This is a genomic window from Williamsia sp. z71, assembly GCF_059553375.1.
In genome coordinates this window covers 1-115,343 of sequence record NZ_JCANWX010000004.1, presented here as the reverse complement: position 1 = coordinate 115,343, position 115,343 = coordinate 1, and the positions used below count along the sequence as shown (strand labels likewise).

The following is a 115,343-nucleotide window of genomic DNA, read 5'->3' as shown; positions in this document are numbered from 1 at the left end:
TCTCGGTATCGGCGATGACGTCCGGATGGCCGGTGTCCGGGTGGGGCGGGTCGATTCGATCGAGCTGGACGGGCTGGTGGCCAAGGTCGGCTTCCGGGTGGAATCCGACCAGAAGATCTACGGCGACACGAAGGCCTCGATCACCTACGAGAACATCATCGGTCAGCGCTACCTGGGACTCTCACTCGGCGATTACGGTGACCCCCGTGTCATGAAGGGTGGCGAGATCCCGCTTGAACGGACGGAACCATCATTCAACATCTCGGTGCTGCTCAACGGATTCGAGCCGCTCTTCAGTGTTCTGGATCCCAACCAGATCGACAACATCACCACCTCCATCATCCGGGCCCTGCAGGGCGACAACGGGTCGATCACGACCCTGGTCGCGCAGACATCCGAACTCGCGGAATCGTTTGCCGGACCCGATCAGATACTCGGAGACATCATCGGCAACCTCGACGGCATCGTTCGGACCTTTGCCGAACAACGTGGCGCGGTCGACACGGTGATCACCCAATCGCAGGCGATGTTCACCCAATTGGCCCAACGGCGTGAAGAACTCGTGACCTCCATCGATTCGATCTCGACGGTGGTGGGGCGGGTGGCCACACTGGCCAATGAGGCCGCCCCGGAACTCGACCAATTCCTCACCCGGCAACCGGGTTTCGCCAAGCACTACATGGAGAACCTGGATGCGTTCGCGTACCTGGGCTTCAATGTCCCGATCCTGCTCAAGGGCCTGGCCCGCGTCACTCAGGCCGGCGCGTACATCGACACCTACCTGTGCACCCTGAATGTCACGTACATTCCGGCGCTGAGCAACGTGATCCCGTCCATCGTCGACGCTGCCACACCCGGCGGCAAGACCACGTTCTCCCCGGCGTGCCAGTGAGGACATCATGCTGAAACGAATGGTCTCCGGAGCGGGCGGGGTGATCCGCCGGCCGGTCGAAAAGTACAACATGGCAGTGCTCGGCGCGGTGACGGTGGGCATCATCGTGGTCTTGCTGGTCGCCCTGGTGCAGGTTGCGGGGGCCGGGATCGGCAAGGTCAGATACGACGCCGACTTCGCGCAGGCGGCCGGCGTCAGCCCAGGTGATTCGATCACCGTTGCCGGTGTGTCGGTTGGTACGGTCGTCGCGACGCGGTTGGCGGGTGACCACGTGGTGGTGACGTTGGAGATCGACGACGATGTGAAGCTGGGTGCGGACACCACCGCCTCCATCCAGCTCACGACGTTGTTGGGTTCGCGGTACGTCGAACTCAAACCGGCCGGCACCGGGGGTCTTCCGGGTGGACGGATCAACCTGGCGCACACGGCTGTTCCCTACGACCTGCAGCAGCTGATCACCAGCGCCACCACAACCTTCGAACAGGTCGACTTCGCGAACATCGGAGAGACGATGTCCACACTCTCGGCGCAGCTCGAGGGGACGCCGGAGCTGATTCCGCAGGTGCTGACCAATGTCGAGAGCCTGGCATCGATCATGGCCGATCGGCGGGGGCAGGTCGGCTCGTTACTGGACAGCACCAAAGTGCTCACCGACGTGATCCGCAAACAGCAGGGCAACCTGGGATCATTGATTGCGCAGGGCCGGGAGGTGTTGCAGGAGATCAACTCTCGGCGCGCCATGATCGACCAGCTTTTTGCTGCAACAACAGAACTGGTGGACCAGCTGCAGACGATCGTGGTGGACAACCGCCCCGCGGTCGATGAGCTGATCACGAATTTGAACGGGATGCTGCAGACCCTGGCATCCAACGATGATCTGCTGCGCAACGCCCTGCAGATCCTGCCGGTCCCGATCCGCAATTTCGCCAACGTCACCGGCACCGCGAACGAAGCCGACTTCACCTCGATAGCAGGGCCGTTCGTCGATTCCTGGATGTGCGCGATCAGTGGCCGGGCGAACCAGGTGAACCTTCCCGAATACCTCAAGGACTGCAAATGAGGACGCGCAAGGCGATCGTCAAGGTCGCCCTCATCGTGATGCTGGTCGCTGTGGTCTGCTTCGGCAGCGTCCGCGCTGCCACCGCTTCTGAGGGATCGATCCGGGTCAGCGCACTGTTCGACAATGCGGTCGGGCTGTACGAGGGCAACGCGGTGTCGGTGCTGGGGATGCCGGTGGGGACGGTGGAGACGATCACGCCGAAGGGCACCCACGTGGAGGTGGCGATGAAGATCGACAGCGACGTCGAGATCCCGGCAGACGTGAACGTGGTGACCGTGTCGACCTCGATCCTCACCGACCGGCACATCGAACTGTCACCGGCCTATACCGGTGGGCCGACGTTGGAGAACAACGATCAGGTGGGTCCCGCCCGCACCAAGACCCCGGTCGAGTTCGACCGGTTGCTGGCGATGGCCGACGACCTCGCCGTCGAACTCCAAGGTGATGGGCAGGGTGCCGGCCCGGTCGCGGAGCTGCTCGATGTCGGATCGGCGATCACCGAAGGCAACGGCCAGGACATGCGCGGTGCGTTGACGCAGTTGTCCAACGCGCTGCGGATGGGCGAAGACGGGGGCGTCGAGACCAAGAACGCGATCACCACCGTCGTCGACAACCTGTCGGTCCTGACCGGTGCCGCAGCCTCCAACGACGGGCAGATCCGGGAGTTCGGTTCTGCGATCAGTCAACTGAGCGACATCCTCGCCGACCAGGACCTCGGGGCAGGCAACACCGGCGCCCAGGTCAACGAGATCCTGTTGCAGGCAGAAAGTCTGCTCCGGGACAACCAGGGAAACCTGAAAACAACCGCGACCGACGCCAATACGCTCGTGAAGTCGCTGGCGGACTATCGGCGGGAGATCGGCGAGTTCCTGGATGTCACACCGATGTTGCTGGACAGCGTCTACAACATCATCGATCAGGACAACAAGGTCGCCAGGGTCCATGCGCAGATCGAGAAGGTGTTCTTCGACGGCCAGCTGTTGAAAGAAGTGTGCAACGTGTTGGGATTGCGTCAACTGGGCTGTGCCACCGGGACGCTGTCCGATTTCGGCCCCGACTTCGGGGTCTCGGCAATGCTCGAGGGCATGGCAGGACTGCCCCGATGAGGCGCCGGGGACAGGTCGCGTTCGGCGGAGCGCTGGTTGCGCTCACGGTGTTCACCAGCGCGTGTTCGATGGACCTCGAGTCGGTGCCGCTGCCCGCGCGCAGTGTCGCCGGCGACACGTACACGCTTTACGCCACCTTCCAGAACGCACTCAATCTCCCGAATCAGGCGAAGGTCAAACTCGCCGGTGCAGACATCGGTGAGGTCGAAGGTATGCGGGTCGAGGACTACACGGCCGTTGTCACGCTGAAGATCAGCGAGAAGGTGAGCCTGCCGTCCGGCACCCGCGCGGAATTGCGTTCGGCGACACCGCTCGGCGACATCTTCGTGGCGGTGCAGCCGCCCCCGGATGCGGCCCCTGATGGCGCGGTCCTGCACAACGGAGATGCCATCGAGATCGAGCAGACCTCCGCGGCCGCCACCATCGAGGAAGTGCTGACCACGTCGGCACTGCTGGTCAACGGTGGCGTGATCCGCAATCTGACCAAGGTCATCAACGGCCTGGGGACAGCGGTGGGGGACAAAGGGGATCGGCTGGGTGCGCTGATCGACCAGTCCACCAGCCTGATCGGCAAGCTCTCGGCCCGTTCGAGCGAGATCCGCACCACCCTGAACCAGACCAATCGACTGGTGTCGACGTTGTCGGCCGGTCAGAGCACCATCACCGATGCGATCGCGGCGGCGGGGCCGGCGCTGACCGTCCTCAACGCGAACACCGGTCAGATACTCGGCGTCGTCAAGCAGCTCGCCGACGTCACCGCCCAGTTGGCCGAGTTCCCGTCGGTTGCCGGTACGGGTGACCGCGGAATGATCGCCGACCTCAACGCGCTTGCGGCCGAACTCAATGCCGCCGCGACCAACCCCGAGGCCGACCTCGACAAGGTGAACGCGTTGCTGGCGCCGGTCATCAAGATCACCAATGGCACCGCGGCCCATCCGTATGCCGATCTCGAAGATCTCTCGATCGGTGCGGTTGCGGACCCGGGGCACTCGGCCGATCCGGGAAGCCGACTCCCGACCCTGGAAACCGACGGCGCCAACGCCATCGGCACACTGACCCACACCCTCGAGCGGCTGCGTGGCCATCTGACGGGACCGCGCCGATGACCCAGCAACTCGAGTACGCCACCGGGCCTTTGGAGACACCGGCAAAACTGGTCGTCAACGGTGTGGGGAAGATGGTCGACCATCGACTGTGGCTGTCGGTCGGCGCCCTGCTGACGGTGCTGGTCCTCGGCGTCACCTACCTGGTGTTCGGGGTCTTCCAGGCCGATCCGACCGCCACGAAGATGACGGTGCGGGTCAACCTCGCATTGTCGGGTGGGTTGCTACCGAACCAGGACGTGACCCTGCGAGGTGTGCCGATCGGCAAGGTCGCGAAGGTCGAACTCTCGGATGACGGGGTGGTGGCGGTTGCCACGATCCAAGGCGGAGTGCAGATCCCCAGTGATGGCGAGGTCAGGGTCGCCGGACTGTCACCGGCGGGCGAGCAGTACCTCGACTTCCGGCCCACCACCGATGACGGCCCCTACCTGACCGACGGCTCGGTGGTAGAGGCTGACCAGACCACCACACCGGTTCCGATGGCCGATCTGCTGGGCGACCTCGACGGGATGTTGGCACAGATAGAGCCCGAAAAAGTCGAGACGATCATCACCGAACTGGGGGTCGGTCCGCAGGGTCCCGAGAAGCTGGAATCGATCATCACCGGCGGAACCTTCCTCATCAATACGCTCGATTCGGTGCTCCCGCAGACGGTCAGCCTGCTCAACAACAGTCGGGTTGTCCTGGGCACTCTCGAGGAGATGAGCCCGGGGCTGGCGGACACGTCGGCGAATCTTGCCGGAACGTTGGACGGAATAGCGTCGATGGACAAGGGCTTCCGGACGTTCATCGACCAGACCCCGGCGACGTTGAAGGCCGTCGACTCGATCATCGCCGACAACTCACCGACGATGGTCCAGCTCCTGGGGAGCCTGACGACCGTCGCCCAGCTGACCTATCTGAGAGTTCCTGCGTTGCAAGAGTTCTTCTTCCCGCAGGACCGCGACGGTTCGACCCTCGACGCGATCGCATCGGTCATGCGCGACGGAGGTATCTGGGCTGCGGTGAACATCTATCCGCGGAAGAACTGCCAATACGATCTGCCGCGCCGTCCACATTGGCAGGTGGACTTCCCGGAGCCGTATCTCTACGGCACGTACTGCACGGAAGACGATCCGTCGCAGCTGATCCGGGGTGCGGCCAATGCTCCACGTCCCGCCGGCGACGATTCGGGCGGTCCGCCACCCGGTGCCGATCCGCTCGCCACGGCATCACCGACCCCCATCGGGCCGGAGTCGATTCCGTTGCCCTATGCGGGCCCTGTCCTGCCCTCGGCGCCATGACCACACAACAGCCAGGTGGTCACCACAACCACAGCGGAGACAATCCAGAGGAGAGAACGATGAGCAAGCTCAGCGGAACGGTCACCTCCACGCCCGAAGAAAAGTGGGGATTGATGGCCGAGGACGCGGACACCGAAGCCGAATCCGAAGCCGCAGAAGCGGATACCCCGGTGGCCACGGTCGACATCTCGAAGGCCGGCACTTCATCGGACGTGGTCGAGAGGCCGGCAGCCGATGAGGGTGCCGAGGACAAGGCACTCAAGGACAAGGCCACCGACGAAAAGGCCACCGACGAGAGCGGCAAGGATACCGGCGGCCGTTCCTGGCGGACGGTGTTCAGGATTCGCCGGATCGCCGTGGGCGCGCTGGCAGTCATCGCCATCGCGGCAATCGTGGTGGCCGCGGTCCTGGGCTGGAAGCTGAACGAGCAGAACAACATCGATGCGGCTGCCGACGAAGCCCGGGCGGCGGCTGAGCAATATGCGGTCACCCTGACCAGTGTCAGCTCGGACAGGCTGGACCAGAACTTCGCGGCCGTACTCGACGGAGCCACCGGGGAGTTCAAGGACATGTACTCGCAGTCGAGCGGGCAGCTGCGCGATCTGCTGGTCGAGAACAAGGCGAATGCCCAGGGTACGGTCATCGACTCGGGTATCAAGTCGGCGACGGCGTCCAAGGTGGAGGTCATGCTCTTTGTCGACCAGAGCGTCACCAACACCGCGACGCCGGACGCGAGAATCGACCGGAGCCGTGTCCTGATGACCATGGAGAAGGTCGACGGACGCTGGCTGGCCTCCAAGGTCGACCTGCCCTGACGCACCCAAGCCAGTGGCGCTGCCGCCCTTCCCGCCCAATCGATTTGGAACGGGCGACAGCATCACACGCTTTTCACACTATGGAGTTGTCAAAGATGCGTGCGCGGTCCCGACAAGATCTCGGGTGCGCTGGTGGTGGAAAGTTGGTTCAGGCGGCGAGGGTCAGGGTTCGTCGGTTGTAGGCCGGTAAAGGTTTTCGCTGCGGATCGATATCGGCCGGCGGGATCATCCACGGGTGTCCGTCCGAGCCCATGATCACGTCCCAGCCGGTGTTGTGGACCGCCATGTGGCAGGTGCGGCACAACAAACACCCGTTTTCCAACGTCGTCGCACCGCCGTCCACGAAGTGCACGATGTGGTGGCAGTCCGACCAGCTGGCATGGCCACCGCATTTCACGCAGCAGGTGTCGCGGACGATGATCGCTTTACGCACCAGACCGGTGAACAACCGTTTCGGTGGACTCAGATCGATCGGGACCTCCTGACCATCGAGGGTGATCGAGGTGATCGACGAATCGCACGCCAACATCGCAGCGGTAGCTTCGGTGATCGGGCCCATCCACGGCAAGGTGGCGGCCTCGGGATGATCGGCGGGCACGGTGACCGTCACTTCGGTCCGTGGTGCTGACACCAGCGTTTGCCCACCACCACCGCAATCCAACAAACGGTGCAACGCATCAGCGCGGCGTTGCTCGGGACTTCGGCTGTCGTCCGAGCCGTCGGGTTCGGGGCGCGCCCGGGACCAGCGATCCAACGCCGAGTGCAACTTTTCCCCGATGACCGCATCGAGATCGAATGTGCCGACACAGCGGCCGTCACGGACTTTGTAGTCGAGACTGTTCAGTGACCGGTCTTCGGCCGGTGGCGGGCCCCCGGTATCTTTGGCGACCTCGTTGCCCAGCGCTCGAGCGGCGGCGCCGATCTCCGCGGGCGGCGCCCCGGAGATGGCGTGGTTCAACAGTTTCCGCTCGAACCCGACCTTCTGCTCGGCGGTGACCGGATCCTCCGACCGGTCGACGACATGTGCCACACCCTTGACCACCGCGTCCACGTGTTCGGAGGACAGAAACCCGTCGCGTGAATACCCGGCCGTACGATCCAGGCCGGCCAAACCGGTTCCGATCCGCAGCCACCGATATGCGGATGCTGGGGCTGCACCGTTGGACTGCAACAACTTTGACGTTGTCGACCCGGACTTACGGGCGATCCCCGACTCGTCGATCACCGCCGCACACACTGCAAGTTGATGCTCGGTGGCGTTGCGCAGCGTGATCAGATCTTTCACCACCCCCAGCACGACATCCGCGTCGTCGGGTATCGGCAGGTCAACCAGATCGTCGACCATATCGAGAAGTCGCATGCGCAGCACCTTCCAAGGAGAGAGCACAAACCGGGAACGTCGACCGGAGTGTCTCTGCGGGGAAGGCGTCAGATACGTGGGGCGTGCGGTCGACTGACTCCAGTGTACCCATTCGAACACGCGTTCGCAAGGGTTATAACTGCCAATAGTGTTTGCCTGCAGCATCTTTCGGTAGCGATACGAAGTATCCGGGGTGGTCGTGGTCCCGCAATCGAACGCGTCGGGTTCCGTCGACCTTTATGTAAGTGACTATTGCTGTGGGAGTGGACGGTGCATCCCATGGTGCGTCAGTGTGTCCGGGACGCCGAAGCTTCCGGGGAGTGAATCACTACGAGCGCTTGTGAGTGCACGCAGGTGAGTGGCGGTCACCTCGACGCGCGCTTTCGACACGCCTCTGGCGGTTGCGTTGTACATCTGCGTCTCTTGGGCACCAACTGATTTGGCCAGTCCCGCCATCTCGATGATGGCACTGTCCTCGGCGCGCTTGAGTCGCCTCTGAGAAGCGGCCATAACTAGGTGCAGCACCCGCTTCGCCATCCACGTGCCTCGCCGGTCGAGGTCGATGTGGCACCACCACGAGTTGCCGGCAACATCCGTTTCAAAATCCGAACTCAGGACCACTTATGTCACGTCGCGCTGGCGGGGTGGCGACGAACGTATCAGTTCTCAGCCGCGGGATGAGGTGACGCAGGTGGCAACCGGTTGCTATTTCATGCGTTGCCACGTCGGGAACTGCTCTGTGAGGGTGTGGGGTTTGGGGAATGAGGACCCGATGCTGCGCAGGCCGGACGTGATTCGATGAGATCTCGAGGTCTGCGGTTGAATGCGGCGCTGGGCCGCGCCATGGCGGATTGGGCCCGAAGCCGAGCGGGCATCACATTCTGTGCTTACGTTGGAGGATGGGCGGCACGTCGAATCGGCTTGGCCGGTTACAAAGGGGTGCGGGCAGAACGGGCCGCGGCCGCGTGGAGGAGTTTGAGATGCAGGACGTGCTGGCAGATCTGATGCGTATCTGGCGTTCGGGTGCCACCGCAGGCGTCGGCACGGTTGTGCAGACCTTCCGGTCGGCGCCACGGCCCCCTGGTGCGCTGATGGTGGTGTCTCCGGACGGGGCGGTGAGCGGTTCGGTGTCGGGCGGATGTGTCGAAGGCGCTGTCTACGAGCTGGCCGCTGCCGCTGCGGCGTCCGGTGTCCCGGCGATGGAGCGGTACGGGGTATCGGATGACGATGCCTTCGCGGTCGGGCTGACCTGTGGCGGAATCCTGGACGTTTTCGCCGAGGCGATCTCGCAGGAGACCTTTCCCGAACTCGGTGACATCGCCGACGACATCGACAATCACCGTCCGGTCGCGATCGCGACCGTGATCGAACACCCGGATTCGGAGTGGGTGGGTCGACGGCTCGTCATCCGGCCGGGATCGGTGGAGGGGTCGCTCGGGTCGGGTCGGGTGGACAGCGCGGTGATCGACGACGCGCGGGGGCTCCTGGCCTCCGGGCGCAGCGAGATCTTGCACTACGGACCGGACGGAGAACGCCGGGGCGAAGGCATGGCGGTATTTGTGTCCAGTCACGCGCCCCGTCCGCGGATGCTTGTGTTCGGCGCGATCGACTTTGCCGCCGCGGTGGCACAGCAGGGATCGTTCCTCGGCTACCGGGTGACCGTCTGTGATGCGCGCCCGGTGTTTGCCACATCGGCCAGGTTTCCGACCGCTGACGAGGTCGTGGTCGATTGGCCCCATCGATATCTCACCGAGCAGGTCGACGCCGGTGCCGTGGACGGACGGACGATCATCTGCGTCCTGACCCATGATCCGAAGTTCGACGTTCCGCTACTGGAGGTCGCGCTGACAATGCCCGAGGTTGCGTATGTCGGCGCGATGGGGTCGCGGCGCACCCACGAGGACCGGATCGAGCGTCTGCGAGCAGTCGGCTTGACCGACGACCAGATCGCGCGATTGGCGAGTCCGATCGGACTCGACCTGGGGGCGCGGACGCCGGAGGAGACCGCGGTCTCGATTGCCGCAGAGATCATCGCCCGGCGATGGGGCGGCGGGGGTCGCCCCTTGACCGAGACGGACGGACCGATCCATCATCCGCAGGACCGCCTGCAGGAGTCCAGCGTCCCAGCAGAGAACAGGTGAGCGCGGCGGCCTATCGGAACGTCTCCTGGACACCCTCGGACCACTTCTCCGGTGCCGCTTCAGCTCGCTTCGTGCCGTCCAGTCCTGCCCTGCGCAGTGCATTCGGTCACATCTGGTGCGGGTCGTCGCAGGTCAGGCGTTGTCGGCCGAAGAACGTTCACCCCGGTGGAATGATTCGGACCACGGTCCGGTTAGATCATACGTAGTCCCAGCCAACAGACTTTTCAAGGAGAACCGCATGAGCGCCACCATCACCACCACCGATCTGGAAGCCGGCACCTGGACCATCGATCCGACCCACTCGGCGGTCGCCTTCTCCGTTCGCCACCTGATGGTGAGCAAGGTACGTGGAAACTTCGAGACCTTCTCGGGAGCCATCACCGTCGACGAGAACGGTGTCCCGTCCGTCACCGCCGAGATCGACGTCGCCTCGATCAACACCGGAAACGAAGGCCGTGACGGCCACATCCGCTCCGCGGACTTCTTCGAGGTCGACAAGTATCCGACTGCGACCTTCACCTCGACCGCGGTCAAGGCCGACGGCGACGACTACCTGGTCGACGGCGACTTCAGTCTTCACGGCGTCACCCGGCCGGTCACGCTCAAGCTCGAGTTCAACGGCGTCAACCCGGGCATGGGTAACGGCCCGGTTGCCGGCTTCGAGGCCTCGGTTGTCCTCAACCGCAAGGACTTCGGCATCAACATCGATATGCCGCTGGAGACCGGTGGCAGTGTTGTCGGCGACAAGATCGCCATCACACTCGACATCGAGGCAGCCAAAACTGCCTGACTTCGCGCAGTAACGCCGACGTCCAAGCGGCGGTCGTGTGTCCGGATTACCCCGGATGCACGGCCGCCGCTGTCGTGTATCGGGACCGCGGATGAGGTCAGCGCGGACCGAAGCCGGCCATCAGCATGTCGATGAGCGCTTCGATGAACGTCGGATCCACCGGCTCTCTCGTGAGCAGGACGCGCGCGTAGATCGGCGCGTGGATCACTTCGAGGAGCAGCGGATAGTCGGGTTCGGTGGTGATGTCGATTTCTCCGCGCTCGGCCGACCGTCTGAATATCGAGGTCATCACCTCGATCCGGGCCTGCGTCATCCGGCGTTGCATTTCGACGAGTGGACCGATGTCGATGGGCATGGCCACGAGTCGTGAGAGCGTCTTCACCTGGGGTTTGGTGAGGGCGGCATGGAGATCGATGGTCAGTGCGATCAGGTCGCCTCGCAGAGACCCGGTATCGGGCGCGTCGATCGTCGAATCGAACTGATCGAGCAGGGCGTCGGTGACCAACTGTTCCTTGGTCTTCCATCTGCGGTAGATGGAGGTGACATGCACGCCTGCCCGGTCCGCCACCTGCGCGATGGTGAGCCCGTCGAGGCCGACGTTGAGCAGTTCGTTCACGGTCGCCGACATCACGCGATCCCGGACGGCCGCCCCGCGTCGGTGTGACCGGCTCCGTGATGTCGTCTCGGGAATGGGGTCCGAAGACCCGGTTTGACGCACCCATCGACTCTAACGCAACTCGAGTTGCATTATGTATAGTTGCCGTCAGCTGCGATCGAGAACTGGCCGCGCCCGTGGTCCGCTGATCGGCGGTGAGAGAAGGTGGACCTTGACGGCGCACCAGTCCAGCCGACGTTCCCGGCTGGCCAACGCCGTCAAGAGCATTCGCCGTATCGATGATCGGATCGATCACTACTTCGTCGATGTACCCGATCCGAGTCTGGATGGTCCGGCCAGTCGCCGGCACGTGGCCAACCGCTTCGTGGTCCTGGCGCTGATCGGTATCGCTGTCAGCAACCTGGCGGCGGCATTCGAGACCGTGGTCATGATCCAGTTGGTGATGACCGGCGGTGAACTGAGCGTGCCGGGGATGATCGACGCGGCGAATATCCCGGTCCTGATCTGCTCAGTGGTCATCGGCTTGTTGTTCGGCGGTGCGGTCAGTACCGCCGTGTTGTATCCGCAGCTGGTCTGGTTTGTGAAAGCCGTTCCGGCGACACCGGATCGGCGCAGATCGATCCAGATGATGCCACTGCAGCAAGCCGGCGCAACGCTGCTCACCTGGGCGATCGGGGCACTGATCTACATCCCCTTCGGACTCGGCGGCACCGCTGTGGAGTTCGTGGTGTTCGGATCGGCCTTCCTCATGGCGGGGACGTCGGCGGCCTGCCTGGCGTACCTGTTCGTCGAACGGGTGTCGCGGCCCCTGGTGGCGATCGCGTTGCGTGACGGGGTGCTGGGCCGGTCCATCCTCGGCGTCCGGGAACGCCTGATCGCGGTCTGGATCGTCTTCTGCGCCGTCCCGCTGGTGGGCCTCATCGCGATCAACGTCGGCCGGTTGCCGGACTGGATCCCGGCGAGCCGGTACGTCGTCGACGTTCCGACGGTGGTCCTGGCCGGCTTCTGTCTGGTGGGTGGAATCCGGGCGACGGTACTGGTGTCCCGCTCGATCACCGACCCGCTCGGTGAGATCCGCAGCGGGATGGAGCGCGTGAGGGCCGGGCAGTCGCATCCGGTCCTGGAGGTCTACGACTCCTCCGAGCTCGGGATCCTCCAGCAGGGGTTCAACGACATGGTGTCGGGGCTGGCCGAGCGCGAGCAGATCAGAGAGCTGTTCGAACGGCACGTCGGAGATGGCGTCGCGAAGCTGGCGCTGGAACAGGGTGCGGGTTTTCATGGCGAGAACACCTATGTCGGTGTGATCTTCGTTGACGTGCAGGGCTCGACGAAACTGGCCGAACGCGAAGCGCCCGAAACCGTCGCGACCCTTCTCAACAGCTTCTTTGCCATCGTCGCGGAGGTCGTCGAACGGCACAGCGGATTCATCAACAAGTTCGAGGGTGATGCGGCGCTGGCGATCTTCGGTGCGCCCAGTGCGGTGGCCGATCCGGCGGGCGCCGCACTGGGCGCCGCTCGCGATCTCCATGCCGAACTCGAAGTGCTTCGACCGCTCCACTTTTCGATCGGGGTCTCGGCGGGGACCGTGTTCGCCGGCAACATCGGCGCGGTCAAACGCTACGAGTACACGGTGATCGGCGATGCGGTGAACGAGGCGGCGCGGTTGTCCGAGGCCGCCAAATCGGTTCGCGCGCACGTGCTGGCCAGCGGATCGGCGATCGAGCACTCCGACGACGAACACGGTCACTGGGATTCGATCGGATCGCTGGTGTTGCGGGGCCGCGCGGTACCGACCAGGCTCTACACGATTCCGGTCGACAGCGAACAGGGCAGCCGTAGCCTGAAATCGCTGATCGGCACCGCTTTCAAGTTCCCGACGACCATGGTTTCCGGTGTTGTCGGTGAGGGGACCCGGTCGCTGTTCGGGATGCGCGACCGGAGATGACAGGGCAAGACACATCGATGCTCGAACGACGAGGGGTAGGTTGAGGCGATGACATGGACCACGGCGGATATCGGCGATCAGAGCGGACGTACCTTCCTGATCACGGGAGCCAACGGCGGACTCGGTGAACAAACCGCTCTGGCGCTGGGAGCTGCCGGGGCGAACGTGATCCTGGCCTGCCGGAACGTGGCCAGTGCCGAACCCGTGGCCGCCCGGATCGGTTCCAACGCCACGGTCACCGAACTCGATCTGGCCGATCTGGCTTCCGTCCGCGCGTGCGCCGAGCGGACCGGTCCCATCGACGTGCTGATCAACAACGCCGGCGTCATGGCAATACCGCTGCGGCGCACGGTCGACGGTTTCGAGATGCAGATGGGTACCAACCACTTCGGGCATTTCGCGTTGACGGGGCTGTTGCTCCCCAAGATCTCCGATCGGGTCGTCACCGTGTCGTCGGCCATGCACCAGATGGGCAAGATCAACCTCGAGGATCCCAACTACCGGCAGCGCTCGTACTCGCGTTGGCCGGCGTATGGCCAGTCGAAACTTGCCAATCTGCTGTTCTCGTACGAGCTGGCGCGGCGGCTCGCCGCCGCCGGGTCGCCGGTGAAATCGATGGCGGTCCACCCCGGATACGCCGCCACCGGGTTGCAGTCGCACACAGAATCGGTGTGGGACCGCTTCATGGTTCTCGGTAACCTGATCGCTCAGCCGGCCGCCGACGGCGCCCTGCCCACCCTGTACGCCGCGACGTCCGATCAGGCACGGTCCGGCGGGTTCTATGGTCCGACCAAACTCGGCGGATCCCGGGGTGCCCCGGGACCGGCCAAGAGCAACAAGCGCTCACGCGATGAACTGACGGCCGCCGGTCTGTGGGAACTGTCGGAGTCGTTGACCGGCGTGACGTATTCCGTGGACCCGGCCTCGTCGAACTGATGCGGGTGTGACCTTCCCGTTCTGAAAATCGCGGGATGCCGCTCCTGCGATCCTTAATCTCGCCGGCCGCCGGAATATGATGCTCGTCACAATTTTCGGAGTGATCGGGTGTGAACGCCGGTTTGACGCGCGCAGGTTCCATTGAACGATTGACGGAATCCGATCGTCCGTTCCACTACTGACTCTAACGGTCAATCAAGTGTGGTGAATCATCCTGTAAGTGCTGTTGCGCGAACGCAATCGAGCAGCGATGCTCACATCTACTGATTCGAATACCAACTCGGCCAATACCTTCGGAGTTCTGCATGCGCGTATCTTTCCGCGAAGTAGGCTTTCGCAATCAGGGCTTCGTCCATCGTCGGCGGGGTCTGGTGATGGTTGTGCGCTGTTCCGGCGGAGCGTGACAATGCGCCTCGAGGACCTGATCGTCGAGAAGAGCCGGATCACCGGTGACCCCTCCGACGATTGTGGCGGGCGCGTACGACTTCAAAACATGAACACTCGTATTCGTTGCCTCGGCGCCGCGATGCTGGCGATCGTCACGCTGTCCGTGAGCCTGGGCTACGTCTACTGGCTCACCTTCGCCGGGACCTCGGTTGCCGGCCGGGTCTCGGTTGCCGGTTCGATCGTGTTCGTATTGCTCGCGATCTCATTGCTGATCGAATCCCTGCGGATGATCCTCATCTGCATGCTGGCCACGTCCACCGTCCTGGTGAAGAAGCCGGTCCTTGTCAGACCTCGCGCGGGTTTGAACGTTGCGCTCTTCATCACCTATGTTCCGGCCAGCGAGGACATCGCTGTCCTGGCGGGAACCCTGCGCGCGGCAAAGTTGATCGAGCATCACGTCGAGAACGAAAACGGCGTGCAAACGGGAACTTTCGATGTGTTCGTGCTCGACGAGGGTGATCCGCACGATCCGCAACGCGTGCCCGGGCTGATCGACGCGATCAACGACGAGGTCAGCGGCAACATGATCTACCACTTCAGCAGGCTGGGGATACCCAACTATCACGCCGGCAAGAAGTTCTCGACCAAAACCAAGTACGGAAACATCAACGCCGCTTTCGACTGGCTGAGCACCACGGACCGTTTTCCCGCGTACGACGTCATCATGGGGCTCGATCCCGATCATGTCCCGCTCCCGGAGTTCGGTGACCGCATGCTCGGCTATTTCGAGGACCCCGATATCGCCTACGTTTCGGGGCCCCAGGCCTATGCGAATGCGACCTCCAACGTCGTCGCCAAATTGGCCGAGTCGCAACAGTTCCCATTCCACGCGTTGATCCAGACCGCCGCCAACACGTACTGGGCGCCGATGCTGGTGGGCACCAGTTATGCGATCCGCAGTGACGTGTTGCGTCAGATCGACGGCATCCAGTCGTCGATCACCGAAGACATGGCCACCAGTTTCGAGGTCCTCTGTCGGACGAACCCGAACACCGGTCGCCTGTGGAAAGGGGTGTACACCCCCGACCTCCTCGCACACGGTCAGGGACCGGACACCTGGGGGAGTTTCTACAAACAGCAGACCCGTTGGGCGCGAGGATCATTGGAACAGATGTTCGCCGGACCCTTTCTGCGTCAGATGTGGGGGATGCGGCGGAGTCCGCTGCGCATCGCGCATTACCTGCTGTTGATGTCGTTCTACCCGGTGATGGCGGTGACGTGGCTCCTCGGGGCGGTCAATGCGCTGCTGTTCGGTATTTTTGGCGTCAGTGCCACCGGCGTGGCCCCGGATGACTGGCTGCTCTTCTACGGTTGGGTGTCTGTTCTGCAGATGTCGGTCTACGTCTCGTCGCGGCGTCACAACGTCAGCCCCTATGAGGTCGGGCGGTCCTGGGGCGTCTACGGGATGTTCATGAGCGTGGTCACCGCGCCGGTCTACGCCGCCGCACTGATCAAGATGGTGCTCCGGCGGAAGGCCGGCTTCGAGGTGACGCCCAAAGGCGTGCACAGCAACCGGGACACCTGGTTCGCCTTCCGGCTCAACATCATCTGGCTGCTGTTCTACGTGATCGTGATCGTCCTCATCTGTGTCAATGGCTACGCCGACCCCGCGACCCTGCTGTGGCCGCTGTCGGCGGCGGCGCTGTCGGCCTCACCGATGGTGATCTGGCACTGCTCGACCTTCCGGAAGCGGGCGGTTGCGGTGGGGGCCGCTGCCGATCCGGATGCTGCCCACACCGGCACGTTGGCTCGTACGCCGGTGAACGCTTGACTCCGCGAATACGCCGGAAGCTCAAGGTGAGCTTCGCGTCGGTGGTGAATTGGCGAACGGCCATCGGCGTGGGTGCGGTGCTGTTGCTGGCCGGCTTCTCCGCGCCTCCGGCCGCCGAGCTGATCCAGAACGTCAACAGGCATCGGCTGATCAATTCCGACGAGTACAAGGCTCAGCACGGCAAATGGGAGACCATCACGCTGCCCGGCGATCACAAGATCAATGCGGTACACGCGGCGTTGCTTCCCTCGGGGCGGATACTGCTGATCGCCGGTTCGGGCAACGACAAAGAGAGTTTTGAGGCCGGGCAGTTCAGCACGGTCGTCTACGACCCGTCCGACGGGTACATCAAAGAGGTCAAGACACCCGAAGACATGTTCTGCGCCGGCCACGCCCATTTGGCGAGTGGCAACCTGCTGGTGGCCGGCGGAACGCAGGGGTACGAGAAGGCGGCCAAGGACGTCACCAACGCCGGTGGCTACGTGACAATCCGGAACGAGACGCCCGGCAAGTCTTTTGTGGTTCCCAAGGGCACGACACTGACCGCGCTGGCCAGTGGCAGGCAGTACCGGTCCGACTCGGAGGTCGTGGTGCCCGCGGCGACGGTCAATCCCCGGACTCGTAAGGTCGCGCCGACCGACCGAAACGTCTTCGTGGAAGCCGTGATCGCCGGAGCGGCGGGAGTGTCACTCAAAGGTGAGGCCTACCGGGTGGAACTCGACGGGATGTCGCCGGCGGATCGGCGCAATCTGCACGGTTTCGCGCCGAAGATGACCTTGGAGAAGAAGGAGTATCAGGGGACCCGCTACTCCTATGAGTTCAACCCGGTCACCGAGGAATACGAGCGGGTCGGCGACATGAACTACGCCCGCTGGTATCCGACGCTGACCACCTTGCCGAACGGAACCGTCATCGCGTTGTCCGGTCTCGACAACTCCGGTCGAATCCTGGACGGCCAGAACGAGATCTACGACCCCAAGACGAAGCAGTGGACGGAACGGGGCAGCCTGAAGAGGTTCTTCCCGACCTATCCGGCGGTGTTCCAGACCGCTCGCGACGACGTGCTGTTCTTTGCCGGGCCGTCAACCGGATGGGGACCCGCCGAATCGGGTCGGGAGCCCGGCCTGTGGAACCTGAAGAACAACACATTTGCGCCGGTGCCCGGACTTCGCGATCCGGATCAGCTCGAAACCGGGTCGTCCACGTGGATCGGTCCGGTCAACGATCAGCGGTTGGTGGTCGTCGGCGGGGGCGGCATCGGGAACTCGCCGCTGTCCACGGAGAGGATCGACATCATCGACCTCAAGAACCCGGCACCCCGATTCGAGCCGTTCGGTGAGTTGGCGGACGGCACCCGGTATCCGAGCCTGGTACCGCTGCCCTCGGGTGACGTGTTCATCACCGGAGGGTCCCGGGACTATCGGGGTGGCGGTGAGAGCGACCTCCTCAAGAGCTATGTGCTGACCGCCGGCGGTCAACTCACGGCGATGGCCGATCCGGGTGTCGGCCGCAACTACCATTCGTCGGCGATCCTCCTGCCGAATGGGCAGATCCTGACGATGGGATCCGATCCGCTGTTCTCGGACAAAGCCAACTCCCTGCCCGGAGAGTTCGAGCAGCGGTTGGAGATCTACACCCCGTCCTACCTGTTCCGGCCGGACGGAAAGACGGTGTCGCGCATCGAGGTCTCCGATGGTCCGGTCGCATTGCCGCTGGGCAGATCCGGAGTCTTCAACCTGGATCCGGGATCCGAAGGCACGACGATCGCATCGGCGAGGTTGGTGCTGCCGGCCGCAACGACGCACGTCACCGACACCAATCAGCGGGTTGTCGACGTCGGATTCGTCCAAGATCGGGATAAGGTCACCGTGACCTTGCCGACCGAACGAGCTCTACTGCCCAAGGGGAGTTACATGCTTTTCTTCAATGACACCGCGGGGGTTCCCAGCATCGCGAAATGGGTTCAGGTCGAGTGAATCCGGTTGAGGAACCGTCGGTCGGACCAATCCGCGCCTCGCCGGTGCGTCGAGTTGCCCTGGCGTGGTCGGCTTTCGGCGTGCTCCTGCTCTCGGCTTGCACCGGTGGGGCCGAAGGTGGTCCTGCCGACAGTGCAGCGGTTCCCGAACGTGCCGCACCGGCGCGCGCCGACTATTCGGTCCGGGCCGACCCGGAGTACACCGCGAACCTGGTGGCAGCGAAAGGCTATGTCCCAGCGGACAAACAGCAGTCCCTGAGAAATTTGATCGACACCCCGGTGGCGGTGTGGCTCTTCGCCGACGACTCCGCGCAAACCGTTCGTGAGGTGCTGGACCGTTCGGTGGCGAGCGGATCGGTGCCGGTTTTTGTGGCCTACAACATTCCTCATCGCGATGACGGTGGTCATTCGCAAGGTGGTAGCGCATCGGCCGCGTCATATATAGCGTGGATTCAGGGAATCAGTGACGTGATCGGGCAGGGCGATGCGGTGCTGGTCCTGGAACCGGATGCGCTCGCGCATCTGCCGGATCTGCCCGACGCCGATGCCGCAGAGCGTGTCTCGATGCTGGCCGCAGCGCTGAAGGTACTTGCCGCGAACACGAACACCGCGGTCTATCTCGATGCAGGCAACAGTACGTGGCGCACCCCGCAGGTCACGGCAGAGTTCCTCGCACGGATCTCGGCGCATGACGTCGACGTACCGGGAATCGCGCTGAACGTGGCGAACTACCGTCCGCGAGTCGAGACCGAGCAGTACGGTCTCGACGTTCAACATGCTTACGGCGAGCATCTTTTCGTGATGATCGACAATTCGCGTAACGGCGCTGCCGGTGGCAGCGCCGAGTGGTGCAACCCGCCCACGCAATCCTTGGGCACGATCTCGGACAGAACATTCGATCCGGATGCCAGGGTCGAAGAGGTGTATGTGAAGGTCCCCGGCGAGTCCGATGGACAATGCGGGATCAGCGACAAACCGGCCGGTGAGTTCGACGGAGATCTGCTGGTCGCCCAATTGCCCTGAGGTGACGGCCGAGTCCTGGCAGAACTCGGCCGACACCTCAGACCATCATGCAGATCGTCTTCGACTCGAGGTAGTTGTCGAGGCCGGGTGCGCCGTTCTCCACGCCCCAACCGGACTGCTTGTGACCACCTTTGGGTAGCTCAGGTGAGAAGTAGGAGTGGCAATTGATCCATACGGTTCCCGCCTTGATGTCCGCGGAGAGCCGATGGGCGGCACTGAAATCGCGGGTCCAGACGCTGGCGGCGAGCCCGTAGTCGGTGTCGTTGGCCCAGCCGAGCACCTCGTCGATGTCGTCGAACGCGGTGACCGCCACCACCGGTCCGAAGATCTCCTCCCGCATCAGCGCCATGTCCGGGCCGGCGCCGGTGATCACGGTCGGCCGGTAGAAGCTGCCCTCCCCGTCGACGACCGTGCCGCCGGAGACCACTTCGGCTCCACCGGCCACACCGCCGTCCACGTACTCGGCGACCCGCGCCCGGTGCGCCCGGCTGACCAGCGGACCGAGATCGCTCGCCGGGTCGAGTCCGTGGCCCAGCCGCATCGAGGAGGCCGCGGTCGCCAGACCGTCGACGAGTTCCTGATATGCGTTGCGCGCGACATATACCCGTGAACCGGACACGCAGACCTGCCCGGCGTTGGCGAAGATGCCGCGGGCGACGCCGGGCACCGTGATCGACATGTCGGCGTCGTCGAGGACGATCACCGGCGACTTGCCGCCGAGTTCGAGCGTGAGCCGGGTGAGGTTTCTGCCACCGGCGTTCTCCACCAGCTTCTTACCGACCTCGGTGGACCCGGTGAAGGTCACCTTGTCGACACCGGGATGCTGCGCCAGCGCTCGTCCGACGTCACCGTCGCCGGTGACGATGTTGACCGTTCCGGCCGGGATACCCGCGGCGAGAATCAGTTCGCCGAGGCGGACCGCGGTCAGACTGGTGTCCTCGGCAGGTTTGAGCACCACGGTGCAACCGGCCGCGAGTGCGGGAGCCAGTTTCATCGCCGCCATCAGCAGCGGCGAGTTCCAGGGCACGATCGCCGCGACCACGCCGACGGGCTCGCGCACGGTGTGTGCCATCACCTTCCGGCCGGCCGGCTGGTAGGTGATCGACGGTGTGATGGTGGTACCCGAGATCTTGTTCGCGTAGCCGGCGTAATACCGGAACTGTTCTGCAGCCGAGGGAATCTCGGCGAAACGGGAGGTGGCCCACGTCTTGCCCTGGTCGAGTGTCTCGAGCTCGGCCAATTCGTCGGCGTGCTCGTCGATCAGATCGGCCAGGCGCCACAACAACTTGCCGCGCGCGGCGGGTGTGCATTGTGCCCACTGCCCGATCAACGTCTCACGCGCCGACCGCACGGCCTGGTCGACGTCAGCCCCTGAGGCGCAACCGATCTCGGCGAGCAGCTCGCCGGTGGCCGGGTCGCGGCTCTCGAAGACCCCTCTGCCGGCCGCCACCCATTCGCCGGCGATCAGGAGTTTCTTGGGTGAGGTACTCAGGAACCCGGCGCTGTGGCGAGGAACTGTGGTCGGGGTGTTCACGCGTCTGCTCCTCGGCGGCTGCGGGCGGGCGGAAAGGGCAGGGCTCCGTAGCGCAGCCCTTTCGCCTTGAGCCAGCGTCGGTAGGTGATGGATGAACCGTCTGCCCGGGTGGGGATTTCGTCTCGCGGGTCCAGCGGCAGCAAGAGGGGGCGCTGATTCTCGACGATGATGCGGTCCTGCAGGAAGATCGTCTGCTCGAAATGGAGCAGGTCGGTGTAGTCGGCCTCCTGATCGACCAGGTACATCACCGGCTGTGCCCGGCACAGGGTTTGGGTGATCGGCTGGATGAACAGGGCGATCGCGTCCTGGCGGGTCGGGTCGGCCGGTGACACCCGGTAGAGCACCACCAGGTACGGGGCGGGGACCCGGTAGGACAACTGCGCGAACGCGCCCTCGGAACTCGCACTGACCTGCGGCTGGAAGAACGTGCAGTTGGTGGCCCACACCTCGTCGACGTCGCGGCGGATCTCCGATTCGTACTTGGCCACCTCGGTATTCGATTCGCCGCCGAGGATCCCGGGATGCACGAACGGGAAGTGGGCCATGTCGAGGAAGTTCTCCACCACCCGGCCGGGCGAGGTGCGCATCGTGATCCATCCGCACGGTACGTACCGCCGATCCGGTTCCAGCGATTCGGGGAGATCGAAGATGTCCCCGGCCGGGGTGCCGAGCGTGGTCCAGACGAACCCGTAGCGCAGGCGGACGGGCAGCTCGACGCCGTCTGCGTGGACCAGCGGGATGTCCGCCCCGTCGGCCACACAGGTCACTTCGACGCCGAGAAGTGTTGTCGTGATTGCACCGTCGCCCAGTTCGGTGAGGGCGCACACGGCATACCATTGGTCCAGAACCACCGGATCATCACAGCGGCCGTCGCCATCACTGCCGGCATCGCCGTGGATATCGTCAATCGTGGGCACTGAAGACTCCTTCCAGGTCGTCGTGTTCGGCGAGCCAGTCCGCCCGCCGTTTGAACAGGCCCGGAACCGAGGCGCGGGCGCGGGCGATGATGTCGGGCAGATCCTGCGACACGAGCTGTCCGTCGCGTACCACGACCCGGCCGTCGATCATCGTCAGGTCCACGTCAGAGCCGCGCACCGCATGGACCAGGTTGTGCTGCAGATTGAAATACGGACCTTCCGGGAAGAACGGTGTCATCCGCGGGGTGTCGGTACGGATCGCGATCAGATCGGCCTTCTTCCCCGGCTCCAACGACCCGATGTCGGCGTCCAGCCCGAGACCACGGGCACCGTTGATGGTGGCCATCTCGATCACCTTCCAGCTGTCGAGGGCGGCGGCATCCCCGCTCGAGAGTTTTGCCAGCAGGGAAGCGGCTTTCATCTCCTCGAACATGTCGAGGTTGTTGTTCTCCTTCTCGCCGTCGGTACCGAGCCCGACGAGTACACCGGCAGCGAGCAGGCGTTCGATCGGTGCCACCCCGCTCGCCAGTTTCATGTTGCTCACCGGGTTGTGGACCACGGCGACACCACGCTGGGCGAGCAACGCGATCTCGTCGTCGTCGAGCCAGACCGCGTGCGCGAGCATGGTGCGCGGGACGTCGAAGAATCCGAGTCGCTCCAGCGCCATCATCGGCCGACTGCCGTATCGCTTGTCGAACTCCGCGATCTCGATCTCGGATTCGCTGCAGTGGGTGTAGAAACCGGTGTCGTAGTCGCGTGCCATGTCGATGGCCCGGCGCTGCCCGGCGGCATCGGCATAGAAGACGTGCTCGAGCCCCACCCAGACCGACACCCGTCCGTTCGCGGCGCCCTGACTGCGCTGCAGCAAGCGTTCGTTGTCGTCGAGGGTGTCGAAGTAGTCGAAGTCGGGGTGCGCCCCCACGTAATTGACTGTGACAAGCCGGTTTCCGACTCCGGTGGCGGCGGCGACGCTGCCGTGCATGTGCCGCCACATGTCCACCACGGTCGTGGTACCGGCCAGCACACTCTCGGCGTAGCAGAGCCAGGACGCCGCCTCCGCCTCGGCAGCGGAGACCACCCGGTGCATGGGATCGATGTGCACGCGCAGCCATTCCCAGACCGGAAGCGCCTCGGCCGTACCGCGCAACAGCCCGGAGTGGCTGTGCGCGTTGATGAGTCCGGGCATCAGCAGCCGTCCGGGCAGTGCGGTCACCTCGGCCTCGGGGTACGTGGCGGTGAGTTGGCCGGTGGGTCCGACGGCGACGATCCGGTCACCGTCCACCAGGACCGCGCCATCGGGGATCACGGTGCGGGCGGCGTCGACGGTGACCACGGCGTCGGCGGTGAGAAGAGTGCTCATGCGGCGGACCTTCCGGCGATCAGATCTGCGGCGCGCTCGGCGAGCGCGACGACGGGGGCGTTGGTGTTGCACGAGGGCAAGATGGGGATCACCGAGGCGTCCACCACGCGTAGGTTCTCGATGCCGTACACGCGCAGGTCGGGGTCGACCACGGCGGCGCTGCCGGTCCCCATCGCGCAGGTGCCCGCGGTGTGGAAGAACGTCGAACAACTCATGCGCACGAACGCTGCGCGGTCGGCTCCGGTGAGTCGGCGATCCGGTGCGATCGGGCGCTCGATCAGCTCACGGTAGGCCGCGGTCTCGGCCAGATCCATGACGGTGTCGAGTCCGGCGACCAACGCGGTGAGATCACGGGGATCGGAGAGGTACCGCGGATCGATCTCCGGTGCGGTCGCCGGGTCGGCGGAGCGCAAGGTCAGCTGTCCGACGCTGTACGACCGCATGAGCCCGGGAGAGACCGCAAAGATGTTGTCGGAACCCGAAAGTCCGTACGTCGCCGCGACCTCGGGCGTCGCGTGTGGGCCCTGGACGACAAAGGCGTGCAGGTCGGGGAGGGGCTGCTCCGGTGAGCTGCACCAGTTCAGGATGGCCCCGCCGCCGTTGTCGCGTACCGACCCCAGCGGCAGGCGTGCGGCGAAGTTCACCCCCATCAGAAGCGGGTGGTCCTGCAGGTTCTGGCCCACACCCGGCAGGGCACTTCGGACCCGGATGCCATGCGCACCGAGCTGTTCGGGGTCGCCGATGCCCGCAAGCAGTAGCAGATGGGGACTCGAGATCGCGCCGGCCGCCAGGATCACGTCCCGGTCGGCACGAACCATGGATCCGCCGATCTCGACCCCGATGCAGCGCGGACCATCGAATACGAGGGCATCGACATGGGTACTGGTCCGCACGGTGAGATTGGGCCGCTGCGCCACCGGGTCGAGATAGGCGCGGGCCGTACTCATCCGTCGGCCGTTCGCGATCGTCAGATTCGCCAGGGAGGCGCCGTGGACGTCATCGCCGTTCGAGTCGTCGAGGACCGGAAAGCCCAGTTCCGCCGCCGCACCCAGTAATGCCTCGGCGACCGGATGGGGTTCTGCGGGTGTGGTGATGGTCAGTGGTCCTGCCCCGCCGCGCAATTCGGAGGCACCGCCTTCCCAGTTCTCGCAGCGGCGGAAGTACGGGAGCATCGACTCCCAGTTCCATCCCGGTGCGCCACTGTCCTCCCAGGCGTCGTAGTCGCGCGGATGTCCCCGGTACCAGAGCATGGCGTTGATGCTGCTCGAGCCTCCGAGTACCCGTCCGCGGGGTATCGGGACCACGCGCCCGTCGAGGCTCGGGTTGGCCGCGTAGGAGTGACCCCAGTCGTGGTCGCCCGACAACAGTGACGCCCAGCCGGCCGGCTCGTCGATCTCGCGGAGCCCGACGTGACTCGGGCCGGATTCCACCAGCAGCACGGTGACGTCCGGATCTTCCGAGAGTCGCGCGGCCAGAACACATCCCGCCGACCCGCCACCGACGACGATGTGGCCGAACGTCTCAGTTGTGTTCACTGGGCCCCATGATGGTGATCTGTTCGGTGGCCTCCACATGCCGGACGAAGATGTACTTGTCCTCCCGGCCGTCGCTGTGTTTGCGTTTGATGCCGGGCTCGACCACGCTCGAGACCTTGGCGACCAGCACATAGGGTTCGTCCGCCGTCAGTCCGGCCGCGCAGTGCTGTTCGAACTCCTCGAGAGTGGTTGCGGTATAGGCATGTTCGATACCTGCGCCGCGGGCGATCGCCGCAATGCTGACGATGCCCTTCGACGTGTGGGTCGGTGGGCCCCCGATCGACTGGTAGCACTCGTTGTCCCAGACCACGGTGAACAGATTGCGGGGGCGTTCGTTGGCGAGGGTGGCGAGTATGCCGAGGTTGAACAGCATCCCACCGTCGGTGTCGAGGGAGATGATGCGGCGGTGCGGCAGACCGGTCGCGAGTCCGAATGCCTGCGGGGTCACGCATCCGAGTTGCTGCTGGAACAGGCTGGCGCTGCGCATGTGTGGTGCGGCGTTGTACCACTCGTCGACACTGGCGCCCAGCGAGACGATCACCAGTTCGTCCGACAGTTTGTCGGCGAGTACCTTCATGCAGTCGAACCGGGTCATGTGTTCGCTCGAGTCGTTCATCGGACCAGACCTCCGCCCAGGGCAATTGCCGAATGATGGTATGCCGCATAAGACCACTCGAAGGCGTCGTGGATCGCCCGCTCGATCTGGTCTTCGTCCCGCACGATGCGGTAAGGGATCCGCAGCGCATCGAGGATGGGTTCCATCGTGATGCCGTGCGGGACGGCCCACCAGTTGTTCTCACCGAGTTCACCGCGGTAACTCATGAGCATGATCACCGGTATCCCGGCGCCCAGGCCCATGCGGGCCAGCGGTTCCACCGACGCGCGCAGCCCGGAGTTCTCCATGATCAGGGCAGCTCGTTTGCCCGAGAGGAAGATGCCGCCGCAGATGGCCGCTCCCTCACCCTCGTTGGTGACCTGGATCGTGCGGATGTCGGGGTCGGCGTCCAGCGCGGGATAGAGCTCTTTGAACAGGGAATCGGGGAGATAACACACGGTGCTCACGCCGGCCTTCTTGAGACCGCGGATCACCGCATCTACTGCGTTTTGTTGCATGGCAAGCCTTTTCTTCTCGGATGTCAGGGGAAGACGGGGATACCGGGCATCGTGACGAAACCGGGCAGTGACTGCATTCGGCGCAGCCACCACCGCAGCGCTGGATAACGCCCGCGGTCGATGCCGATGTCCCGGGTGAGGGCCGCGCCGGGGAAGAGCGCGATGTCGGCGATGCTGGGATGTGGTCCGGTGACCCAGTGGTTGTCTGTTCGCGCCAGCGTGAGGTGGTCCTCGAGTTGTTGTACCGCCACCGTCGCCCGGGCGGCGGCCTCATCCAGCCGGGCGGTGCTGTACAGGGCCAGGTCGCGCGCGGCGTTGATGGCACCGAATGTGTCGGCGCTGAAGCCGAGCCAACCGGTGAGCTGGGCGTCCGCGGATTTGCTCGGCGCCCAAGTGGTATCGGCGGCGAACTCCGTCGCCAGGTACTGCAGGGCCTCCTCGGCCCCGCGTACGGTGTGGTCGCCGTGGTGCAGGACGGGGACCTCACCTGCCGAACCGGAGATCACCGGATAACAGTTCACGGGCACCTTTGTGTACTCGATACCGAGCAGCGCCAGTCCGAGTCGCACCTTGTAACAGTCGAGGTCGAGTTCGAAGTCGTCGAGCAACAATTCACTCACGATGCCACCGCCACGTGTGCGTTCATCTCGTCCCGGAACGCCTGCGCCCACACGTTGATCTGGCGCAGGAGAGCCGGATCGGCACCCTCCACACCGACGCAGATGTGCATCCCGGTTGTTGCCTCGTCGCGGACCTGGAGGCCGATGACGATGTCGGATCCGTCGATGGTGGTGTGGAGGAGATTGTCGGCGTGTTGCATGGTGTCCGTGCGGGCGCTGAGCCACTCCAGGATCTGGGGGAGCGTCGCGTTCACGTACACCGAGCAGGCGGGTGTCGCAGGGTATTCCGGTGGCATCTCCGCTGCCGGTTCGATCTCGCCCCGGGTGGTGCCGGAGCGACCGTCCACCCACACCATGCCGTAACGCTCGGCGGTGCGATACCGGTCCGCGCGGACCGAGCTCGGCGGATCGAGGTCGGGATGGGCGGGTATGTGGCGACATCCTCCCGTGGACGCGTATTCCCAACCGTGGTAAAGGCATACGAGCCGATCGTCGCGGACGAAACCCAGGCTCAACCGCATACCGCGGTGTGGGCAACGATCGTCCCAGGCGTGGACGAGTCCATCGCTTCCCCGCCATAATGCGATGGCGTGGCCCTGCAGCATTGTGTCCGTCGACGAACCGGAGGGCACGTCGCGGCTCAATGCCACCGGGGCCCAACCCGAGGCCGAGTCGCGGTGGGATGAGAGCATCTCGGTGATTCCTTTCTCTTGCGCTGTTCGTGATCAGTCGTGGCGGACGACATCGTGGACAACGCTGGTGCCGGGCGCGAGTTCGCAGGCCATCTCCAGGGCGCCGACGAGGTCGGACCGGCCACCTACCCGCACGACGATCCGATGTGGGGCGGCCTCCATGACCTCCGCCTGCACGTCGAGGACCTCGGCGCGCGCGATGATGAAGTCGCAGAAGACATCCGGCATCAGATCCCCGGTCAGGATCAGGGTTGCCGCCATGTACACCACTCAGATCATGTCGAGGATCTTGGTGGTGAACAGCTGCTCCGCGGTCACATCGATCCCGTTGGCGGACAGTGTCGCGATGTTCTTCTCGATCAGGGCCGGCGGCAGGGTGAGCAGTCCGCCGGCGTCGGTGTCGGGTGTGACCATGATCTGCGGCAGGGTCTGTGACTCGAGTAACTGCTGTGCGCGGTCGAAGCCCTGATCTTTGCCGAAGACATTGAGTGTCAGGTCGGTGCCGAGCGCGGGATCGGCCACGTTCGCCTCCCAGCCGAGTCGTTCGGCGCGAAGGAATCCGGCGAGCATCTCGGGATTGTTCTCGACGGTCTCGGTTTTGGCGAAGTAGACACCCGAGAAGACGGCGTAGCCGAAGTCGGCGAACAGAAAGGTGTTGGTGGCAATACCTTTGGCCTCGAGTTGTGTGGGCTCGTTGATGACGAAGACCACCTGGCCGTCCACTTCCTTGTTCACCACGGGTGCGGGATCGAACTGAACGGGGACGACTTCGATGCTGTCGGGGTCGATGTTGTTGATCTGCAGCAACAGGTTGAACGACGTCTCGTTGAGCGCAGCGACACCGATCTTCTTGCCGACCATCTCCTGGGGGGAATTGATGGGTGTTTCGGCGAGGGACAGAATGCAGAAGGGGCTCTTCTGGAAGCGGGTGCCGAAGACCTTGAGGTCGGCGCCCTGGGTGATCGCGTTGGCCACCACATCGGCGTTGCTGCCGCCGACAGCGGCCTTCCCGGACATCACCACGGTGTCGGGGCTGACGTTGGGGCCGCCGTTGAGGAACCCGACCTTGAGTTTGTTGTTCGTGTACAGACCTGTGTCCGAGGCGATCCAGCTACCGGAATGTTCAGTGGTCGGCAACCAGCTGAGCTGGTAGTCGATGGTGGTGGTGCCGTCGGCTGCCACCGATGTCGAGGACCCCGAGCAGGCCGTGAGCAGTGTGGGTCCGCCCAGGGCGATGGCTCCGAGTCCGAGACCACCCTTGAGCAGACTCCGTCGGGACAGCGAAAATCCTGCGTGGGACATGGTTTCTCCTTGTGGTGAAGACGGGTGGCGAGACCGGGACGCCGGTGTCAGGTCAGGACGGCTGTTTGCATACGGGTGGCGATACGGCGATGTTCGCGCAACATCTCGGGAAGGGCGGCGAAGACCGGTTGTCCCTCGTCGACAACGACTTTGCCGTTCACGACGGTTGTCCAGGCGCGGGCGGGACCGCAGCGGAGCAGTGCCTCAACGGGATCGGACAGTGCGCCGGCCAGGGATACCGGGTCGAGGTGCCAGGCGACCAGGTCGGCGACAGAGCCCACCGTCAGCCGTCCCAGTTCGTCGTCCCACCCCAGGCACCGTGCCGAGCCGACGGTGGCGATGTCGAGGGCGTCGCGGGCCGTCATCGCAGTCGGCCCGCCGGCGAACCTGGCCAGCAGCAGCGCTGTTCGCGCTTCCAGCCACATCGAGGCGTGGTCTGTGGAGGCCGATCCGTCACAACCGAGACCGACGGCCATGCCGTGCTCGCGAAGCGTCTGGACCCTGGCGGTGCCGCCGCCGATCAACATGTTGGAACTCGGGCAGTGGGCCACACCGACGCCTGCCGTGGCGAGTCGTCGGGCCTCGACGTCGCTCGGGAAGATGAAGTGCGCCACCCACGATCGGGGTCCGGCCCAGCCCACATCCTCGAAGTGCTCGACCGGTGTACGGCCGTACTTCTCTAGGCAGAAGGTGTGCTCATCGGTGTCCTCGGCGAGGTGCGTATGCATGCGGACGTCGTGTTTCTCGGCCAGCTCGGCGGTCGCACGCATGAGCGTGTCGTCGACGGAGAAGGGGGAGCACGGCGCGAGGCCGATCCTGATCATCGCGCCGGGTTTCGGATCGTGGTACCGCGTGACCAGGCGTTCGGAGTCCTCGAGGATCGCCGCAGTGGTCTGCGTGACGCTGTCCGGCGGAAGTCCACCGTCCTTGACGGACAACGACATCGAACCACGCGTCGGATAGAACCGGAAGCCGATGTCTTCGGCTGCGCGGATCTGGGCGTCGATCAGATTCGGACGTGGATGCACGTAGAGGTGGTCGGTGGAGGTGGTGCAACCGCCGAGCAGCAGCTCGGTGAGCCCGATGTACGTCGACACGTACACCGCTTCTTCGTCGAGCATCGACCAGATGGGATAGAGACCGGTCAGCCAGTCGAACAGGGATCCGTTCACCACCGGACCGTAGGAGCGAGTCAGATTCTGATAGATGTGATGGTGGGTGTTGATCAGGCCGGGAGTCACCAATCGACCGCCGAGAGAGCGGGTTTCGGTTGCTTCTGGCTCAGTGCCGGCGGATCCGAAGGCGGCTACCCGGCCGTCCGACACCGCCAGCCAGGCATCAGGCAGTTCGTTACCCGGCTCCAGCATGAGATGTCCGATATCACGAAAAAGCAGGTCGTACATTCAATCCTCCAGTGGGCCAGACAACTTTCGTCTGTGATGGCCCTCGCGCCCACCACTGGAGGTGAAATGTCCTCTTCTGGAGGGGAGCTCCAGATCGTGTCCGGCAAGCCGGGCGGACTGTCCCGGCTCGATCGCTCTCCGCCGGTAGTTCCTGAAGTTACGGTTGCCGTTTGTCTGGGACGAAACGGCGATGTTAACGCTGCGTAACCGGTCACCGCCGCCGAGCGTGCCGAACCGACCGTCGAGCGTGCCGAACCGACCGTCGAGCGTGCCAAAGATGCACAGCCTCATGCAATTTCGGCACGTTCGGCGGTGATTAGGGCACGCTCGGCGGTGATTTCGGCACGCTCGGCGGTTACCAGACCCCGGGGGGACGGAATTGCACACTCACGCGAGGGCCGACGCCGGTGGTCTTCGGTACGGCGTGCTGCCAGGTGCGCTGGCAGCTGCCGCCCATCACCAGCAGGTCGCCGTGGCCGAGTGTGAACTTCAGGGACGCGCCGCCGCCGACGGGCCGCAACAACAGCGCGCGGGGAGAGCCCAGCGAGAGGATCGCAACCATGGTGTCCTCTGACTTGCCTCGGCCGATGGTGTCACCGTGCCAGGCGACGCTGTCGTTGCCGCTGCGGTACAGACACAGGCCGGCCGAGGCGAATCCCTCCGGCAACTCTGCGCGGTAATGGTCGGTGAGGGTGTCGCGGCACGTGCCGAGCATCGGATGTGGTCCGTTTCCGGCGTCGGGGTACTGGCAGACCAGGCGGGGGACATCGAGGACGCGGTCATACATCTGCCGCCGTTCGGCGCGCCACCGCACGTCGGTGTGCAGGCAATCGAAGAGGTCGTCGGCGCCGCTGACCCAGGCCGGACGCAGATCGACCCAGGCGCCGTCCGCGAGTTCTCGCCGGATCACGTTTCCGGATAGCGGGTTCAGGGTGGGGGTGGAGGTGTCGCTCAGGTCCTCGAACAGCGACACCTGTCGTCCGGGGCTCATGGGTCGACTCTACCGCGATTAGAACATATGTACGACAAAATTCCGTATCCGGTATGCTGGAACGCAGTTTATTTACGAACCCATTACCATCTGCGTCTGTCAGGCGCGGTGGAATCGACCCGCATAACCGCAGAAAGAGCCATGGCCAGCGCACCGCGCACAGATAGACCCCTAGCCATTGACCGTACGGCCGAAGCGGGGTCGACTCCGCGTTGACGCTCGTGTCCATCGCTCTCGGCATCCTCGTTGTACTTCTCATCTCCGCGCTCACCGGCTATTTCGTTGCCCAAGAGTTCGCATACATGTCCGTGGACCGCTCGCGACTCAAGGCGCGTGCGGAGGCCGGCGACAGCGGCGCGGCCCGCGCGCTCGCCGTCACGCGGCGCACATCGTTCATGCTCTCCGGAGCACAGCTCGGCATCACCGTCACCGGCCTGCTCGTCGGTTACGTCGCCGAACCCCTCATCGGCGAGGGCGTCGGTGAACTGCTCGGTGGCGTGGGCATCCCGACCGCTGTCGGTATCGCGATCGGCGCGATCATCGCCGTCGCCTTCTCGACGCTGGTGCAGATGCTGTTCGGTGAACTGTTCCCGAAGAACCTCGCCATTGCCCGCCCGGAACCGGTCGCACGGTGGCTGGCCATATCGACCACGTGGTACCTCCGCTTGTTCGGTTGGCTGATCTGGCTGTTCGACCAATCGTCGAACCTGCTTCTGCGCGCTTTGCGGATCGAGCCGGTGCACGACGTCGAACACTCGGCGACCGCACGCGACCTCGAACACATCGTCGCGAACTCCCGCGATGCCGGCGAATTGCCTGCCGAGTTGTCGACGTTGCTCGACCGGATTCTCGACTTCCCGACGCGGACAGCCGAACACGCGATGATCCCGCGGTCCCGGGTCGGCACGGTGCACGCAGACCTGCCCGTGTCCGACGTGGTGGAACTGATGGGTACCGGCCATACCCGGTACCCGGTGATCGGTGAGACCTCGGACGACCTGTTGGGTGTGATCCACCTGCACGATCTGCTCGAGGACTCGACAACCGGCACCGCCCTGACGCGTTCACGCCCGGCCGTGGTCGTGCCGACCACGCTGCCGTTACCGCAGGTCCTGGCCCACCTGACCGAAGAATCCGATGCGATGGCACTGGTCGTCGACGAATACGGTGGATTCTCCGGGGTCATCACCGTCGAGGACATCGCCGAAGAACTGGTCGGTGAGATCGCCGACGAGCACGACCCCGAGGGTGGGGCGATCGTGGCGGGCAATGCCCAGGACGGTTGGACGATGCCCGGTGACCTGCACGTGGACGAGGTGGAGCGGATCGTCGGGTACAGCCTGCCCGAAGGTGATTTCGAGACACTGGCAGGCGCGGTTGTCGCGCAATATGCCGGACTTCCCGAGGTCGGGGAACGGATCGAGATCGAGCTGCAGCCCGACCCGGCCGACCTGGTCAATGACGAGGATGCGCCGGTACGCAAACTGATCGCCGAAGTGACATCAATCGAATCGCATGTGCCCGCAACACTCTTCGTGACGTTGACGGTGACGAAGGGAGTCGACGATGAGTAACCCCTGGGTCATCGTGGCCATCACGGTGGCGCTGATCGCCGCGTCGGCATTTTTTGTCGCGGTGGAGTTCGCGCTGATCGCCGCCCGACGGCATCGGCTCGAGGACGCGGCACCGGACAGTCGGGCGGCGCGGGCAGCGTTGCGCAGCGCGTCCGAACTGTCGGTCCTGCTGGCCGGCTCACAGCTGGGCATCACCGTCTGCACCCTGGCGTTGGGTGCGGTGACCAAACCGGCTGTGCACCATTGGCTCACCCCGATGTTCGACAGCTGGGGCGCCCCGCTGTGGCTCGCCGATGTGCTGGGCTTCGTTCTCGCCCTGGTCATCGTGACCTTCCTGCATCTCGTGGTGGGGGAGATGGCCCCGAAATCGTGGGCGATCGCGCATCCCGAGAAGTCCGCAACCATGCTGGCGTTGCCGATGCGCGGATTCATGTGGCTCACGCGGCCGCTGCTGCTCACCCTCAACAGGATGGCGAACTGGCTGCTGGTCAAGGTCGGTGTGACGCCGGTGGATCAGGTTGACACCGGACAGGATTCTGACGCGCTGCGGCACCTGGTGGAGCATTCGGCGACTGTCGGCACGCTCGACGAGCGGTACCACGGCCAACTGGCGGTGGCACTGGAACTCGAGAATCTGACCGTCGGCGAGTTGGTGAACCGGGGCGTGGCACCGAGTTCCATCGACGTCGACGCAACCGCTGCCGACATCCGGGCGGCCGGATACACCTCCGGACACCTGCGGTTGCTGGTCAGCGGCAATGCCGGAATCGAAGGCGTGGTGCACGTTCGGGACAGCCTGACCGTGCCGCCGACCACCACGGCCGGCGAGTTGATGCGTCCGGTGCTGACGCTGGCCGCGGCAACGCCGGTCTACGAGGCGCTGCAGACCATGCGGGAAACCCGCGGGCATCTGGCCGTGGTGACCGACGGGGCGCAGGCCTGTGGCCTGTTGACCATGAACGATGTGGTCCAGAAACTGCTGCCGACGTCAGGTGTCACCGCCGGGGCCTGACCTACGGAGCCGTCACGAGCAGGGTGCGGCCGAGGCCGGCGCGAGATTCGATCGTCGTGTGGGCCGCCGCGGCATCGGCGAGCGGAAAGGTCTGTCCGACATGGACCTTCAGTTCGCCGTCCGCGGCCATCCGCACCGCCCGGTGTGGCAACCCTTGCCAGTCGAGGGACGGATCGATGGTGAGTTGACGCAGCGACGTCGCGGTCACATCGGTCGTGGTGTTCTGGACGTCTGCGAACGTTCCTGCCGCCGAACCGTATCCAAGAAACCGTCCGCCGGGCCGCAGGGTGGCTGCGGCGATGGCGCCGAGCGATCCGCCGACCCCGTCGAACACCACGTCGACGCCGTCTCCGCCGGTGACTTCGCGGACCTGCTCCGGCCAGCTGTCGGAGTCGTAACGTACCGCGGCTGTTGCGCCGAGGGCAGTGGACAATTGTGCTTTTGGCGCACTGCTCACACCGGCGATCACCTCTGCACCCGCGTTCCGGGACAGCTGGGTCAACAGGGTTCCCAGTCCGCCGGCCGCGCCGGTGATCAGTACCCGATCGCCGGGAGTGACCCCGGCGGTGTCAAATGCCGCCAGGGCTGTGCGCCCGTCATGAACCAGGGCGGTGGCGTCCTCGATGGCGAGCTCGTCGGGGATCGGTACGACCAGATCGGCGCGGGCGAGCGTGAACTCGGCATAACCGCCGATCGGTAGGCCGCCGACAACTCCGCTCGCGGCGGTCTTGCTGATCACCCGTAGGCCGAGCAACGATCGGTCCCGGTCGTCTGCCACCTCGACGATGGTGCCGCCGACCCCGCCGCCGGGTGTATAGGGAAGCGGCATCTTGAAGTGGTCGGTACTCCATCCGCTGCGAAGGCGGGCATCGAGGAACATCACATCCGCGGCAGCGACCTCGACCAGGACTTGCCCGGTCGTGGGGGAGGGGACCGGTGCGTGGCCGAGGTGAAGCACCCGTGGGTCACCGAACTCCCGAACTTCGATTGCGCGCATTGTCGTTCGGCCGGTCGTATCGGTTGGGTCCATGTATCGGACCGTAGAACTTCAAGCGCGCATGAAGTCAACCGCGTGGGGCGCCGCGGCCTGTGTGTCGGCGTTCAGGCCAGGGCGCGCAACCGCTCTGCAGCCTGCTCGATCACGTTGTCGCGCTTGGCAAAAGCAAACCTGACCAGGTGGCTCCACTGGTCTTGATGGTCGACGAAGGCGCTGACCGGTACCGCCGCGACACCGATCCGTTCGGGTAGGTCGCGGCAGAAGGCGGCGCCGTCGTGATAGCCCAGCGGCCGGGGATCGGCACAGACGAAGTAGGTGCCCTCGCTGCGGTGCACCTCGAAACCGACATCGGTCAGTGCACCGGTGATGAGGTCGCGGCTGCGCTGCAGGCGGGCCGCGGACCGGCGAACCCACTCCATCTCGGTGTTCAGTGCGCAGGCCACTGCCGGCTGGAACGGTCCGCTGCCGACGTAACTCATGAACTGTTTGGCGGTCCGGGCCGCGGCGACGAGCTCGGCCGGACCACTGATCCAGCCGACCTTCCAACCGGTGCAGTTGAACGTCTTACCGGCCGAGCTGACCCGCAGCGTCCGCTCCCTCATCCCCGGCAGCGTGGCCAGCGGTGTGTGGGTCCGGTTGTCGAACACCAGGTGCTCGTAGACCTCGTCGGTCAGCGCCACGACGTCGTTGTCGATGCAGGCGTCGGCGATGGCCTGCAGGTCATCGTCGGAAAGGACCGTGCCGGTGGGGTTGTGCGGTGAGTTGATGATCACCAGCGCGGTGTCGGCGGTGATCGCGCGGCGCAGTGCGTCACGGTCGAGGGTGAAGCCGTCGCCGTCGGGAACCAGTGGGACGGTGACGCGGTTGGCCCCGGCCATCGCGGTGGCGGCGGCATAACAGTCGTAATACGGCTCGATCATCACCACGTCGGCACCTGGTTCGACCAGACCGACAACCGCACCGGTGATCGCCTCGGTGGCGCCGACCGTGATCAGGACCTCGCTGTCGGGATCGTAGTGCAGGCCATAGTGGTCGAGCTGGTGCCGGGCGACCGCCGCCCGCAGCGCCGGGATCCCGGCGCCGGGTGGGTATTGGTTGTGCCCGGTCGCGATCGCGTCCTGGGCGACCATGAGCATGGTTTCCGGGCCGTCGGTGTCCGGGAAGCCCTGCCCGAGGTTGATGGCATCGTGCTGGGCGGCCAACTGGGACATCTCGGCGAAGATGGTCGACGAGAAGGGTTGTAGCCGCTTGACGGTCCGCATCTGTGGTGGCCTCCTGGGACGAAAGTTGCTCGCGTTCTCCAACGCTACTCCGGGCGCACCGCCGGAGATCCGCTCCACCTCCGTCCCGCCCTCGTCAGCGGTTAGGCTCAGATCCTCAGCATTTTCGGTCATCGGAAGGTGTCGCGTGTCAGATCAAGGTCCCTATCCCGGCGCGCCGGGAGCCAGTGGTCCGGGTGGGAACGACCCCTACGGCGAGCAGAATCCCTATGGCCGGCAATACCCAGCGCCGGCACCGGGCCATGGTCCCGCGCCCGGCCCGGCCTATCCGCCGCCCGCGTTCCCCGGTCAGCCGTACCCGCTGCCCGGTCCGGCCGATCCGCAGTTCGGTCAGCAGTATCCGCAGCAGCCCGGTGCCGGGCAGTACGGCGCGGTCCCGCAATACGGCGCGGTCCCGCAATACGGCGGGAGTCCGTACGGCAATCACCAGCCACCGCCGCCTCGTAAGAAGCGCACGGTGTGGGTGGTGCTCGCCGTGGTGGCCGCTGTTCTGGTCGCCGGGGCCATCGCGGTGGTGGCGCTGGCAGCTGTCCTCGCCGACGACATCGATGACGTCCGGGCCGGCGACTGTGTGACCGTGACCGGCGCCAACTCGGACGCCGACTTCGACATCATCGACTGCGGCACCACATCGCCGCTGAACTTCATCGTCGCCGAGAAGCTCGATTCGCGCACCGAATCATGTGGTGGAGAGCAGTATTCGGAACTGACGCAGACCGGTGAGGACGAAACGAAACTCTGCCTGGTGCCCAACTTCCGGGAAGGCAACTGCTACGAGGTCCCCGTCGCCTCACTGACCGGGATGAAAGAGGTGCCCTGTGAGGTCGGGAGCAGCCAGATCAACACGGTGGTCAAGGTGCTCGCCAGGGTCGACTCGACCACCGTCCCCGGGTGTGCGGGCGCGATAACGTTCGACCGGCCCAAGCCGCTCGGATTCTGCTTGGGCAGTCCTGCCGGGTGATCAGCCGATGGCCGGGCCGAGCAGGTCGTCGGCGTCGGTGATCCGGTAGGCGTAACCCTGCTCGGCGAGGAAGCGCTGCCGGTGGGCCGCATAATCGGCGTCGACGGTGTCGCGGGAGACCACGGAGTAGAAATGGGCCTGTCCACCATCGGCTTTCGGCCGTAGCAGGCGACCGAGGCGCTGGGCCTCTTCCTGCCGGGACCCGAATGTTCCCGAGACCTGGACGGCGACGGAGGCCTCGGGCAGGTCGATGGAGAAGTTGGCCACCTTCGAGACAACCAGCGTCTGGATCTCACCGGTGCGGAACCTGGCGAACAGTTCCTCGCGCTCCTTGTTCTTGGTCGATCCCTTGATGACCGGGGCGTCGAGCGCCTCGCCGAGTTCGTCGAGCTGGTCGAGGTAGGCGCCGATGATCAGGGTCTGGGAGCCCTTGTGCTGCTCCAGGATCGACTTCACGACGTTGATCTTGGTGTGCGCGGTGGAGCAGAGCTTGTACTTCTCTTCGGGTTCGGCCACCGCGTACTCGAGGCGTTCGTTGTCGGTCAGGGTCACCCGCACCTCGATGCACTCGGCAGGTGCGATCCAGCCCTGTGCCTCGATGTCTTTCCACGGTGCGTCGTAGCGCTTGGGGCCGATCAGGCTGAACACATCGCCTTCGCGGCCGTCCTCGCGGACGAGCGTGGCGGTCAGGCCGAGCCGGCGACGTGACTGCAGATCGGCGGTCATCCGGAACACCGGAGCGGGCAGCAGGTGGACCTCGTCATAGATGATCAGGCCCCAGTCCCGGGAATCGAAGAGATCGAGGTTGCGGTATTCGCCCTTCGATTTGCGGGTCATCACCTGATAGGTCGCGATGGTGACCGGCCGGATCTCTTTGCGTTCGCCGGAGTACTCGCCGATCTCTTCCTCGGTGAGCGAGGTCCGCGCGATCAGCTCGCGCTTCCACTGCCGTCCGGCGACGGTGTTGGTGACCATGATCAGTGTGGTCGCCTGAGCCTTGGCCATGGCGGCTGCGCCGACCATCGTCTTGCCGGCGCCACACGGCAGGACCACCACTCCGGAACCACCGGCCCAGAACGAATCGGCAGCCAACTGCTGGTAGTCGCGCAGCTCCCAGCCGTTCTCGTCGAGCGAAATGGCGTGGGCCTCGCCGTCGACGTATCCGGCGAGGTCTTCGGCCGGCCAGCCGACCTTGAGCAATACCTGCTTGAGCCGTCCGCGCTCGGACGGATGCACGATGACGGTGTCGTCGTCGACGCGTTCGCCGAGCATGGGAGCGATCTTCTTGTTGCGCATGATCTCGACGAGGACCGCGCGATCGAAGCTCACCAGGGTCAGTCCGTGGACCGGGCTCTTGACCAGTTGCAGCCGTCCGAAGCGCCCCATGGTGTCGACGACATCCATGAGCAGGGGCTGCGGCACGGCGTAGCGCGAGAAGCTGACCAGCGCATCCACCACCTGTTCGGCGTCGTGGCCGGCCGCCCGGGCGTTCCACAGCGCCAGCGGTGTCACCCGGTAGGTGTGCACGTGTTCGGGGGCGCGCTCGAGCTCTGCGAACGGCGCGATGGCGGCGCGCGCTTCGGCAGCTCGGGGATGGTCGACCTCGAGAAGCAGGGTCTTGTCGGATTGCACGATCAGGGGTCCGTCGGTCACAAGGATCCATTGTCCTGGGAAGTGCGCGTTTGTGCCACGTAGGGGTGACGTGGCTCTCTCTGCGGGGTCGGCGGTCAGTCGACCATTTCGACCGTGGTGATGCGGTGCAGGGAGAACCGGTGCTCCTCGTCGTTGCCGGGTTCGGTGGCGATCACCTGGCCGGCACCGATCAACCGGGGGACCACCACATGACGGCTGGCGAAGCCCTCCGCGTTGACGTAGCCGAGGCGGACGGTGCTCTTCGAGTTCAGTGCCTTCTGCAGCAGGGTGGCGGCCGGTAGGCCGCCGCCGGTCACCGACGAACCGCCCTTGCCCGGCCGGACCAGCGTTGCCGAGTTGGCCGCATCCTGCGAGCGCATGTGGGAGACCACGGCGCCGAGTCGATCCCGGCTGGGCAACGACAGCGACGGTTTGCGCGAACCCTGACGTTCGCGCGGCGTCGGAAGCCGAGCCCCCCGGAACCGCAGGTCCACGAGTTCACCCGTCGCGTCCTCGCCGGCCGGGGCGAACCCCGCCGCCCGAAGTTGATCGAGCACGCCGATCAAAGGTTCGGACGTCACCGCGACGGTCGGGGCCAGCGCACGCAGCGAGAGCTCCTCGGCGACCGGCGAGCTGAGCACCGCGGCCAGTGTGGTCGGATCCTCACATCGGATGAACGTGCTGGCGACACCGACGCGGAGCTGTCCGTGTTTGCGTGCGACGTCATCGATCAGATAGGAGATCGACTGCGGCACCGGAGTTTTCGAATGGGAGGTGAAGAAGGTGATCAACTCGGTGCCGGTGCGCCCGGCGTCGAGTGCGCGGCGGACGGACGCTTCGGAGACCCGGTACACCGATGCGGCGCCGCCGGATTCGAGATCCGCGACGAGACTGAGGTCGGCGACGAGCTCGGGTGTCAGTGGTCCGGGTGCGGTGATCGTCTGATCCGCCTGGGCCAGGAAGAAGTCGATCGGCGCCGGAATGGACCGCGCCATCGCGGCGAGCGTCTGCGACTCGATGTCCTCGGCCGTGCCCGCAGCGACGATCTCCCGGCCCGCGGACGTCAGCGCGCCGTGGGCGACCAGACCCAAGGCCTGTGCCTCCGAGAGAGTCTCGGCGATTGTCGTCTGTGACAACCGACGTATCCAGCGAGGATGACGCCAGGTGATCTGTCGCGCGACCGATGTGGGATCGACCGCGGCACCCGGTTTCGCCTCGGCCAGCGCTTGGAGGATCAGCATCCGTTCGGCACGGGCGGCACCCTCCGCGATCGAGCCGACCAGCGCGCCGATGATCGTGCCCTCGGGCGTCCGGTCACCGATCTGCCACGGGCGACGGTGTAGGTCGATCCACGCCGACGCAATCGAGAACCAGCGCCGTTCGGTGCTCTGGTGCATCCAGCTGTCGGCGGATGTCGTTGGTGCCCAAGACGGTTCCAGGCCGTCGGACATGTCGGGCTCTGGGAATCCGGAATCGATCAGTCGCAGCCCGGCCAGCACCTCGAGCACCAACCCCATGCGCTTTTCGTCCACGCCGACCACCTTGGTCAGGCGGCGGATCTCGCGGACGCCCATCCCGCCGGCCCGCAGGACCGTGGCCGGCTGTGCACCGAGAGCCTCCAGCGCGTCCGTGCTGTGCCGCAAGAATTCCATGGCTTCACCCGCGGCGGCCGCGTCCACCTCGCCGAGACCGATCTTGCGTCCGCCGCCGCCGGTCAGTTCCGGTGGGCGCAGACTCTTGGGTTCGGCCGGATCCTCGCCGCGCAACAGTTGCCCGACCACCACCGGCAGTTCGACGGTCTGGTCGTCCACCACCACGAGCAGGTCCTGGTGGACCAGTTGTGGGACCGGCCGGTCGGAGTCGGGGCCGAGTGCGGCGTCCCGGGTGCGACCGAGGCCGGGGCCGGTGGACAGCGTGGTCAACAGTTCGCGTTCACGCTCGCCGACGGCATCGATCTTCTTCCGGATCTCCTCGAGGTCCAGCAGGTTGATCGGCGCGGTCGCCAGCGGCGAGCGCCAGGGCCACGCGGCCGGCATATGCGGTCCGGTCTGCAGGGCTTCGGGCGGACCCCAGATCAGCGCCAACGCGATGAGTGAATCGATGCGGGCGTTGATCGCGGCCGGATCCGCACGATCCGCGAGGGCTTCGACGATGGCGGTGGCGGCGACGGGTCCGCCGCCGGATTCCCGTCGCAATGTGCTCAGGGTTTCGAGGACGGCCACTGCGAGCAGGTCCAGATCTTCGCCGGATCGATTGATCGAGGCCGCCGACAACGCGCGCTGGGCGAGGATCGCAACACCCGGCGGAGGTGGGCTTGCCAGGTCGGGCCGCGCCTGCAACAGATCAAGCAGTTGTTCGTCGCTGCGCGAGGCGAGGTCGTCGGCCAGGCTGATTGGCTGGTCGGGGCTCATCCAGTAGATGATATGCGCGCCGCTCATGGCACAATGACCGCCGTGGCTGAAAAGAAGAAGTATGTGGACAATGGTTGGCCCGAGGTCGCCGACGGCGAGCACGCCGTCAGCGAATTCACGTCGGATCGTTCCGGATCGCTGTCACCGTTCGGCGACATCACCTTTCCGCTGGATCCGAGCGATCTTCCATACCTCCATCCCCGCACCACGGTCAATCGCTGATCGGTGGATCCCTCATCGGATTCGGGGCGCCTGACTCATCTCGATGAGTCCGGGGCAGCGAAGATGGTCGATGTCGGAGGCAAGCCCGCCACCACCCGAAAGGCTGTGGCCACGGGCACTTTTGTGACCACCGCCGAAGTGATCGGGTTGCTGTCGTCGGGCGGGCTGCCCAAGGGCGATGCGTTGGCGACGGCCCGGATCGCCGGGATCATGGCGGCCAAGAAGACCCCGGAACTGATCCCGCTCTGTCACCAGGTCGCGCTCAGTTCCGTCGGCGTCGACTTCGAACTCGGCCAGAGCACCATCGGGGTGCGCGCCACGGCCGTCACCACCGATCGCACCGGCGTCGAGATGGAAGCGCTGACCGCTGTTGCCGTCACCGGCCTGACCCTGCACGACATGGTCAAAGGGGTCGACCCCCGCGCACAGATGACCGACATCGGTCTTGCCGAGAAGACCGGTGGCAAGAAAGGTCATTGGAAGCGCGACGATGACTGAGTCCGGTTCACCGGGAGATGATCACGCCACGCCGCGTACCGCGGCGATCGTGGTGGCCTCCACCCGGGCTGCGACCGGCGTGTACCCGGACCGTTGCGGGCCGATCATCGCCGCGTGGCTCGGCGAGCGCGGTTACGCGGTCGGACAGCCACAGGTCGTCCCGGATGGTGACCCGGTGGGCGAGGCCCTGCGCGGTGCTGTTGCCGCCGGTGTCGCCCTCATCATCACCACCGGGGGAACCGGGCTCACCCCCACCGACCACACACCGGAACAGACCGCAGCCGTGATCGACCGCGCCATACCCGGTCTGGCCGACGCCATTCGGCGCAGCGGTCTGCCGAAGGTGCCCACCGCGGTCCTCTCGCGTGGCATCGTCGGTACTGCCGGGCGCACACTGATCGTCAACCTCCCGGGCTCGAGCGGAGGCGTGCGGGACGGACTCGAGGTTCTCGAGCCGGTTCTGCACCATGCGATCGACCAGATCAACGGAGGTGATCACTGATGGCAGCTGTGGTGGCGCTGGCCGCCGTGACCACCGAGCCGTTGTCGACCGCCGTGCACGAACAACTCGCCGGTGATGCCGCCGACGGCACAGCCGGGGCCATCGTGAGTTTTGTTGGTGCAGTGCGCAATCATGACGGCGGCCGGGACGTGACGGCGCTGAACTACAGTGCCCATCCGACCGCCGCCGACGTGGTGGCAAAGGTCGTCGCCGAGGTCGCCGCCGCCGCGGAAGGTGTCCGGGCCGTTGCGGTGTCGCATCGGGTCGGCAACCTCGCCATCGGCGACGCCGCACTGGTGGTCGCCGTGGCCGCCGATCATCGGCAGGCAGCGTTTGCCACGTGCGCGCTGCTGGTCGACGAGGTCAAAGCCCAGCTGCCGGTGTGGAAACACCAGATCTTCGCCGACGGCACCGACGAGTGGGTCGGTTCGGCCTGAGGGTCCTCGGGCTTTCCCGATACCCCGGAATATGACAATCGGCGCGACGGTGAGATATTCACCGCCGCGCCGATCATTTGTCTCTGTTGGCTACTTCGCGGCAGCTTCCACGATCTTCGGGGTCATCTGATCGACGGCCCATTCGAGGCTGTTCGCCGACGGGAACGCCAGGGCGGCCGGGACGGAGTCGGTCTTCGGGATCGTCACCACGGCACCACGTTTGACGGCGGGCAGGTTGTTCCACAGCTGCTGATCGCTGAGCAGGCTCATCTGGTCCGAGGTGTCCGGGAACACGATCAGCACATCGGAGTCGAGCTTCTCCAGGCTTTCGTAGCTGACCTGGGTCCGGCCGTTGGTGCACGGGACACTCTGCGCGTAGTCGGACAGCACCATGCCGAACTCCTTCATGACGCGGCCCAGGTTGTCGTCGGCCGAGCACAGGATGTAGACGTCGGATGCGGACGGCGTGATGAGGACGTTGAACGTCTTGCCCTTGAGCTGCGGGTTGGCCGCTGCGGCGTCGGCGAGCGTCGAATCCGCCGAGGCGATGACCTCTTCACCTTTGGCCTCCAGGCCAAGGGCTTTCGCGACCTTACGGGTCGAGTCCTGCCAGGAATCGCCGTTCGCCTGGGTCGTGTACGACACGATCGGTGCGACGTCCACCAGGGCGGCATTCGTCTGATCGACCAGCCCGTAGAACGCGGTGCCCACCATGACGTCGGGTTCGAGGGCCAGAATCGCTTCGAGAGTGGACGACTGGGCGGTGCTCAGATCCAACTTGGGTGTCCCGGCCGGATACTTGCCCTGCGCCCAGGGGAACAGTCCGGTGCCGTTGGTCGTCGAGTCGGTCTGTGCACTGGTGGGTATGGCGATCGGGGTCACGCCGAGTGAGAGCACGATGTCTGCGTCGGTCGGACTCAGCGCCAGGACCCGCTCGGGCTTCGATTCGATGGTGACGTCACCGAACGCACCGCCCACGGTGACCGGGAAGCCCGATGCGGACTCCGAGGAGGCCGCGGTTGCCGTGGCCTTCCTGGCATCGTTCGTCTGGTTGCCATCGCTGTCGGACCCGCAGGCCGCCAGCAGCGGAAGGAGTATCGTACCCGCGGCGACAACGCCGATCAGGCGGCTACGCCACTGCGTGTTCTCAAACCGTCGCTCCGACGCCATTCTTGTTTTCCTGTCGCTCAACGTGTTTCCATGAATACCTTAAGGAAGGCTCACCTTACCACTGGCGAATTCGGTGGCGAATACGTCCGTAGCGGCCGCAACACCACCGCTCCGCAGAGTGCGATGACGAGCAGGATGCCGCTGTAGACCGTGACCGCGCTCGATGCCGCCATGAAGCTGCCGACGGCACCGGCCAGCAGGGCGCCGACCGACATGCCTGCGACTTCCTGTGCAGCCCACAGGCTGTTGACGCGGCCGAGCAGCCGGGCCGGGGTATTGGTCTGGATGAGGTTGTAACGCAGTACTTCCTGGATGGTTGTCACCGCGCCGACGGCGATCAGCAGAGGTGCGGCGATCAGGACGGTGGTGGCGGGGCCGACCGCGCCCTGGAGGACAAACCCGATGACCAGTGCAATCAGCAGCACCCAACCGGGCCTGCGCAGGTAGGACAGCCAACCGCTGGTGAACGACGCGATCACCGCGCCGATCGCACCGGCGGCGTAGAGCAGTCCGGTGGTCCGTGGATCCCCGGAGAATTGCTCGTCGACAAATGCCGGGATCAACGAGAGCAGTCCGCCGCCGAGCATCGCGATCACACCGACCGCGATGACGCCGCCGACCAGGCGGTCACGGCGCAGGAACTGCACGGCGGATTCGCCGGCGGGGGCAGCTGTGCCCTCGACGGGTTCCGGCGGCTCGTGGGTCGGCGCCGGAAGGCGGGGGAGCCCGGACAAGATGATGATCGTGACCACCGTGCCGATGGTGGTGATCCAGTAGTTCCACGACACCGACCAGGTCGCCACGATGAGACCGGCCAACAGCGGGGACAGCACGGCGCCGAGCCGGACCGTCAGGGCGTTGAGGGCGCCGACTCCGATCATCTGGTCGGACGGGATCAGGCTGGGGATCACCGACAGCAATGCGGCAACGCTGATCGATCCGAAGGCCCCGTTGAGCACCGCCAGCACCGCGATCGCGGTGACCGACGGCGACGGGAGGATCGCGTTGATGCCGAGCCCGACAAATGTCAGGCCCGCGATGGACCGGGAGAGCAGGATCAGGGTTCGGCGATCGAATCGGTCGGCGAGTACACCGCCCGCGAGCATGCCGCCGATCGTGGCGAGGCCGCTCAGCGCTGACACCAGGCCGACCACGAACGTCGATCCGCTGAGGTCGTATGTCTGGATCGGCACGGACACCGTCAGCATCCCGATCCCGAGCAAGGAGATCGTCCGTGCGATGAAGATCCGACGGAAGTTCACGCTCTCCCGCAGCGGTCGAAGATCGAGGAAGACCCGGCGTTTGTCGGTCGTTCGTTCCGCAGTCACAGATCAGTACCTCTCGGGTGGCACGCACCGAAAAGGCCGAGTCGGTGGTCCAGTGGTCATCGATGAATCATGTTTGGCTACCCTAAGGCGATCAGATCGTATCGCAGTGGTCCGTGCCACAACCCAATCGAAGGGGCCGCACAGTCGTGAGCACCGAACGACACGTCCATCCGCGGCGGACCTCGCTACCGATCGTGTTGCGACATCTGCACGTTGTCCGGGTGGCCGATGTGACCCCGCACATGCGGCGCGTGACCCTCGGCGGTGAACAGCTCGGTGCGTTCTCCGCAGGCGGCTACGACCTCACGCCGTTCGCGACGCACAATCCGGACGACTACGTGAAGCTCTTCTTCTCGGACCCGGAGTCGAACGTGCTGACACTTCCCGAGCAGGACGACGGTCACCTCGACTGGCCGAAGCGTCCGGCGCCGACCTCGCGGTCGTACACGGTTCGCAGCTTCGACGCGGCCGCCGGCGAGCTGGACATCGACTTCGTGCTGCACGGTCACGGCGTTGCCGGTGAGTGGGCCCGCACGGTGCGTCCGGGCGACAGTATTCATCTCGCGGGACCGAAGGTGACCACCACACCGCCGGTGGGCGCGCCCTGGTGGATCTTGGCCGGCGACGAAACCGCGTTGCCGGCGATTGCGCACTATCTCGATGCCCCGCCGGCCGGTACACCGGTTCACGCGTTCGCCGTGGTCCCCGATGCTGCCGATGAGCAGTCCGACATCGACGGGATCACCTGGTTGAGACGCCGCGACGACGTCACCGACGGTCAACAGCTGGCCGCGGCCATCAACTCTCTGGTGCTTCCCGGCGGTGAGGGCTGGATGTGGATTGCCGGCGAGGCCGGGACCGTCCGCGAGCTCCGCGCAGTGGCGAAGTCGCTGGGTGTCGGCAAGACGATGCTCGACGCGAGCGGTTACTGGCGCCGGCCGGTCACCGGCGGAGTTCTCGAGCGGGTCCGCACGCTGCGAGCCCAGGCGACGGAAACCCTGGTGTCCCGACTGTAAGCAGGGGCGAACCAGATCCCGATTGACTGCATATGCCATGGTCAGGCTAACCTAAGATCCGGTTGTCCTCTCGGGAAAGAGAAGTAGCATCGTGCAGTTCCGTCAGCAGGTTCTGCGCACGTCCAGTGCTTCGGAGAACGTCCTCCTGGCGCAGGCGCTCGCTCCGGGGAATCCAACGTTTGTCGTTGGGCAGTTCTTGTGGATGAGCGGCCCGCTCGAGGTCGAGCGGTTGGTGCGCGCAACGGATTCCACATTTGCCGTCCTCGACGTGGCGACGGCCCGGTTCACGGTTGATGCCGATGGTGCGGTGATGACCCTCGGCCATCGGGCGCCCCCTACCGAGGTCGTGGATCTCACCGCGGAGCAGTCACCGGAATCGGCCGCACGGGACTGGGCGCGGCGTCGGCATTCGGTGGCCATCGATCCGGCGACGCAGCCCTGCGTGCGGGCGACCGTACTCATCCTGGGCACGCACACCCACGTTCTTCACCTGGCCGCCCATCACGCGGCGCTCGACGCCTTCGGTATCGCGCTCCTGATGCGTAGGGTCTCCGCAGCGTACGACGGCGCCGAACCGCTCGTGACCTCCATCGGCGACGTGGTCGATGACGACGCGCGGTATCGCGCGAGCGAGCAGTTCGACATCGATCGAGAGTTCTGGGCGCAGGAAGTGGCCGGGTCGGATCCGGCTCCCTCGCTTGCGCATCCGGATGCCGGTCCGGCCGCCATCGCGGCATCGGTGCGAACCGAGCGGGTCATGGTGGCGCCGCAGACGGTCGATGCAATGAACAGTTCGGGCTCGGGCGCTGGCACCTGGATCGACGCACTGGCGGCAGGTGTTGCCGGTTTCGTGGGCCGCGTGACCGATCGCGAGGACGTGATCCTGGGATTCCCGATGATGGCGCGGATGGGCACGCCCGCGACCCGGGTGCCGACGACGTCGGTGAATGTTGTTCCGCTGCGGATACATACCGCTCGTGCAAGCACCGCCGGCGACGTCATGGAGTCGTTTGCGCAGACCAGGTCGCGGATCGGTGCACATGCCAGATACCGCGGAGAGGACATCGCGCGGACGGTGAGGTCGGGCGGATCCTCGCCGATCGTCGGGCCGTCCATCAATATCAAACCGTTCGGTGACCGGATCCGCTTTGCCGGACTGGACGCATCTGTGGAATCCCTTGCCCGCGGCCCGGTGACCGATCTGAGCATCACCGCGCAACGCATCGAACGGACCGGTGCGGTGGAGTTGTGTATCGACGCCGACACCGAGCGGTACACCGAATCCGAACTCGCGGCGGTGGGTGCGCGTCTGGTCGCGTTCATCGACCGATTCTTCGCGCCCGGACCGCAGGGCCGTCTCGGCCGGATCCCGGTCCCGACGCCGAGTGAGGTCGACGCGCTGCCCACCGCCGGGCGCAGAGTCACGTTCGATCCGAATGACGCTGTACTGCAGCTGATCCGACGCGCCGCGCAGCGCACGCCGGATGGCATCGCGATCATCTCGGGTGACGATGTGATGCGCTACGGCGAGCTGGTGCAGGCCACCGACCGCTTGGCCGATCGCCTGCGGCAGCAGGGCGTCGGTCCCGGTGACACGGTTGCCATCCTGTTGCCCCGGACGCCGACGCTTGTTGTCGCCCTGCTGGCGACATTGGCCGCGGGTGCGGCATACGTCCCGCTCGATCCGCGCTTCCCGGCCGACCGGGTGGAATACATGCTCGGGCACAGTGATCCGCGGACCATCCTCACCACGACGGACTGCGCGGAGGTCCTGTCCGATCGGCAGCGTGCGCGCACGCTCATCCTCGATGCGACGCGCGGCGAGGTTCGCCCGGATCCGACCGGGTCCGGGCGACGGTCGGGTACCCCCCGGACACCCGATTCGGTGGCCTACGTGATCTATACGTCGGGTTCCACCGGATTGCCCAAAGGGGTCGCCATCAGCGACCGGGCGATGGCAAACCTGGTCCGCGACATGAGTGATCGATTCGGATTCGGCCCGCATACCGTCATGCTGGCGGTCACCACGATCTCGTTCGACATCGCGGTGCTCGAATTGTTCTCACCCCTGATCTCGGGTGGTTCGGTGGTACTGGCGGGCAACGCCGAGATCCAGGATCCGCAGGCCCTCGCGGATCGGATCCGGTCGGGTGGTGTGAATGTCATGCAGGCGACGCCGGCGCTGTGGGCCGGGTTGCTCACGCTCGGTCCGGCTCTGAACCTGCATGGCGTCGATGTTCTGGTGGGCGGCGAACCGTTGCCCGAATCGGTTGCCGAAGAACTCGGTGCCGGCGCCAGAACGGTCTGGAACATGTACGGCCCCACGGAGACGACTGTGTGGTCGACGGTGGCCGCGGTGAGCTCCGGCGCCGACATCACCATCGGCAGGCCTATCGCCAATACCCGCTCCTACGTCCTGGACAGAGCGCTGCAACCGGTCCCGGTTGGCGCGATCGGGGAGCTCTATCTCGCCGGTGACGGTGTCGCAACGGGATACTTCGGGCAGGTCGATCTGACGGCGGCCCGATTCGTTGCCGATCCGTATCAGCAGGGATGCCGGATGTACCGCACCGGTGATCTCGCACGATGGGGGGCCGATGGTCGGCTCGCCTGTCTCGGACGCACCGATGATCAGGTCAAGGTCCGTGGATTCCGGGTCGAGCTCGGTGATGTGGAAACCGCGGTTGCCGCGATGGCCGGTGTGGATCGATGTGTCGCCAGGGTGATTCCGGGCGCCACCGGCGGGCAGTTGGTGGCGTACATCCGCGTGGTTGCCGGCGCGACGGTCGACCGGGCGAAGATACGCGATGACCTGCGACTGACACTGCCCGAATACATGATCCCGGCAGCGGTACTCGAAGTGACCGGGTTCCCGCAGACGCCCAACGGCAAGCTCGATCGTAAGGCGTTGCCTGCACCGGACTTCTCGTCGATGGTCACCGATTCCAGAGAACCCGAGAACGAAATCGAGTCAGCACTGTGTGCTGTCTTCGCACAGGTGCTCGGTGTGGCGCAGGTGGGCGTCGAGGATGATTTCTTCGGCCTCGGTGGTGACAGCATCACCGCGGTCCGGGTGGTCGGCGCGGCTGCCCGGGTGGGACTGAAGCTGACGGCGGCACACGTGTTCGAATCGAGAACCGTTGCGGTACTGGCACCGCTGGCCACACCGGTGACGCCTCCGACGCCGGTATCGGCTCCTCCGCAGGCCCACCCGCGGCAGCGGGTGGCACCTGACACTGCAGTGTTCACCGGGCTCTCTCAAGAAGAGCTCGACGAGTTCGAAGGCGAAGGCAACCTACTGTGACGACCGGCTCGCGACCCGCTACATCGTCCACGCTCGAAAATGTGGTGCCGCTGACTCCGTTGCAGGAATCGTTGGTGTATCAATCCACCAACGCGATCGGGACCGACCCGTATTCGATGGTCCTGTCGGTGCCGTTGCAGGGCGTGGTCGAGGCGCAGCGGCTGCGGTCGGCGATCACGGCGGTGATCGATCGACATCCCGGTCTGCGCACCGGCTTTGCCCGCCGCAAGACCGGTGAGCCCGTGGGCCTGGTCCGGTCGTCCACCGGGTTCGCATGGCAGGAGTACGACGACTCCGGCCTGCCCGGCCCCGAGCAGATCGCACATCTCGCTTCGATCGTCGCCGCCGAACGTTCACATCGGTTCGACCTCACCACGCCACCACTGGTGCGCGCGACGCTGGTGCGCTCGGCCCCGCAGCAGTGCACCCTGGTGCTGACCGTGCACCACCTGATCGTGGACGGGTGGTCGCTGTATCTGTTGCTCGCCGAGATATTGCGTTCTTACGCAGGAGATCTCACCGAGGCCGCCGGCGCCAGGGCCTATTGGAGCTTTCTCGAGTGGCTCGCCGCCGACCGGCAGGCCGATGGTCGACGACTTGAACAGTTCTGGCTGCCCGAGTTGGCCGGTCTGGCCGGCGGCACCCTGCTGACGGGGTCGAGATCCCCTCGCGAGCGTTCGGAGCTGCCCACCGAGTTCGAGGTGTCGGTGGCTCCGGACGTGGTCTCCCGACTGAGGGAATCGCTCGGCCCGGCGGGCCTGACCCTCAACACCGCGTTGTCAGTCGTGTGGGCGACGGTCCTCGGCAAGCATCTCGGACGCACGGATGTGGTGTTCGGCGCGACGGTCTCGGGACGTCCGCCGGAGATCGCCGGCATCGAGTCGGCCATCGGAACATTCGTCGACACCGTGCCCGTGCGGGTTCGGTTGTCACCGTCGGAGAGTCTGGTCGCCAACGCAATGGCGTTGCAGCGACGGCAGATCGCGCTGATGCCCGCGATGCACGTCGGTCTGGGTGTGCTGCAACGCGCCGCTGGGGTGGGGGACCTCTTCGACACCATGCTGGTGGTCGAGAACTTCATGATCGACTCTGCGGATATCGACACGGCGCAACGCAGTGCCGGCCTCGACATGGGGGAGCCGGTGATCGCGGACGCCACCGAGTTCCCGCTGTCCCTCACCGTGGTTCCGTCACCGTCGTCCGGGATCCGGATCCTCGTCAAATTCTCGCCGGACCGGGTCGGCGAGCAGGTGGTCCGGTCGTTGGTCGACCGGATGTGCCTGGGGCTGAGCCTGTTCGCGGACGCACCCGAGCGGTCCCTGGGGAGCATCGATCTCACGCCGCCGGCAGAGCGCGACCGACTCGGGGCATGGTCGGCCCTCACCCCGGCCGGCGCGGTGAGGTCGGTGCCGGAGCAGATCCGAACGCGCGCGGCGGCCGACCCGGACGCGACCGCGGTGGTGACCGGCTCGGCGAGGATCACCTATGCCGAGCTCCTGGCCCGCGTCGACGACTTCGCCGGCGAGTTCGCCACGCGTGGAATGGGCTGCGAGAGTGTCATTGCGATCGCGGTGCCGCGTGGCATCGACGCGGTGGCCTCGATGCTGGCCGCACTCGAGGTCGGTGCGGCATATCTGCCCATCGACCCGGAGTACCCGGCCGAGCGAATCTCCTACATGATCTCGGACGCGGTGCCCACCCTGATGGTCACCGACGACCCGCGGGTTGCGGCGGTGGCGCACTGTCCGGTGGTGGATCCGGCGACCATCGAACCCGGCCGCGGGCGCACCACGCGGACGGCCGATCCGTACCTCCCGTCCGCCATCGCGTACGTCGTCTACACCTCCGGGTCGGCCGGGACCCCCAAGGCGGTGCTGGGCACCGCAGGTGCGCTGGCCCACCGAATCGGGTGGGCGGCAAGGGAATGGTCGTTGCCGACCGCCGACGTCCGGCTTGCGAAAAGTTCGTTCGGCTTCATCGACGGTTCGACGGAGCTGCTCGGTGCACTGGCCGCCGGCGCGCAGGTGGTCATCGCCGATGCCGAACAGGCCAAGGATCCGCACGCGTTGGGACGGCTCGTCGCGGAACACGCGGTGAGCCAGTTGACCGCGATCCCGGGACTGGCCACGACCCTGGCGGACACCACTGCGGTGCCGTCGGTGCGCCGGTGGATCCTGAGCGGTGAACCTCTCACCGCCGAGGCGGTGGCCCGGATCAGCCGTGCCACACCCGCTGCGCAGGTGATCAACTCCTACGGCTCGTCCGAGGTCGCCGGTGACGTGACCACAGCGGTGGTCGCTCCGGGCGACCGGGTTCTGGTCGGCGATCCATTGCCCGGCAACGGGATCGCTCTGCTCGACCTCTTCTTGCAGCCGGTCGCACCGGGTGCCGTCGGCGAGGTCTACGTGCGTGGCGCCCAGTTGGCGCGCGGTTACCGCGGACGGCCGGGCGCCACCGCGCAGGCGTTTGTGGCGGATCCGGCCGGTCACGGGACCAGGCTTTACCGCACCGGTGATCTGGGCCGACTCGACGACAGCGGCCGATTGGAACTGCTCGGCCGCAGCGACAGTCAGGTGACGATCCGGGGACACCGGGTGGAACTGGCCGAGGTCGAGGCCGTCCTGGCGGCGCTCCCCGAGGTCCGGTCGGGTGCTGCCGCGGTCCGTGCAGATGTGCACGGTGACAACGTGCTCGTCGGTTACGTCGTACCCGAACATGCCGGTGTGACCGCGCAGACATTGCGCCAGGCGATGTCCCGGCAGTTGCCCGGACATCTGATCCCCACCGCGTGGACCCTGGTGGAGGACCTTCCCGTCCTCCCGAACGGCAAGCTCGATCGTGCGCGACTGCCGGCACCGGTGGTCGCCGGCGGGCGTGGTGGACGCAGTGAACCGCGCACCCCGGCGCAGGCACAGTTGTGCACGCTGTTCGCCGAGGTCCTGGGTGTCTCGCTGATCGGTCCCGAAGACAACTTCTTCGATCTCGGCGGGCATTCCCTGTCGGCCACGCGGTTGATCACCCGGGTGCGTGCGGCGCTCGGTGCCGGGCTCACCGTCGCGGACATCTTCGAGCGACCCACACCGGCAGAACTGGCCGAACTCATCGAGTCGGGTGCCGGTCCGGACACCGAACCCCTGGTGGCGCAGGCCCGGACCACGCCGCTGCCGTTGTCGTTTGCGCAGCAGCGTCTTCGGTTCCTGCACCGATTCGAAGAATCCCGTCCGGCCTATACCCTGCGGTTCGCCGTACGCCTGAGCGGTCACCTCGACCGGGACGCACTGCGGCGGGCGCTGGCCGCGGTGGTGGACCGGCATGAGGCACTGCGAACGATCTTCCCGGAAGACGTCGAGACCGGCCACGCCATGCAGGTGATCCTCCCGACAGGTACCGAGGTGGCCTGGAGCGAGAGTTCTTGTCGCGACAGTGATCTCGCGAGCACGCTGCAGTCCCTCGGTGAACAGACCTTTGATCTGACCACGGAACTGCCGATCCGCGCCGAGCTGATCGACGTCGGCCCGCAGTGCAGCGTGCTGGTGCTGCTGGTCCATCACATCGCCGCAGACGAGTGGTCGGCGACTGCATTGATGAGTGATCTGGCCCGGGCCTATCAGGGTGAATCACTGCCGGCGCTGCCGGTGCAGTACGCGGACTACGCGCTGTGGCAACGTCGCGTCCTCGGGGACCCGGACCAGCCGACCGCCCTCACCCGCAGGCAACTCGACCATTGGCGGGGCCGCCTGGCCGGGATACCCGTTGAGCTGCCGTTGCCCTACGACCGGGCGCGTCCGGCGTATTCGAGCCACCGCGGCGACACGGTCGAGTTCAACATGGGCGCCGCGGAACTCGCTGCCCTGCGGCAGGTTGCCCGGGCGACCGGATCATCGATGTTCATGGTGGTACACGCGGCGACGGCCATCGCGCTGTCGGCGTCGGGTGCCGGCACCGACATCGTGGTCGGAACGCCGGTCGCCGGCCGTACCGACAACGCTCTCGATGAACTGGTCGGGTTCTTCGTCAACACGCTGGTGCTGCGCACCGACCTCGGCGGCGATCCGACGCTGGCCGAGGTGATCTCGACCGTTCGCACGACCGACCTCGAAGCGTTTGTGCATCAGGATGTTCCGTTCGAGCGGATCGTCGACGATCTTGATCCGGAGCGGTCGCCGGCGCGTCAACCGCTGTTCCAGACCCTGGTGCAGTACCGCAATGCGATTGTCGCCCCCAACTTCCGCGGTGTGGTCGGTGAGCCGGTCTTCGCTGGTTCCCGGACCGCGAAGTTCGATCTGACCTGCGAATTCCGGGAAGCGGCGGAAGGCCGCGGATTGACCGGAACATTCGAGTACGCAACCGATATCTACGATCGATCGACCGTGGCGGCGATGGCCGAACGAGTGCGGGCCGTGCTCACGGCCATGGCCGAAGATCTGACCACCCGCTTGTCCGCGTTGCGGTTGATCACCGCCACCGAAGAACAGTTGGTGCTCGCCGCCGCAGAGCCCGGGCCGCGCCCGGCGTCGACGCTGACGGATGTGTTCGCCCAGGCGGTGCGTCAACATCCGGGATCGGTTGCGGTGCAGGATGCGATCACGACCCTGACCTACGCCGAGCTGGAGCAACGATCACGAGCGCTGGCGTCGACACTGCGGGCCACCGGAACCGGCCGGGGCGACTTGGTGGCGCTGATGGTCCCGCGCACAACGGATCTGGTGGTGGCCGTACTCGCCACCCTGCGCGCGGGGGCCGCGTACGTCCCCATCGATCCCGAGTACCCGGCCGACCGGATCCGGATGATCATCGACGACTGTGCCCCGACCGTGGTCGTGGTCGGCGGTGGCGTCGTGCCACCGAGCGGCCTGCCGCCGCAGGCGACCGTGGTGGACCTCCAGATCGCCTGGCAGGGAGTGGATCCTGAGGTACCCCTGTCGCCGGTGGGACTGACCGGGCAGGATCCGGCCTACGTGATCTACACGTCGGGCAGTACTGGCCGGCCCAAGGGCGTGAGCGTGTCCCACAGCAATGTGTGTGCCCTGCTCGGCGCCACCGCCGACCGATTCGAGTTCGGGCCGGAGGACGTGTGGTCACTCTTCCACTCGTACGCGTTCGACTTCTCGGTGTGGGAGCTCTGGGGGGCCCTTGCCCATGGGGGCCGGATCCAGGTCCTCGGTCGAGACGAGGCCCGATCACCGCGGGCACTCCTCGAGACGATCAACAGTGCCGGCGTGACTGTGCTGAACCAGACCCCGACCGCCTTCCGGCAGTTCGACGCGGTCGATGCCGAGGCCCCCGGCCTGGCCGACTCGTTGCGGTACATCATCTTCGGCGGCGAAGCCCTCGAACTCCCGGCGCTGTCCGGGTGGTTCGCACGGCACCGCGAGACCACCGGTGAACGGCCGGCCGGCCCGGCGCTGATCAACATGTACGGCATCACCGAGACCACCGTCCACGCGAGTTGGCTCCGGATCACGGAGGGCGACACCCGGGTACCGTCGAGTCTGATCGGCGTCCCCCTGGCCGGATTCCGGGCGCGCGTGCTCGACCACCTGCTGCGTCCGGTCGGGGTGGGGGTGAGCGGCGAGCTGTACCTGTCGGGTCCCCAGGTCACCGCTGGATATCTGCGGCGCGCCGGACTGAGCAGCGTCCGCTTCGTCGCCGACCCGTGGGGCGGCGAAGGGGAGCGGATGTACCGCTCGGGAGATGTGGTCCGGTGGACCGCCCAGGGAAAGCTCGACTACGTGGGACGCGCCGATCAGCAGGTCAAGATCCGCGGATTCCGCATCGAGCTCGGTGAGATCGGGTCGGCGATCCGCGATGTCGAAGGCATTCGCGATGCGGTCGTGATCGACCGTGAGGGCCCCTCGGGTGCAACCATTCTGGTGGGTTACGTCCTGGCTGCGAGCAATCCTGAATCGTCTGATCAGGAGTCTCCCGATCTGACTCTGCGTGACCGCGTCTCGAGTGAGCTCAGCGACCGGTTGCCCGACTACATGGTCCCGTCGGCGCTGGTGTTCATGGCGGACTTCCCCGTGACGCCGCACGGCAAGCTCGATCGCGGCGCGCTTCCCGACCCGGACTTCACCACGAGCGTCACCTCGCGGGAACCGGAGACGGACACCGAACGGATCCTGTGTGAGGTGTTTGCCGAAACGCTTGGCCTCGAACAGGTTTCGGTCGACGATGACTTCTTCGCGTTCGGCGGGGACAGCATCGTGTCGATCCAGTTGGTGAACCGCGCGCAACGCCGCGGTCTGACCCTGGCGACCCGGGATATCTTCACCCACCGAACCGTGGCGGCACTCGCGGCGGTGGCAACGACCGAGTCGCAGGACCACTCCGGCGCCGATGCCTCGGTTGGTCCGGTTGCCCTGCTACCCATCATGTCCCGCCTGCGTGAGCTCGGTGGTTCGAGTACCCACATCAACCAGTCGATGGTGGTGCAGGTTCCGGCCTCCGCCGATGGTGAGGTCATCCGCGCGATCGTGTCGGCCCTGGTCGATCACCATGACGCGCTGCGTCTGCAGCTCACCGACATCGCCGGCATCCTCTGGTCGCTCGAGATCAGGCCACGGGGTGCGGTGGCCGGCGCCGACTGTGTCGAGGTGGTGCAGATGTCCGACGACGCCGACCTGGCCGATGTGGTGGCCCGCGCGTCCGCGGCCGCCCGCGATCGTCTCGATCCGATTGCCGGCCAGATGCTGGCCGCGGTCTACCTCGACCGACCCGGCGCGCCGGGCCGACTGATTCTCGTCATCCACCACCTGGCCGTCGACGGCGTGTCCCGCCGGATCATCCTGGAGGATCTGGAGCAGGCGTGGTCGGACGTGCAGGCCGGCCGGCCGATCGACCTGTTGCCTGCACGAACCACATTGAGCGAGTTCGCGAACCGGGTATCGGCTGCGGCACTCGACTCCGGCCGCCAGCGTGAGCTCTCTCATTGGCAGAGCGTGCTGGCGCCCGGTGGCGAGCTGGTCTCCGGTTCGGTGGGCGGGACGGTGGGCGAGCAACACACGATCGAGATCGAACTCGATACCGAGACCAGCGGCGCGTTGCTCACCTCTGTGCCGGCGCGATCCGGATTCGAGGTGACCGCGATCCTGCTCGGTGCGGTCCGGGCGGTTCTCGGTGACGCCGGCCGCGACCTGATCGTCGACGTCGAACGTCACGGCCGCGAAGATCCGGATTCGGGCCCGTCGGTGGAGCTGACCCGAACACTCGGCTGGTTCACCGCGATGGCGCCGGTCCGGTTGCCCGCCTTCACCTCTGTTGACGACGCGGTGGAACAGACGGCGGCAGCGCTGGCCGCAGTACCGGGATCCGGTCTCGGATACGGAATGCTCCGATACCTCGATCCGCAGACCAGTGCGATTCTGTCCGAAATCGGCAGTGCACAGGTGCTGTTCAACTACCTGGGGCGCATCCCGGTCGGGAAGGGTGGCGATTGGCTGCCCTCGGTGGAGTCGCCGGCACTCGACACCCCGCCCGATGCGGATCTCGGTGTGCCGTACGCCTTGGAGATCGAGATCGTTTGCATCGATGGTCCTGATGGCCCGGTGCTCCGTGGCAGGTTCACATATCTGCCGGGTGTCCTGCACGGGGACGAAGTGATGAAGCTGGCGCAGCGATGGATGTCGGTCAGCGGGCAATTGGCGGATCCCGCCACGTATTCGGTGGAGGTAGCACGGTGACCGGCGTCAAAGAGTCTTACGACAACGTGGACGAGCTCGCAGCGCAGGGTCCGGTGACGCTGCCGGCCACGGCCGCTCAGCGGGACGTCTTCCTCGGCGCGCAGACCGCGCCGAACGCGGCCATGTACAACATCGGGCTCTACGGCGAGGTCACCTCGGGTCCGCTCGACATCGGTCGCCTCACCACCGCGATCGGCAGTGTGGTCGCCAAAGCCCCCACGCTGCATGTGCGATTCGCGATGCGCTCCGATGGGGAACTCCGGCAAGTGGTGACACCGCCGGCGAACACCGTCCCCGACGTCGTCGATCTGCGCGCCGATGCAGATCCGCGCGGCGCCGCGATGACGTGGATGCGGGCCGAACTCGATCAGCCCTGCGACGTCACCGCCGATCGGTTGTTCGGGACCGCCGTCCTGCTGTTGTCGGACACCGTGACGATCTGGTTCCTGCGTGCACACCACATCGTCTGCGACGGCGTCGGATTGATGCAGCTCGCCCTGTCGGTGCGCCGCGCCTACCCGGCGCCCGACGAGTTCGACCCGGGTCCGCGGTGGTCGATCGAGGGTTACGTCAAGGCAGATCAGGACTATCGGGACTCGGACCTGTTCGCGGCAGATCGGGACTACTGGGTCGGCCAGATGGCCGATCTGCCGCCCGCGCCCCGTCTGCTGAAACGCTTTCTGCCACCGGCCCAAGGGATCGAGCATGTGGCGGTGGTCCTCGACACCGAACGCACAAAGGTCCTGCAGGACCTGGGCAAGGCTCACGGACTGTCGTTGGCTCAGGTCCTGATCGGTGCGCTCGCCGCATTCACACATCGCCAGACCGGACTGTCCGACATCGTGTTCGCGCTCCCGACCACGGCGCGCGGGGTCAGTGAGCTGCGAACCGTTCCGGGCATGGTTTCGAGCGTCTCGCCGTTGCGAGTGGCCGTCGACGGTCGCGACGGGCTCGTGGACATCGCCCGCAGAGTTGCCGACCGGCTCGCCGATATGTTGAAGCACAGCCGTTTTCGTGGTGAAGACCTCGGCCGCGAATTGCGGACCCTCGATCCGGGCTATCGCATGTTCGGCGCCGGTATCAACGTCATGTCGGCGTCGTCGAACGCCACCGTGGGTGGTCTGCCCGCCGAGTTCGTCCCGCTGGCAGCCGGTCCGGCAGGCGACGTCGAGTTCTTTGCCATGATCCAGCGCAGCACCGAACCGATCCGTATCGGGCTGCGGGGTGTTGCCGACGCCGAAGACGACGTGATCGAGGTCGCGCGCGAACTCGAAGCATTTTTTGACGAACTGTTCGTCGACCCGACCGCCAGGGTGCAGGCGCTGGGGTCGAACGCGGTATCGGCGACCGTCGGCGAACCGCAAGCGGTGCCGCTGCTCCCGTCGCTGCACCGGGCCCGGCAGCAACCGGAGACGGTCGTGGCAGTGCGGACCCGGATGGTTGGGTTGCCTACCGGATCCACCGCCGAGATGGTCCGCGACGCGGCGCATGCGCTGGTGAGCGCCCATCAGATCCTGCACAGCCGGCTGTCCGAACCCGCTGCCGGACTGTGGTCTCTGGAACCGGTCGATCCCGAACTCGCCGAATCGGTAGACGCGGTCGACGTCCGGGCCGGTCGGATCCTTGCCGCACAGTGGCGGCCAGATGAGTCGGCCGCGTGCCTGACGGTGGCCGCCCTGTTCGTCGATACCGAATCATTGGCCGTACTGGCGGCCGAACTGGAACAGGCGGTCCGCGACGCCCTGGCCGGGCGGACCATCCGAATCGACCCGCCGGCAACACCTATCGCAGCGCTGGCCCAGGAACTCACGGCCCGCTCGCGCTCGCCCCAACTGCTCGCCGAACTGCCCCGCTGGCTCACAATCCTGGCCCCCGGTGGGCGGGTCACGGCCGTGGTCACCGGCGGGGCCGATCCCGGTCGGTCGGCGGACGCCGGATTCGACGCCGAATCACCGGTGTCCGCACCGGCGGAGCTGGCGGCGGAAGAACTCACCGCGGTGCTGTCCGCTGCGGCAGCGTTGACGATGTCGCGTTGGGATGCCGCCCGTGGCGTCGACCGGACCGAGATCGTCTTCGAGGTCGGCCAGGACATCGGCCACAAGACCCCGTTCGGTCTGGACCTGTCCGGGACCGTCGGACCGCGGCGGTCGGTGGCGCCCATCCGGCTGTCGACCGGATCCGGTACCGAACAGGATCCGGCGCAGCTCATCGAGACGGCTCGCGAATTCTGGTCCGACGCAGCCGATCTGCGGTTCGAGGTCCTCCGGTACCTGCAGCCACAGGCAGGCGCCGCGCTCGCGGCCCTACCACCGGTCGACCTGCGGGTCGAACGACTCGACGTCGATGAACCGATGCCGCCGGCGACCGCGATCCGGCTGACCCTGCGGCACGGCACCCACGGATGGTCGGCGCGCGTGCAGGCACGACACTCGGTCGCAGGTGAGTCCGAGCTGGAGCGGCTTGCGACGATCTGGTCGCAGACATTGACGGCTCTGTTGCCCGCAGCCGCCGCGCGGACGTCGCGCTACCTGGTGCGGGTGACCCCCGAGCAGGACGAAACCCTCATCGCCCTGGCCGGAGAACGCATCTCCGATGTGTGGCCACTGTCGCCGTTGCAGGAGGGCTTGTTCTATCAGGCCCAGGTGGACAGCGACAACGACATCTACACCGCCCAGTTCTGGCTGGACGTGGATCATCGGCTGGATGCGGACCGGTTGCGGGTGGCCGCCACCGAGCTGATGAACCGCAACCCCGCGATCCGTGCCGGATTCACCGTCGACGGGTTCGATGCACCGGTCCAGTTCGTGGTCGACGACCTCGAACCGACGCTGGCCGAAGTCGATCTGTCGGGCTACCCGGCTGCCGACCGGGACACGATGCTCGAAGCGGAACTGGCCCGGGACCGGCGTACCCCGTTCCGGCTCGATGCACCGCCACTGTGGCGGATGACGCTGATCCATCTCGACGCCGGACATGACCGGCTGGTGATCAATCGTCAGTTCATGCTGTGGGACGGATGGTCCGGTGGGCCGTTTGTGTCGCAGTTGCTGGCACTCTATGCGGCAGCGGATTTCGGCACGGTGGACGCTCCACGCTCCACGTTCGGAGACTACTTGGCGTGGCTGGGTGACCAGGATCAGCAGGCCGCCCACGATGCGTGGGCGCAGATCCTCTCCGGTGTCGACGAACCGTCGCTGCTCGTGCCGCGCGCGATCGGTACGGCAACAGTCGCGCCGACGCGCATCGAACGAACCCTCGGAGCCGAGCTGTCCGCGGAGTTGCGAGGGGCCTCGCGTGCTGCCGGGGTGACGCTCAACGCGGCGCTCAATTCGGCTCTGGCCCTGGTGCTCTCCCGTCATCTCGGACGCGCGGAGGTGATCTTCGGATCCACGGTCTCCGGACGCCCGACCGAGGTTCCGGGCGTCGATGAGGTGATCGGTCTGTTCCTCAACACCATTCCGGTCAGAGTGTGCCTGCGACCAGGGGAGACGCTGACCGAACTCGCGCGCCGGGTTCAGACCGACCGGATCGATTCGATGGCATACGACCATCTCGGACTGGCCGGAATCCACCGGGCCGCCGGGGTCTCGACGCTGTTCGATGTCCTGTACGTGCTGCAGAACTTCCGCACCGAGGCCGAAGAGGCCGAACAATCCCGGCGGCACGGACTACTCGGCGAGGGCAGCCTCGATCACACGCACTATCCGGTCACCGTCGTGGTGACACCGAGCGAGGACATCCGCTTCCGGATCGAATACCGGGCGGACCTGATCTCAGGCGACCTCGCCGCCACGATGGCCGACGAGTTCCGTGCTGTCCTGGCCACATTCGTCGACGCCCCGACCACTGTCGCCGCGGCGGCGCTGCCCAGCGCACCGGCGGTGGCCGCCGAGTCCGGTGACGACCTCCCCGACATCACGATCTCCGAGATGCTCGCCGAACGTGCCGCAGCGATCCCGACCGACACCGCGTTGGTGTTCGGTGACGAGCGGGTGACCTACGCGGAACTCGACGCCCGCATCAACCGGGTTGCCAGGTTGCTGCTGCGCCGGGGCGCGGGTCCGGAGGCGATCGTCGCCATCGCGCTGCCCCGCAGCATCGACACGGTGGTCGCATTGTTCGCGGTACTGCGTTGCGGCGCAGCATATCTACCGTTGGAACTCGATCATCCGGACGACCGACTCACGACCATCCTGGACCAGGGCGATCCGATGGCGGTACTCACCGTGGCGGGCACGGCACCCAGACTCGGTGCGCGTCACAATCTGCTGGTCCTCGACGACGCCGAGATCAGTGAGCAGGTCGAGGCGCTGTCCGAATCAGCGTTGAGCGACGACGAACTCGGGATCTTCGCGCCCGGAACGCCCGGACGCCTTCGACATCCGGCCTACGTCATCTTCACCTCGGGCTCGACGGGTCTGCCCAAGGGCGTATCGACACCGTACCTGGGGTTGACGAACATGCAGCTCAACCACCGCGGTGCGATCTTCGACCCGACGGTGGCCGCCGTTGCCGAATCCGGCCGGAGCGCACGACTGCGCATCGCGCACACCGTGTCCTTCGCCTTCGACATGTCGTGGGAAGAGTTGCTGTGGCTTGTCGAAGGCCATGAGGTGCATGTCTGCGACGAAGAGCTCCGCCGTGATGCCGCCGGGTTGGTGGATTACTGCCGCCGGCATCTCATCGACGTTGTCAACGTCACCCCGACCTATGCCCATCATCTCTTCGAGGCCGGACTTCTCGCGGGACCGGAGGAGGTCACCTCGCCTCACCCCGGGCATCGTCCACCGCTGGTCCTGCTCGGCGGTGAAGCAGTTCCCGAGAACATTTGGCAGCAGCTGCGTGACACCCCGAATGTGCTGGGGTACAACCTGTACGGGCCAACCGAGTACACCATCAACACACTGGGCGCGGGCACCGACGAATGTGACAAGCCCACCGTCGGACATCCGATCAGCCGGACGCGGGCCCACCTTCTCGATCCCTGGCTCCGCCCGGTCCCACAAGGCGTGGTCGGGGAGTTGTACATCAGCGGTGCGGGTCTGGCACGCGGATACCTGAACCGGACCGCATTGACCGCGGAGCGCTTTGTCGCCGACCCGTTCGTGGCGGCCGGAGCGCGGATGTACCGCACCGGAGACCTGATGCGATGGCGGGCCGACGGGAACCTGGAGTTCCTGGGCCGTACCGATGATCAGGTGAAGATCCGCGGCTACCGGGTCGAGGTCGGCGAGATCGAAGCGGTCCTCGACTCCCACCACGACATCGTGCGGGCCGCCGTGATCGCGGCCCCTGATCCGTCACTGCCCGGCACCAAACGCCTCGTGGCGTACGTGGTGCCCGCGGCGACCTTCGACGGTGACCTGGCCGCGCTGCGTACCCACCTGGGTGGATTGCTGCCCGATTACATGGTCCCGGCATTGTTCTCGGTGGTGGACAGCCTGCCGATGACGGTCAACGGCAAGCTGGACATCGCCGCGCTGCCCGAGCCGGAACTGGCGATCGGTGGCGTGCGACGTGCACCGCGAACCGATATCGAACGTGCATTGTGTGAGGCTTTCGCCTCGATCCTCGACGTCGACGAGGTCGGTGTCGACGACGACTTCTTCTCACTCGGTGGCCATTCGATGTCGGCGATGCAGTTGGTCGGCCGGGTGGAGGTCGATGGACGCAAACTTGCGATCCGTGACCTGTTCGAGGCGCGGACACCGGCGGCCCTGGCCACTCGCCTGCAGGGTGCAGACGGTCTGGCCGATCCGCAGACCTCATCGTTGATCGCCGTCGCGAACACGCCTCGGCCCGAACTGATTCCGCTGTCTGCCGCCCAAGAACGTCTGTGGCTCCTGAATTCACTCGACGGCGACGATCTCTCGTACCACTACGCGCACGTCGCGCGTATCGGCGGCGTTGTCGACGAGAATGCCCTGCGTGCAGCTCTTCTCGATGTGCTGGAACGCCATGAGGCCTTGCGCACGGTGGTGCGGGTCGTGCACGGACAACCGACTCAGTACGTCGGCACGGCCGCCGATGCGTTGGCATTCGATGTTCTCGAGATGCAAGGGGCCGATGATGCCGCGATCCGCAGCACCGTCGCAGAGCATCTGACCCGCCGTTTCGATCTGGAACGTGGACCGGTTCTGCGGACCCTGCTGGTCCGGGTGGGGGAGGCCGGCGAACACTCGGTGGTCGCGCTGGCCCTGCACCACATGGTCACCGACGAGTGGTCGGATCGCCCGCTGCTGACCGACCTGACGATCGCGTACCTGGCCCGGTTGTCCGGCACCGCACCGGAATTCGCCGACCTGCCGGTGCAGTACGCCGACTACACCCGCTGGCAACTCGAGCGGCTGGGATCGGTGTCGGATCCCGACTCCCGCGCGGCTCGTCAATTGGAGTACTGGAAGCAGGCCCTGGCCGGTCTGCCCGACGAGATCGAACTCCCACGCGATCGGCGTCGTCCGGCGGTGCCGACAGGTGCCGGCGACATGGTCACCGCAGAGGTCGGACGCGAGGTCCGGGACGCGCTGCTGGCGGTCGGACACCAGGTCAACGCCAGCATGTTCATGGTCACCCAGGCGGCGGTGGCCGCGCTGCTGAGTCGTCTCGGCGCCGGGACCGATCTGGCCTTCGGTTCGCCGATCTCCGGACGCAATGATCCGGCTCTGGCCGACCTGGTGGGGTTCTTCGTCTCGACACAGGTGCTGCGGATGGACGTCTCGGGCAACCCGACGTTCACCGACCTGCTGGAGCGGACACGAGAGGTCGATCTGGCCGCCTTCGAGAACCAGGATCTGCCGTTCCAGCAGATCGTCGAAGCGCTCGGGCCACCGCGCGTGGCCGGCCGCAACCCGCTCTTCCAGGTGATGGTCAGCTACCTGCAGATCGGTGGTGCCAATCCCGATTTCCTGGGTATGCCAACCGAATTCGAGAACCTGCAGGCACAGCATGCGAAGTTCGACCTCGCGTTCACGTTTGTCGACACCGACACCTCGATGACCATTGGTGTGGAGTACTCCACCGAGCAGTTCAACCGCTCCACCGTCGAAGGATTCGCCCGTCGTCTGACCGGCGTCCTGCGTCAGGTCGCCGCGCGTCCGAGCGCGCGGATCGGCGACCTCACGGTGATCGATGCCACGGACAACGAGGTCCTGGCCGTACTCCGCGGTGCTCGGGTTCCGGCATCGTCGACGTTGGCGGACCTGCTGGTCGCCCGTCCGGCGCGGCCGCAGCCGGCTCTGCTGACCCCGGGTGGCGGTTCGGTGTCGCACGGCGACTTCCGCAGTGCCGTCGCGCGTTTGGCCAGACATCTCATCGCCACGGGCGTCGGTCCGGAGTCGGTTGTCGCCGTGGCGGTTCCGCGCTCGGAAGAGCTGTTGCGGGCGATCCACGCCGTCGTCATGGCCGGCGCGGCCTACTTGCCGCTCGATGTGGACTATCCGGTGGATCGGCTGCAGTACATGGTCGATGCCGCGAACCCGGTGGTGGCGCTCACCGTTGCCGATTGGGCAGGCAATCTGCCCGCCGGCGTCCCGGCCATCGTTCTCGATGATCCGCTGGTGGCCGAAGTACTTTCCGAGCTGTCGGGTGAACCGGTGACCGACGCCGAGCGCACCGGGGCGTTGTTGCCAGAACACCCCGCCTACGTGCTGTTCACGTCGGGATCGACCGGTCGACCGAAGGGTGTTGTGGTCTCGCACCGGTCGATCGTCAACCGACTGGTGTGGATGCAGAGTGTCTACGGGGTCGGGGCCGGTGACCGGGTTCTGCACAAGACTCCGATCAGCTTCGATGTCTCGGTGTGGGAGCTGTTCTGGCCGTTGGCGTATGGTGCCACCCTGGTGATCGCCCAACCGGACGGACATCGCGATCCGGCGTATCTGGTCGAGTTGATCGACCGGCAACGGATCCGGTATGTACATTTCGTCCCGTCGATGCTCGAGGTCTTCCTGGCATCGCCGGCGTTGACGCAGGTTCCCGATCTGGCCGAACGCGGGCTCGAGGCGATCATCGCCAGTGGGGAGGCGCTGCGGGCGGACGTCGCGCAGACGCTTCGCAACCGACTGCCGGGTGTCCGGCTGGACAACCTCTACGGTCCCACCGAAGCGGCGGTGGACGTCAGCGCGGCGATCGGTGTGGGTGATGGAACATTCGAGGACCCGGACGCCGTGAGTGCGGCGTTGTCGCTGGGCGGACCGGTCTGGGGCACCGACCTGTTCGTGCTCGACGAGTTCCTCCAGCAGGTGCCCGTCGGTGTGATCGGTGAACTGTATCTCGGTGGCGTCCAGCTGGCCCGCGGCTACCACGCCGACCCGCGACGTACGGCGGAACGTTTTGTGGCACACCCGTTTGTCAGCGGTGAGCGCCTGTATCGGACCGGTGACCTGGTCTGTGTACGCCGTGACCGCGAGGGCCGGGTCGGACTCGATTATCGGGGCCGCTCCGACCAGCAGGTCAAACTGCGGGGCCTGCGTATCGAACTCGGTGAGATCGAGACGGCGATACTCGACGCCGGAGCAGTGGTGGCCGCTGCGGCCGCGGTGCATGCCGATGACCTGGTGGGTTATTACGTGCTCGACCAGGAGTCGACGGAACATCCGGACGCCGCGACGATCCGCAACATCATCGCATCCCGATTGCCCGGCTACATGGTGCCGACGCAACTGATCGAACTCGACACTCTTCCGTTGGGTCCGAGCGGCAAACTCGACCGGCGGTCACTGCCGGCCCCGACTCGCGCGGCCGGCAGCTCACGCGCTCCCGAGGGTGAGCTCGAGATGACGGTCGCCGAGGTCTTCGGTGACGTGCTGGGCCGCGACCCGGCGCAGGGACCAGTCGGGGCAGAAGACGACTTCTTCGCTCTGGGTGGGCACTCGCTGCTGGCGATCCGGGTGTCCAACGCACTGGGCGAGAAGTTGGGCGTCTCGGTCGGGATGCGAGATCTCTTCGAGAATCCCACGATCGCCCAACTGGCCGACCATCTGAGGAGCGGTCGGCCAGTACCGGCGCGCGCGCAACTGGTGGCCCGCGCCCGTCCCGATCGGCTCCCGTTGTCGCCGGGGCAGGCCCAGATGTGGACGATGTACGCCGTCGGCGGGGCCGATCCCACCTACAACGTGCCGGTGTTCTGGTCTCACCCCGATCCGATCGACGAAAGTGTGCTGGCGCAAGCTCTTGCCGATGTCGCTGTGCGGCACGAGGTTCTGCGCACCGTGTACCCGGAGGTGGACGGGCAGCCGGTCCAGGTCATCACCCCGGCCACCGCGGTGACGGTGCCGGTCGAGTCGGTTGCGGTCGGCGAGGCCGATGTGGTCGCAGCGGTGGTGTCGGCGGTGTCATACGCCTTCGAGCTCGATCGTGAGGTGCCGCTGCGGGCAACCGTGTTCAAGACCGGTGCCGGGGCGAATCTGGTGCTGTTGTTGCTGCACCACATCGCGACCGACGAGTGGTCGGCGGCGCCGCTGCAGCGGGACCTGACGCAGGCCTACCGGGCGCGCTGCGCCGGCGTGGCGCCGGACTGGACCCCGCTTCCGCTGCAGTACGCCGATTATGTGCTGTGGCAACGGGAGGTGCTGGGCGATCCGGGTGACGAACATTCCAGGAGCGCAGTTGCGTTGGAGTACTGGCGCAAGCGGCTGGCCGGGCTTCCGGAAGAGTTGGCGTTGCCCTACGACCATCCACGACCGGACCGGATGAGCAATCGCGGCGGTACGGTCGTCCGTCGGATCGATGCGCAGATCACCCGTGCGCTCCGAGAGCTCGGTGCGCAGACCGGCGCCAGCATGTTCATGATCATGCAGACCGCGGTCGTGGCGATGCTGCATCGCATGGGTGCCGGTACCGACATCGCGATCGGATCGCCGATCTCGGGGCGTAGCGACTCGCGCCTGGACGACATGGTCGGTTATTTCCTGAACACCGTTGTCCTGCGCGCGGATGTGTCCGGGCAACCGACGTTCACCGAGTTGCTCGAACGGGTGCGGGAAACCGATCTGGCGGCGTTCGATCACCACGATGTCCCGTTCGAGCAGGTTGTCGAGGCGGTCGCGCCGAATCGTTCTCCGGCCATCCATCCGCTGTTCCAGGTGATGATCGTCTATCTGACCGGCACGCTGCCGGATGCATCGTCACCGGATGCAGCGGCGCCGGAACAGCTTTCCGGCAACGGTACGGCGAAGTTCGAGCTCTCCTTCGATTTCACCGAGGATCAGGCGACCGGCGTCGTCGGCTGCGCGTTGCAGTACAGCAGTGACCTGTTCGAGCGGTCCACGGTCGAAGCGCTGGCCGATCGACTGATAGCGGTGTTGCGCACGGTTGCCGAGCGCACCGATGTTCCGCTGCGCGAGATCGATGTCCTCTCGGCCGCGGAATCGGCCAACGTGGCGGCCTGGTCGACGGGTGATCAAGTGGACCTGCCGCCGGGCACGATCAACGACCTGCTGGTCGACGCGGCGCACCGGCATCCCGCAGCCGAGGCAGTGGTGTTCGGCGACCAGAGTTTGAATTATGCGCAGTTCGACATGCAGGCGAACGCGTTGAGCCGGCTGCTCCTGCACCGGGGTGTGCGGCCGGGAGACCGGGTTGCGGTGGCGTTGCCACGCAGTCTGGATCTGCCCGCGGTACTGACCGCGATCATGCGGATCGGCGCCGCCTACGTGCCGATCGATTCGGACCATCCGGTCGACCGCGTCGACTACATCCGGGAAAACAGTGCGGTGGCACTGACAATCGCCGATTCGACGACGGTATCGGCACTTGGTGATGCCGCCGATGTGGTGTTACTCGACGACGCCGCACTGCGCGCCGAACTGGCAGAACTGCCGACGGAACCGGTCACCGATGGCGAACGGGGCCGGGCGATCCTGCTCGGCGACGCCGCCTACACGATCTACACCTCGGGCTCGACCGGACGTCCGAAAGGCGTGGTCATCGATCATCGGGGCCTGGTCAACTTCCTGATCTGGAAGCAACGGGCCACCGGAATCGACGCGAGCGACCGGATCCTGCAGAAGACCCCCTTCTCGTTCGACGCCTCGGTGTGGGAGTTCTTCGTCCCCCTGATGATCGGCGGCACGGTCGTGATGGCCGAGCCGGGTGGACATCGGGACCCGCAGTACCTTCTCGACGAGATCGAGCGGGCACAGTTGACAACGGTCGAGTTCGTGCCGTCGATGCTCAATGCCCTACTGCAGTACGACTTCCCGAAAGAGAAAACCGCATCGGTGCGGCGGGTGTTCTGCGGTGGTGAGGCATTGTCTGCGGCAACCGCGGCGCAGGCACTGGCCCGGTTCGATGCAGATCTGTACAACCTGTACGGACCCACCGAGACCACGGTCGGTATCACCGGCGAACTGGTGACCGAGCAGGTCGTCGCCGGGGGACAGGCGTCGGGGGCGGGCCTGTCGATCGGGAGCCCGGCCTTCAACTCGACGGCGCGAGTGCTCGACGACTCGCTGCGGCCGGTGGCCGTGGGCGTGGTCGGAGAGCTGTACCTAGGTGGCCCTCAGGTGGCGCTGGGCTATCACGGTCAACCGGGCCTGACCGCACACCGCTTTGTGGCCGATCCCTTCGGCGCGGTCGGTGAACGGCTCTACCGCACAGGAGATCTCGTCCGGTGGACCGAGCCCGGTTCCATCCAGTACCTGGGCCGGATCGATGATCAGGTCAAGATTCGGGGATTCCGGGTCGAGACCGAAGAGATCCGGTTTGTGCTGGAATCGCACCCGGACGTGCGAACAGCGGCAGTTGTCGTGCGTAGACGTGGGTCCCTCGCTGAGCCCTACCTGGCCGCGTACGTCACCCGAACCGCTGCCGGGTCGGATGTGGTGGTCGACGACGGGCTCATCGCCCGGCTTCGGGGCTTCCTCGTGGAGCGCCTTCCCGACTACATGGTGCCTGTGGCGTTTGCCGAACTCGACGAATTGCCGGTGACCGTCAACGGCAAGTTCGATGCCAGTGGCCTGCCGGAACCGGTGCTGTTCGCGGCGGTCGATCATCGGGACCCGCAGACGGCCACCGAGATCCTTGTTGCCGAAGTGCTGCGAGAGGTCTTGGAGATCGATCGGGATGTGGCGGTTTCGTCGAACGACGACTTCTTCGGTCTCGGTGGCCAATCATTGTCGGCGACAAGGTTTGCCAATGCCCTGCGCAGCAGGACCGGACTACCGGTGGCCCTGCGGACCATCTTCGACCGGCGGACCATCACCGGGATCGCTGCGGCGATCGACGCGGGTGATGACAGTGGGCAATCCCATCCGATCGCGGTGGAACTCGCACCGTCGGCACGGGGCCGCTACGTCTTCTGCGTGCATGCCATCTCCGGGGTCGGGACCGTGTATTCGACTGTGGTGCCGCATCTGCCGGACGGCTACGGGCTGATCGCGCTGCAGGATCCGGCCCATGGTGGATCGTCAGAGGACTTCGAGACCTTCGACGAGCTGGTGACGACCTACACCGAGGTGATCCGCGAGCATCAGCCCGAGGGTCCCTATGAGCTGCTGGGCTTTTCGTACGGCGGACACATCGCCTTCGGGATCGCCCGGGAGTTGGAGACTGCCGGTGCCACCGTCAGCGGCCTGACCATCCTCGACACCCCACCGGTTACCGCTGACACGGTGAACATCGCCCCGGATCCCGATGAGCTCGAGCGCGAGGTGCTCCAGATCTTCGCGCACTATGCCGCACTGGCTGCCGCGGACGTCGATGCGGTATCCGGGCTGCCCTGGGATCAGGCCCGTGACCAGATCGCCTCCCGGAGTGCAGAATCGGGGGGACCGATGGCGGATTACAGTCTCGACGACGCCCGCGCGTTCATGGCTTCGTATGCGCGCTGCCTGCGGCTGATGAAGCAGTCGCCGACACATGGCGAGGTCGCGGTGCCGATCGATCTGGTGCTGGGTTATCTGCACTTCGAGACCCAGGATGCGACCCGCGAACTCTGGCAGGAGCATTGCCGCAGCGTTGTGCGGTCCTCGCGCGTACCGGCGATGCACGATGACATGCTGAACCCGGATGTGGTGGGGCAGTGGTATCCCGGCCTGGTCCGCTCCCCAAACAGTATGGATTAGGGCGCCTTTCGGCCCGCGGATGAGGATCTGCGGGCCGTCTGGCGGGCACCACGGGGCGGTTGGTGGCCGTTGCGGGGCGCAATTTCGTGTCCGGATCAGGAGACTAACATCGAAGAGTCGTTGGTGATGGGTGTTCTCGATGCCCACGAAGAGAGGTGAACCCACATGTCGGTGCCAGGTGTCGGCGGTAAGACGGTCCTGATCACCGGCGCGGCCGGTGGTATCGGAACCGCAACCGCCCGAGCGTTTGCCGAGGCCGGAGCCGATGTGGTTCTCACGGATATCGGTCCGGCACCGATCGAACCGCCGTGGGATGCGGCAATGCACTACGTCCAGGCCGATGTCACGGACCCGGATGCCGTTGCGGGCGTCTTCGACCATGCCCAGCGGCTTCATGGTCAGGTCGATGCGGTGGTCCACGCGGCCGGCGTGCTCACCACCGGTCCGGTGTCGGAATTGACTGATTCCGAATGGGATCGGGTCTTGACCGTCAACGCGACCGGCACGATGGTCGTGACCCGGGCCGCGTCCCGCGTTCTACGTGGCCCGGCCTCGATCACGGTGGTCTCCTCCAACGCCGGGGCAACGCCCCGTGCAGGTATGGCGGCCTACGCGGCTTCCAAGGCTGCGGCGACCGCATTCGTCCGGTCCCTCGGGCTGGAGTTGGCGCCGCTGGGCATTCGCTGCAACGTCATCTCGCCGGGCTCGACCGACACCGCGATGCTCCGGGGGATGTGGGATGCACCCGATGGCTCGGCGGCAACCATCGCAGGCTCGCCGGAGAGTTTCCGGTTGGGTATCCCGCTCGGCCGTCTTGCGGATCCGGTCGAGATCGCCGGGTGCGCAGTATTTCTCGCCTCCGACGCGGCCCGGCACATCACCCTGCACGACCTGCGGGTCGACGGTGGGGCCACCCTCGACCAGTGAGCTGCAGGGTGCGGGCTGGTGCATTCAAGTTAAGTGTGCCTACACTAAGTTATGGCCAGTGTTTCGTGACCACGTGTGGAAAGGTGGAGGACCGTCTGTGGCAATTCCGGCGATTGATCCGTATGAACTGCCGAGTGCATCGGTGATTCCGGAGAACAAGGCGCCCTGGGTGCTGGCGCCGGAGCGCGCGGCTCTCCTCATTCACGATATGCAGAACTACTTCATCGACGCCTTTGACGTCGATGCCGAACCGATGGCCACAGTCATGCCCAACATCGCGGCGATCAGGCAATGGTGTGCGCGGCTGCAGATCCCGGTGATCTTCACCATGCAACCGGGTGACCAGCACCCGTCCCGCCGGGGCCTGTTGGCCGATCTGTGGGGACCGGGGCTGACCGTCGGCCGCGACACCGAGGTGGTGTCCGAGCTGGCACCGCTGAGCAGCGACATCCAGGTGACGAAGTGGCGCTACTCCGCGTTTCAGCGCACGGACCTGCGTGAGCTGCTCTCGCATCACGGTCGAGACCAGTTGTTGGTCACCGGCGTCTACGCGCACATGGGGTGCATGCTGTCCGCCGCCGAGGCCTTCATGACCGACATCCAGCCGTTTTTCATCGCCGACGCCACCGCCGACTTCAGCCGGGATGAACACGAGATGGCGTTGTCCTATGCAGCAAAGCGCTGCGCCGTGGTCACCACCACCGACGATGTGATCGGCGTCCTGCGCCATGCCGCCGCAGCCTGAGTCCGGCGAGAGGGTCTCGGAGCCACTGGAGTTGGACGGAGTCGTCCCGTATCCGCCGCAGGTGGCACAGGACTACCGTGACCGCGGGTTCTGGACGGGCGAAACCCACTGGGACATGCTGGAATCCACGGTTGCTCGCAGTGCAGGCGTCGTTGCCGTGCGCGACGAACGCAGAGCCGTGACGTACGGCGAGTTGCGGGACAACGCACTCTCGCACGCCGACACCCTGTCTGCGATGGGGATCGGGCGCGGGGACCGGGTGGTTGTCCATTTCCCCAACGTCGTCGAGTTCGTCGAGATCACCTTTGCATTGTTTGCACTCGGCGCCGTGCCGATCTTTGCGCTTCCCGCACACCGCGGCAGCGAGATCCGGTACTTCATCGAATTCGCCGAGGCCGCAGCGTACGTGACGGTCGACAAGGCGGCCGGATTCGATTACGGACGCCTTGCCGGTGACTTGAAGAGCGAGTTCGGCGACCTGCAGACGGTGGTGCTGCCACTCGGTGCGAAGAATCCGGCAGTCGGTGACCGCGGTCCACACCGGTGCGCTGCGTTGCCCTCGGATCTGGCTTTTCTTCAATTGTCCGGCGGGACCACCGGGCGTCCGAAGCTGATCCCACGCACACACGACGATTACCTCTATTCGGTGCGCGAGAGCAACCGTATCTGTGGCGTCACCTCGGACACGGTGCTGCTGGTGGTGCTGCCGGTGTCGCACAACTTCACGATGAGTTCGCCGGGCATACTCGGTGCGTTCCATGCCGGGGCCACGGTGATCCTGGCCCCGAACCCCAGCCCGGACACCGCATTCGAGCTGATCGAGCGGCACCGGGTCACCATGGTCTCCCTGGTTCCGCCGGTGGCACTGGCCTGGATGAACTCGTCGCTGCGGGAAACCCGTGACCTGTCGAGTCTGCAGACGATCCAGGTCGGTGGGGCCAAGTTCAGCCAAAGCGCGGCCGAGCGAATCGAGACCGACCTCGGCGCCCGCCTGCAACAGGTGTTCGGAATGGCCGAGGGATTGGTCAACTACACGCGCCTCGATGACGACATCACCACCGTGACCACCACCCAGGGCCGTCCGATCTCGGAGGCCGACGAGGTCCGGGTTGTCGACGACAATGACCTCGACCTGCCGCGAGGGCAGGCCGGGCACCTGCTGACCCGGGGGCCATACACGATCCGCGGCTATTTCCGGGCAGCCGAACACAACGCAAGATCTTTTACCGCCGACGGCTTCTACCGCACCGGAGACATCGTCACCCAAGATGAGCGCGGCTATCTCACGGTCGTGGGCCGGGCGAAGGATCAGATCAATCGCGGGGGCGAGAAGATCGCACCCGAAGAGGTCGAGAACCATCTCCTGGCACACGAGTGGGTCCACGACGTCTCGGTTGTCGGCATCCCCGACGACCATCTCGGCGAGCGCAGCAAAGCGTACGTGGTGCTGCGTGCCGAATATGCCTCCACGCCACCGACTTCGCTCGCGATCAGGAAGTTTCTGCGAGAGCGTGACCTGGCGGCCTACAAGATCCCCGACGTTGTCGAGTTCGTGACCGAGTTCCCGCGCACCTCGGTGGGCAAGATCTCGAAGAACGATCAACGGACACCGCGTCCGGAGTCGGTGCATTGAAACGCCGGGCACCGAGAAGTGCACTGACAGACATGGACAGGGGAGAGTGAAGTGAGCGGTTCCACCGTGCTGTCGAGGCAGCGCATCGTCTCGGATATCGCCGAACTGCTCGATGTGGCACCGGAAGAGCTGACCGAAGACACGAATCTGCTTGATGCCGGACTGGATTCGATCCGGTTGATGTCGCTGGTCGAGAAGTGGCGCACAGCAGGCTCTCCCGGTGCCGATTTCGTGAACCTGGCCTCCGACCCGGTGGTCGGTGTGTGGCTCGACGCCGTGTCCGTCGACGATGAACACGGGTCGGCCCCGAGCTGATGAGCTCGATCAATCAAAAGCAATGCGGTTGGGCGGGTGTGGTTGCAGATCAGCCGACCACGGGCCTGACCGCCGAGGAAGGAATGACAATGGCCATCGGCGATGGTTCTCCCGCGGACGTGGTGGGTGTGGGCTTCGGTCCGTCGAACCTCGCGTTGGCGATCGCGATCGAGGAGCACAACCGATCGGTTGACCCGGATCGCCGGATCGTGGCGCGGTTTGTGGAGAAGCAATCACGCTTCGGCTGGCACCGGGGAATGTTGTTGCCCGGCACGACGATGCAGATCTCATTCCTCAAAGACCTGGTCACGCAGCGTGATCCCTGCAGTGAGTACTCGTTTCTCAACTACCTGACGCAGCAGGGCCGGTTGTCGCACTTCATCAATCATCAGAGCTTCTTCCCGACCCGGGTCGAGTTCAGCGACTATCTGACCTGGGCGGCCGACAAGGTCGACGCCGATGTGGCCTACGGTGCGCAGGTCAGTGGTGTGGATTGGGACGGCGAGTTCTTCGAGGTCAAGGTCGCCGGTCGGCCTTCGGTCCGGGGCCGCAATCTTGTTGTCGCAGCGGGTCTGACGGCGAGCCTGCCCGCCGGCATCCAGCCGAGCCCGCGGGTTTTCCACAATCATCGGCTCCTCGATCATCTGGCGGTGTTGCCCGAACAGCAACACCACCGGTTTGTCGTGGTCGGAGCCGGGCAGAGTGCAGCGGAGGTCACCGCGTACCTCCACGACACATATCCGGGGTCCGAGGTTCACGCGGTCTTCGGGAAGTACGGGTACACCCCGGCCGACGACAGCCCATACGCCAACCGGATCTTCGATCCCGAAGCGGTGGTGGACTTCCATCAGGCCTCGCCCGACCTACGTCAGCAGTTGCTCGACTACCACCGCGGCACCAACTATTCGGCGGTCGATCTGCCGTTGATCGAGGAACTGTACCGGCGCGAATACCAGGAGCGGGTCAGCGGCAATCGTCGTCTATTCGTCCGGGGTGCCTCCGAGATCAGCAAGGTCCTCGACTCCGGCTCCGGGGTGGCGGTGCGGATCTGTCATCGGCCGAGTCAGGCGATCGAGGAGATCGATTGCGACGCAATCATCTTCTCGACCGGCTTCCGTCCGACGGGACTTGTCGAGTTGCTGGGCCCGCTGGGCGAGGAATGCGAGTCCGACGACCTTGGCCGGCCGGTGGTGGCCCGGGACTACCGGGTGGTGACCAGCGATCGGGTCGGCGGTGCGATCTATCTGCAGGGCAATACCGAGCACACGCATGGACTGACGTCGTCGTTGTTGTCGAACCTCGCGGTGCGGTCCGGTGAACTCGTCACGTCGCTGGCCGGGGCCGGGGTCCCGAGCCTGATCTAGTTCCCGAGCCGCCGGGTCCGCTCGGACCGGCCGAGGAATGCGCATGGAACAGTCATGACTAAGGTGAGCGTAACCAATTGTGACGTAGGTAATCCATGTGCGGAGAGGGTCGTGAGGGCGGCGGCGAAATGAAGGCAGAACACAACATCGGCCGGTTACCCCGGTGAATCCCCGTTCGGGTGCAATGTCGCGGTCTGACCTACCCAAAAGCAGCGAAGCCGCCGGCGGGTCGGGTGTGGAGAAGAAGCGGCCAGACGGACTGGCCGCGACCAACACGCGTCGGATGCTTGGCTGGTTTGCCGCCGTCACCGTGCTGGCCCTGGTGTGTCTGCTCAGCATCGCGATCGGTTCCCGGGACATCCCCCTGGGAACCGTTTGGCAAGCGCTGTTCTCGCCGGAGAACTCCAACGAGCACATCGTGATCCGTGAACTGCGCATCCCGCGAACGATCCTCGGACTGGTCGTCGGGATGGCGCTCGGGGTCTCGGGTGCACTCATCCAGGCGACCACCCGGAACCCGCTGGCCGACACCGGCATCCTCGGTATCAACGCAGGTGCCGCGTTTTCGGTGGCACTGGCGGTCAGCGTTTTCGGTCTGAGCAGCCTCATGTCGAACGTGTGGTTCGCCTTCATCGGCGTGATCGTCGTGATGGTGGTCGTCTACGTCGTGGGATCTTCCGGGCGCGGGGGTGCCACACCGATTCGGCTGACGCTGGCCGGCGTCGCGGTCGGAGCTGTGTTCCAGGGCATCACCACCGGGATGATCCTGCTCGATCCCGCTGCCTTCGACCAGATGCGCAACTGGATCGCCGGATCCATCTCCGGGCGCGGCCTCGATGTCACCTATTCGATTCTCCCGTTTGTCGCGATCGGGCTGATCATGTCCATGAGCGTGGCCCGATCGCTGAACGCGGTGGCACTCGGCGACGATCTCGCCCGGTCCCTGGGCGCCAACATCGTGCGGACGCGGGTCATCGGTTTCGCTGCGGTGACCCTGCTGTGTGGTGCTGCGACCGCGGCGGCCGGACCGATCGGATTCGTCGGGCTGATGGTGCCTCACGTGGCACGCTGGATCGTCGGACCCGATCAACGCTGGATACTTGCGTACACCCTGGTCGGCGGCCCGATTTTGATCCTGCTGTCCGACGTCATCGGACGTCTGGTGATCCGGCCGGGGGAGATGCCGGTCGGTATCGTCACCGCATTCGTCGGCGCTCCGGTGCTGATCTTCCTGGTGCGACGCACGAAGGTGAGCGGGCTGTGAGCATCGATGTCCGCAAAACACCGACCGCGAGGGTGAGCACCTCGAAGATCGACTTCGGCCGGCGCCTCGTGATTCTGCGGGTCCCCGGCACCGGTCTGTCCGGGAGGGTCGACATACGTGCCGTCGCGGTGGTTGCGGTCCTGACCGCTCTGGCACTGGTGGCGGCCGTGATCGCGCTCGGTACCGGCGACTATCCGGTCGCGCCGGGCCGTGTTCTCAACGCCATCTTCTCGGACGGCACCAGGCTCGAAGAGTTGGTGGTGATGAAGTGGCGGATGCCCCGGGTCCTGCTGGCCCTGGTTCTCGGTGCGGCGCTGGGCATCAGCGGCGCGATCTTCCAATCGATCACCCACAACCCGCTCGGCAGCCCAGACATCATCGGATTCAACACCGGCGCCTACAGCGGCGCCCTGGTGGTCCTGCTCCTGGTCGGTGGCATGGGCTACTACGGCACCGCGGCCGGCGCCCTCGTGGGCGGTGTGGTCACCGCGCTGCTCGTGTATGTCCTTGCCTTCAAACGCGGGGTCCAGGGGTTCCGGCTGATCATCGTCGGAATCGCGATCAGCGCGATCCTGCAATCGGTGAACACCTGGCTGATCCTCAAGGCGGATCTGGAGGAAGCGATGTCGGCCGCGACGTGGGGTGCCGGGTCGCTCAACGGGCTCGGCTGGAATCAGGCCGCACCGGTGTTCGTCATCCTCGGGGTTCTGATCCTGCCGACCGTCTGGGCGGCGTATCGGATGCCGGTCCTGGGCATGGGCGACGATGCCGCCAAGGCCTTGGGGATCCGGACCGAACGGACGAGACTGGGCCTGATCGTGCTGGGGGTTTCGCTGACCGCGGTGGCGACCGCCGCCGCGGGTCCGATCGCCTTTGTCTCCCTGGCGGCGCCGCAACTGGCCCGTCGCCTCACCCGTACCGCCGGAGTGGCGCTGGTGCCGGCGGCCGCGATGGGCGCGCTGCTGCTGATCGTCAGCGACCTGATCGCGCAGCGGGCCTTCGCGCCGAACCAACTTCCGGTGGGAGTTGTCACCGTGTCGGTGGGCGGGCTCTATCTGGTGTGGTTGCTCGCCAGGGAAGCCCGACGACAATGACCCCCTCGATGAGGAGTGAGATGGACAAGGTTGACATGGTGCAGGCCGATGGCGAGGCGGCGGTGGCGACATCCAACCGGCTACAGGCCCGCGACATCACCATCGGCTACGACAAGCGGGTCATCAGTGAATCGCTGAGCGTCCAGATCCCGGACGGCGCGTTCACCGTGATCGTCGGGCCGAATGCCTGTGGCAAATCGACGTTGCTGCGGGCCCTGTCCCGCCTGCTGACGCCGACCAGCGGGTCGGTGTTGTTGGACGGCAAGGCGATCAACTCGTATCCGGCCAAAGAAGTGGCCCGCAAGCTCGGACTACTGCCGCAGGCGTCCATCGCCCCCGATGGCATCCGGGTCGCCGACCTGGTGGCCCGTGGCCGGTATCCGCACCAGAAGCTGATCCGGCAGTGGTCGAACGACGACGAAACCGCCGTTGTCGATGCGATGGAGGCCACCGGCGTCACCGACCTGTCCGGACGCCTGGTCGACGAACTCTCCGGCGGGCAGCGACAGCGGGTCTGGGTCGCGATGGTGCTCGCCCAGCAAACACCGCTGATGCTGCTCGATGAACCGACGACGTTCCTCGACATCGCCTATCAGATCGACCTTCTCGAACTGTGCAGCGACCTCAACCGCAATCAGGGACACACCCTCGTCGCGGTCTTGCACGACCTGAACCATGCCTGCCGGTACGCCGATCACATCATCGTGATGAAGGACGGCCGGATCGTCGCCGAAGGGCGGCCAACCGAGATCGTCACCGCGGAACTCGTCCATGACGTGTTCGGGCTGCCCTGCCGGATCATCGATGACCCCGAGTCACATACGCCGCTGATCATTCCGCTGGTCAGGCGCTGACTGCCGCTGTATCCCGATCCGGCCACGATCTCGAAGGCGGTGTTCGGATGAACACGGTGTTCCCCGCACCCACCGTCGGCGGAGGCTACGGGGAGGTGGGGGTGATGTCGGCGGTGAGTGAGATCTCGACCGGCGCCCCGCCGGGCAGGGCGTAGACGCCGACGGCACTGCGGGCGGGTAATCCGCTCGGACCAAACCGCTCGACCAAGACCTCGGTGGCGCCGTCGGCGACCCGGGACAGGTCGGTGAAATCAGGTGCGCAAGCGATGTAGACGACCATTTCCACGCACCGGAAGTCAGCGGTGTCTCCGATCTCGGAGGACACTGCAGCCAGCGCATTGTCGACCGCGATCGCGGCGGCCTCGCGGGCGGCGGTCAATCCGACGTCCGCGCCCACCCGGCCGGTGACCACCAGGATGCCGTCTCGACGCGGCGTCATGCCTGCGGTCCGGATCGTGTTGCCGGAGCGGGTCGCCGCCACGTACAGCCCCTGGGGGCGGGGAGCGTCAGCCGACACCGAGCGCCACCCCCTCTTGCCGCGGATCGCTACCGCCGCTGAGGATCCCACGCGGATCGAGTGAGATGATCTGGGCACTTCCGTCGGCTCCCATCGGCGGCAGCACCGTCACCCGATGCCCGGCTCGGGAGAGTTGTTCCCGGACACCGGCCTCGATGGACCCCTCGACCCGAAGTTCCGGCGGCGCGCCGATGACGTCGGCGTCGGAACCCGGATAGACGGTGAACCGCGGGGCCTCGACGGATTCCTGCGGATCGAGTCCGTGGTCGAGCAGGTGGGACAGCAACTGCATGTTCCACTGCACCTGTCCGTCGCCGCCGGGGGTGTTGCCGACATGCAGGAGTTCACCGGATGCGCCGGTGACCACCCAGGCGTTGAGGGTGTGCAGTGGTTTGCGCCGGGGCGCCACCTCGTTCGGGTGCCCGTCGATCAGGTAGGCGCCGCGGCCGAGCCGATTGTTGAGCACGATGCCGGTGCCGGGCACAGTCATCTTCGCGCCGAAGGTGAAGGCGAGCGAGTGGATGAAGCTCACCGCCCGGCCGTCGGAGTCGACCGTCACGAAGGACGTGGTGTCACCGTCGCCGACGGCGAACTGCTGCGCGGGCGCCGCCATCCGAGACCGTCCGGCAGAGATATTGTCCGGGTGCAGGATTCGCGGCACCGCGTCGTTGTCCGATGCGCTCCAACGGAACCGGTCCTCGAATGCGATCCGCGCCGCGTTCGCGAACTGTTCGATTGCGGCCGCGCTGAGCAGCGGCGAGGAACCGATGTCGCAGCACAATGCTGCCTGCTGCAGGACCATCCACCCGGGTGTGGGAAGTGGCGTCTGGTGGATCGTCGCCCCGGAGTATTCGCCGGAGATGGCCGCTTCCGGATGTACGTCCCAACCCTGCGCCCACTCGTCGCCGGAAAACGGCGCGCCACCGCGCTGCAGAGCACTGACACACCGCTGAGCCAGGTTGCCCCGATAAAACGCTTCCGGGTCGGCGGCAAGCTCCCGGATGGTCTGGGCGAGATCGGGCTGAGGTAGTCGTGTACCCACCAGTGGTACCTGCCCGGCGTCGAGGAACCGGCTGCTCAGGTCCCGGTCGCGCCCGATTGCGCCCAGTGCGGTGTGGACGTCGTTGCGGGTCTTGGCCGAACAGGGGAGTCCGCCGGCGGCCAGGACTGCCGCGGGCTCCCACAGTTCGGCGAGACTGCGGGTGGCGCCGTGTCGGTGCAGGGCGGCCAGCGCCGCGGGTGCGCCCGGCACGGAGACGGCGAGGGCTCCGTCGAGGGGGATGGCGCTCAGACCCCGTTCGCGATAGAACTCCGGGGTACCCCCGTCCGGACCGAAACCGCTTCCACCGATCGTCCACACCCGGCCGTCGGGTTCTCGGACGACGGCGAATGCATCACCGCCGATGCCACATTGGCCGGGGAGCGTCAACCAGGTGACCGCGGCCATCGCGAGCGCGGCATCGATCGCATTGCCACCGTCGGCGAGGACTGCGGCGCCGGCCTGGCTGGCCAGGGGATGACTCGACGAGACCATGGCGCCGGTCGCGAGGGTGGGAGGCCGGAGCGACCTGGTGGTCATGACTTGCGGAGCTTGCGCCGGCGGGGCCCCTCCGGGGGCTCGGTCGGATCGATACCGACGAAGATCTCCCCGTCGCGTTCCTCGACGGGATAGGTCTTGATCGGCTCGGTCGCCGGTGGGCAGAGGGGTTCACCGGTCTCGAGGTCGAATGCGCTTCCGTGGCAGGAGCAACCGATGCCGTCCTGGACGAGCTTTCCCGACGACAGCAGGCAGTCGAGGTGTGAACAGTAATTGGATGTGGCGTAGGCCTTGCCGTCCAGTCGCGACACGGCCACCTCGTACTCGTCGGCGTAGAACCGGCGCACGATGCCCTCGGGCACCTGCCCCGAGCGGGCGACTCTCTTGAACTCCAAGGTTTCCTCCAGTAGGTGAGACCGCGAGGGGTCAGGGGGTGGGGTTGAGATAAACGGTCTTTTCCGACTGGTAGAACTGCATGAGCATGGGCCCGGCCTGTTCCTTGAACGTCTGGGTGCTCGAGTTCTTGTACCCACCGAAGGGTGCGTTCATCGCCATGCCGGTTGTCGGCTGGTTGATCTTGACCAGACCGGTGCGTGAGCGGTTGGCGAAACTGTTGGCGTGGGCCAGGTTCTGCGTGACGATCGACGCGCTCAGACCGAAGTCCGTGTTGTTGGCCAGCGTGATGGCCTCCTCGAACGAGCTCACCCGGTGGAAGGCCAGCAGCGGACCGAAGACTTCCTCGGACGCGATGCGCATGTCCGGGGTGGCTGTGAAAACAGCTGGGCGGACGAAGAATCCGCGGCGCAGATGGTCGTCGGTACAGCGGGTGCCACCGGATACGAGCCGGGCACCCTCGTCCGTGCCGATTTGGACGTAGTGCAGGAACTTGGTCAGCTGTGCCTCGCTGGCGAGAGGTCCCATGGCGACACCGGGTGCGGTGCCGGCACCGACGACGAGGTTCTCGGTCAATCCGACGACCCGCTCCAGGAGAGCGTCGTGGATGGTGGTGTCGGCGATCACCCGACTGGTGCCGGTGCAGGCCTGGCCCGACAGGCCGAAAGCGCCTTTGACGATGAGGGCCGCGGCCTTGTCCAGGTCCGCATCGGCCAGCACCACCACCGGGTTCTTGCCGCCCATCTCGAGTTGCACTCGCCGGGCGGGCCCGACCTCACGGTGGATCGCCCGGCCCACGTCGGTGGACCCGGTGAAGGTCACCGCATCTACCCGTTCGTCGGCAACGACTGCGGCGCCTGCCTTTCCGTCACCCTGGATGAGGGCGATCGCCTGCGGCGGCAGGCCCGCGTCGAGCAGGGCCTCGACCAGGCGCTGTCCCATCAGCGGAGTCAGTTCAGAGGGCTTGAACAAGACCGCGTTTCCTGCGGCCAGGGCGGGCCCGATCTTGCGGGAGGGGATGTTGAGCGGAAAGTTCCAGGGTGTGATGGCGCCGATGACCCCGAACGGTTCCCGGACCGTGTAGACCAGACCATCACCCGGGGACGGGTAGGTGGTGCCGGTCGCACGTGTCGCCTCACCGGCGTAGAAACGGAAGTTCATCGGTGTGCGGCTCACCTCCATCCGGGCTTCCGCGGCGGTCTTGCCCTCCTCCCGGATCAATTCGGCGACCAGTGAGTCGGCGCGCTGCTCCAACAGCACCGCGGCAGCCTCCAGGATCGCCGCCCGGCGTTCAGGAGAGCTCTGCGACCACTCGGCGAAACCGGCGACCAGGCCGTCGACGGCGCCGGCCACATCATCGGCGTCGGAATAGGGGAACGATCCGATCACATCGTCCGGATCCGCCGGATTGTGGCGTTCGAATCGGGTTCCGGATGCTGACGGAATCCATTGCCCCGCCACGAAATTCATACCCTCGATACTCATGCTCAACTGACCACCTGTTCGCCGATTTCCCAAAGGTCCGCGTCCTCGTCGGCAAGGACCCGACGATCGACGCGCTGTCCGATCAATTCCCGTGCGGCCATGATGTCCTCGCCACGATCGATCGCGAAAGCCGCCCGCAGGATGCCCTCCTGCAGATAGAAGGCTGCGAACTCTGCACCGTCACGATCCCCGCGGAAGACGAGATCGGTGGCGCCGCGGGTGTTTCCGGCCAACTGGATGTTCATCCCGTACTGATCGGACCAGAACCAGTGCGGATCGTCGGCTGCCGTATCCCGGCCCACGATCGCGTTGGCCACGACGCCGGCCTGCCGGTTCGCGTTGTCGAAATGCTCGACGCGGACCGGGCCCGTCTCGGACATGCGGCAGGCGACGTCGCCCGCAGCGTAGATGTTGGGGATACCGGTCCGACCGGATTCGTCCACGACGATGCCGCCGGTCGTGAGCAGGCCGCTCGCGGCCGCGGCCTCGACGTTCGGTTCGATTCCGATCCCGACCACGACGGCGTCCGCTTCGACGATACGACCATCGGACAGGATGATCCGGACGCCGGCGTCGGAGGTCGTCACCTCGCGTACCAGCGCCGCGGTGTGGATCTCGACGCCGCGTTCGCGGTGCAGGCCGGTGCAGTATTCGGCGATCTCCGAGCCCAGGGCGCCGGCCAGGGGTGTGGTTCCACGTTCGAGCACCGTGACCGAGACGCCGAGACCGATTGCGGTCGAGGCGATCTCGAGGCCGATGAAACCGCCGCCGATGATGGCGAGGCGGCTGCCCGGAGTCAATCGCTGCGCCAACGCCATCGAATCATCGAGCGTCCGGAGGTGGTGGACGAGGTCGGGTCGGGTGCCGGTGGTCTCGAGGGTGCGGGGACGTCCACCGGTCGCGAACACCACGGCATCGACGTCCAGGAGTTCTCCGGTATCGAGTTCGATGCTGCGATCGGAAGGATTCACCCGCCGTACTGTTGTCCCGGTCCTCAGTTCGATCATGTTCTCCGAGAGCCACTTCGGGGTCAGCAGCGCAAGTGAATCGGCTGACTCACGGCCCGAGAGGAATTCCTTGGACAGCGGCGGGCGTTGGTAGGGCGCATGCTGTTCGGCGCCGAGCAGGACGATGCGCCCGTCGAATCCGCGCCGGCGCAACGTCCGGGCGACGACGGCGGCGACTTGACCTGCGCCCACGGTCGCAACGGTGGTCGTCATGATGGCTCATCCTCACGGGAGTCGTTGTGGCCGCGTCGGATGCGCGGCATCGGATCGAGATAGACGGTGTCGTTGTGGACCGCGACACCGTAGGTGGGCTGGCAGAGGTCCTGGTCTTCCTCATAGCCGGATTCCAGGTCGAAACGCCATTGATGTCCGGGACAGATCACTCTCCCGTGGAGCAGCGTGCCCTTGATCAGCGAGCGGTCCTGGTGGACGCAGAGGTCGGCAAAGGCGTAGATCTTCTCGCCCGTACTGAAGAGGGCGATGCCGACACCGTCGACCTCGACGAGCAGTTTTCGGCGTCGTGTGACTTCCTTCGTGGTCGCCACCGCCACCCAGTGCTGGGGCGGCGCAGTGGACGGGGATGCGTCGTCGAGCATGGGGGGTCTTCCGTTCTCCCGAAGAGGGTCGAGTCCGTGGTGGTGATCCGGCCCGCGGATGCTCACGCGGGCCGGACCACAGTTCAGGCGGCAGATCAGGCCGAGGTGAGCTCCAGGTCCGGCGCGACATAGGTGTCGTACAGGCCCTTGGTGTAGGAGAAGCGCATCTCCGCGCCCCACCGCACCAGCTGCAGGCAGCGCTGCTGCAACTGCGGGGTGTCCGCGCAGTCGAGGACGATCTGGTAACCGCGTTCGCCGTGCACCACGTCCGAGGTGATGTGGAGGTCGAAGAACTCGATCTCGTCCTCGGTGAAGCCGTACACCTCACGCAGCGGGATGATCTGCTTCTTGTAGATGCTGGGCACCTGCGACTCCAGTCCGACCACCAGTGCGGCCGTCGCGACGACGAAGTTCTCGCGGGAGGACACCGCGTAGCACCACGACTGCAGGCCACGGGTGATGGCACTCATGTTGCTGGGATCCTCGATGCGTTCTTTGGTGGTGCCACAGGCTTCACCGAACTTGATGAGGAGGTCCGTGTGCCGGATGTCGGCCAGTTCTTCCTCGTACATGTTCTGCAGGGTGAAGTCTTTGGCATCGGTGTAGTGATCGGGAGTGTTGGCGTAGATGTTCGCGAGGTAGTCGGAGAAGGGGCCGACGTAGTGGTAGTGGTTCTCGGCCCACCGGGCGAAGTGGTGCTTTTCGAGCTTGCCCTCCGCCCAGGCCTTGCTGAAGGAGGCGTTCTTGGCCTCACGGCCCTTGATCGCACCTTCCAGCGCGGTGCGGAACTCGTCGCGTCCGAGCAATTCGGTCATGGTATTTCCTCTCGAGGATGTTCGATTCGTGTGCGGGCGCAATCGCGGGCAGCTCCATTGCGGCCGTTGATGAAGCGAAAACCGGTGTTTTGCACCTGGATTCGGTGCTGTTGACGATATCGGCGACGATCGCGCCCGGCCAGGTTCACAGTGGCCGGATCCGGCCGGTGATCACGGTCGATGTGCACAGTCAGTGCGCGGCGACCGAGGTCAGCGACGCGAACTCGGCCAGCATCGCGGCGCCGACGGCCTTGTCCTGTTCACCGTTGCCGCCACTGATCCCGACGGCGCCGACGATCTGACCGTCATAGATCAGGGGAAAGCCGCCGACGAAGATGGCGAACTTCCCGGGCAGCATGTGGCTGATGCCGAAGGCCTCGTTGCCGGGAAGTGCCGGGCCGTTCGGCGGCTCGTTGAACAGATGGGTCGCCCGTTCGTGACCGGCCGCGGTGAATGCCTTGGCGATGGCGATGTCCACGCCGGTCAGTCGGGCACCGGGAAGGCGGTGCAGGGCAATGACATTTGCGCTCTCGTCGCATACACACAGTGTCTGCTTGACGCCGATCTCGTCGGCCTTCGCGCGGCCGGCGATGAGAAGCGGCAGCGCGTCGTCGAGGGTGATCCGGTGTATTTGATGCATGGGGTCGCTCTCTTCGAGGGGTCCACCGAACATGACGGTGGATATCGGGTGCCGGTGTCCGATCGTGGCGGTCGCCAGCGGGACATCTCATTTCTAACAGCGCCCGAGCGTGAACGACGTGGTGAAAGTGGCTTAGGATCAATGCAATATGTGGGCATTGTGCACATCGCTTGAGTGCGAGTGACCCCGATAATGGGTGGATGCAGTGTGTCCGGCAACCGTCGGCATCACATCCCCTGTGGAAGAAGGCAAACCGTCATGGAACCCAGCCCTCGACTCACCGGCCGCGGCCTCCTGGATGAAACGCTCATGGCCGGTGCAACGGTGGTTTCCGGAACAGGTTGCTTGGATCGTCCGCTGACCTGGGCACTTCCGTTCAGTGAGGTGATGGGACGCTACGACAACCTCGACGCGGTTGCGGTGTATGCCCGCCCGGAGGCGATCGCGGGCAATCCACAGGCATTGACCGCGCTGGCCGCGCGCGGTGCTGCGGCCTTGATCATCGACGGCTCGATCCCGGCGGCGGTCGCCGCCATGGACCTGCCGGAGGACATGGCTGTGGTCGAACTGTCGTTCCCGATCGGTTTTGCCGACCTGAATCGTCTTCTGGCAGAACGGTCCCTGAATCAAGAATTGCACGTCATGCGGTACTCGTCCCACGTGCACAGCACGCTCGCCGGGCTGCTGCACCGAGGTGCCGGGATGGCGATCCTGATCCGAGAGGTCTCGGCGCTCGCCCAGTGTCCGGCGCTCGCGCTCGATGCCCGCGGCACCGTTGTCGCCCAACACGGTATGGCCGGGGAAGAAACCGCCTCAGTGTATGAACGACTGCGAAATAGTTTGGTGGACAGACAGAGTCGTACTTCTGGCCGGTCCGCACACGGCGCCACCACCTGCGTCGTCGAACTCGACGACGAGGAGTCCAGGTATACCTGTACCGCGAGTTCCATCATGCTCGGCAAATGGTTCGAGGGCTGGGTTGTCGTGCTGGCCGGTGGACCGTCGTCCCCTGGCCTGCACGATCTTGCTCAGCATGCGGTGGTCACAGCACAGGCGACCGCGATAGTCGGGTCAGAGATGTTGCGGCAACGCAGCGTCGATGAAGCCGAGGAACGTGCACGTGGCGATTTCGTACAGGCGCTTGTACACGGCAGTTTTGCAAGCGAACACGACCTGCAGACACGTGCGGACTACCACGATGTCGACCTCACATCGACGTTCGGTGTCTTCGTGGTGCCGGTGCCCGCGCCGAAGATGAACTCGTCCGATTCCGACCGGAGCGGGAGTCTGGTGAAGATCGCGCGTCACGTCGCGGGAGTGCTCCCGGATCCGGCGGTCCGCTCGTACGTCACGGTGATCGGTGATGTGCTGGTGGTGGTTCGGACATTGAAGTCCCGCGACGACCGGGAGATCGAAGTCGAGATGGCCGACTACGCGGAGGCAATGGCTTTCGATGCTCAACGTCGCGGCGCACGCACCACCCGGGTGGCACACGGCGCGTCGGCCCTGGGTGTCGATCAGATCCGGGAGAGCTATCGGCAGGCACGGGTCGCGCTGGGGATCGGTCAGCGATTGCAGATGACCGGGTCGATCGCGTATCGCGACCTGCGTGGTTTCGGGGTCCTCGAACTGGTCTCCGGCACCGATCGTGGCCGACAACTCGTCCGAGATGTGTTGGGGCCGTTGCGTCCGGGCTCGGACCTCTACGACACTCTCGTCGCTTATCTCCGCGTCGGCGGTAACGTGAACGCTGCCGCGCGGGACCTGAATGTCCACCGGAACACGATGCTGTCCAAGCTGGACCGGATCACCAAGGCCCTGCGAATCGATGTCCGGGTGCCGGAGAACCAGTTCACGGTCTGGTTGGCCATCCGGCTGGAGTTGCTCGAACAAATCCACCACGCGGTGGACGGCGAGATCAATTACCGCTGAACTTCTTGGGCGGTTCGACCCTGACGCCTTCCGGATCGTGTCCGAGGAACGTGGCACCGAGACCGGTCGCTGCCACGATCGCACACACCCCGAAGAGTGCCGGATACGACCAGCTGTCGATCGCGATGGCGACCCACGCGGCGCCGAGTGCCGAGCCACCGAACCGGATGAGGTTGAACAGGCCCAGTCCGGTGCCCTGCGCGCCGGCGGGGGATCGCGTCGACCCTGCGGCAGCCGGTGTCTGGACCATCGCGATCCCGATACCCGTGGTGACCAGTGCCCCGACCATGGTCCACCGGTTGCCGTCAGACACCCAGACCACCAACACCATCGCGACCTGGGCGAGAATCAGCACACACAAGCCGGCCCTCATCATCCGGCGGGCGCCGAGTGAATCGGACGTGCGCCCGACCACCGGCCCGAGCAGGGCCATTGCCGCCGGCAGGGCGAACAGGATCAGGCCGGCGGCGGCCGTGGACTCACCGTGGTCGTTGAGATAGAGCGGCACGGCCAGCAGAGCTGAACCCAGACAGAACATTTGGGCGCACGCTGCGACGGCGCTACGGACAAACCGGGATTCGGCGGTCAACCGGACGTCCACGAAGGGTGCCGCGGTCCGGCGCGCGTGCCAGATGAACCAACCCAGCAGGGCGCCGGCCACACCGATCAGTCCGAGTACGACGGCCACGTGTACACGTGGCTGTGGCACCAGGGTCAGACCCAGAACCAAGACTCCGGCCCCCAGCGTCAACGCGACGGCACCGGTCACATCCAGGCGCATGACACGTCCCGGATAGGCGGGTATCCAACGCATCGTGCCTGCAAATCCGATGAGCGCCACCGGGATCAGCGGGACGAAAACCCAACGCCAGCCCCATGTCCCGGCGATCAGGCCGCCCATCGACGGGCCGACGGCCTGTCCGATCCCGTTCACGCTCGCCCAGGCGCCGACTGCCCTGGCCCGCCGCTGCGGGCCGAACAACCAGGCGATCAAGCCCATTACGGCGGGCGCGAACGCGGCGGCTGCGACACCACCGAGTGACCGCCACGCGATCAGCGCGGCCAGGCTCGGCGCGGTGGCAGCACCGGCGGAGCAGACTGCAGTGGCCAGCAGCGCGCCGCAGTACACCCGGCGCCTGCCGAAACGGTCTCCGACGTACCCGGCGAGCGGCATCGTCGCGGCAAAGGTGAGCAAGAAGCCCACGGCGACGAGGACCCCGTCTTCGAGAGGTGCATGGAAGTCGGAAAGTATCTCGGCGAGTGGAACATTGACGATGTTGTTGCTGACCGTACCGACCAGTGTCCCGGCAAGCAGTGCCGAGAGCGCCAACGGGGTACCGGCGTCGTCGGCGTTTGTCGTCTTGGCCGGGTCGGCAGTGGTGGTCATCGGTTCCTCGTCCCCGTTCCCGGGCCGGGATGACCGGCTCCGCCTCCCACCATCTCACCGCGTCCGGCGGTGAGCACCACCGCGAAAGCTCGATTGTGCACAGGGTTTCCGGTGAAACCTATGCATACTGCACCGCTCGACGGTCTTCTCGGACGGCGAGATGACCGATGATCGCGGCGGCGAACATCAGGGCCGCGGCCAGTGCCATCGGGACCGCCACGTGGAGGTGGAGCAGCAGTGCCCCGGCCACGGCACCGAGGAAGATCGTGAGGATGGCGGCCAGCCGCCGGTTCGCGAGACTGTGCTTGCTGCCCGGCATGAACGACTCACCGGCGAGCTGGGTGAGGGTGGAGGTCACGACCACCGTCGTCATGTCGGTCACCGCGAGTTTCCGGGCGACGGCCGCCTGGGTGCCCATCACCGCAGCTGTGGTTGCGGCGACGGCAATCTGGACGGGTTCGGCGTGTGGATCGAGCAGGATCAAAGCCAGCGCGCAACCGGCGAGCGCGCCACCGCCGGCGACCAGCAGGCCGGTGGTGCGACGCAGGTGCCAGGTCTTCTCGTGACCCCGCAGGAGTAGGCCGGCCACATAGGCACCCATCATGAACGCGCACACCGCGAACAACGGTCCCAGGATCGGTAGTCCGTCGGCTCCGGCCAATGCCATACCGAGGATGACGATGTTGCCGGTCATGTTGCCGGTGAACACCCGATCCAGGGCAAGATAGCCGACCGCGTCGACGATGCCGGTGACGAATGTCAGGACGATGACGGGCAGGAAGGCTGGTTCGAGCTGGAAGCGCGGCGGCATGGTGGTGGGCTCCTCGGTGAGCGTGGACGGGGGACGATCGGACCGGGCGACGCCGAATGCCCGCCGCGGATACTCCCCGCGGCGGGGCACTCGAGACGGGATCTGTGTCAGAGGAACAGGATCGCGAACAGCGTGCAGAGGACGAGACCGCTGACGACGGGCAAGAAGCACTTCCGGGCCAGGTCGAGTACCGGAACCCGGGCGAATCCGGCCACAGCGACGAGCGATGACCAGGCGACGAGCGTGCCACCGCCCGACCAGATATTGCCCATCTGACCGATCGCCGCAAGGGTCGAGGGATCCATGTCGACGGCCGGACCCAGAGCCCCCGAGAGTGAACCGGTCAGCGGCAGGCCACTGAAACCGGAGCCCTCCAGACCCGCGATCATGCCGATGAACAGGATGCCGAACGCCGTCACGAACGAGTTCTGGGGGAGGTGTGACTGCGCGGAGTTCACCAGATCGAACAGGATTGCCGGACCTGCCTCGTCGTCGGAGTAGCCCAGAATCGCGCCGGAGAAGTCGGCGTTTCCGATGAAGAAGAAGCCGGCGATGGGGAGCACGATGCCCATCGCCTTGAAGGCGAAGACAAGCCCGTCGATGAGGTGCTCGGACGTGGTCTCGAGAAAGTTGCCCTTGTCGGTGACCGCGGCGGCCGCAAAGAGCACCAGAGCGGCGATACCTCCGACGATGGCGGCCGCATCGCCACCTTTCAACTCTGGGAAGACACCCACCTTCCCCAAGATGAGGTAGACCACGAAGGCGAGATAGACCAGCGGCACCAGCATCGCGAAGGTGCGAGCCATCGCCGACTTCGCCGGCGGTTGATCGCCCGGTACCGCCACCCGTTCGATAACGGTTGTGGCCGAGGACGATTCGGTCACGGTGGACACTTTCACCGGGCCGCCGGGCCGCGGTCCGGGGAGACCGCCGTCGACGGAGTCGGAATCCGGTCCGCCGACACCACCGTCGTCGCCCAGCTCATCACGCAGGTCGTCGGCACCGCGGTCGGCCTCTGCCTCCCATTCGACGAGCAGGTCCGGTGACGGAGCGCGCCAGTGTTTGCGCTGCATGACGAACGTGATGATGAGGGCGGTCAGGCCGACGATGAGCGATAGGACCATCGCCTTGTCGGCCACCAGGTCGGCGTCCACGCCGGCGCTCGATGCCGAGATGCCGGGAGCGACTTTGATGATGTAGTCCGACGACAGCGCCATTCCCTGACCGCAGATGGCGATCACCATACCGACCGACAGCGGAGACAGGCCGGCACGGATGGCCACGGGGATGAGCACTGCGCCCACGAGCGGAACCGCAGGTGTGGGCCAGAAGAACAGCGAGATCACGTAGGTGACGATCGCCAGAACGATGAAACTGCTTGTGCCGGTCCGCATCACGCGCCTGAACGGGGCGACCATCAGGCGGTCGGCACCCATGTGACGAAGTGCGCCCAACATTGCCGTGACCATGGCGATGATGAGGAAGATGTTGAAAAGCTCTTTGGCGGCAACAAGACTGGCATTGAAGATCGATGCGAGACCGGTGATGATGCTGCCGGAGAAGACGAAGGCGGTCAGGAATGTCGCTATCACAGCAGGTACGACGATGTTCTTGCGCATTGCCATCGTGATGAGGATGACGATGATCCCGACGAAATACACCCAGTGGGCGGCAGTGAGATGAGCGTTCAATGTGGTTCCTCCGGAAAACGCACCTGGACCGAAATGTGCGGGGCTGTGAGAATTGAGTTTTCCGCCAGAACCGATGACCGGCAACGCGAACGTTGCACAGTCGTACCCGTCATATATGTGCAATCTCCACGCATTGTTGCCGGTGCGTTACTTCCATGTCTGTCCGGTAACGCCGGGCCATCTGCCGCTGTCTGCTCCAGAATTTGGAAAAGGACCCCACACGGACGTTGCGTCGCGTGTGGGGTCCTTCGTCTGGGGGCTTCCCGAAGGTGGATCAGGAAGCGGGCAGGTAGCCCTTGTACTCGTTGAACAGTGCGACCTGATCAGCGGTGAGGTCACCCTGCGCATTGGCCTGGTCGAGCAGCTGGTGCAGCGCGGGATCGTTGATCGTGGCCTTGAGCTGAGCGACGATGTCGTCGGTCGCCTGCGCCAGGTTCGGGAGCTCGGGCACGGCCGGGATCTCCAGGCTCGGAGCCGCGGTCGGGGCGTCGCGCTGGGTGGCGCCGCTCAGACCGGTGCCGCAGGTGGGCCATGCGCCCTTGCCCTGAGAGGCGAGGACACGCTCGGCGACAGCGATCTGCTGTTCCTTGGTGGCCTGGTCTGCCGACGGGGCGAACTCGCCGCCGCCGTGGCCGGTCCAGGTGCTCGGGGAGAACTGCAGGCCGCCCTGGTAACCGTTTCCGGTGTTGATGGCCCAGTTGCCGCCCGACTCGCACTGTGCGACGCGGTCCCACTCGGCGTCGGTGGCTGCTCCGGCGTTGCCGCCGCCTGCGAAGGCGAGGCTGGCGCCGCCGCCGATGACGGCAGAGGTGAGAGCGATCTTGGCAACGGTGCGACCGGTGTTGGTCGGCTGACGATGACGTCCGGACATAAGTTTAACTTCCTCTCTCCACGCGCCTACGAAGTCAGCTGTCGGGTTCGAGCGAGAGGTTGCTCGGTTCCGCTATGCGGAACTGCACCCCAAGGATTTCGTTGGTCGGCAGGCGTTGACCGCCGTGGACCGCGGAAATCCGGTGATCTCCAGGAGATGTTTGGGTCCCCCGCCCCCGTCCCTGAATTGCGTTTGGTGTGTCTCGGACCGCGGGACGAGGTTGGGCGCGGCGATCCGAGAGTATTCAGTTGCGATCGGGTCGATCTGGTCGATCAGTTCGACCGAGTCAGACGGTACGTGTTAATTCGCGCTTACACACGCCTACTCGAGGGGGCATAACTGTGTGTCCAGAAGGGGCTTTTGAGCCTGATTTGGCATATTTGCTGCTCACCGGTATGACTGTCGTCCCGTGTCCGATCCGTGATCGAACCGTGATGTGAGTAACGTCACAGTTTGAATCAAGGGGATGAAGCGCACAAGTGGGTCAAACGACCCGGTTACGTGCGGGGGTTCGCTGACTCAACCGCCTGCGAACGGCGGGAGAACATCGACGGTGTCTCCCCCGGAGAGGGTTCGCGACCGGTCGCGGACCGCTACCGACTCATGCAGATATGAGCATCTTTGCAACACTTCGGCCAACCGCGGATTCGATTGCCCCAATTCGGATTCCAGATCGGCAAGAGTTGCTTTGTCGGTGAGATGTATCACCAGTTGCTCGACCCCGGCGGCGGCCTGCGCAGCCGCGAAAAACCTGACGCAGATCTCCATGTCAGCCCCCGATCGCCGACATGGGTCGGGAGGGCTGGAGGAAGCCCGGATCGTTGACCCCGTGACCGGGCAACTTGCCCCAGGTCGCTTCGCGCCAACGCAGCGCGATGTCCTGATCTGAATTCTCGGTTGACTTCAGCAAAGCACGAATATCGGTCTCCGACGTGGCGAACAGACAGTTGCGGAGTTGACCGTCGGCGGTCAGGCGGGTTCGGTCGCAGTCGCCGCAGAAGGGCCGTGTCACCGAGGCGATGATGCCCACCCGGGCCGGCTTGCCGTCCGGTGTGTGATGCCCCTCGACGAGCCACCGCTGCGCCGGTGCGGCGCCCCGGGGTGCGGTATCGGGCCGTAGATCGAATTCGGCCTGCAGCGTGTCGAGGATCTGGTCTGCGGTGACCATCGTCGTCCGTGACCAGTGGTGCTCGGCGTCCAGCGGCATCTGTTCGATGATGCGTAATTCGTATCCCTCGGCCAGGCAGAACCTCAGGAGTTCAGGGGCATCGGCCAATCCGGTTTCGGGATCGAGGACCGCGTTGACCTTGACCGGCCGTAGACCGGCTGCCTGTGCTGCGGCCAGCCCGGCGATGACGTCGGGGAGTCGGTCGCGGCGGGTGATCGAGGCGAAGCGGGCCGCGTCGACGGTGTCGAGGGAGACGTTGACCCGATCGAGTCCGGCCGCGGCCAGCGCCTCGGCGCTGCGGGCCAGGCTCAGGCCGTTGGTGGTCAGGGCGATCTCGGGGCGCGGTTCGAGAGCGGCCACGGCACTGATGATCTCGGTCAGATCCTTGCGCAGTAGTGGTTCGCCGCCGGTGAATCGGACCGCGCGGATACCCAGGTCGCGAACCGCGACACCGACGAGCCGGACGATTTCGTCGGCGGTGAGGACGTCGGCCTTGTCGAGCCAGTCCAGACCCTCCGCCGGCATGCAGTACGTGCACCGGAGGTTGCAGCGGTCGGTCACCGAGACGCGCAGGTCGCGCACCGCCCGTCCGAAGGTGTCGATCATCGGACCGGTGGTGGGCATGACGGCGTCGGTTGTCGGTCGCGCGACGGGACCGGTTGGCATACCGAGTGCGATGACTGTCACAGGGTCCAGCCTACGGTTTACTGCCGGAACGCGGTGGCCGCAATGGGCTCACGGCACCGGGGCGGGCGGGAAACGGCTCAGGCGCGGCGTTCCAGGGCGCGGAAGGTGCTGGCGTGGAACACCAGCGGTTCCTGCTCGGTGTCGGCACGCAATGCCAGCACCTTGAGGAGTACCAGGCTGTGATCACCTGCCGGGATCTCGTTGTAGATCTCACACGCCAGTTGCGCGACGGCGCCCCCGATGAACAGTGCGCCGTCGGCGGTGGTCTCGAGTGCGAGTCCGTCGAACCGCTTTGCGGCCGGGCCTGCCAACTGCTTGCACTCGGCGTCCTGGTCGTGTGCGAACACCGACACGCCGAGCACCGCCGCCGAATGCAACTTGGGCCAGGTCGTCGACTCGTTCTGCACACACAGCGATACCAGCGGGGGATCGAGTGACACGGTGGCGAAAGAACTCGCCGCGATACCGATCGGGTCACCGTCGCCCTGATGGCATACGGCGACGACGCCGGTCGGAAAACAACTGTAGGCACGCCGCAGGGCCGAACCATCGCTGGTGGGCGTCAGGGCTCCGTCAATGTGAAGGCTCATCTCGCAGATCACTCTAGTGGCGGCCTGTTGTCGCCGTCGGAGCGGTCGGCCTGTTGTTTCGCCCGGCGCCCTGATCGCAGGGCAAAAATCAGTCCGAGCAGAAACCCCAGGGGTGCACACATGATGAGCAGATAGACGAACAGGGGAGCGGTTTCACCGGTGATCGGCTCGGCGAGAAACAGTGCGATGAGCGCAATGAGCCCAACCGCGAACAACCCCACCGCAACCCGTAGCAATCCGGCGCCTTCGGCTTTGCGCATGAGGTCAACGGTAGTGCAGTGCCAGGCGGCCACCAGAGGGCGGCGCTCCCTCCTGCGGGGCGAGCCGAAGGCGAAGGCCTGATCCGGCCGCATGACGGGAGAAAACCATGGTGTTCGGAGCATGGCCGAGGGGCTAGACTGATCAAACGCGTCTGGCTGGACCGCAATTGTCACAGCGGGCGCTTTCGTTTTGGGTCACGCGAACAGATGAGGGTGTGCACAGTGCCTACCGGCAAGGTGAAGTGGTACGACGCGGAGAAGGGCTTCGGCTTTCTCTCGCAAGACGATGGCGAAGACGTCTATGTACGTTCGTCAGCGCTCCCCGCTGGAACCGAGGCTCTCAAGCCCGGCCAGAAGGTCGAGTTCGGCATGGCCGCAGGTCGTCGTGGCCCGCAGGCGCTCACGGTCAAGATCCTCGACCCGGCGCCGAGCGTTGCCAAGAACACCCGGGAAGCCCGTAAGGAGCAGCCCAAGCGGCACACTACCGACGAGCTGCACGGCATGGTCGCCGATCTGATCACTTTGCTCGAGGGCAAGGTGCAGCCGGATCTGCGCAAGGGGCGCTACCCCGATCGCAAGACATCGCAACGTATTTCAGAGGTTGTCCGGGCCGTGGCCCGCGAACTCGAATCCTGATCCCCCCGACGCCGTCGACTACCCGGAAGCGGGGATGTCGACGCTGTCGGGAAGGGTGTCGATGGCCCAGATTCCGCGTTGGATGAAGACGCCGGGCTGGGTCTCCACCTGCGAGGGCTGGGTGATCTGGACGACGGCCAAGATCTTGTCCTTCGTCGAAGGCAACGTGATGGTGCGTTTGGAGTCGCTCAGGTAGATGGTCTCGGTGCCGTTGTCGAAGCCTTCGGCGGTCAGGTGCTGCACCACCAGGATCCACGGGCCCACCGCGAGTTCATGCGAGAGCGACACCATCAGGGTGTCGCCGACGGCGACGGGAACCCGCGTGGGTGGATTCGTCGCCGAGCCGTCGCACTTCGACAGGTCGATGCTGCAGTAGGCCAGCGGTTCGACGCGGACCAGCTTGCTGCCCGAGGCGACCTGGACGTACGGCACGTCGTCGCTCTTGTGGCCCGCGGTCAGTGCGGCCACCGAGCCGCCGACGATGGCAACGAACAGGACGGCAACAATCGCCGCAATGATGGCGAACTTCTTTTCGCCGGTCGTCAAACTCATACTTCGCGAGCACCCTTTTTCCGTGATGTGTTCTTGTTCCACGACTCCCGCACGGTGGGATCGACGTGGATTGCGCCGGTCGGCATGGTCATGTCTGGCCGCTTGCCACCGAAACCGGGGACCAGGGTCGATCCCCGGTTGGTGACGAACGTCTGGGCGAATCCGAGGGCCAGCAGGCCGGTGACCACACCGAAACCGATGGTCAGGTTGGTCGGCAGCAGGACGCCGAGGGAGGCGCCGAAGACCCATCCCATCTGCAGCACGGTCTCGGAACGGCCGAATGCCGACGCCCGGGATTCGTCGGGGAGATCGGTCTGGATGGACGAGTCGAGGCAGACCTTGCCGATCGCGCTGGTCCCCGACGCGATCAGTGCGGCGATGGCGATGAAGATCAGGTTGCTGAAGACCGCGGCGAGCAGCGCGACGACCGCGCAGGTACCGGTCACGATCACCACGATGCGCTGAGGGTTCGGGAGTTCGAGGCGGGTGCCGGTGGCATTGCCGATGAAGTTGCCGATGCCGGCCGCCGCGCCCACCGCACCGAGCATCGCGACCTGGGCCCAGCCGCTGCCGCCGCCCTGCTGAGACTTCGCATAGAAGGCGACGAACAGCGTCAGGAAGCCGGTGAGGATGCGGATCGTCCCGTTGCCCCACAACCCCACCAGGACGTTGCGGCCCACCGGTTGTCGCATCGTGGCCGTGAGCGCCTTGACGGTCGACTTCTTTGTTTCGTCGGGTGGCGGTATCCGGGGTCGGGCCGGCTCCCCGTGATAGGTCAGCGTCGTGGGCACTTCGCCCTCGGTGACCTCGACCCACGCCGGGATCCGCATACAGAGCACCGCGCCGACCACGGTGATGATCGCCAGCCACACCATCGCGCCCGGGATGTGCAGCGGCAGAACCTTGCCGAGCGCCGTCTCGAAGAAGGCGGCGACACCACCGCCGACGATGGTGCCCCCGACGAGGCCGAACGTGGTCAGCCGTGAATTCACCCGGGGCAGGTCGATGGTCGGCGGGAGGACACGTGGCGTCACCGCGGATTTGAGAACGCCAAAGGATTTGGACAGCACCAACATTCCGAGTGCGCAGGGGTAGAGGACCCACGGGTCGTATGTCAGCTGGTTCGTGGTCGTGTCCCACCCGGAGTTGGCCATCACCAGCAGCGCCAGGACGGTCCGGCCGAGAAACGTTCCGGCCATGGCGATCCGGCGGCCGCGCTGCAGTTTGTCCAGCAACGGTCCGATCAGCGGAGCGATGATGGCGAACGGTGCGATGGTCAGCGCGAGATAGAGCCCGACCTTGCCCTTGGACTCGGCACTGGCCGCGGCGAAGAACAGGGTGTTGGCCAGTGCGATCGTCATCGCGGCGTCGACGGCGAAGTTGACCACGGTTGGATACGTCAGTGCGGTCAGTCCGGATCGGTCGGCGCCGTCTGCCGTTGCGGCCTGGTGGATTTTTCCCAGGCCCTTGGACGTCAGTTCGCGACCGCGCATGGCCGCCACCCGGGTGACGGTGAGCTTGCGCGGCATGGCGCGGGCGTTGTCGTCGCTGTGGTAGTCGGTCTCGTCGAGCGGAGGCAGGTGCCGGTTCTGTGACGTCTGCTGCCGGGTGTCGTGCCGACCGGGCGCATCCGGCGGTGGGTACGCACCGGATGGACCCTGGTGCGGCGGCGGCTGGTTCCGGGGCGCCCGGGTGGTCGGCTGCTGGTTCGGCGGCGGCGGTTGGTGCGGGGGCGGTGGTTGCCGCATCCCGGGGCCGCGCGGCGGGGGACCGGACTGCGACGGCCGGGCCGGGCCGCCGTCGGCCGGATAATTGGCTGATCCCGGATGCGCGGAGGGCGACTGGCGCGGCGTCCGGCGGGGATCGTGTCCCGGTGCGCCACCATGGCCCCGCGCGTCTCCGCCCTTGTCCGAGGGGGTCGCACGAGGATCAGGTGGTGGATTTCCTCGGTTCACTTTGCTGATTCTTCCCTATCCCGCGACCGCCGACCAACCCTCGGGCGCTCCGGGCGGGTTGCGATACGGCACACTAGAGGGGTGAACGCGGTTACTGAACAGCCAGAAACAGCGACCGATGGTGCGCAGCCCGAACAGCAGCGGGTTTCGGCGCTCCTGACCTCGGCCGTCGACCAGGCGCGGGCCGCCATCGACGCCGACGAACGGGAAATCGGAGATCACCTCGAAGCGGTGACCGAGGCCCCGTACACGGTCACCCACTATTTCGCGGCGAATGTGCCCGGATATCGCGGGTGGCAGTGGTGTGTGGTGTTGGCCGGTTGCCCCGACAGTGACGACGTCACGATCAACGAGGTGGCCCTGCTGCCCGGGTCTTCGGCACTGACCGCCCCGGTCTGGGTGCCGTGGGATCAGCGGATCCGCCCCGGCGATCTGCACCCCGGCGATCTGCTCGCCCCTCCCGCCGACGATCCGCGGCTGGTGCCCGGTTATGTCGACAATGGTGATTTTGATCTCGTCGACGAAGAAGCGGCCGTCGGCGAGGCGATCGGGCTCGGCCGTAAGCAGTTGCTGAGCTACGAGGGCCGTATCGAGGCGGCGCAGCGCTGGGTCGACGGCGACCACGGTCCGGCCGCCGAGATGGCCCGCAACGCGCGGCACAGCTGCGGTACGTGCGCCTTCTATCTACCGGTCGTGGGTTCGTTGCGCGTGGCGTTCGGCGTCTGCGCCAACGAGTTCTCTGCCGACGGACATGTGGTTCACGCCGAATACGGTTGCGGGGCCCATTCGGACGTCAAGGCACCGGAAGGCGCCGGCAGCCCGGCTTACGACGCCTACGACGACGGCGCGGTCGAAATCCACGCGAACTCCTGAGCTGCGCGTGATGGCGCACTCCGGCAGGTGCCGGTGATGACCGGTCCGGATCCGTTTGATGTCGATCGGTTGCGGGAAGCGATCCTGCAGTCCTGGACGACATCGCCCACGCGTCTGCGGGAGGACACCGCAGCCGAATCCGATCTCGTCGGGGTCGGCTATCGCGATCGCCTGCTCACCGAGCTCGTCGCCAACGCCGCCGACGCCGCCACCGAAGCCGGTGTCGCGGGTGCGGTGGCCGTGTGGATCGACGGCGCCGACCTTCATGTTGCGAACACCGGGGCCCCGCTGGACCGGTCGGGGGTGCAGGCGCTGACCGCCTTGCGCTCCTCGAACAAGTCCGGCGAGGGTCTGGTCGGACGTTTCGGTGTCGGGTTCAGCGCGGTGGCCGCGGTGACCGATCACGTCCAGATTCGTTCCCGGACCGGATCCATCGAGTTCTCGGCGGCGCGCACCAGGGCCGAGCTCGCCGGGACCGACCTGGCCGGGCAACCGGTTCCCACGCTCCGCCTGGCCTGGCCGATCGACGCGCAGCCGGCATCCGGATTCGACACCGAGGTGGTGCTCGAACTCGACGGTGAGGTCGACGTCGCGGGCATGCTCTCCGATTTTTGCGGCGAGAGTGTCGAACTGCTGCTGGAACTACCTGCCATCGCAACGATCTCGGTCGGCGAACGGAACTTCACGCGGACCCGCGACGGCGACGTCATCACCATCGGTGCCGAGCAGTGGCGCGAATATGTGGCGCCACATGCCCGATGGCTACTCCCGTTGCGGGGCGATCACGTGGTTCCGGTGACGTCCGGGGTGCTTCGGGCGCCGACCCGGACCGATGTCGAACTGACGGTGCCCGCCATCTGTATCGGCGATGTCCGGTTGACGGCGGACCGCCGCGGACTGCACCCGGATGCCGATATCGCAGTGCTCGCAGCCGGTTACGCCGACTTCGCGGCCACGTTGCCCGCGGTGGACCGGTTGGTGCCGGTGCCGCAGCCGGGATTCGCGGCCGGTCATGAGGACGAGCGCCTGCGGACCGCACTGATCGATGAACTGCGTGAGCACCGATGGCTGCCCGGCGCCGGCGGGGATGATCTGATTCCCTCTCGCGCCGAGGTGCTGGTCGACCTGACACCGGGACTCGCCGCGCTGATCGGGGAGATCGTCGCGACACTGGTACATCCGGATCTGTCCGAGCGGTCTGCGTTGAGCCGGTTGCGCTCGGTGGGGGTCACCGAGATCGGACTGGCCGATGTCGCGGCACGACTGACCGGGTTGGAGCGTGAACCACGGTGGTGGGGAGAGCTTTACGCCGAACTCTCGGTGCTCGCACAGGGACAGGTGGACGAACTCGGGGCGCTGCCGGTGCCACTGGTCGATGGCCGGACGATGCCCGGCGCCCGTGGCACGGTGTTGCCGCCGCATGCATCCGCCGATGCCGGCGACACGCAGATCGCTGCACCGTCATGGCTGCCGACCGTGCACCCCGCTGCGGTGCACGACCTCCTCGAACGCCTCGGTGCCCGGCGGATCTCGGTGGGAGAGATGCTGGCCGACCCGGCGTTGGTGGCCGAGATCGAATCCGATCCGGGCAGTGAGCAACTCGTCCGCAGTGTGCTGGGCCTTCTTCGCAGCTCCCCGGATTCGCCGGTCCCGAGTCGGCTGGGCTCGCTGGAGCTGCCGACCGTCGATGACGAACCCCGCGCCGCGGACGAACTCCTGCTACCGGACAGTCCGCTCGCCGCTGTGCTGGTTGATGATTCACCGTTCGGTGTGGTCGATCCCGAATGGGTGGAGCAGTATGGGCCGGCGGCGCTGCGGGCGCTTGGCGTCGGCTGGGATTTCACCGTGGCCCGCGAAGAATATCCGACCGGCCCCGACCACGATCTGCCCGACGAAGCGCAGTGGTGGGACACCCTGACCGATGCACCGCAAACGCTGAGCGCGGTCCGCGATCTCGACCTGGTCGACCCGGACAAGTGGCCGCAGGCGCTCACCTTGCTGGCCGAATCACCCGACGCCGCCGCCTTGCTCACCGACCGCCGCGGTTATACGGCCTGGTGGCTCCGGCACTACGCCGTGATCGACGGGATGCGGTTGGGTCAATGGCGGGCGCCGAGTGACCGGTCCGCCCGGGGTCTGCTCGATCCGCTCGAACACCCCCAGGCCGACAACCTGGCCGCCGCGCTCGGCAGTGTCGATGTGGAAGACACCCAACAGGCTCGGATGATGCTGCGGCACTTGGCCGATGCGAATCGCTCCGTCATGCCCTCGGTGGCCGCAGCCGTGCACACGGAACTGGCACGGGCGCTGCGCGAGGGTCGCATCCGCCTCGACGATCTCGAACCACCCGCCGGATTCCGCACGCTGGCCGGGTCGGTGGCGCGCGATGCCGTGGTACTGGATGCGCCGTGGATGGTGGCCGCGCTGGATCCGGCCGGGACCGTGTCGGTGATGCCGGGGGAGTTCGGGCTGGCCACCAATCTTGCTGATCTGCTTGATATCCCGACCGCGACAGAGGAATTCGTCGGCGGACCGGTCGAGGCCGGTCTGGAATCGACCTGGGACGCCCAGCCCTGGGCCCTGCAGACCGCCCTGTCCCAGAACCGAGAGTTGCCGGTCGGGCCGATCAGGGTGCACGCCGGACTCACGGTGGTGTTGCGACGAGGGGACGGTAGTGCCGAGTATCGGGTGCCGTGGTGGCGTGACGAGAGTGGATTGATCCATGTTGATGAACAGTCCCGGGTCATTCCCGGCTGACGTGGCGGACATCGGCGATCCGCCGGCCGATCGGACGACGTCGTTCGGTCCGGATGAGCAGGTCCTCGACTGGATGGTCGATCACCGCACAGAGACCTGGACAACGGTGATGAAGGCGATCACCACGTTGGGCAACACCTTGACGCTGTTCCTGGTCGCGCTCGCTGTCACCGCCTTCTTCGCTCTGCGCGGTCAGTGGCGACTCGCACTCTTCGTCGGCCTCGGCTCGGCCGTGGGCTCACTGACGATGGTCGCTCTGAAGGAACTGTTCTCCCGTGATCGTCCGCCGATGCCCGAACGGCTGGTGGAGCTGTCGACCCATTCGTTCCCGTCAGGTCACGCGATGAGCTCGACGGTGGTGTACGGATTGACAGCGGTTGCCATCTATCGGTCGAGTCCGTGGGTTCGGGGGCACCTGTGGGTCCTGCTGGTCGCTCCGCTGCTCGCGCTGAGCATCGGCGTCACCCGCGTGTACCTCGGAGCGCACTGGATGACCGATGTCGTCGCAGGATGGATACTGGGTGCGCTCTTCGTGGCTGCGGCGACGTGGATGACCTTCAGGACAGGCCCTGCTGAGCAGCCGGACTCCCTCGACGAACAGCGAGCTTCTGCAGATACACGACGAAGCAGCCGAACAGACCCACCCCCAGGCCCACCAGGCAGATCGTGAGGGTCGTGTCGGTGCCGAGGTCCCAGATCGCCACCACGAGGGTGGCGATCAACCACGCGGCCATCCCCACGGCGATCACCGGTCCGGGTGCGGTCCACCGGGAGGGTAGTTCGGGAATCTCTGCGGGCATGGGGTCAGGTTAATCCGCTTTCGGCCCCACACGAATTCGCGGTGCTCACCCGATGGGCGAAGTGCAGTTTCTGCAATTTTTTTCGCCAGTCGCTCAATTGTGAGGTGAACAAATGAATCTTGGCAGTTCAGCGCGCATTTCGGTCATGCTCACCTATCCTCGAACCGTGGAGCAGAATGACGAGAAGTTGCCAAATGATCTGGCGATAGCTGTAGTGCGGCTGACCAGGCATTTACGTGGGCGCCGGGCTTCGTCCGTGGTGTCGCTCACGCAGCTGTCGGCTCTGTCCACACTCAAACGCGAGGGTTCTATGACCCCTGGTGCCATCGCCGCACGTGAAAGAGTCCAGCCGCCGTCGATGACCCGCGTGATCGCCTCGCTGGCCGACCTGGGAATGGTCAAGCGCGAACCCCATCCGACCGACGGCCGACAGGTGATCGTGACCTTGACGTCGGCCGGGGACGCACTGGTGGTCGACGAGGCGAACGCGCGCGAGGAGTGGCTGCGGGCTCAGCTCAAACGGCTCGACGACCAGCAACTGGCCACGTTGCGCGGTGCTGTCGGCATCATCGAGTCGCTCGTCACCGAAAGCGACTGAGCGCCGGCCACCGGCGGTGACCGGCATCCGCCGTCAGAAGGACGTACCGGCGACCGGCTTGCGGTCTGTGCTGAACGCTTGGTCGACCGCGTGCAGGGTGGCGCCGTCGATCGTCCACAGCCTTTCCGCTGCCGCGAAGTCGACAGCTCGGTACGCGCCGAGATAAAGACTGCCGAGTACCGAGATATCCATCCGGACAGTGGGTTCGGCGTCGGTGGTGCCGATGGTGGCCCGATTGTCGGTGATCGACACCTTCCAGCGTCCGCCGGAGTCCCGGAACGAGTCGCTGACCTCCAGCACGAAGTCGGTGTCGTGGCCGTACTCGCGTAGCGAAAGGGCTTGTGCGACATCGAGAATGCGGAGCCACATGCTGTCGCGGATGCCGGTGACCTTCGGTGCCCGCAGATCGGTGAGCTTGAGGGGGAGCGGATCGTCCACCGGGGTCGTCGCGGTGATCGCCGGTACCAGATCGAGCCCCGACAACACCCGCCACAACTCCGTGTGGGCCTCGTCGGTGACGGCGAAGAGTTCGGAAACCTCTGCGATGGAAACGGTCTCGGATTCGTGGTGGATCCGGTAGCTCGCGTAGCCGTCGGGGTGCACCAGGTAGTGAAGTCCGCTGCGCCCGTTGCGGAGGATGGGGCGGTCGGCGAAGATCATGTTCCACCACACCGGTGTTCGGACAATGGCGCCGGGCCTGGTCGACACCCAGCGGTCGTGGATTTCGGGAACCGACTCGCGGACCTGTTCGGCGTCGGCGAACCGGACCCGGGAATCGGCCGGAGCCGCTGCCCGCAGCGAGGCCTTCTTCAGGTCCAGACGCAGGGTGTGGTCGAAAGCCGCAGGCCCGTAACCGAATCGCTCATAAATCGTGCCCTCGGAGGCCGTCAGGATCGAGAAGACCGACTGCTCGCGTTCCCACTGCTCGAACATCTCGGTGATCATCAGCCGGAGGATCCCGCGGCGACGGTGCGTCGCGGCCACCGACACCCAGGACAGTCCGGGCAGGTCGACCTGGAGTCCACCGGGGATCGACATCTTCATCCGGAAGAACATCGCCACACCCACGAGAACGGGACGATCCGGATCGGAGGTGTCGTGGACCACGATGGCGTCGCCGTCGGTGACCTTGGATCGGATGTCGGCCAGGGCTTCATCGTCGAGCGGCTCGACAAATGCGAACGCCCGCGCATCGGCGATGGCAATATCGGGCCAGTCGGAGTCGATTGCACGACGAAGCGTCAAATTACCGTTACTCACCCTTCCAACTTGTCACATCACCGGTCGGGCAGACTAGCCGGATGGCCGGATCGCATACTCAAACAGGTGGCATCATGTCGGATCTCACAGTCGATGTGATCGACATCGACGATCCCGCGGACCCCAGGGTCGATCACTTTCGCGATCTCAACTCCGCGGATCGGCGCCCTGACCTGCCTGTTCTGCCCGGTGGCCTGCCCGGCAGGGGCCTGGTCATCGCCGAGGGTGTGCTCGTTGTGCAGCGGATGGCCGCCTCCAGGTTCGCTCCGCACGCGTTTCTGGGCGTCGACAAGCGTCTTCGAGAACTGACCCCCACCCTCTCCGTCGACGCGATGGCCGGGGTGCCCTTCTATCGGGCCAGTGCTGCCGTGATGGCGGAGATCGTCGGATTTCATCTCAATCGTGGTGTCCTTGCCGTCGCCCGCCGTCCCGAGCCACTGACGCTCGCCGATGTGCTCGCGGGCGCCCGGACGGTGGCGGTCCTCGAGGGCGTCAACGACCACGAGAACATCGGCAGCATCTTCCGGAACGCCGCGGGACTCGGTGTGGATGCGGTGATCTTCGGTGGGGCCTGTTCCGATCCGCTCTACCGGAGGTCGGTCCGGGTATCGATGGGACACGTACTACTCGTTCCCTTTGCCCATGTCGAGAGTTGGCCGTCGGATTTGGAAGTGCTCCGCGACAACAACTTTCGGATCATTTCACTCACACCCGAGCGCACTGCCGTCCCGCTGTCGCAAGCCGTGGACGCCGAGCGGGTGGCATTCATGGTCGGGGCCGAGGGGCCGGGTCTGTCGGAGACTGCGATGCGTTCGGGTGATGTGCGGGCGCGTATCCCGATGGCCCGGGGGACAGACTCGCTCAACGTGGCGACGGCCGCGGCGCTGGCCTTCTACGAACGCGCTCGCTGACCATCTGGCGCGGTGTCCAGGGTGGGTCGGGCGGGGTTAGGACTTGGGGCCGAACCCGAACCAGCGGGCGACCCGTCCCGGCTTGTGCTCGCCCGACTGTCGGCGCTCATCGCCGGCCGGTCCGTGGTCGGGCGGGTGGATGTGGTCGGTGGCCCCGTTGCCCTCGGACAATCCCAGATCGACATCGGCCTCTGACGGGACATATCCCTTGGGCCGGATCGCGAAACCCGAGACCACGATTTTCGAGGGATCGTAATCCTCGGCACCCAGTGGGGTGGTGAACCGGAATCCGAGCCATTCACGAATCGCCTGTTCGGCGAATTCCTGGGGGTGGAACGGCAAAGCCTGTGGATCTGGTGGGGCGCCATCGGCATACTTCAGAGGGTGCTCGCCGGCCCAGAACGGACCCTCGAAAATGAAGGGCAGCCCGATGTTTTCGTAGATGGTGACCGGGTTCGCCGAGAACGAGCGGCGCAGCGTCCCGTTCTCCCAGCGGGCGAACGCGCCCAGCGAGGATTCCGGTTCGGTGTGCAGGACGACCACTTCATCCGACGGTACCGCGGTGATCCAGGCCTCGGGCAGTGTGGACGGGGTGGTCGTGGACAACACCGGGCTCGTGACGACGATCAGTGAGCCATAGACGCCGACGAAGAGCTGATCGTCGGCGGGGGTGGCGGCTGAGGCAAGGTCTGTCTCACCGATGGGCAGGGCGGTGAGGTCGGGGCACAACGCGCCGGCGAGGCTTGCCGCAGCGGCGGGATCGTGCCGCAGGCCCTGCCTGATCTCGGCTGGCGGATCGCTTGAGTTGATGAACCAGAGCATCGACGCCTTCGCTGCCAACTCAAGTCCTTTCGTCGGTGCCGACCTGTCTCACGTACGGAACATTAAACGCTGTTCACGGGTTACCGCTGCTGCGGACCCCGAGAAGTACATCCTCCCAGGCGGGTAGCGATGGCTTGCGATTCCCGCGTCCACGCTTGCGGTTCGGCTCCGACTTGTCCTGCTTCTCAGTGTTTTTGGGTTCGGTCTCGGGGGCCGCATCCTCCTGCGCCGCAGACGTCTGCGGTTCCACCGCCGTCGCGGTCTGCTCGTCCACCGCCGTCGCGGTCTGCTCGTCCGACGCCGGGTCGTCGGCGATCACCTCGGGCAGGTCGTCGACCTCATCTACCGGATCGCTGTGGGCGGCGGTCGGCCGGGGACGAGATTCGGGGACTGCGGGACGAGGTGCCCGCCGGGCGGTTTGTTCTCCGGTGACGGAGTCGGCGTCCACGGTGACCTCGGACCCGTCGGGTTTCACGGACATGCGCGCCGAACGCGAAATCGGTGACACCCGAGCGGCTTTCGGCGGCGTGTAATCGAAGGCGAGTTCGGGATCTACGGAATCGGTGTCGTCGACGGCAGGCGGAAGTGGTGTCACGCTGCGCAACGGCCGGCTCAGGTCCGGATCGATCAACTCGTCGGCGACCTCGTCGATCGCCTCGACGGTGCCCGAGTTCGAACCGGGCAGATAACGCCAATGCGCCCGATTGACCGAACGGCCGACGTGCCAGCTGACCTGGACGACCCAGCGGTTGTCCTCGCCCTTCCAGGCGTCCCACTCGGTGTTCTCGGGATTGTGCCCACGCGCGCCCAGCGCCGCGGCGACCACCTCGCCCAATGTGGACAGCGCCGGCCCGTCGTAACGCAGGGGATGGGCAGCCGCGGCGAGTTCGGCGGCCCGGGAGCGCTCGAGCAACACCGGATGGGCAAAACGTTCGACCCGACTCATCGGCACCCCGGCGGCCACGGCCACCTGGGCGACCGTGGCACCCGCGCGGATCCTGGCCTGGATCTCGCGGGGCCGCAGCGAGCTGTCCATCTCGATCTCGATCTGGCCCAGCCGGGTCAGATCACCACGGGCTGCCGCACGCAGGGTGTCATCAGCAGGGATACGGAACTTCTCGCCCGACTCGGTGTCCTGACAGATCACCTTCTGGCCGTCCGGCTCAAGGCCGATGACTCGAAGCTCACGCATCTGCTTCTCCTTCACGTCTGGGAGCCGGCCGGGGCATCTGTGTCGGTGTGCATTGGCGTCAGCGTAATGCAGTCAGCCCCCGAACAGTGGGCATGACACGCATAAAAAACCCAGCTCAGCAGGGGTGGGCTGGGGCGCAGTGGCCGCTACAGTGCCCCGACGACGTAGTCGATGCACTGGGTCAGGCGGCTCACATCGTCGGGTTCGACGGCCGGGAACATGCCGATCCGAAGCTGGTTACGACCGAGCTTGCGGTAGGGCTCGGTGTCGACCACTCCGTTGGCGCGCAACACCTTAGCGACCGCTGCGGCGTCGACGTCATCGTTGAAATCGATGGTTCCGACGACCTGGCTGCGGTGCGCGGCGTCCTTCACGAACGGGGTGGCGAACTCGCTGGCCAGTGCCCAGTCGTACAGCCGTGAGCTGCTGTCCGCGGTCCGGGCGGTGCACCAGTCGAGGCCACCGTTCGAGTTCATCCACTCGATCTGATTGGCCAGCAGCAGCAGGGACGCGATGGCCGGGGTGTTGTAGGTCTGGTTCTTGCTGCTGTTCTCGACGGCGGTCGGCAGCGACAGGAAGTCCGGGCACCAGCGGTCGGACGCACCGATGGTGGCCACGCGCTCGAGTGCGGCCGGGCTCATCAGGGCGATCCACAGTCCGCCGTCGGAGGCGAAGGACTTCTGCGGTGCGAAGTAGTACACGTCGGTGTCGGCGACGTTGACGGGCAGACCGCCCGCGCCGGAGGTGGCGTCGATGGCGATCAGGGCGTCACCGGCCAGCAGCGGGCGGGTGACGGGCAGTGCCACGCCGGTCGAGGTCTCGTTGTGGGCCCAGCCGACCAGGTCGACGCCTTCGTACTTGTCGGCGCTGATGGTGCTGATGGTCGGTGCGGTACCCGGCTCGGTCGAGACGACCATCGGGTCGTCGAGGAACGGAGCATTCTTCGCGACGGTCGCGAACTTGTTTGAGAACTCGCCGTAGGTCAGGTTGAGCGAACGCTTCGAGATCAGGCCGAAGGCGGCGGCGTCCCAGAAGGCGGTGGTGCCGCCGTTGGACAGCACGACCTCATAGCCGTCGGGCAGCGAGAACAGGTCGGACAGTCCGCTGCGGATCGCGCCGACGACGTTCTTGACCGGGGCCTGACGATGGCTGGTACCGAACACCGATGCACCGGTGTCGACCAGCGACTGCAACTGCTCGGGGCGAACCTTGGACGGGCCACAACCAAACCGGCCGTCGCTGGGCAGAAGGTTGGCCGGAATGGAGATCGTTTCGCTCATGCGATCAGTCTAGAGTCCGCCTCCAGCGGGGCTGATGGTGGGTTTTGGCGAGCGCGACCTGCGGGTTCAGGCGGTCAGGGCCGCCTGACCGGGATCACTTCGGCGCGATGGCGTCCCAGCCGTCGACATCCTCGGGGCGTCGCGGTGCCGCGCCGACGTAGAGCGCGGCCGGACGGACCAGCTTGCCCAGCCGCTTCTGCTCCATGATGTGCGCGCACCAGCCCGCGGTCCGCCCGCAGGTGAACATCGCCGGCATCATGTGCGTCGGTACCTCTGCGAAGTCGAGGATGACCGCGGCCCAGAATTCGACGTTGGTCTCGATCGCCCGGTCGGGGCGGCGTTCGCGGAGTTCGGTCAGTGCGGCCTGCTCCAGGGCTGCGGCCACCTCGTATCGCGGGGCGTTGAGTTCTTTTGCGGTGCGGCGCAGCACCCGGGCCCGGGGATCTTCGGCGCGGTATACCCGGTGACCGAATCCCATCAGTTTTTCTTTGCGGTCGAGGATGCCCTTGACCAGGGCGCGGGCATCGCCGGTGCGGTCGACTTCCTCGATCATCGGCAGGACGCGGGCCGGGGCGCCGCCGTGGAGCGGTCCCGACATCGCACCGATGGCGCCGGAGAGGGCGGCCGCGACGTCGGCGCCGGTGGAGGCGATGACGCGCGCGGTGAAGGTGGAGGCGTTCATGCCGTGTTCGGCGGCACTGACCCAGTAGGCATCGATCGCGCGGATGTGCGCGGGATCGGGGTCGCCCTTCCAGCGGGTCATGAATCGGGCTGTGACGGTGTCACATTCGTCGATGACCTTCTGCGGGACGGCCGGCTGGTGGATGCCGCGGGCCGACTGCGCGACGTACGACAGGGCCATCACCGAGGCGCGTGCGAGGTTGTCGCGGGCGGTCTGGTCATCGATGTCGAGGAGGGGCTGATAACCCCAGATCGGTGCGAGCATCGCCAGGCCGGCCTGCACGTCGACCCGGACATCGCCGGTGTGGATGGGCAGTGGGAACGGCTCGGCAGGCGGCAGTCCGTCGCCGAAACGTCCGTCGACGAGCAGTGCCCAGACGTCGGAGAACGTGACGTTGTTCTCTACGAGGTCTTCGATGTCGACGCCGCGGTACCGGAGGTTGCCGCCGTTCTTGTCGGGTTCTGCGATTTCGGTCGTGAATGCGGTGACACCCTCCAGGCCTTCGACGAATCCTTCGGGTATTTCAACGTTGACTGCCATCGCGAGCTCCCTTGCCATTGCCCTGTGTGCGTACCGATTAGGACTGTAGTGCCCGGGGCATTCCGGACGATCCGGGAGTAGCGTTATCGGCCGTGGAACGCAAACCGATCGACCTGGCCAACATGCGGATGGCCTATGCGGCCTCCGGAGGTGTCGGGCGGTCCGGATCCGGGGATGATGCAGCCGGTGCCGACGGGGTCAAGGACAACCTCGATCCGCTCTGGCTGGCCGGTGACCCGCCGTGGCTGGAGCTGTTCGGGAAATGGCTGCGCGAGGCCGTCGATGCAAGGATCCCGGAGCCGAACGCGATGGTGCTCGGGACGGTCGACGGCGCCGGTCGCCCGTCGACCCGCACGGTGCTCTGCAAGGGGGTCGACGCCGACGGGGTCACCTTCTTCACCAGCTATGAGTCCGACAAGGGCAGGCACCTCGGCGCGGTGCCGTACGGGTCCGTGACGTTCCCCTGGATCGCGATGGAGCGTCAGGTCCACTTCCGGGGACCGGTGACGAAGGTGCCTGCCGAACACACCGCGGACTACTGGTCCAAGCGGCCGCGCGGTTCGCAGCTGTCCGCCTTCGCGTCGGAGCAGTCGGCGCCGATCGGGTCGCGGGACGCGCTGGAGGACAAGGCCGCTGCCATCGAGGCGCGATTCGGCGGTGAGCAACCGGTTCCGGTGCCCCCGCACTGGGGTGGCTACGTCATCGCCCCGGTCGAGGTCGAGTTCTGGCAAGGCCGCGCGAACCGGTTGCACAACCGGGTGCGCGCATCGCTGGTCGACGGCAGATGGAGCGTCGCGAGGTTGCAGCCGTAGATGTTTGACCACATTCCGGTTTCGAAAAGGTGACCCGCCGGTTCCTGGCCGACACCACCCCGCTCGTACATCCCCACTTCCGTCGTCTGTGGTGGGCGAACATCGTCACCGTCATCGGTGCGCAACTGACGGTGGTGGCGGTTCCGGCCCAGATCTACCAGCTCACCGGCAACTCGGCGTACGTCGGGTTGACCGGCCTGTTCGGGTTGGTGCCGCTGGTGATCTTCGGCTTGTGGGGCGGCGCTCTGGCCGACGCCATGGACCGTCGAATCCTGTTGATCATCACCACCTGTGGGTTGATCGGTACCAGCGCGTTCTTCTATGTCCAGTCGGCCATGGGTTTTGGCAACGTGTGGGTCATCCTCACCCTGTTCGCGTTGCAGCAGGCCTTCTTTGCCGTCAATCAGCCGACCCGGACAGCGATTCTCCCGAAGCTGGTGTCGAACGCCGAACTGCCGGCAGCGGCGTCGTTGAACATGACGGTGATGCAGGGCGGCGCGATCGCCGGGCCACTGGTCGGTGGCGCGCTGATACCGGTGCTCGGATATTCGCTGCTGTACCTCGTCGACACCGTCTTCCTGTTCGCAACATTGTGGGCCGTCATCAAATTGCCGTCGCTGCGGCCGGGTGGAGATGATCGGAAACCGAGATCGGCCGGCGTGAAGTCGATCATCGAGGGATTTGTGTTCCTGCGCGGCCAGCCGGTGCTGATGGCCTCATTTGTGATCGACCTGATCGCGATGATTTTCGGTATGCCCCGGGCGCTGTTCCCCCAGATGGCACACGAGAGTTTCGGTGGGCCGGAAAGCGGCGGCGTCGCATTCGCCCTGTTGTTCTCGGCGATCGCGCTCGGCGCGCTGGTCGGCGGCATCTTCTCCGGATGGGTGTCGCGGGTTCGTCGGCAGGGGCTTGCCGTCATCGTCTGCGTGATCATCTGGGGTGTCGCGATCATCGGGGTCGGGGTCTGTGTCGGGTTCGCCGATCACACCGCGCTGCCGATGCTGCCGATCGTGGTCGGGTTGCTCATGATCGGCGGTGCCGCCGACATGGCGTCGTCGGCGTTCCGGCAGTCGATCCTGCTGACTGCCGCCAGCGATGAGATGCGCGGCCGATTGCAGGGGGTGTTCACCGTGGTCGTCGCCGGTGGTCCCCGCATCGCCGATGTCCTACATGGTGCCGCCGCGGTCTCGGTGGGAACTGCCGCGGCCACTGCCGGAGGTGGCGTCCTCGTGGTGCTCGGAACAGGGTTCGCCGCGTTGGCGGTTCCGGCCTTTGTTCGCTACCGCATCACCAAGTAGCGGCGATCCCCGGGAACCCGGACGGCGTTCGGTGCGTCCAACATCAGAACGCCGCCGGTCCGGGGTCGAGTTGGGGGAGGGCACTGATGTTTGTTGATCCGGAAGTTCTTCGATTGTTCGCGGCCGAGGTCGAGACGGTGGCGGGCACAGTCGCCACCGCTGACGTCGGGGGCAAGATCGAGGTCGGCTGTGATGTCCTGGCCGGATCCACCACCCAGTTCACCGCCCAGGCAATCGGCACATTTGTCGCCGATTTGGTGGCCGGCTACAGCGCCCAGATCGCGGCGATGGGGACGTCGGTGGGCGGTGTGGCCGGTGACTTCACCGCCGAAGATGAAGCGGTCGCACAGTCATTCGATCAGATCTGGCGGGCCCGGTAATGCTGCCGAACCGGACCCGGCTCCAGGGCTGGCGACCGGGTGGTCTTCTGGAATCGATCCCGCCGATCCAGGCGAGCGGGCAAGCCATCGAAGACTCCGTGGCAGCGATTTCGGGTCAGTGTCAGACGTTGCCCGGGCTGAAGGTGTGGAGCGGGCAGTCCCATGATGCGGCCCTCGAGATGTTCGAGCGCGCCAAACGCCCTGCCGCGCTGATCTCAGATGCCGCCGATGACGTGGCCGATGCGTTGAGGACCGCGTTTTATGACATTTCGACCGCACGGACCGCGCTGCTGAACGAGGTGACAGACGTGGAGACCGATGACCTGGTCGTCAATGATTCGTGGGTGGTGCTGCTCAAACCTGTTGCCATGTCCCGTGATCGGGCCGAGGAACTGATGAAGCGTCAAACCGATGCCCAGACCGAGGTCAATCGACTACTGGTCGCGGTCGACGATGCGGACGACGCCAGTGCCCGAGGGTTGGTCGAGGCGGCGTCATTGCACGGGTTTGTCATGCCGCAAGCGCCCGGAGGTCTACCCGCCGTGATGGTCCCGGGTTTCACGTCACCGGCCGACGAGGTTCCAGATCCGCGCAGCCCACTGAACCTGTTGGCGCAGCAGCACGTACAGCGGGCCGACGCTGCGGTGACGGTTGCCGAGACGCTCACCACCGAAACGGACCGCGAGAAGGTGACCACGGTGATCATGCAGGACGGCAGCAAGCAGGTCGTCACCGAATGGAACAAGCCACCAAGGACTCGCGAGGACTTGGTGGATCTGCCGGTGGCAGAGCAGATGGGCGACTACTTCTTGGGATACGACGGCGTCACCGGCACGTCGGTGGCAACCTACGACCCCGACGGGAACCTGATCCTGCGGGTTTCAGAGGCGGTCAGTGACCGCACCGGCGGCAAGGTCACCAACATCAGGACCTCGAACGGCAGCGGTGTTGTCGGGTACCAGGACAAAGACGGCAACAACAAGACCGGCTGGCAATACAACCCCGACGGGAATCGGAGGGAAGAGCTGCCGCCTGATGCGCCGTTCTTCACGCACCCTTTGGTCACGACCACCGGTGGGATGATCTCCGGCGTGCAGAACGTCGCCGATAGTCCTGGCGGCATTCCCGGTCTCGGCAAGGAGACATCTTCGAAGATCGCCGCAGGTGTCAAATGGGGCGGGCCGGCGTTGTCGGTCGCGACCGGGATCTACGACGTGGCGACTGCGGACGGACAATTCGCCACGTGCCGGGCACTCTATTCGAGCACTTTCGGCACCGTGGGTGGCGCTGTGGGAGGCGCCGGTGGCGGTGCCTTGGGTGGCTTGGTTTCCGGCCCGGCGGCGGTGGTGGCCGGACCGGTGGCTGCTGGTGGGGGTTCGATGCTTGGGACGTGGGTGTTCGGTAAACTCGGTGATGAGGTCGGCCAGATCATGTGTGCCCGATGAACGCTGCATTTCGGGGTGGCAACTTTCCCAGACCCACTGTCTGGCAAGCTCCTTCGAAATATCTCGCCGCGTTGCGGTACGTCGTTTTCGGATCGTTCGGCGTGGTGATGTTGGTTGCCGGTGTCGTTGACTGCGTGCACGGCGATCTTTTGCGAGCTCTCTTCCTGGGTGCAATCGGAGCCTGGTTTGTGACGATGGTTCTCGGGGTTGTCCTGGCCCGAACCGTTTATGACAGTGACGATCTGCGATACGCCGTCCTGGACAGGCGCGCTCACGCCCTGCGGGTGAATTACGCCGCCGGGGTCGAGGTGATGGTGGCCGCCACCCTCGTGGCAGGGGTCCTGGGCGGGACTCTCTTCTCGATCGGAGTCTGGTCGGATTGGTTCGAATTGCCGTTGAGTTCGAGGGAAGTACGGCACCTGGGCATACCCTTCGTGGCCTTTACGGTGGTGTCGCTGGTTCAACTGGCGCTGGGGGTCTACCGGGGGCGAATGGGTGGCCTCGAGTTGTCACCCACGGGCGTGCGGCAACTCACTTCTTTCGGACACGCTGACCATACGTGGGAGTCGATCGCGGCCATCACCGCCACCGATCCCACTTCTCGAAAACGAGGCAATGCCGGCACGATGTTCCTTCGGCCGCACAACAGTGGCGAGCGCCCCGCCAGGCTGGATACCGGCGGTTTGTCGATCGGCAGCGGTGCCACCTATTGGCTGGTGAAGTTCTACTTTGAACATCCTGAGCTCCGAGAAGAACTGGCCGACGGCCGCGCTGAGGCCCGGCTCCGCGCCGGAGTCGCCCCCACCCCCCGATGATGTGCCCTCAGTGTGACTCTTGTGTTGCCGCCTGAGCGGTGGTTGGGTCCTGGTCACCTGGTGTTTGGCTCTTGATGTGCCTGCCGGCATCGCATTGATGCGCATGTCTGGTCTTGCAAAAGTTATGCCAACACCAGGTGGGAAGGACCGGCCGATGTGGCTTGATAGGAGCGTGGCAACGCCCCCAACTGAGGATTGCCCACCGACCGGCCCAACCGTCCCTGGTCCCTGTTTCTGAAATCAGGAGGCAACCACCATGGTTGTAGTTGGAGTCGATGTACACAAGAGCTCACACACATTTGTTGCCGTCGATCCCGTCGGCAAAAAGCTAGGCCAACTCACCGCCCCGGCCACCACCGCCGGCCATCATGCCGCGATGCGATGGGCCCACACCCAGTTCGGTACCGACCTGCTCTGGGGCATCGAAGACTGCCGACAGATGTCGACCCGCCTCGAACGCGACCTACTCACCGCCGGCCAGACCGCCGTGCGGGTACCCACCAAAATGATGGCCCACACCCGTGCCTCGGCACGTACCCGCGGCAAATCAGATCCCATCGACGCTCTGGCCGTCGCGCGGGCAGTGCTGCGCGAACCGAACCTGCCCGCCGCCGGCGCCGACCCCCGATCCCGCGAGATACGTCTACTAGTCGATCGACGCGAAGTGTTTGTCGCACAACGCACCTCAACAATCAACCGACTGCTGTGGCGAGTCCATGAAATCAACCCCGCCTACGCCCCCAAACCACGCTCGCTGAGCATGCACAAACACCAACAGATCCTCGCCGCACAGCTGGCCACCGAGACCGGACTGCTGGCCGACATCGCCCGCGAAGAACTCGACGAGATCATCTCCCTGACCACCCGGATCAACACCACGGCCACCGAGATCGGCAAACGAGTCCGCGAACTGGTTCCCTCGCTACTACAGCTACCCGGCTGCGGGGAACTCACCGCAGCCAAAATCGTCGGCGAAACCGCCGGCATCGCCCGCTTCCACTCGGCCGACGCCTACGCCAACTACGCCGGCACCGCCCCCATCCCGGTCTGGTCCGGCAACACCGCCGGCCGCGTCCGGCTACCGCGCTGCGGCAACCGACAACTCACCACCGCCCTGCACCGCATCGCCCTGACCCAAACCCGACTCGAAGACAGCGACGGCTACACCTACTACCGCAAACGCCGCGCCGCCGGCGACTCCACCACCGCAGCCCTCCGAGCACTCCGACGCCGCCTGGTCCGCACCGTCTATCAACGCCTGATCACCGACACTGCGCCCCAACCACGAGCCATTCAGACCGCCGCCGCTTGACATAGGAGCAACTTTTGGCG

The 115,343-nt window shown here is 65.8% G+C and carries 89 protein-coding genes and 1 riboswitch (1 of these 90 running past the window's edge); of the genes, 45 read left to right on the top strand and 44 right to left on the bottom strand.

Annotated elements, in window-relative coordinates; all coding sequences use genetic code 11:
* The 6 genes in view from AC51GR_RS11200 to AC51GR_RS11175 are tightly spaced (at most 59 nt apart) and all read left to right on the top strand, a layout consistent with a single transcriptional unit that may run on beyond the window.
* Positions 1–892, top strand: the 3' portion of a protein-coding gene (locus AC51GR_RS11200; protein WP_496324720.1) for an MlaD family protein. The gene continues 143 nt to the left of window position 1, outside the view; 892 of the gene's 1,035 nt are visible here — the last part of the coding sequence; the start codon falls outside the window, past its left edge; it ends in the stop codon at positions 890–892.
* Positions 893–899: 7 nt separating this feature from the next.
* Entirely contained in the window at positions 900–1,952 is a 1,053-nt protein-coding gene (locus tag AC51GR_RS11195) for an MCE family protein (protein ID WP_496324719.1), read from the top strand.
* The gene (locus tag AC51GR_RS11190) at positions 1,949–3,058 is read left to right on the top strand and encodes an MCE family protein (protein ID WP_496324718.1); all 1,110 of its coding nucleotides are present in this window, start codon (positions 1,949–1,951) and stop codon (positions 3,056–3,058) included. Before AC51GR_RS11195 ends, AC51GR_RS11190 begins: the two co-directional genes overlap by 4 nt.
* Positions 3,055–4,164 carry an MlaD family protein gene (locus tag AC51GR_RS11185; protein WP_496324717.1) on the top strand — a complete coding sequence of 370 codons (1,110 nt, stop codon included), beginning with the start codon at positions 3,055–3,057 and terminating at the stop codon, positions 4,162–4,164. The genes AC51GR_RS11190 and AC51GR_RS11185 overlap by 4 nt, the downstream gene beginning before the upstream one ends.
* Positions 4,161–5,444 (top strand): MlaD family protein, encoded by a 1,284-nt coding sequence (locus AC51GR_RS11180; protein WP_496324716.1) that lies wholly within the window; start codon positions 4,161–4,163, stop codon positions 5,442–5,444. The genes AC51GR_RS11185 and AC51GR_RS11180 overlap by 4 nt, the downstream gene beginning before the upstream one ends.
* 59 nt (positions 5,445–5,503) lie before the next feature.
* Entirely contained in the window at positions 5,504–6,259 is a 756-nt protein-coding gene (locus AC51GR_RS11175; protein ID WP_496324715.1) for an Rv1363c family protein, read from the top strand.
* Positions 6,260–6,407: 148 nt separating this feature from the next.
* On the opposite strand, the gene AC51GR_RS11170 is transcribed toward AC51GR_RS11175, so the two are convergent.
* Complete coding sequence (locus AC51GR_RS11170) at positions 6,408–7,619, bottom strand: HNH endonuclease (protein WP_496324714.1); 1,212 nt, start codon at positions 7,617–7,619, stop codon at positions 6,408–6,410.
* 980 nt (positions 7,620–8,599) lie between these two features.
* On the opposite strand from AC51GR_RS11170, the gene AC51GR_RS11165 reads away from it, so the two are divergent.
* Positions 8,600–9,760, top strand: a complete 1,161-nt coding sequence (locus tag AC51GR_RS11165; RefSeq protein ID WP_496324713.1) for an XdhC family protein — start codon at positions 8,600–8,602, stop codon at positions 9,758–9,760.
* A gap of 238 nt (positions 9,761–9,998) precedes the next feature.
* Complete coding sequence (locus AC51GR_RS11160; RefSeq protein ID WP_496324712.1) at positions 9,999–10,550, top strand: YceI family protein; 552 nt, start codon at positions 9,999–10,001, stop codon at positions 10,548–10,550.
* A gap of 97 nt (positions 10,551–10,647) precedes the next feature.
* Here the strand turns inward: AC51GR_RS11160 and AC51GR_RS11155 are convergent, their stop codons facing one another.
* Positions 10,648–11,178 carry a TetR/AcrR family transcriptional regulator gene (locus AC51GR_RS11155; RefSeq protein WP_496324711.1) on the bottom strand — a complete coding sequence of 177 codons (531 nt, stop codon included), beginning with the start codon at positions 11,176–11,178 and terminating at the stop codon, positions 10,648–10,650.
* A gap of 199 nt (positions 11,179–11,377) precedes the next feature.
* Here AC51GR_RS11155 and AC51GR_RS11150 point away from each other — a divergent pair, with 199 nt between their 5' ends.
* From AC51GR_RS11150 to AC51GR_RS11130, 5 genes are all read left to right on the top strand, one after another.
* Positions 11,378–13,111: an adenylate/guanylate cyclase domain-containing protein gene (locus AC51GR_RS11150; protein WP_496324710.1), complete on the top strand. Its 1,734-nt coding sequence runs from the start codon at positions 11,378–11,380 to the stop codon at positions 13,109–13,111.
* A 48-nt stretch (positions 13,112–13,159) separates the two neighbouring features.
* Positions 13,160–14,047 carry an oxidoreductase gene (locus AC51GR_RS11145; RefSeq protein WP_496324709.1) on the top strand — a complete coding sequence of 296 codons (888 nt, stop codon included), beginning with the start codon at positions 13,160–13,162 and terminating at the stop codon, positions 14,045–14,047.
* 406 nt (positions 14,048–14,453) lie between these two features.
* Positions 14,454–16,265, top strand: coding sequence for a glycosyltransferase family 2 protein (locus AC51GR_RS11140; protein ID WP_496324708.1), 1,812 nt, complete (start codon positions 14,454–14,456; stop codon positions 16,263–16,265).
* Positions 16,262–18,241, top strand: a complete 1,980-nt coding sequence (glxA, locus tag AC51GR_RS11135) for a radical copper oxidase GlxA (protein ID WP_496324707.1) — start codon at positions 16,262–16,264, stop codon at positions 18,239–18,241. The genes AC51GR_RS11140 and glxA overlap by 4 nt, the downstream gene beginning before the upstream one ends.
* Positions 18,223–19,263 (top strand): glycoside hydrolase family 6 protein, encoded by a 1,041-nt coding sequence (locus AC51GR_RS11130; protein WP_496324706.1) that lies wholly within the window; start codon positions 18,223–18,225, stop codon positions 19,261–19,263. The genes glxA and AC51GR_RS11130 overlap by 19 nt, the downstream gene beginning before the upstream one ends.
* A gap of 37 nt (positions 19,264–19,300) precedes the next feature.
* Here AC51GR_RS11130 and AC51GR_RS11125 read toward each other — a convergent pair whose 3' ends face one another.
* From AC51GR_RS11125 to AC51GR_RS11070, 12 genes are all read right to left on the bottom strand, one after another.
* Positions 19,301–20,797, bottom strand: a complete 1,497-nt coding sequence (locus AC51GR_RS11125; RefSeq protein WP_496324705.1) for an aldehyde dehydrogenase family protein — start codon at positions 20,795–20,797, stop codon at positions 19,301–19,303.
* Positions 20,794–21,714 (bottom strand): aromatic ring-hydroxylating dioxygenase subunit alpha, encoded by a 921-nt coding sequence (locus AC51GR_RS11120; protein ID WP_496324704.1) that lies wholly within the window; start codon positions 21,712–21,714, stop codon positions 20,794–20,796. The genes AC51GR_RS11125 and AC51GR_RS11120 overlap by 4 nt, the downstream gene beginning before the upstream one ends.
* On the bottom strand, positions 21,701–23,074 hold the full coding sequence (locus AC51GR_RS11115; RefSeq protein WP_496324703.1) for an amidohydrolase family protein: 1,374 nt from the start codon (positions 23,072–23,074) through the stop codon (positions 21,701–21,703). Before AC51GR_RS11115 ends, AC51GR_RS11120 begins: the two co-directional genes overlap by 14 nt.
* Entirely contained in the window at positions 23,071–24,609 is a 1,539-nt protein-coding gene (locus AC51GR_RS11110; RefSeq protein ID WP_496324702.1) for a GMC family oxidoreductase, read from the bottom strand. The genes AC51GR_RS11115 and AC51GR_RS11110 overlap by 4 nt, the downstream gene beginning before the upstream one ends.
* Entirely contained in the window at positions 24,596–25,225 is a 630-nt protein-coding gene (locus tag AC51GR_RS11105) for a thiamine pyrophosphate-dependent enzyme (protein WP_496324701.1), read from the bottom strand. Before AC51GR_RS11105 ends, AC51GR_RS11110 begins: the two co-directional genes overlap by 14 nt.
* Entirely contained in the window at positions 25,222–25,722 is a 501-nt protein-coding gene (locus AC51GR_RS11100) for a thiamine pyrophosphate-binding protein (RefSeq protein WP_496324700.1), read from the bottom strand. The genes AC51GR_RS11105 and AC51GR_RS11100 overlap by 4 nt, the downstream gene beginning before the upstream one ends.
* Before the next feature lie 23 nt (positions 25,723–25,745).
* The gene (locus tag AC51GR_RS11095) at positions 25,746–26,342 is read right to left on the bottom strand and encodes a glutathione S-transferase family protein (protein ID WP_496324699.1); all 597 of its coding nucleotides are present in this window, start codon (positions 26,340–26,342) and stop codon (positions 25,746–25,748) included.
* On the bottom strand, positions 26,339–27,034 hold the full coding sequence (locus tag AC51GR_RS11090; RefSeq protein ID WP_496324698.1) for a Rieske 2Fe-2S domain-containing protein: 696 nt from the start codon (positions 27,032–27,034) through the stop codon (positions 26,339–26,341). The genes AC51GR_RS11095 and AC51GR_RS11090 overlap by 4 nt, the downstream gene beginning before the upstream one ends.
* A 33-nt stretch (positions 27,035–27,067) precedes the next feature.
* Positions 27,068–27,295 carry a hypothetical protein gene (locus AC51GR_RS11085; protein ID WP_496324697.1) on the bottom strand — a complete coding sequence of 76 codons (228 nt, stop codon included), beginning with the start codon at positions 27,293–27,295 and terminating at the stop codon, positions 27,068–27,070.
* Positions 27,296–27,304: 9 nt separating this feature from the next.
* Complete coding sequence (locus AC51GR_RS11080) at positions 27,305–28,336, bottom strand: ABC transporter substrate-binding protein (RefSeq protein WP_496324696.1); 1,032 nt, start codon at positions 28,334–28,336, stop codon at positions 27,305–27,307.
* Positions 28,337–28,383: 47 nt separating this feature from the next.
* A complete protein-coding gene (locus AC51GR_RS11075; RefSeq protein WP_496324695.1) occupies positions 28,384–29,739 on the bottom strand; it encodes an 8-oxoguanine deaminase in 1,356 nt (451 codons plus the stop codon).
* Positions 29,740–30,094: 355 nt separating this feature from the next.
* On the bottom strand, positions 30,095–30,730 hold the full coding sequence (locus tag AC51GR_RS11070; RefSeq protein ID WP_496324694.1) for an alpha-ketoglutarate-dependent dioxygenase AlkB: 636 nt from the start codon (positions 30,728–30,730) through the stop codon (positions 30,095–30,097).
* Positions 30,731–30,942: 212 nt separating this feature from the next.
* Between AC51GR_RS11070 and AC51GR_RS11065 the strand changes: the two genes are divergently transcribed.
* Complete coding sequence (locus AC51GR_RS11065; protein ID WP_496324693.1) at positions 30,943–32,304, top strand: hemolysin family protein; 1,362 nt, start codon at positions 30,943–30,945, stop codon at positions 32,302–32,304.
* On the top strand, positions 32,297–33,316 hold the full coding sequence (locus AC51GR_RS11060; protein WP_496324692.1) for a hemolysin family protein: 1,020 nt from the start codon (positions 32,297–32,299) through the stop codon (positions 33,314–33,316). The genes AC51GR_RS11065 and AC51GR_RS11060 overlap by 8 nt, the downstream gene beginning before the upstream one ends.
* Before the next feature lies 1 nt (position 33,317).
* On the opposite strand, the gene AC51GR_RS11055 is transcribed toward AC51GR_RS11060, so the two are convergent.
* On the bottom strand, positions 33,318–34,346 hold the full coding sequence (locus AC51GR_RS11055) for a zinc-binding dehydrogenase (protein ID WP_496324691.1): 1,029 nt from the start codon (positions 34,344–34,346) through the stop codon (positions 33,318–33,320).
* A gap of 71 nt (positions 34,347–34,417) precedes the next feature.
* The gene (locus tag AC51GR_RS11050) at positions 34,418–35,575 is read right to left on the bottom strand and encodes a pyridoxal phosphate-dependent aminotransferase (protein WP_496325050.1); all 1,158 of its coding nucleotides are present in this window, start codon (positions 35,573–35,575) and stop codon (positions 34,418–34,420) included.
* 145 nt (positions 35,576–35,720) lie between these two features.
* Here AC51GR_RS11050 and AC51GR_RS11045 point away from each other — a divergent pair, with 145 nt between their 5' ends.
* Positions 35,721–36,554 carry an LppU/SCO3897 family protein gene (locus tag AC51GR_RS11045; RefSeq protein WP_496324690.1) on the top strand — a complete coding sequence of 278 codons (834 nt, stop codon included), beginning with the start codon at positions 35,721–35,723 and terminating at the stop codon, positions 36,552–36,554.
* On the opposite strand, the gene AC51GR_RS11040 is transcribed toward AC51GR_RS11045, so the two are convergent.
* Together AC51GR_RS11040 and AC51GR_RS11035 are read right to left on the bottom strand one after the other, a co-directional pair.
* Positions 36,555–38,207, bottom strand: a complete 1,653-nt coding sequence (locus AC51GR_RS11040) for a DNA repair helicase XPB (RefSeq protein ID WP_496324689.1) — start codon at positions 38,205–38,207, stop codon at positions 36,555–36,557. It abuts the gene before it with no gap.
* Positions 38,208–38,281: 74 nt separating this feature from the next.
* Positions 38,282–40,624 carry a helicase-associated domain-containing protein gene (locus AC51GR_RS11035; RefSeq protein ID WP_496324688.1) on the bottom strand — a complete coding sequence of 781 codons (2,343 nt, stop codon included), beginning with the start codon at positions 40,622–40,624 and terminating at the stop codon, positions 38,282–38,284.
* A gap of 6 nt (positions 40,625–40,630) precedes the next feature.
* Between AC51GR_RS11035 and AC51GR_RS11030 the strand changes: the two genes are divergently transcribed.
* From AC51GR_RS11030 to AC51GR_RS11015, 4 genes are read left to right on the top strand one after another with little or no spacing between them, the layout of a single operon-like run.
* Positions 40,631–40,819: a hypothetical protein gene (locus AC51GR_RS11030; RefSeq protein ID WP_496325049.1), complete on the top strand. Its 189-nt coding sequence runs from the start codon at positions 40,631–40,633 to the stop codon at positions 40,817–40,819.
* A 3-nt stretch (positions 40,820–40,822) separates the two neighbouring features.
* Entirely contained in the window at positions 40,823–41,317 is a 495-nt protein-coding gene (gene moaC, locus AC51GR_RS11025) for a cyclic pyranopterin monophosphate synthase MoaC (RefSeq protein WP_496324687.1), read from the top strand.
* A complete protein-coding gene (locus AC51GR_RS11020) occupies positions 41,310–41,819 on the top strand; it encodes a MogA/MoaB family molybdenum cofactor biosynthesis protein (protein ID WP_496324686.1) in 510 nt (169 codons plus the stop codon). Before moaC ends, AC51GR_RS11020 begins: the two co-directional genes overlap by 8 nt.
* The gene (locus tag AC51GR_RS11015) at positions 41,819–42,256 is read left to right on the top strand and encodes a molybdenum cofactor biosynthesis protein MoaE (protein WP_496324685.1); all 438 of its coding nucleotides are present in this window, start codon (positions 41,819–41,821) and stop codon (positions 42,254–42,256) included. The genes AC51GR_RS11020 and AC51GR_RS11015 overlap by 1 nt, the downstream gene beginning before the upstream one ends.
* Positions 42,257–42,346: 90 nt before the next feature.
* On the opposite strand, the gene AC51GR_RS11010 is transcribed toward AC51GR_RS11015, so the two are convergent.
* Both AC51GR_RS11010 and entS read right to left on the bottom strand, forming a co-directional pair.
* Positions 42,347–43,426 carry an iron-siderophore ABC transporter substrate-binding protein gene (locus tag AC51GR_RS11010; RefSeq protein ID WP_496324684.1) on the bottom strand — a complete coding sequence of 360 codons (1,080 nt, stop codon included), beginning with the start codon at positions 43,424–43,426 and terminating at the stop codon, positions 42,347–42,349.
* 50 nt (positions 43,427–43,476) lie between these two features.
* On the bottom strand, positions 43,477–44,754 hold the full coding sequence (entS, locus tag AC51GR_RS11005; RefSeq protein ID WP_496324683.1) for an enterobactin transporter EntS: 1,278 nt from the start codon (positions 44,752–44,754) through the stop codon (positions 43,477–43,479).
* A 146-nt stretch (positions 44,755–44,900) separates the two neighbouring features.
* On the opposite strand from entS, the gene AC51GR_RS11000 reads away from it, so the two are divergent.
* The 12 genes from AC51GR_RS11000 to AC51GR_RS10945 all read left to right on the top strand — a co-directional run bounded on the left by AC51GR_RS11000 (position 44,901) and on the right by AC51GR_RS10945 (position 78,016).
* Positions 44,901–45,770 carry a siderophore-interacting protein gene (locus tag AC51GR_RS11000; protein WP_496324682.1) on the top strand — a complete coding sequence of 290 codons (870 nt, stop codon included), beginning with the start codon at positions 44,901–44,903 and terminating at the stop codon, positions 45,768–45,770.
* Positions 45,771–45,861: 91 nt separating this feature from the next.
* Positions 45,862–49,074, top strand: coding sequence for an amino acid adenylation domain-containing protein (locus tag AC51GR_RS10995; RefSeq protein ID WP_496324681.1), 3,213 nt, complete (start codon positions 45,862–45,864; stop codon positions 49,072–49,074).
* Between the two features lie 41 nt (positions 49,075–49,115).
* Complete coding sequence (locus AC51GR_RS10990; protein ID WP_496324680.1) at positions 49,116–56,756, top strand: amino acid adenylation domain-containing protein; 7,641 nt, start codon at positions 49,116–49,118, stop codon at positions 56,754–56,756.
* Positions 56,753–69,820, top strand: a complete 13,068-nt coding sequence (locus tag AC51GR_RS10985) for an amino acid adenylation domain-containing protein (RefSeq protein WP_496324679.1) — start codon at positions 56,753–56,755, stop codon at positions 69,818–69,820. Before AC51GR_RS10990 ends, AC51GR_RS10985 begins: the two co-directional genes overlap by 4 nt.
* 165 nt (positions 69,821–69,985) lie before the next feature.
* Positions 69,986–70,747, top strand: a complete 762-nt coding sequence (locus tag AC51GR_RS10980) for an SDR family oxidoreductase (RefSeq protein WP_496324678.1) — start codon at positions 69,986–69,988, stop codon at positions 70,745–70,747.
* A gap of 97 nt (positions 70,748–70,844) precedes the next feature.
* Positions 70,845–71,492, top strand: a complete 648-nt coding sequence (locus tag AC51GR_RS10975; RefSeq protein ID WP_496324677.1) for an isochorismatase family protein — start codon at positions 70,845–70,847, stop codon at positions 71,490–71,492.
* A complete protein-coding gene (locus AC51GR_RS10970; protein WP_496324676.1) occupies positions 71,476–73,125 on the top strand; it encodes a (2,3-dihydroxybenzoyl)adenylate synthase in 1,650 nt (549 codons plus the stop codon). Before AC51GR_RS10975 ends, AC51GR_RS10970 begins: the two co-directional genes overlap by 17 nt.
* A gap of 51 nt (positions 73,126–73,176) precedes the next feature.
* A complete protein-coding gene (locus AC51GR_RS10965; protein ID WP_496324675.1) occupies positions 73,177–73,440 on the top strand; it encodes a phosphopantetheine-binding protein in 264 nt (87 codons plus the stop codon).
* Positions 73,441–73,529: 89 nt separating this feature from the next.
* The gene (locus AC51GR_RS10960) at positions 73,530–74,804 is read left to right on the top strand and encodes a lysine N(6)-hydroxylase/L-ornithine N(5)-oxygenase family protein (RefSeq protein WP_496324674.1); all 1,275 of its coding nucleotides are present in this window, start codon (positions 73,530–73,532) and stop codon (positions 74,802–74,804) included.
* Positions 74,805–74,988: 184 nt separating this feature from the next.
* Entirely contained in the window at positions 74,989–76,068 is a 1,080-nt protein-coding gene (locus tag AC51GR_RS10955; RefSeq protein WP_496324673.1) for a FecCD family ABC transporter permease, read from the top strand.
* Entirely contained in the window at positions 76,065–77,162 is a 1,098-nt protein-coding gene (locus AC51GR_RS10950) for a FecCD family ABC transporter permease (protein ID WP_496324672.1), read from the top strand. The genes AC51GR_RS10955 and AC51GR_RS10950 overlap by 4 nt, the downstream gene beginning before the upstream one ends.
* A 20-nt stretch (positions 77,163–77,182) precedes the next feature.
* Complete coding sequence (locus AC51GR_RS10945; RefSeq protein ID WP_496324671.1) at positions 77,183–78,016, top strand: ABC transporter ATP-binding protein; 834 nt, start codon at positions 77,183–77,185, stop codon at positions 78,014–78,016.
* Positions 78,017–78,101: 85 nt separating this feature from the next.
* Here AC51GR_RS10945 and AC51GR_RS10940 read toward each other — a convergent pair whose 3' ends face one another.
* The 8 genes from AC51GR_RS10940 to AC51GR_RS10905 form a co-directional block, all read right to left on the bottom strand.
* Positions 78,102–78,533: a RidA family protein gene (locus tag AC51GR_RS10940; protein WP_496324670.1), complete on the bottom strand. Its 432-nt coding sequence runs from the start codon at positions 78,531–78,533 to the stop codon at positions 78,102–78,104.
* Positions 78,523–80,112 (bottom strand): gamma-glutamyltransferase family protein, encoded by a 1,590-nt coding sequence (locus AC51GR_RS10935; RefSeq protein WP_496324669.1) that lies wholly within the window; start codon positions 80,110–80,112, stop codon positions 78,523–78,525. Before AC51GR_RS10935 ends, AC51GR_RS10940 begins: the two co-directional genes overlap by 11 nt.
* The gene (locus tag AC51GR_RS10930) at positions 80,109–80,465 is read right to left on the bottom strand and encodes a Rieske (2Fe-2S) protein (RefSeq protein WP_496324668.1); all 357 of its coding nucleotides are present in this window, start codon (positions 80,463–80,465) and stop codon (positions 80,109–80,111) included. The genes AC51GR_RS10935 and AC51GR_RS10930 overlap by 4 nt, the downstream gene beginning before the upstream one ends.
* A 31-nt stretch (positions 80,466–80,496) precedes the next feature.
* A complete protein-coding gene (locus tag AC51GR_RS10925; RefSeq protein ID WP_496324667.1) occupies positions 80,497–81,948 on the bottom strand; it encodes an aldehyde dehydrogenase family protein in 1,452 nt (483 codons plus the stop codon).
* A 2-nt stretch (positions 81,949–81,950) separates the two neighbouring features.
* Positions 81,951–83,171 (bottom strand): NAD(P)/FAD-dependent oxidoreductase, encoded by a 1,221-nt coding sequence (locus AC51GR_RS10920; protein WP_496325048.1) that lies wholly within the window; start codon positions 83,169–83,171, stop codon positions 81,951–81,953.
* Positions 83,165–83,551 (bottom strand): Rieske (2Fe-2S) protein, encoded by a 387-nt coding sequence (locus tag AC51GR_RS10915; RefSeq protein ID WP_496324666.1) that lies wholly within the window; start codon positions 83,549–83,551, stop codon positions 83,165–83,167. Before AC51GR_RS10915 ends, AC51GR_RS10920 begins: the two co-directional genes overlap by 7 nt.
* Before the next feature lie 95 nt (positions 83,552–83,646).
* Positions 83,647–84,366 (bottom strand): iron-containing redox enzyme family protein, encoded by a 720-nt coding sequence (locus AC51GR_RS10910; RefSeq protein ID WP_496324665.1) that lies wholly within the window; start codon positions 84,364–84,366, stop codon positions 83,647–83,649.
* 190 nt (positions 84,367–84,556) lie between these two features.
* Positions 84,557–85,006: a GlcG/HbpS family heme-binding protein gene (locus AC51GR_RS10905; RefSeq protein ID WP_496324664.1), complete on the bottom strand. Its 450-nt coding sequence runs from the start codon at positions 85,004–85,006 to the stop codon at positions 84,557–84,559.
* Positions 85,007–85,264: 258 nt separating this feature from the next.
* On the opposite strand from AC51GR_RS10905, the gene AC51GR_RS10900 reads away from it, so the two are divergent.
* A complete protein-coding gene (locus AC51GR_RS10900) occupies positions 85,265–86,938 on the top strand; it encodes a PucR family transcriptional regulator (protein ID WP_496324663.1) in 1,674 nt (557 codons plus the stop codon).
* Here AC51GR_RS10900 and AC51GR_RS10895 read toward each other — a convergent pair.
* The 8 genes from AC51GR_RS10895 to AC51GR_RS10860 all read right to left on the bottom strand — a co-directional run bounded on the left by AC51GR_RS10895 (position 86,925) and on the right by AC51GR_RS10860 (position 94,403).
* Positions 86,925–88,325, bottom strand: coding sequence for an MFS transporter (locus AC51GR_RS10895; RefSeq protein ID WP_496324662.1), 1,401 nt, complete (start codon positions 88,323–88,325; stop codon positions 86,925–86,927). The two genes, AC51GR_RS10900 and AC51GR_RS10895, sit on opposite strands and share 14 nt — an antisense overlap.
* Before the next feature lie 118 nt (positions 88,326–88,443).
* Positions 88,444–89,226, bottom strand: a complete 783-nt coding sequence (locus tag AC51GR_RS10890; RefSeq protein WP_496324661.1) for a YoaK family protein — start codon at positions 89,224–89,226, stop codon at positions 88,444–88,446.
* A gap of 17 nt (positions 89,227–89,243) precedes the next feature.
* The gene (locus AC51GR_RS10885) at positions 89,244–90,827 is read right to left on the bottom strand and encodes a TRAP transporter large permease (protein ID WP_496324660.1); all 1,584 of its coding nucleotides are present in this window, start codon (positions 90,825–90,827) and stop codon (positions 89,244–89,246) included.
* A 274-nt stretch (positions 90,828–91,101) separates the two neighbouring features.
* Positions 91,102–91,698, bottom strand: coding sequence for a transglycosylase family protein (locus tag AC51GR_RS10880; RefSeq protein ID WP_496324659.1), 597 nt, complete (start codon positions 91,696–91,698; stop codon positions 91,102–91,104).
* Between the two features lie 7 nt (positions 91,699–91,705).
* A riboswitch (cyclic di-AMP (ydaO/yuaA leader) is annotated at positions 91,706–91,906 on the bottom strand.
* A 311-nt stretch (positions 91,907–92,217) separates the two neighbouring features.
* Complete coding sequence (locus tag AC51GR_RS10875) at positions 92,218–92,466, bottom strand: MoaD/ThiS family protein (protein WP_496324658.1); 249 nt, start codon at positions 92,464–92,466, stop codon at positions 92,218–92,220.
* A 1-nt stretch (position 92,467) separates the two neighbouring features.
* On the bottom strand, positions 92,468–93,553 hold the full coding sequence (gene moaA, locus AC51GR_RS10870; protein ID WP_496324657.1) for a GTP 3',8-cyclase MoaA: 1,086 nt from the start codon (positions 93,551–93,553) through the stop codon (positions 92,468–92,470).
* Positions 93,554–93,630: 77 nt separating this feature from the next.
* A complete protein-coding gene (locus tag AC51GR_RS10865; RefSeq protein WP_496324656.1) occupies positions 93,631–94,143 on the bottom strand; it encodes a flavin reductase family protein in 513 nt (170 codons plus the stop codon).
* 8 nt (positions 94,144–94,151) lie between these two features.
* Positions 94,152–94,403 (bottom strand): hypothetical protein, encoded by a 252-nt coding sequence (locus AC51GR_RS10860; protein WP_496324655.1) that lies wholly within the window; start codon positions 94,401–94,403, stop codon positions 94,152–94,154.
* 222 nt (positions 94,404–94,625) lie between these two features.
* On the opposite strand from AC51GR_RS10860, the gene AC51GR_RS10855 reads away from it, so the two are divergent.
* A complete protein-coding gene (locus tag AC51GR_RS10855; protein ID WP_496324654.1) occupies positions 94,626–95,039 on the top strand; it encodes a cold-shock protein in 414 nt (137 codons plus the stop codon).
* Between the two features lie 18 nt (positions 95,040–95,057).
* Here AC51GR_RS10855 and AC51GR_RS10850 read toward each other — a convergent pair whose 3' ends face one another.
* Together AC51GR_RS10850 and AC51GR_RS10845 are read right to left on the bottom strand one after the other, a co-directional pair.
* Positions 95,058–95,591 (bottom strand): DUF2771 family protein, encoded by a 534-nt coding sequence (locus AC51GR_RS10850; RefSeq protein ID WP_496324653.1) that lies wholly within the window; start codon positions 95,589–95,591, stop codon positions 95,058–95,060.
* The gene (locus AC51GR_RS10845; protein WP_496324652.1) at positions 95,588–97,546 is read right to left on the bottom strand and encodes an MFS transporter; all 1,959 of its coding nucleotides are present in this window, start codon (positions 97,544–97,546) and stop codon (positions 95,588–95,590) included. Before AC51GR_RS10845 ends, AC51GR_RS10850 begins: the two co-directional genes overlap by 4 nt.
* Positions 97,547–97,627: 81 nt before the next feature.
* Between AC51GR_RS10845 and AC51GR_RS10840 the strand changes: the two genes are divergently transcribed.
* Genes AC51GR_RS10840 through AC51GR_RS10830 form a run of 3 tightly spaced genes read left to right on the top strand, consistent with a single transcriptional unit; the run spans position 97,628 to position 101,846 of the window.
* Positions 97,628–98,419, top strand: a complete 792-nt coding sequence (locus tag AC51GR_RS10840) for a DUF3027 domain-containing protein (protein WP_496324651.1) — start codon at positions 97,628–97,630, stop codon at positions 98,417–98,419.
* Positions 98,420–98,455: 36 nt separating this feature from the next.
* Positions 98,456–101,176: a sacsin N-terminal ATP-binding-like domain-containing protein gene (locus AC51GR_RS10835; RefSeq protein ID WP_496324650.1), complete on the top strand. Its 2,721-nt coding sequence runs from the start codon at positions 98,456–98,458 to the stop codon at positions 101,174–101,176.
* Positions 101,142–101,846, top strand: a complete 705-nt coding sequence (locus tag AC51GR_RS10830) for a phosphatase PAP2 family protein (protein ID WP_496324649.1) — start codon at positions 101,142–101,144, stop codon at positions 101,844–101,846. Before AC51GR_RS10835 ends, AC51GR_RS10830 begins: the two co-directional genes overlap by 35 nt.
* Here the strand turns inward: AC51GR_RS10830 and AC51GR_RS10825 are convergent.
* Complete coding sequence (locus AC51GR_RS10825) at positions 101,734–101,976, bottom strand: DUF2530 domain-containing protein (RefSeq protein ID WP_496324648.1); 243 nt, start codon at positions 101,974–101,976, stop codon at positions 101,734–101,736. The two genes, AC51GR_RS10830 and AC51GR_RS10825, sit on opposite strands and share 113 nt — an antisense overlap.
* Positions 101,977–102,121: 145 nt before the next feature.
* Between AC51GR_RS10825 and AC51GR_RS10820 the strand changes: the two genes are divergently transcribed.
* The gene (locus tag AC51GR_RS10820) at positions 102,122–102,574 is read left to right on the top strand and encodes an Rv0880 family HTH-type transcriptional regulator (protein ID WP_496325047.1); all 453 of its coding nucleotides are present in this window, start codon (positions 102,122–102,124) and stop codon (positions 102,572–102,574) included.
* A gap of 33 nt (positions 102,575–102,607) precedes the next feature.
* On the opposite strand, the gene AC51GR_RS10815 is transcribed toward AC51GR_RS10820, so the two are convergent.
* Positions 102,608–103,834 carry a GNAT family N-acetyltransferase gene (locus AC51GR_RS10815; RefSeq protein ID WP_496324647.1) on the bottom strand — a complete coding sequence of 409 codons (1,227 nt, stop codon included), beginning with the start codon at positions 103,832–103,834 and terminating at the stop codon, positions 102,608–102,610.
* A 74-nt stretch (positions 103,835–103,908) separates the two neighbouring features.
* Between AC51GR_RS10815 and AC51GR_RS10810 the strand changes: the two genes are divergently transcribed.
* Positions 103,909–104,745: a TrmH family RNA methyltransferase gene (locus AC51GR_RS10810; RefSeq protein ID WP_496324646.1), complete on the top strand. Its 837-nt coding sequence runs from the start codon at positions 103,909–103,911 to the stop codon at positions 104,743–104,745.
* A gap of 36 nt (positions 104,746–104,781) precedes the next feature.
* On the opposite strand, the gene AC51GR_RS10805 is transcribed toward AC51GR_RS10810, so the two are convergent.
* From AC51GR_RS10805 to AC51GR_RS10790, 4 genes are all read right to left on the bottom strand, one after another.
* Positions 104,782–105,585: a DUF6928 family protein gene (locus AC51GR_RS10805; protein ID WP_496324645.1), complete on the bottom strand. Its 804-nt coding sequence runs from the start codon at positions 105,583–105,585 to the stop codon at positions 104,782–104,784.
* Positions 105,586–105,640: 55 nt separating this feature from the next.
* Positions 105,641–106,759: a septation protein SepH gene (sepH, locus tag AC51GR_RS10800; RefSeq protein ID WP_496324644.1), complete on the bottom strand. Its 1,119-nt coding sequence runs from the start codon at positions 106,757–106,759 to the stop codon at positions 105,641–105,643.
* A 146-nt stretch (positions 106,760–106,905) separates the two neighbouring features.
* Positions 106,906–108,039, bottom strand: coding sequence for a phosphoserine transaminase (serC, locus tag AC51GR_RS10795; RefSeq protein ID WP_496324643.1), 1,134 nt, complete (start codon positions 108,037–108,039; stop codon positions 106,906–106,908).
* Positions 108,040–108,133: 94 nt separating this feature from the next.
* Complete coding sequence (locus tag AC51GR_RS10790; RefSeq protein WP_496324642.1) at positions 108,134–109,261, bottom strand: citrate synthase 2; 1,128 nt, start codon at positions 109,259–109,261, stop codon at positions 108,134–108,136.
* A 92-nt stretch (positions 109,262–109,353) separates the two neighbouring features.
* Here AC51GR_RS10790 and pdxH point away from each other — a divergent pair, with 92 nt between their 5' ends.
* From pdxH to AC51GR_RS10760, 6 genes are all read left to right on the top strand, one after another.
* Positions 109,354–110,073: a pyridoxamine 5'-phosphate oxidase gene (gene pdxH / locus AC51GR_RS10785; protein ID WP_496324641.1), complete on the top strand. Its 720-nt coding sequence runs from the start codon at positions 109,354–109,356 to the stop codon at positions 110,071–110,073.
* Between the two features lie 29 nt (positions 110,074–110,102).
* Complete coding sequence (locus AC51GR_RS10780) at positions 110,103–111,371, top strand: MFS transporter (RefSeq protein WP_496324640.1); 1,269 nt, start codon at positions 110,103–110,105, stop codon at positions 111,369–111,371.
* An 86-nt stretch (positions 111,372–111,457) separates the two neighbouring features.
* On the top strand, positions 111,458–111,751 hold the full coding sequence (locus AC51GR_RS10775; RefSeq protein WP_496324639.1) for a hypothetical protein: 294 nt from the start codon (positions 111,458–111,460) through the stop codon (positions 111,749–111,751).
* On the top strand, positions 111,751–113,196 hold the full coding sequence (locus AC51GR_RS10770) for a hypothetical protein (protein WP_496324638.1): 1,446 nt from the start codon (positions 111,751–111,753) through the stop codon (positions 113,194–113,196). Before AC51GR_RS10775 ends, AC51GR_RS10770 begins: the two co-directional genes overlap by 1 nt.
* Complete coding sequence (locus AC51GR_RS10765; RefSeq protein WP_496324637.1) at positions 113,193–114,011, top strand: hypothetical protein; 819 nt, start codon at positions 113,193–113,195, stop codon at positions 114,009–114,011. Before AC51GR_RS10770 ends, AC51GR_RS10765 begins: the two co-directional genes overlap by 4 nt.
* A gap of 256 nt (positions 114,012–114,267) precedes the next feature.
* Complete coding sequence (locus AC51GR_RS10760; RefSeq protein ID WP_496323328.1) at positions 114,268–115,323, top strand: IS110 family RNA-guided transposase; 1,056 nt, start codon at positions 114,268–114,270, stop codon at positions 115,321–115,323.
* Positions 115,324–115,343 lie beyond the last annotated feature (20 nt).

Coding starts and splice junctions, on each gene's coding strand:
- AC51GR_RS11195 (WP_496324719.1), top strand. CDS start 900: ATGCTGAAACGAATGGTCTCCGGAGCGGGCGGGGTGATCCGCCGGCCG.
- AC51GR_RS11190 (WP_496324718.1), top strand. CDS start 1,949: ATGAGGACGCGCAAGGCGATCGTCAAGGTCGCCCTCATCGTGATGCTG.
- AC51GR_RS11185 (WP_496324717.1), top strand. CDS start 3,055: ATGAGGCGCCGGGGACAGGTCGCGTTCGGCGGAGCGCTGGTTGCGCTC.
- AC51GR_RS11180 (WP_496324716.1), top strand. CDS start 4,161: ATGACCCAGCAACTCGAGTACGCCACCGGGCCTTTGGAGACACCGGCA.
- AC51GR_RS11175 (WP_496324715.1), top strand. CDS start 5,504: ATGAGCAAGCTCAGCGGAACGGTCACCTCCACGCCCGAAGAAAAGTGG.
- AC51GR_RS11170 (WP_496324714.1), bottom strand. CDS start 7,619: ATGCGACTTCTCGATATGGTCGACGATCTGGTTGACCTGCCGATACCC.
- AC51GR_RS11165 (WP_496324713.1), top strand. CDS start 8,600: ATGCAGGACGTGCTGGCAGATCTGATGCGTATCTGGCGTTCGGGTGCC.
- AC51GR_RS11160 (WP_496324712.1), top strand. CDS start 9,999: ATGAGCGCCACCATCACCACCACCGATCTGGAAGCCGGCACCTGGACC.
- AC51GR_RS11155 (WP_496324711.1), bottom strand. CDS start 11,178: ATGTCGGCGACCGTGAACGAACTGCTCAACGTCGGCCTCGACGGGCTC.
- AC51GR_RS11145 (WP_496324709.1), top strand. CDS start 13,160: ATGACATGGACCACGGCGGATATCGGCGATCAGAGCGGACGTACCTTC.
- AC51GR_RS11140 (WP_496324708.1), top strand. CDS start 14,454: ATGCGCCTCGAGGACCTGATCGTCGAGAAGAGCCGGATCACCGGTGAC.
- AC51GR_RS11130 (WP_496324706.1), top strand. CDS start 18,223: ATGGGTTCAGGTCGAGTGAATCCGGTTGAGGAACCGTCGGTCGGACCA.
- AC51GR_RS11115 (WP_496324703.1), bottom strand. CDS start 23,074: ATGAGCACTCTTCTCACCGCCGACGCCGTGGTCACCGTCGACGCCGCC.
- AC51GR_RS11105 (WP_496324701.1), bottom strand. CDS start 25,225: ATGAACGACTCGAGCGAACACATGACCCGGTTCGACTGCATGAAGGTA.
- AC51GR_RS11100 (WP_496324700.1), bottom strand. CDS start 25,722: ATGCAACAAAACGCAGTAGATGCGGTGATCCGCGGTCTCAAGAAGGCC.
- AC51GR_RS11090 (WP_496324698.1), bottom strand. CDS start 27,034: ATGCTCTCATCCCACCGCGACTCGGCCTCGGGTTGGGCCCCGGTGGCA.
- AC51GR_RS11085 (WP_496324697.1), bottom strand. CDS start 27,295: ATGGCGGCAACCCTGATCCTGACCGGGGATCTGATGCCGGATGTCTTC.
- AC51GR_RS11080 (WP_496324696.1), bottom strand. CDS start 28,336: ATGTCCCACGCAGGATTTTCGCTGTCCCGACGGAGTCTGCTCAAGGGT.
- AC51GR_RS11075 (WP_496324695.1), bottom strand. CDS start 29,739: ATGTACGACCTGCTTTTTCGTGATATCGGACATCTCATGCTGGAGCCG.
- AC51GR_RS11070 (WP_496324694.1), bottom strand. CDS start 30,730: ATGAGCCCCGGACGACAGGTGTCGCTGTTCGAGGACCTGAGCGACACC.
- AC51GR_RS11060 (WP_496324692.1), top strand. CDS start 32,297: ATGAGTAACCCCTGGGTCATCGTGGCCATCACGGTGGCGCTGATCGCC.
- AC51GR_RS11055 (WP_496324691.1), bottom strand. CDS start 34,346: ATGGACCCAACCGATACGACCGGCCGAACGACAATGCGCGCAATCGAA.
- AC51GR_RS11050 (WP_496325050.1), bottom strand. CDS start 35,575: ATGCGGACCGTCAAGCGGCTACAACCCTTCTCGTCGACCATCTTCGCC.
- AC51GR_RS11035 (WP_496324688.1), bottom strand. CDS start 40,624: ATGAGCGGCGCGCATATCATCTACTGGATGAGCCCCGACCAGCCAATC.
- AC51GR_RS11030 (WP_496325049.1), top strand. CDS start 40,631: ATGACCGCCGTGGCTGAAAAGAAGAAGTATGTGGACAATGGTTGGCCC.
- AC51GR_RS11020 (WP_496324686.1), top strand. CDS start 41,310: ATGACTGAGTCCGGTTCACCGGGAGATGATCACGCCACGCCGCGTACC.
- AC51GR_RS11015 (WP_496324685.1), top strand. CDS start 41,819: ATGGCAGCTGTGGTGGCGCTGGCCGCCGTGACCACCGAGCCGTTGTCG.
- AC51GR_RS11010 (WP_496324684.1), bottom strand. CDS start 43,426: ATGGCGTCGGAGCGACGGTTTGAGAACACGCAGTGGCGTAGCCGCCTG.
- AC51GR_RS10980 (WP_496324678.1), top strand. CDS start 69,986: ATGTCGGTGCCAGGTGTCGGCGGTAAGACGGTCCTGATCACCGGCGCG.
- AC51GR_RS10970 (WP_496324676.1), top strand. CDS start 71,476: ATGCCGCCGCAGCCTGAGTCCGGCGAGAGGGTCTCGGAGCCACTGGAG.
- AC51GR_RS10960 (WP_496324674.1), top strand. CDS start 73,530: ATGGCCATCGGCGATGGTTCTCCCGCGGACGTGGTGGGTGTGGGCTTC.
- AC51GR_RS10955 (WP_496324673.1), top strand. CDS start 74,989: ATGTCGCGGTCTGACCTACCCAAAAGCAGCGAAGCCGCCGGCGGGTCG.
- AC51GR_RS10945 (WP_496324671.1), top strand. CDS start 77,183: ATGGACAAGGTTGACATGGTGCAGGCCGATGGCGAGGCGGCGGTGGCG.
- AC51GR_RS10935 (WP_496324669.1), bottom strand. CDS start 80,112: ATGACCACCAGGTCGCTCCGGCCTCCCACCCTCGCGACCGGCGCCATG.
- AC51GR_RS10925 (WP_496324667.1), bottom strand. CDS start 81,948: ATGAGTATCGAGGGTATGAATTTCGTGGCGGGGCAATGGATTCCGTCA.
- AC51GR_RS10915 (WP_496324666.1), bottom strand. CDS start 83,551: ATGCTCGACGACGCATCCCCGTCCACTGCGCCGCCCCAGCACTGGGTG.
- AC51GR_RS10910 (WP_496324665.1), bottom strand. CDS start 84,366: ATGACCGAATTGCTCGGACGCGACGAGTTCCGCACCGCGCTGGAAGGT.
- AC51GR_RS10905 (WP_496324664.1), bottom strand. CDS start 85,006: ATGCATCAAATACACCGGATCACCCTCGACGACGCGCTGCCGCTTCTC.
- AC51GR_RS10900 (WP_496324663.1), top strand. CDS start 85,265: ATGGAACCCAGCCCTCGACTCACCGGCCGCGGCCTCCTGGATGAAACG.
- AC51GR_RS10895 (WP_496324662.1), bottom strand. CDS start 88,325: ATGACCACCACTGCCGACCCGGCCAAGACGACAAACGCCGACGACGCC.
- AC51GR_RS10880 (WP_496324659.1), bottom strand. CDS start 91,698: ATGTCCGGACGTCATCGTCAGCCGACCAACACCGGTCGCACCGTTGCC.
- AC51GR_RS10875 (WP_496324658.1), bottom strand. CDS start 92,466: ATGGAGATCTGCGTCAGGTTTTTCGCGGCTGCGCAGGCCGCCGCCGGG.
- AC51GR_RS10865 (WP_496324656.1), bottom strand. CDS start 94,143: ATGAGCCTTCACATTGACGGAGCCCTGACGCCCACCAGCGATGGTTCG.
- AC51GR_RS10860 (WP_496324655.1), bottom strand. CDS start 94,403: ATGCGCAAAGCCGAAGGCGCCGGATTGCTACGGGTTGCGGTGGGGTTG.
- AC51GR_RS10850 (WP_496324653.1), bottom strand. CDS start 95,591: ATGAGTTTGACGACCGGCGAAAAGAAGTTCGCCATCATTGCGGCGATT.
- AC51GR_RS10835 (WP_496324650.1), top strand. CDS start 98,456: ATGACCGGTCCGGATCCGTTTGATGTCGATCGGTTGCGGGAAGCGATC.
- AC51GR_RS10830 (WP_496324649.1), top strand. CDS start 101,142: ATGTTGATGAACAGTCCCGGGTCATTCCCGGCTGACGTGGCGGACATC.
- AC51GR_RS10825 (WP_496324648.1), bottom strand. CDS start 101,976: ATGCCCGCAGAGATTCCCGAACTACCCTCCCGGTGGACCGCACCCGGA.
- AC51GR_RS10820 (WP_496325047.1), top strand. CDS start 102,122: ATGCTCACCTATCCTCGAACCGTGGAGCAGAATGACGAGAAGTTGCCA.
- AC51GR_RS10810 (WP_496324646.1), top strand. CDS start 103,909: ATGTCGGATCTCACAGTCGATGTGATCGACATCGACGATCCCGCGGAC.
- sepH (WP_496324644.1), bottom strand. CDS start 106,759: ATGCGTGAGCTTCGAGTCATCGGCCTTGAGCCGGACGGCCAGAAGGTG.
- serC (WP_496324643.1), bottom strand. CDS start 108,039: ATGAGCGAAACGATCTCCATTCCGGCCAACCTTCTGCCCAGCGACGGC.
- AC51GR_RS10790 (WP_496324642.1), bottom strand. CDS start 109,261: ATGGCAGTCAACGTTGAAATACCCGAAGGATTCGTCGAAGGCCTGGAG.
- AC51GR_RS10775 (WP_496324639.1), top strand. CDS start 111,458: ATGTTTGTTGATCCGGAAGTTCTTCGATTGTTCGCGGCCGAGGTCGAG.
- AC51GR_RS10770 (WP_496324638.1), top strand. CDS start 111,751: ATGCTGCCGAACCGGACCCGGCTCCAGGGCTGGCGACCGGGTGGTCTT.
- AC51GR_RS10765 (WP_496324637.1), top strand. CDS start 113,193: ATGAACGCTGCATTTCGGGGTGGCAACTTTCCCAGACCCACTGTCTGG.
- AC51GR_RS10760 (WP_496323328.1), top strand. CDS start 114,268: ATGGTTGTAGTTGGAGTCGATGTACACAAGAGCTCACACACATTTGTT.